Source organism: Acidimicrobiales bacterium, from assembly GCA_036378675.1.
Lineage (GTDB): Bacteria > Actinomycetota > Acidimicrobiia > Acidimicrobiales > Palsa-688 > DASUWA01.
This window is the reverse complement of the sequence record DASUWA010000013.1, coordinates 57,268-171,227: the sequence shown is the minus strand read 5'-3', so window position 1 is coordinate 171,227 and position 113,960 is coordinate 57,268. Positions and strand designations below refer to the sequence as shown.

120 protein-coding genes are annotated in these 113,960 nt (G+C 64.7%); 57 read left to right on the top strand and 63 right to left on the bottom strand.

The features are described 5' to 3' along the window. Positions 1-47: 47 nt before the first annotated feature. Positions 48-626 (top strand): hypothetical protein, encoded by a 579-nt coding sequence (locus VFZ97_05440; GenBank protein HEX6392863.1) that lies wholly within the window; start codon positions 48-50, stop codon positions 624-626. A 52-nt stretch (positions 627-678) separates the two neighbouring features. On the opposite strand, the gene VFZ97_05435 is transcribed toward VFZ97_05440, so the two are convergent. Further along, positions 679-1,110, bottom strand: a complete 432-nt coding sequence (locus VFZ97_05435) for a nuclear transport factor 2 family protein (protein ID HEX6392862.1) — start codon at positions 1,108-1,110, stop codon at positions 679-681. 97 nt (positions 1,111-1,207) lie between these two features. Between VFZ97_05435 and VFZ97_05430 the strand changes: the two genes are divergently transcribed. Beyond that, positions 1,208-1,768, top strand: a complete 561-nt coding sequence (locus VFZ97_05430; protein HEX6392861.1) for a protein-tyrosine phosphatase family protein — start codon at positions 1,208-1,210, stop codon at positions 1,766-1,768. Here VFZ97_05430 and VFZ97_05425 read toward each other — a convergent pair. The 3 genes from VFZ97_05425 to VFZ97_05415 form a co-directional block, all read right to left on the bottom strand. Then, positions 1,712-2,275 carry a DinB family protein gene (locus tag VFZ97_05425; GenBank protein ID HEX6392860.1) on the bottom strand — a complete coding sequence of 188 codons (564 nt, stop codon included), beginning with the start codon at positions 2,273-2,275 and terminating at the stop codon, positions 1,712-1,714. The genes VFZ97_05430 and VFZ97_05425 overlap by 57 nt on opposite strands. 12 nt (positions 2,276-2,287) lie before the next feature. Further along, positions 2,288-2,638: an STAS domain-containing protein gene (locus VFZ97_05420; protein HEX6392859.1), complete on the bottom strand. Its 351-nt coding sequence runs from the start codon at positions 2,636-2,638 to the stop codon at positions 2,288-2,290. Positions 2,639-2,783: 145 nt separating this feature from the next. Next, positions 2,784-3,146 carry a hypothetical protein gene (locus VFZ97_05415; GenBank protein HEX6392858.1) on the bottom strand — a complete coding sequence of 121 codons (363 nt, stop codon included), beginning with the start codon at positions 3,144-3,146 and terminating at the stop codon, positions 2,784-2,786. A 235-nt stretch (positions 3,147-3,381) separates the two neighbouring features. Between VFZ97_05415 and mug the strand changes: the two genes are divergently transcribed. The 3 genes from mug to VFZ97_05400 all read left to right on the top strand — a co-directional run bounded on the left by mug (position 3,382) and on the right by VFZ97_05400 (position 5,445). After that, complete coding sequence (gene mug, locus VFZ97_05410; protein ID HEX6392857.1) at positions 3,382-3,969, top strand: G/U mismatch-specific DNA glycosylase; 588 nt, start codon at positions 3,382-3,384, stop codon at positions 3,967-3,969. Between the two features lie 136 nt (positions 3,970-4,105). Further along, a complete protein-coding gene (locus VFZ97_05405) occupies positions 4,106-4,972 on the top strand; it encodes a hypothetical protein (protein ID HEX6392856.1) in 867 nt (288 codons plus the stop codon). Then, on the top strand, positions 4,930-5,445 hold the full coding sequence (locus VFZ97_05400) for a hypothetical protein (GenBank protein HEX6392855.1): 516 nt from the start codon (positions 4,930-4,932) through the stop codon (positions 5,443-5,445). The genes VFZ97_05405 and VFZ97_05400 overlap by 43 nt, the downstream gene beginning before the upstream one ends. Before the next feature lie 33 nt (positions 5,446-5,478). Here VFZ97_05400 and VFZ97_05395 read toward each other — a convergent pair whose 3' ends face one another. Beyond that, positions 5,479-5,751, bottom strand: a complete 273-nt coding sequence (locus VFZ97_05395; protein ID HEX6392854.1) for a hypothetical protein — start codon at positions 5,749-5,751, stop codon at positions 5,479-5,481. A gap of 349 nt (positions 5,752-6,100) precedes the next feature. On the opposite strand from VFZ97_05395, the gene VFZ97_05390 reads away from it, so the two are divergent. Together VFZ97_05390 and VFZ97_05385 are read left to right on the top strand one after the other, a co-directional pair. Further along, entirely contained in the window at positions 6,101-8,449 is a 2,349-nt protein-coding gene (locus tag VFZ97_05390; protein HEX6392853.1) for a CocE/NonD family hydrolase, read from the top strand. A gap of 13 nt (positions 8,450-8,462) precedes the next feature. Then, positions 8,463-10,049, top strand: a complete 1,587-nt coding sequence (locus tag VFZ97_05385; GenBank protein ID HEX6392852.1) for a hypothetical protein — start codon at positions 8,463-8,465, stop codon at positions 10,047-10,049. Positions 10,050-10,056: 7 nt separating this feature from the next. Here the strand turns inward: VFZ97_05385 and VFZ97_05380 are convergent, their stop codons facing one another. Then, entirely contained in the window at positions 10,057-10,845 is a 789-nt protein-coding gene (locus tag VFZ97_05380; GenBank protein ID HEX6392851.1) for a siderophore-interacting protein, read from the bottom strand. Then, positions 10,842-11,636, bottom strand: coding sequence for an SDR family oxidoreductase (locus VFZ97_05375; GenBank protein ID HEX6392850.1), 795 nt, complete (start codon positions 11,634-11,636; stop codon positions 10,842-10,844). Before VFZ97_05375 ends, VFZ97_05380 begins: the two co-directional genes overlap by 4 nt. A 158-nt stretch (positions 11,637-11,794) precedes the next feature. Between VFZ97_05375 and VFZ97_05370 the strand changes: the two genes are divergently transcribed. Beyond that, the gene (locus VFZ97_05370; protein HEX6392849.1) at positions 11,795-12,244 is read left to right on the top strand and encodes an MgtC/SapB family protein; all 450 of its coding nucleotides are present in this window, start codon (positions 11,795-11,797) and stop codon (positions 12,242-12,244) included. An 84-nt stretch (positions 12,245-12,328) separates the two neighbouring features. Next, the gene (locus VFZ97_05365; GenBank protein HEX6392848.1) at positions 12,329-13,297 is read left to right on the top strand and encodes an SDR family oxidoreductase; all 969 of its coding nucleotides are present in this window, start codon (positions 12,329-12,331) and stop codon (positions 13,295-13,297) included. 23 nt (positions 13,298-13,320) lie between these two features. Here VFZ97_05365 and VFZ97_05360 read toward each other — a convergent pair whose 3' ends face one another. Together VFZ97_05360 and dinB are read right to left on the bottom strand one after the other, a co-directional pair. Then, positions 13,321-13,707: a nitroreductase family deazaflavin-dependent oxidoreductase gene (locus tag VFZ97_05360; GenBank protein ID HEX6392847.1), complete on the bottom strand. Its 387-nt coding sequence runs from the start codon at positions 13,705-13,707 to the stop codon at positions 13,321-13,323. Positions 13,708-13,761: 54 nt separating this feature from the next. Further along, positions 13,762-15,024 carry a DNA polymerase IV gene (gene dinB / locus VFZ97_05355; GenBank protein ID HEX6392846.1) on the bottom strand — a complete coding sequence of 421 codons (1,263 nt, stop codon included), beginning with the start codon at positions 15,022-15,024 and terminating at the stop codon, positions 13,762-13,764. Between the two features lie 90 nt (positions 15,025-15,114). Here dinB and VFZ97_05350 point away from each other — a divergent pair, with 90 nt between their 5' ends. Both VFZ97_05350 and VFZ97_05345 read left to right on the top strand, forming a co-directional pair. Continuing rightward, positions 15,115-17,274, top strand: a complete 2,160-nt coding sequence (locus VFZ97_05350; protein HEX6392845.1) for an FUSC family protein — start codon at positions 15,115-15,117, stop codon at positions 17,272-17,274. Beyond that, positions 17,271-17,789 carry a histidine phosphatase family protein gene (locus VFZ97_05345; GenBank protein ID HEX6392844.1) on the top strand — a complete coding sequence of 173 codons (519 nt, stop codon included), beginning with the start codon at positions 17,271-17,273 and terminating at the stop codon, positions 17,787-17,789. Before VFZ97_05350 ends, VFZ97_05345 begins: the two co-directional genes overlap by 4 nt. A gap of 5 nt (positions 17,790-17,794) precedes the next feature. Here the strand turns inward: VFZ97_05345 and VFZ97_05340 are convergent, their stop codons facing one another. The 10 genes from VFZ97_05340 to VFZ97_05295 form a co-directional block, all read right to left on the bottom strand. Then, entirely contained in the window at positions 17,795-18,172 is a 378-nt protein-coding gene (locus VFZ97_05340) for a hypothetical protein (protein HEX6392843.1), read from the bottom strand. Positions 18,173-18,191: 19 nt separating this feature from the next. Then, the gene (locus VFZ97_05335) at positions 18,192-18,689 is read right to left on the bottom strand and encodes a hypothetical protein (GenBank protein ID HEX6392842.1); all 498 of its coding nucleotides are present in this window, start codon (positions 18,687-18,689) and stop codon (positions 18,192-18,194) included. A 165-nt stretch (positions 18,690-18,854) separates the two neighbouring features. Beyond that, on the bottom strand, positions 18,855-20,054 hold the full coding sequence (locus VFZ97_05330) for an FAD-dependent oxidoreductase (GenBank protein HEX6392841.1): 1,200 nt from the start codon (positions 20,052-20,054) through the stop codon (positions 18,855-18,857). A gap of 173 nt (positions 20,055-20,227) precedes the next feature. Continuing rightward, the gene (locus tag VFZ97_05325; GenBank protein ID HEX6392840.1) at positions 20,228-21,001 is read right to left on the bottom strand and encodes a hypothetical protein; all 774 of its coding nucleotides are present in this window, start codon (positions 20,999-21,001) and stop codon (positions 20,228-20,230) included. Between the two features lie 193 nt (positions 21,002-21,194). Beyond that, entirely contained in the window at positions 21,195-21,518 is a 324-nt protein-coding gene (locus VFZ97_05320) for a hypothetical protein (protein HEX6392839.1), read from the bottom strand. A gap of 7 nt (positions 21,519-21,525) precedes the next feature. Beyond that, on the bottom strand, positions 21,526-22,965 hold the full coding sequence (locus tag VFZ97_05315; GenBank protein HEX6392838.1) for a DUF4331 domain-containing protein: 1,440 nt from the start codon (positions 22,963-22,965) through the stop codon (positions 21,526-21,528). A gap of 85 nt (positions 22,966-23,050) precedes the next feature. Next, complete coding sequence (locus VFZ97_05310) at positions 23,051-23,347, bottom strand: twin-arginine translocation signal domain-containing protein (protein ID HEX6392837.1); 297 nt, start codon at positions 23,345-23,347, stop codon at positions 23,051-23,053. A 64-nt stretch (positions 23,348-23,411) separates the two neighbouring features. Continuing rightward, positions 23,412-24,167, bottom strand: a complete 756-nt coding sequence (locus VFZ97_05305) for an anti-sigma factor (GenBank protein HEX6392836.1) — start codon at positions 24,165-24,167, stop codon at positions 23,412-23,414. Next, positions 24,167-24,748: a sigma-70 family RNA polymerase sigma factor gene (locus tag VFZ97_05300; GenBank protein HEX6392835.1), complete on the bottom strand. Its 582-nt coding sequence runs from the start codon at positions 24,746-24,748 to the stop codon at positions 24,167-24,169. Before VFZ97_05300 ends, VFZ97_05305 begins: the two co-directional genes overlap by 1 nt. 115 nt (positions 24,749-24,863) lie before the next feature. Beyond that, positions 24,864-25,271, bottom strand: coding sequence for a hypothetical protein (locus VFZ97_05295; protein ID HEX6392834.1), 408 nt, complete (start codon positions 25,269-25,271; stop codon positions 24,864-24,866). A gap of 120 nt (positions 25,272-25,391) precedes the next feature. Here VFZ97_05295 and VFZ97_05290 point away from each other — a divergent pair, with 120 nt between their 5' ends. From VFZ97_05290 to VFZ97_05270, 5 genes are all read left to right on the top strand, one after another. Continuing rightward, positions 25,392-26,969 carry an AMP-binding protein gene (locus VFZ97_05290; protein ID HEX6392833.1) on the top strand — a complete coding sequence of 526 codons (1,578 nt, stop codon included), beginning with the start codon at positions 25,392-25,394 and terminating at the stop codon, positions 26,967-26,969. 33 nt (positions 26,970-27,002) lie between these two features. Further along, on the top strand, positions 27,003-27,890 hold the full coding sequence (locus VFZ97_05285) for a fructose bisphosphate aldolase (protein ID HEX6392832.1): 888 nt from the start codon (positions 27,003-27,005) through the stop codon (positions 27,888-27,890). Between the two features lie 27 nt (positions 27,891-27,917). Further along, on the top strand, positions 27,918-28,094 hold the full coding sequence (locus VFZ97_05280; protein HEX6392831.1) for a hypothetical protein: 177 nt from the start codon (positions 27,918-27,920) through the stop codon (positions 28,092-28,094). 120 nt (positions 28,095-28,214) lie between these two features. Continuing rightward, a complete protein-coding gene (locus VFZ97_05275) occupies positions 28,215-28,964 on the top strand; it encodes a sulfite exporter TauE/SafE family protein (GenBank protein ID HEX6392830.1) in 750 nt (249 codons plus the stop codon). 137 nt (positions 28,965-29,101) lie between these two features. Continuing rightward, positions 29,102-29,608: a DUF2505 domain-containing protein gene (locus VFZ97_05270; protein ID HEX6392829.1), complete on the top strand. Its 507-nt coding sequence runs from the start codon at positions 29,102-29,104 to the stop codon at positions 29,606-29,608. 5 nt (positions 29,609-29,613) lie between these two features. Here the strand turns inward: VFZ97_05270 and VFZ97_05265 are convergent, their stop codons facing one another. Then, positions 29,614-30,237 (bottom strand): TetR/AcrR family transcriptional regulator, encoded by a 624-nt coding sequence (locus tag VFZ97_05265; GenBank protein HEX6392828.1) that lies wholly within the window; start codon positions 30,235-30,237, stop codon positions 29,614-29,616. 92 nt (positions 30,238-30,329) lie between these two features. On the opposite strand from VFZ97_05265, the gene VFZ97_05260 reads away from it, so the two are divergent. From VFZ97_05260 to VFZ97_05245, 4 genes are all read left to right on the top strand, one after another. Then, positions 30,330-31,433 (top strand): ferritin-like domain-containing protein, encoded by a 1,104-nt coding sequence (locus VFZ97_05260; protein ID HEX6392827.1) that lies wholly within the window; start codon positions 30,330-30,332, stop codon positions 31,431-31,433. A gap of 69 nt (positions 31,434-31,502) precedes the next feature. Then, positions 31,503-32,444, top strand: a complete 942-nt coding sequence (locus VFZ97_05255; GenBank protein ID HEX6392826.1) for a hypothetical protein — start codon at positions 31,503-31,505, stop codon at positions 32,442-32,444. A 9-nt stretch (positions 32,445-32,453) separates the two neighbouring features. Beyond that, positions 32,454-33,368 (top strand): TIGR03560 family F420-dependent LLM class oxidoreductase, encoded by a 915-nt coding sequence (locus VFZ97_05250; GenBank protein ID HEX6392825.1) that lies wholly within the window; start codon positions 32,454-32,456, stop codon positions 33,366-33,368. 103 nt (positions 33,369-33,471) lie between these two features. Further along, entirely contained in the window at positions 33,472-36,156 is a 2,685-nt protein-coding gene (locus VFZ97_05245) for a hypothetical protein (protein HEX6392824.1), read from the top strand. A gap of 13 nt (positions 36,157-36,169) precedes the next feature. Here the strand turns inward: VFZ97_05245 and VFZ97_05240 are convergent, their stop codons facing one another. Continuing rightward, positions 36,170-36,688, bottom strand: coding sequence for a gluconokinase (locus tag VFZ97_05240; protein ID HEX6392823.1), 519 nt, complete (start codon positions 36,686-36,688; stop codon positions 36,170-36,172). Between the two features lie 38 nt (positions 36,689-36,726). Next, the gene (locus VFZ97_05235; protein ID HEX6392822.1) at positions 36,727-37,110 is read right to left on the bottom strand and encodes a transcriptional repressor; all 384 of its coding nucleotides are present in this window, start codon (positions 37,108-37,110) and stop codon (positions 36,727-36,729) included. Between the two features lie 272 nt (positions 37,111-37,382). On the opposite strand from VFZ97_05235, the gene katG reads away from it, so the two are divergent. Next, on the top strand, positions 37,383-39,578 hold the full coding sequence (gene katG / locus VFZ97_05230) for a catalase/peroxidase HPI (protein ID HEX6392821.1): 2,196 nt from the start codon (positions 37,383-37,385) through the stop codon (positions 39,576-39,578). Positions 39,579-39,590: 12 nt separating this feature from the next. On the opposite strand, the gene VFZ97_05225 is transcribed toward katG, so the two are convergent. From VFZ97_05225 to VFZ97_05215, 3 genes are all read right to left on the bottom strand, one after another. Next, positions 39,591-39,824 (bottom strand): hypothetical protein, encoded by a 234-nt coding sequence (locus VFZ97_05225; protein ID HEX6392820.1) that lies wholly within the window; start codon positions 39,822-39,824, stop codon positions 39,591-39,593. 66 nt (positions 39,825-39,890) lie between these two features. After that, positions 39,891-40,769, bottom strand: a complete 879-nt coding sequence (locus VFZ97_05220) for an amidohydrolase family protein (protein ID HEX6392819.1) — start codon at positions 40,767-40,769, stop codon at positions 39,891-39,893. A 17-nt stretch (positions 40,770-40,786) separates the two neighbouring features. Next, positions 40,787-41,980, bottom strand: coding sequence for an amidohydrolase family protein (locus VFZ97_05215; protein ID HEX6392818.1), 1,194 nt, complete (start codon positions 41,978-41,980; stop codon positions 40,787-40,789). 304 nt (positions 41,981-42,284) lie between these two features. On the opposite strand from VFZ97_05215, the gene VFZ97_05210 reads away from it, so the two are divergent. Together VFZ97_05210 and VFZ97_05205 are read left to right on the top strand one after the other, a co-directional pair. After that, positions 42,285-43,667, top strand: coding sequence for a wax ester/triacylglycerol synthase family O-acyltransferase (locus VFZ97_05210; protein ID HEX6392817.1), 1,383 nt, complete (start codon positions 42,285-42,287; stop codon positions 43,665-43,667). A 17-nt stretch (positions 43,668-43,684) separates the two neighbouring features. Next, complete coding sequence (locus tag VFZ97_05205; protein HEX6392816.1) at positions 43,685-44,911, top strand: FAD-dependent oxidoreductase; 1,227 nt, start codon at positions 43,685-43,687, stop codon at positions 44,909-44,911. A gap of 6 nt (positions 44,912-44,917) precedes the next feature. Here the strand turns inward: VFZ97_05205 and VFZ97_05200 are convergent, their stop codons facing one another. Continuing rightward, entirely contained in the window at positions 44,918-46,165 is a 1,248-nt protein-coding gene (locus VFZ97_05200; GenBank protein ID HEX6392815.1) for a lipase family protein, read from the bottom strand. A gap of 151 nt (positions 46,166-46,316) precedes the next feature. Between VFZ97_05200 and VFZ97_05195 the strand changes: the two genes are divergently transcribed. Genes VFZ97_05195 through VFZ97_05185 form a run of 3 tightly spaced genes read left to right on the top strand, consistent with a single transcriptional unit; the run spans position 46,317 to position 49,272 of the window. Then, complete coding sequence (locus VFZ97_05195) at positions 46,317-46,979, top strand: lysophospholipid acyltransferase family protein (protein HEX6392814.1); 663 nt, start codon at positions 46,317-46,319, stop codon at positions 46,977-46,979. Beyond that, on the top strand, positions 46,979-48,475 hold the full coding sequence (locus VFZ97_05190) for a wax ester/triacylglycerol synthase domain-containing protein (GenBank protein ID HEX6392813.1): 1,497 nt from the start codon (positions 46,979-46,981) through the stop codon (positions 48,473-48,475). Before VFZ97_05195 ends, VFZ97_05190 begins: the two co-directional genes overlap by 1 nt. Beyond that, positions 48,472-49,272, top strand: a complete 801-nt coding sequence (locus VFZ97_05185) for an SDR family NAD(P)-dependent oxidoreductase (protein ID HEX6392812.1) — start codon at positions 48,472-48,474, stop codon at positions 49,270-49,272. The genes VFZ97_05190 and VFZ97_05185 overlap by 4 nt, the downstream gene beginning before the upstream one ends. Positions 49,273-49,301: 29 nt before the next feature. Here the strand turns inward: VFZ97_05185 and VFZ97_05180 are convergent, their stop codons facing one another. The 3 genes from VFZ97_05180 to VFZ97_05170 all read right to left on the bottom strand — a co-directional run bounded on the left by VFZ97_05180 (position 49,302) and on the right by VFZ97_05170 (position 51,135). Beyond that, the gene (locus tag VFZ97_05180; GenBank protein HEX6392811.1) at positions 49,302-50,306 is read right to left on the bottom strand and encodes a hypothetical protein; all 1,005 of its coding nucleotides are present in this window, start codon (positions 50,304-50,306) and stop codon (positions 49,302-49,304) included. Further along, positions 50,288-50,605, bottom strand: coding sequence for a hypothetical protein (locus VFZ97_05175; protein ID HEX6392810.1), 318 nt, complete (start codon positions 50,603-50,605; stop codon positions 50,288-50,290). The genes VFZ97_05180 and VFZ97_05175 overlap by 19 nt, the downstream gene beginning before the upstream one ends. Before the next feature lie 71 nt (positions 50,606-50,676). Next, positions 50,677-51,135, bottom strand: coding sequence for an SRPBCC family protein (locus VFZ97_05170; protein ID HEX6392809.1), 459 nt, complete (start codon positions 51,133-51,135; stop codon positions 50,677-50,679). An 86-nt stretch (positions 51,136-51,221) separates the two neighbouring features. Here VFZ97_05170 and VFZ97_05165 point away from each other — a divergent pair, with 86 nt between their 5' ends. Continuing rightward, entirely contained in the window at positions 51,222-51,404 is a 183-nt protein-coding gene (locus VFZ97_05165) for a hypothetical protein (GenBank protein HEX6392808.1), read from the top strand. Continuing rightward, positions 51,397-52,026 carry a hypothetical protein gene (locus VFZ97_05160; protein HEX6392807.1) on the top strand — a complete coding sequence of 210 codons (630 nt, stop codon included), beginning with the start codon at positions 51,397-51,399 and terminating at the stop codon, positions 52,024-52,026. Before VFZ97_05165 ends, VFZ97_05160 begins: the two co-directional genes overlap by 8 nt. An 8-nt stretch (positions 52,027-52,034) precedes the next feature. On the opposite strand, the gene VFZ97_05155 is transcribed toward VFZ97_05160, so the two are convergent. Then, positions 52,035-53,054 (bottom strand): alpha/beta hydrolase, encoded by a 1,020-nt coding sequence (locus VFZ97_05155; protein ID HEX6392806.1) that lies wholly within the window; start codon positions 53,052-53,054, stop codon positions 52,035-52,037. A 69-nt stretch (positions 53,055-53,123) separates the two neighbouring features. Beyond that, complete coding sequence (locus VFZ97_05150) at positions 53,124-54,473, bottom strand: hypothetical protein (protein HEX6392805.1); 1,350 nt, start codon at positions 54,471-54,473, stop codon at positions 53,124-53,126. Between the two features lie 309 nt (positions 54,474-54,782). On the opposite strand from VFZ97_05150, the gene VFZ97_05145 reads away from it, so the two are divergent. The 5 genes from VFZ97_05145 (at position 54,783) to VFZ97_05125 (ending at position 59,732) form a co-directional block, all read left to right on the top strand. Beyond that, complete coding sequence (locus tag VFZ97_05145) at positions 54,783-55,274, top strand: hypothetical protein (protein ID HEX6392804.1); 492 nt, start codon at positions 54,783-54,785, stop codon at positions 55,272-55,274. Positions 55,275-55,326: 52 nt separating this feature from the next. Next, a complete protein-coding gene (locus tag VFZ97_05140) occupies positions 55,327-57,843 on the top strand; it encodes an FtsX-like permease family protein (protein HEX6392803.1) in 2,517 nt (838 codons plus the stop codon). A gap of 129 nt (positions 57,844-57,972) precedes the next feature. Beyond that, positions 57,973-58,626, top strand: a complete 654-nt coding sequence (locus VFZ97_05135) for a hypothetical protein (GenBank protein HEX6392802.1) — start codon at positions 57,973-57,975, stop codon at positions 58,624-58,626. 10 nt (positions 58,627-58,636) lie between these two features. Next, positions 58,637-59,314: a response regulator transcription factor gene (locus VFZ97_05130; GenBank protein HEX6392801.1), complete on the top strand. Its 678-nt coding sequence runs from the start codon at positions 58,637-58,639 to the stop codon at positions 59,312-59,314. A gap of 7 nt (positions 59,315-59,321) precedes the next feature. Further along, entirely contained in the window at positions 59,322-59,732 is a 411-nt protein-coding gene (locus VFZ97_05125) for a response regulator transcription factor (GenBank protein ID HEX6392800.1), read from the top strand. Here VFZ97_05125 and VFZ97_05120 read toward each other — a convergent pair. After that, positions 59,710-61,599, bottom strand: coding sequence for a histidine kinase (locus tag VFZ97_05120; protein HEX6392799.1), 1,890 nt, complete (start codon positions 61,597-61,599; stop codon positions 59,710-59,712). The genes VFZ97_05125 and VFZ97_05120 overlap by 23 nt on opposite strands. After that, the gene (locus VFZ97_05115) at positions 61,596-62,312 is read right to left on the bottom strand and encodes an ABC transporter ATP-binding protein (GenBank protein ID HEX6392798.1); all 717 of its coding nucleotides are present in this window, start codon (positions 62,310-62,312) and stop codon (positions 61,596-61,598) included. The genes VFZ97_05120 and VFZ97_05115 overlap by 4 nt, the downstream gene beginning before the upstream one ends. A 140-nt stretch (positions 62,313-62,452) precedes the next feature. Between VFZ97_05115 and VFZ97_05110 the strand changes: the two genes are divergently transcribed. Further along, positions 62,453-64,693, top strand: coding sequence for an EAL domain-containing protein (locus VFZ97_05110; protein ID HEX6392797.1), 2,241 nt, complete (start codon positions 62,453-62,455; stop codon positions 64,691-64,693). Between the two features lie 3 nt (positions 64,694-64,696). On the opposite strand, the gene VFZ97_05105 is transcribed toward VFZ97_05110, so the two are convergent. After that, the gene (locus VFZ97_05105) at positions 64,697-65,203 is read right to left on the bottom strand and encodes a hypothetical protein (GenBank protein ID HEX6392796.1); all 507 of its coding nucleotides are present in this window, start codon (positions 65,201-65,203) and stop codon (positions 64,697-64,699) included. A gap of 110 nt (positions 65,204-65,313) precedes the next feature. On the opposite strand from VFZ97_05105, the gene VFZ97_05100 reads away from it, so the two are divergent. Together VFZ97_05100 and VFZ97_05095 are read left to right on the top strand one after the other, a co-directional pair. Then, a complete protein-coding gene (locus VFZ97_05100; GenBank protein ID HEX6392795.1) occupies positions 65,314-65,835 on the top strand; it encodes a hypothetical protein in 522 nt (173 codons plus the stop codon). After that, positions 65,825-66,199, top strand: a complete 375-nt coding sequence (locus VFZ97_05095) for a hypothetical protein (GenBank protein ID HEX6392794.1) — start codon at positions 65,825-65,827, stop codon at positions 66,197-66,199. Before VFZ97_05100 ends, VFZ97_05095 begins: the two co-directional genes overlap by 11 nt. A 17-nt stretch (positions 66,200-66,216) precedes the next feature. Here the strand turns inward: VFZ97_05095 and VFZ97_05090 are convergent, their stop codons facing one another. From VFZ97_05090 to VFZ97_05080, 3 genes are all read right to left on the bottom strand, one after another. Further along, on the bottom strand, positions 66,217-66,846 hold the full coding sequence (locus tag VFZ97_05090) for a class I SAM-dependent methyltransferase (protein ID HEX6392793.1): 630 nt from the start codon (positions 66,844-66,846) through the stop codon (positions 66,217-66,219). Positions 66,847-66,882: 36 nt separating this feature from the next. Next, positions 66,883-67,992 (bottom strand): putative Ig domain-containing protein, encoded by a 1,110-nt coding sequence (locus VFZ97_05085; GenBank protein ID HEX6392792.1) that lies wholly within the window; start codon positions 67,990-67,992, stop codon positions 66,883-66,885. A 147-nt stretch (positions 67,993-68,139) separates the two neighbouring features. Continuing rightward, positions 68,140-69,336: a DUF222 domain-containing protein gene (locus VFZ97_05080; protein HEX6392791.1), complete on the bottom strand. Its 1,197-nt coding sequence runs from the start codon at positions 69,334-69,336 to the stop codon at positions 68,140-68,142. Positions 69,337-69,502: 166 nt separating this feature from the next. Here VFZ97_05080 and VFZ97_05075 point away from each other — a divergent pair, with 166 nt between their 5' ends. Both VFZ97_05075 and VFZ97_05070 read left to right on the top strand, forming a co-directional pair. Then, entirely contained in the window at positions 69,503-71,023 is a 1,521-nt protein-coding gene (locus tag VFZ97_05075) for an alpha/beta hydrolase-fold protein (GenBank protein ID HEX6392790.1), read from the top strand. Positions 71,024-71,215: 192 nt separating this feature from the next. Further along, complete coding sequence (locus VFZ97_05070) at positions 71,216-71,653, top strand: hypothetical protein (GenBank protein ID HEX6392789.1); 438 nt, start codon at positions 71,216-71,218, stop codon at positions 71,651-71,653. A 117-nt stretch (positions 71,654-71,770) separates the two neighbouring features. Here the strand turns inward: VFZ97_05070 and VFZ97_05065 are convergent, their stop codons facing one another. Further along, positions 71,771-72,487 (bottom strand): SDR family oxidoreductase, encoded by a 717-nt coding sequence (locus VFZ97_05065; protein HEX6392788.1) that lies wholly within the window; start codon positions 72,485-72,487, stop codon positions 71,771-71,773. Between the two features lie 83 nt (positions 72,488-72,570). Then, entirely contained in the window at positions 72,571-72,693 is a 123-nt protein-coding gene (locus tag VFZ97_05060; GenBank protein ID HEX6392787.1) for a hypothetical protein, read from the bottom strand. Positions 72,694-72,728: 35 nt separating this feature from the next. On the opposite strand from VFZ97_05060, the gene VFZ97_05055 reads away from it, so the two are divergent. Further along, the gene (locus tag VFZ97_05055) at positions 72,729-73,163 is read left to right on the top strand and encodes a DUF393 domain-containing protein (GenBank protein ID HEX6392786.1); all 435 of its coding nucleotides are present in this window, start codon (positions 72,729-72,731) and stop codon (positions 73,161-73,163) included. A 40-nt stretch (positions 73,164-73,203) separates the two neighbouring features. Continuing rightward, positions 73,204-73,470 (top strand): YdeI/OmpD-associated family protein, encoded by a 267-nt coding sequence (locus VFZ97_05050; protein HEX6392785.1) that lies wholly within the window; start codon positions 73,204-73,206, stop codon positions 73,468-73,470. A 200-nt stretch (positions 73,471-73,670) separates the two neighbouring features. On the opposite strand, the gene VFZ97_05045 is transcribed toward VFZ97_05050, so the two are convergent. Next, entirely contained in the window at positions 73,671-76,616 is a 2,946-nt protein-coding gene (locus tag VFZ97_05045; protein ID HEX6392784.1) for an EAL domain-containing protein, read from the bottom strand. A gap of 161 nt (positions 76,617-76,777) precedes the next feature. Between VFZ97_05045 and VFZ97_05040 the strand changes: the two genes are divergently transcribed. After that, entirely contained in the window at positions 76,778-77,620 is an 843-nt protein-coding gene (locus VFZ97_05040) for a maleylpyruvate isomerase family mycothiol-dependent enzyme (GenBank protein ID HEX6392783.1), read from the top strand. Here VFZ97_05040 and VFZ97_05035 read toward each other — a convergent pair. Next, positions 77,617-78,438 carry a DUF1684 domain-containing protein gene (locus tag VFZ97_05035; protein ID HEX6392782.1) on the bottom strand — a complete coding sequence of 274 codons (822 nt, stop codon included), beginning with the start codon at positions 78,436-78,438 and terminating at the stop codon, positions 77,617-77,619. The genes VFZ97_05040 and VFZ97_05035 overlap by 4 nt on opposite strands. Before the next feature lie 81 nt (positions 78,439-78,519). Between VFZ97_05035 and VFZ97_05030 the strand changes: the two genes are divergently transcribed. Together VFZ97_05030 and VFZ97_05025 are read left to right on the top strand one after the other, a co-directional pair. Then, a complete protein-coding gene (locus VFZ97_05030) occupies positions 78,520-79,293 on the top strand; it encodes a GNAT family N-acetyltransferase (GenBank protein HEX6392781.1) in 774 nt (257 codons plus the stop codon). Positions 79,294-79,303: 10 nt separating this feature from the next. Beyond that, positions 79,304-79,558, top strand: coding sequence for a Smr/MutS family protein (locus tag VFZ97_05025; protein HEX6392780.1), 255 nt, complete (start codon positions 79,304-79,306; stop codon positions 79,556-79,558). A 25-nt stretch (positions 79,559-79,583) separates the two neighbouring features. Here VFZ97_05025 and VFZ97_05020 read toward each other — a convergent pair whose 3' ends face one another. Then, on the bottom strand, positions 79,584-79,967 hold the full coding sequence (locus tag VFZ97_05020; GenBank protein HEX6392779.1) for a DUF427 domain-containing protein: 384 nt from the start codon (positions 79,965-79,967) through the stop codon (positions 79,584-79,586). Between the two features lie 101 nt (positions 79,968-80,068). Continuing rightward, a complete protein-coding gene (locus tag VFZ97_05015; protein ID HEX6392778.1) occupies positions 80,069-80,938 on the bottom strand; it encodes a mechanosensitive ion channel family protein in 870 nt (289 codons plus the stop codon). 204 nt (positions 80,939-81,142) lie between these two features. On the opposite strand from VFZ97_05015, the gene VFZ97_05010 reads away from it, so the two are divergent. Then, entirely contained in the window at positions 81,143-81,574 is a 432-nt protein-coding gene (locus VFZ97_05010) for a VOC family protein (GenBank protein ID HEX6392777.1), read from the top strand. Between the two features lie 23 nt (positions 81,575-81,597). Here the strand turns inward: VFZ97_05010 and VFZ97_05005 are convergent, their stop codons facing one another. Further along, a complete protein-coding gene (locus tag VFZ97_05005) occupies positions 81,598-82,671 on the bottom strand; it encodes a Rieske 2Fe-2S domain-containing protein (GenBank protein ID HEX6392776.1) in 1,074 nt (357 codons plus the stop codon). A 111-nt stretch (positions 82,672-82,782) separates the two neighbouring features. On the opposite strand from VFZ97_05005, the gene VFZ97_05000 reads away from it, so the two are divergent. Continuing rightward, positions 82,783-84,309 carry an AMP-binding protein gene (locus VFZ97_05000; GenBank protein ID HEX6392775.1) on the top strand — a complete coding sequence of 509 codons (1,527 nt, stop codon included), beginning with the start codon at positions 82,783-82,785 and terminating at the stop codon, positions 84,307-84,309. Here the strand turns inward: VFZ97_05000 and VFZ97_04995 are convergent. The 5 genes from VFZ97_04995 to VFZ97_04975 form a co-directional block, all read right to left on the bottom strand. Next, positions 84,306-85,154, bottom strand: coding sequence for an adenylate/guanylate cyclase domain-containing protein (locus tag VFZ97_04995; GenBank protein ID HEX6392774.1), 849 nt, complete (start codon positions 85,152-85,154; stop codon positions 84,306-84,308). The genes VFZ97_05000 and VFZ97_04995 overlap by 4 nt on opposite strands. 59 nt (positions 85,155-85,213) lie before the next feature. Beyond that, a complete protein-coding gene (locus VFZ97_04990) occupies positions 85,214-85,714 on the bottom strand; it encodes a cupin domain-containing protein (GenBank protein ID HEX6392773.1) in 501 nt (166 codons plus the stop codon). After that, the gene (locus tag VFZ97_04985) at positions 85,711-86,232 is read right to left on the bottom strand and encodes a cupin domain-containing protein (GenBank protein ID HEX6392772.1); all 522 of its coding nucleotides are present in this window, start codon (positions 86,230-86,232) and stop codon (positions 85,711-85,713) included. The genes VFZ97_04990 and VFZ97_04985 overlap by 4 nt, the downstream gene beginning before the upstream one ends. A 109-nt stretch (positions 86,233-86,341) precedes the next feature. Beyond that, positions 86,342-89,125, bottom strand: coding sequence for an AAA family ATPase (locus tag VFZ97_04980; GenBank protein ID HEX6392771.1), 2,784 nt, complete (start codon positions 89,123-89,125; stop codon positions 86,342-86,344). Positions 89,126-89,181: 56 nt separating this feature from the next. Further along, entirely contained in the window at positions 89,182-90,216 is a 1,035-nt protein-coding gene (locus tag VFZ97_04975; protein ID HEX6392770.1) for a LuxR C-terminal-related transcriptional regulator, read from the bottom strand. A gap of 168 nt (positions 90,217-90,384) precedes the next feature. On the opposite strand from VFZ97_04975, the gene VFZ97_04970 reads away from it, so the two are divergent. Beyond that, entirely contained in the window at positions 90,385-91,185 is an 801-nt protein-coding gene (locus VFZ97_04970) for an alpha/beta fold hydrolase (protein HEX6392769.1), read from the top strand. Between the two features lie 43 nt (positions 91,186-91,228). Here the strand turns inward: VFZ97_04970 and VFZ97_04965 are convergent, their stop codons facing one another. Beyond that, positions 91,229-92,164: a TauD/TfdA family dioxygenase gene (locus VFZ97_04965; protein ID HEX6392768.1), complete on the bottom strand. Its 936-nt coding sequence runs from the start codon at positions 92,162-92,164 to the stop codon at positions 91,229-91,231. 19 nt (positions 92,165-92,183) lie between these two features. On the opposite strand from VFZ97_04965, the gene VFZ97_04960 reads away from it, so the two are divergent. After that, positions 92,184-92,735 (top strand): helix-turn-helix domain-containing protein, encoded by a 552-nt coding sequence (locus VFZ97_04960; protein ID HEX6392767.1) that lies wholly within the window; start codon positions 92,184-92,186, stop codon positions 92,733-92,735. 14 nt (positions 92,736-92,749) lie between these two features. On the opposite strand, the gene VFZ97_04955 is transcribed toward VFZ97_04960, so the two are convergent. The 5 genes from VFZ97_04955 to VFZ97_04935 all read right to left on the bottom strand — a co-directional run bounded on the left by VFZ97_04955 (position 92,750) and on the right by VFZ97_04935 (position 96,384). Next, on the bottom strand, positions 92,750-92,989 hold the full coding sequence (locus VFZ97_04955; GenBank protein ID HEX6392766.1) for a hypothetical protein: 240 nt from the start codon (positions 92,987-92,989) through the stop codon (positions 92,750-92,752). A gap of 41 nt (positions 92,990-93,030) precedes the next feature. After that, positions 93,031-94,092, bottom strand: coding sequence for a methyltransferase (locus VFZ97_04950; protein ID HEX6392765.1), 1,062 nt, complete (start codon positions 94,090-94,092; stop codon positions 93,031-93,033). A gap of 114 nt (positions 94,093-94,206) precedes the next feature. Next, complete coding sequence (locus tag VFZ97_04945; protein ID HEX6392764.1) at positions 94,207-94,683, bottom strand: hypothetical protein; 477 nt, start codon at positions 94,681-94,683, stop codon at positions 94,207-94,209. A 112-nt stretch (positions 94,684-94,795) separates the two neighbouring features. Continuing rightward, on the bottom strand, positions 94,796-96,040 hold the full coding sequence (locus tag VFZ97_04940; GenBank protein HEX6392763.1) for an RNA polymerase sigma factor: 1,245 nt from the start codon (positions 96,038-96,040) through the stop codon (positions 94,796-94,798). Then, the gene (locus VFZ97_04935) at positions 96,037-96,384 is read right to left on the bottom strand and encodes a YciI family protein (GenBank protein HEX6392762.1); all 348 of its coding nucleotides are present in this window, start codon (positions 96,382-96,384) and stop codon (positions 96,037-96,039) included. The genes VFZ97_04940 and VFZ97_04935 overlap by 4 nt, the downstream gene beginning before the upstream one ends. 164 nt (positions 96,385-96,548) lie before the next feature. Between VFZ97_04935 and VFZ97_04930 the strand changes: the two genes are divergently transcribed. Together VFZ97_04930 and VFZ97_04925 are read left to right on the top strand one after the other, a co-directional pair. Next, positions 96,549-97,223 (top strand): hypothetical protein, encoded by a 675-nt coding sequence (locus VFZ97_04930; GenBank protein HEX6392761.1) that lies wholly within the window; start codon positions 96,549-96,551, stop codon positions 97,221-97,223. 41 nt (positions 97,224-97,264) lie between these two features. Next, positions 97,265-98,038, top strand: coding sequence for an SDR family oxidoreductase (locus VFZ97_04925; protein HEX6392760.1), 774 nt, complete (start codon positions 97,265-97,267; stop codon positions 98,036-98,038). 22 nt (positions 98,039-98,060) lie between these two features. Here the strand turns inward: VFZ97_04925 and VFZ97_04920 are convergent, their stop codons facing one another. Beyond that, complete coding sequence (locus VFZ97_04920; protein HEX6392759.1) at positions 98,061-98,687, bottom strand: hypothetical protein; 627 nt, start codon at positions 98,685-98,687, stop codon at positions 98,061-98,063. Between VFZ97_04920 and VFZ97_04915 the strand changes: the two genes are divergently transcribed. Then, positions 98,656-98,940, top strand: coding sequence for a hypothetical protein (locus VFZ97_04915; protein ID HEX6392758.1), 285 nt, complete (start codon positions 98,656-98,658; stop codon positions 98,938-98,940). The genes VFZ97_04920 and VFZ97_04915 overlap by 32 nt on opposite strands. On the opposite strand, the gene VFZ97_04910 is transcribed toward VFZ97_04915, so the two are convergent. From VFZ97_04910 to VFZ97_04895, 4 genes are all read right to left on the bottom strand, one after another. Then, positions 98,937-101,090, bottom strand: a complete 2,154-nt coding sequence (locus VFZ97_04910; protein ID HEX6392757.1) for an MMPL family transporter — start codon at positions 101,088-101,090, stop codon at positions 98,937-98,939. The genes VFZ97_04915 and VFZ97_04910 overlap by 4 nt on opposite strands. Before the next feature lie 112 nt (positions 101,091-101,202). Continuing rightward, the gene (locus VFZ97_04905) at positions 101,203-101,721 is read right to left on the bottom strand and encodes an SRPBCC family protein (GenBank protein ID HEX6392756.1); all 519 of its coding nucleotides are present in this window, start codon (positions 101,719-101,721) and stop codon (positions 101,203-101,205) included. Continuing rightward, complete coding sequence (locus VFZ97_04900) at positions 101,718-102,038, bottom strand: metalloregulator ArsR/SmtB family transcription factor (GenBank protein ID HEX6392755.1); 321 nt, start codon at positions 102,036-102,038, stop codon at positions 101,718-101,720. Before VFZ97_04900 ends, VFZ97_04905 begins: the two co-directional genes overlap by 4 nt. Before the next feature lie 158 nt (positions 102,039-102,196). Beyond that, positions 102,197-102,928, bottom strand: coding sequence for a hypothetical protein (locus VFZ97_04895; protein ID HEX6392754.1), 732 nt, complete (start codon positions 102,926-102,928; stop codon positions 102,197-102,199). A gap of 268 nt (positions 102,929-103,196) precedes the next feature. Here VFZ97_04895 and VFZ97_04890 point away from each other — a divergent pair, with 268 nt between their 5' ends. Continuing rightward, on the top strand, positions 103,197-103,817 hold the full coding sequence (locus VFZ97_04890; GenBank protein ID HEX6392753.1) for a hypothetical protein: 621 nt from the start codon (positions 103,197-103,199) through the stop codon (positions 103,815-103,817). Positions 103,818-103,842: 25 nt separating this feature from the next. On the opposite strand, the gene VFZ97_04885 is transcribed toward VFZ97_04890, so the two are convergent. Then, entirely contained in the window at positions 103,843-104,742 is a 900-nt protein-coding gene (locus VFZ97_04885; protein HEX6392752.1) for a patatin-like phospholipase family protein, read from the bottom strand. Positions 104,743-105,090: 348 nt separating this feature from the next. Between VFZ97_04885 and VFZ97_04880 the strand changes: the two genes are divergently transcribed. Genes VFZ97_04880 through VFZ97_04865 form a run of 4 tightly spaced genes read left to right on the top strand, consistent with a single transcriptional unit; the run spans position 105,091 to position 111,060 of the window. Next, the gene (locus VFZ97_04880; GenBank protein ID HEX6392751.1) at positions 105,091-106,686 is read left to right on the top strand and encodes an ABC-F family ATP-binding cassette domain-containing protein; all 1,596 of its coding nucleotides are present in this window, start codon (positions 105,091-105,093) and stop codon (positions 106,684-106,686) included. Positions 106,687-106,716: 30 nt separating this feature from the next. Then, positions 106,717-108,519: an NAD(P)/FAD-dependent oxidoreductase gene (locus tag VFZ97_04875; protein ID HEX6392750.1), complete on the top strand. Its 1,803-nt coding sequence runs from the start codon at positions 106,717-106,719 to the stop codon at positions 108,517-108,519. Positions 108,520-108,529: 10 nt separating this feature from the next. Further along, complete coding sequence (locus VFZ97_04870) at positions 108,530-110,185, top strand: SDR family NAD(P)-dependent oxidoreductase (GenBank protein HEX6392749.1); 1,656 nt, start codon at positions 108,530-108,532, stop codon at positions 110,183-110,185. Further along, on the top strand, positions 110,182-111,060 hold the full coding sequence (locus VFZ97_04865) for an amidohydrolase family protein (protein ID HEX6392748.1): 879 nt from the start codon (positions 110,182-110,184) through the stop codon (positions 111,058-111,060). The genes VFZ97_04870 and VFZ97_04865 overlap by 4 nt, the downstream gene beginning before the upstream one ends. A gap of 389 nt (positions 111,061-111,449) precedes the next feature. Here VFZ97_04865 and VFZ97_04860 read toward each other — a convergent pair whose 3' ends face one another. Further along, positions 111,450-112,274 carry a ferritin-like domain-containing protein gene (locus VFZ97_04860; protein HEX6392747.1) on the bottom strand — a complete coding sequence of 275 codons (825 nt, stop codon included), beginning with the start codon at positions 112,272-112,274 and terminating at the stop codon, positions 111,450-111,452. 169 nt (positions 112,275-112,443) lie between these two features. Next, positions 112,444-112,908: a MarR family transcriptional regulator gene (locus VFZ97_04855; protein HEX6392746.1), complete on the bottom strand. Its 465-nt coding sequence runs from the start codon at positions 112,906-112,908 to the stop codon at positions 112,444-112,446. A gap of 80 nt (positions 112,909-112,988) precedes the next feature. Here VFZ97_04855 and VFZ97_04850 point away from each other — a divergent pair, with 80 nt between their 5' ends. Further along, positions 112,989-113,324, top strand: a complete 336-nt coding sequence (locus tag VFZ97_04850; protein ID HEX6392745.1) for a rhodanese-like domain-containing protein — start codon at positions 112,989-112,991, stop codon at positions 113,322-113,324. 48 nt (positions 113,325-113,372) lie between these two features. Next, complete coding sequence (locus VFZ97_04845; GenBank protein ID HEX6392744.1) at positions 113,373-113,936, top strand: NADPH-dependent FMN reductase; 564 nt, start codon at positions 113,373-113,375, stop codon at positions 113,934-113,936. The last annotated feature ends 24 nt before the right edge of the window (positions 113,937-113,960 follow it).

The following is a 113,960-nucleotide window of genomic DNA, read 5'->3' as shown; positions in this document are numbered from 1 at the left end:
ACACCGTTGATCCGGCGCGCCCTCCAAAGCTGAGGCAGGATGGTCCGGTGAGCGAACGTACGATCTGCTGTGTCTATACGCAGCCCCGTCCGGGTCGGGCCGCCGAGTACCACGAGTGGTACGACCGCCAGCACCTCCGCGACGTGGTCCGGGTCCCGGGCGTGGTCTCCGCCCAGCGGTTCGAAGGGTTCGAGACCGATTCAGCCGGGGAGCCGGCGGCTCAGTGCCTCGCTATCTACGAGATCGAGGGGGATCCCCGAGAGTTCGTCCGCGAGCTGAGGTCCCGCTTCGGTACCGACGCAATGCCGCCGAGCGAGGCACTCGACCTGGAGAGCATTTCGATCGTTTTCTGGAAGCCCCGAGGAGCCCGGCTCGGCCGCGGCCAGCGACCCGGGCAGCATTCGGAGTTGACCGACCCCCAGCTCAGCCGCCTCCGCGACGCGCTAGCCCGGCTCGGCGACGGCCGGCCCTTCAGCGCAACCGAGGCCCTGAGCGCGGCATTGTCTGCCGGGATCGAGAATCACCTTGCTGACATCGATTCGGCTCTTTCCGATCTGGAGGACGCGGGCGTGATCCGCGAGGTTCAGAAGAACCCACCTCGTTGGCAGGTCGTCGAGCCGCAGTAGGTACCAGTGGTGACCAGTGGTGACCAGTAGTGACCAGTAGTTACTGGAACTCTCAGCCGGGCTGCAGCACGGACGCGTCGCCGAGGGCGATGGTCACCTCGAACCGGCGATGCGCGATCCTCCAGCCTGAGTCGGTTAGAACCAGCTCGTCCCAGTAGTTGCCGAAACACTCGTAGCTGAGGTGCGAATTGTCGCCCGCACCGATATGCATTACCCGCGCCTTGCACACCGACTTCGCCGACCGCCCGCCGTCGCCCTCCAAGATCACGTGGTGATTGCCCAGCAGGTGCTGAGAAGGGCCGCACCCGCCGAGGAAGCCGCGAACGAAACGCACTATTGCGTCGCGACCGTCGACCCCGTATGCGGATGCGTCGGCGGTGAAGACCTCCTCGAGCGCGTTCCAGTCCCTCAGGTCGAACGCGGCAGCACAACGTACGACTACATCGACGATGGCCTTTTGCTCCTCGGCCGTGGAAGCTGGCATCACGATGGAAGGTAGCCCAGCGGTGGTTCTTGCGTAGATGACCCCTCCGATCCAGCGGATTTCGACGAGGACGAGGGTGCATTCGTAGGATTGCCCGGTGCGCGATCGGACCGCCCATCCCGTAGCTCACTGGGCCGAACGGAGATCGCTGCACGGAGGCGTCGACGAGATTCCATTGCCTCGAGGGGTCGGCGGTCGGTTGTGGCTCTGCGGCAAGCGCTTCATCGCCCCTAATCCGGAAAGGGCGATGGCCTACGTTGACGCGGATGCGGCGGTCTGCCTGAACGAGCCACACGAGCTCGAGTGGTACCCAGAGTACGTCGAATGGCTGAAAGCCCAGCCCTCCGAGAGGGTCATTTGGCGGCCGATCCCGGACCTGCACGTGCCCTCGCGAGACGACGCGGTCGAGCTGCTCGCGGAAGTGCGTTCTCGACTGGACGGTGGGCAGTCCTTGCTGATGCACTGCGGCGCCGGAATCGGGCGGACCGGCACCATCGCTGCGGGGGTCCTCATAACGATGGGCGAGTCGCCGGCGCATGCCATCGCCCGTCTTCGCGCCCACCGTTCTCTGTGCGGGCCTGAGGCCGGTGCGCAGACCGAGCTACTCGACTGGCTGTTCGCCTGTCACCCTGGCGAGAACATCGTCGATGTCGAGTAGGTGGTGCTCAGCCTCGTGAACCACGTTTCTCGCCATCCAGGCAACCGATAAGTCCTCGCCGTCCCTGACCCCGACTCGGTCCCACTGTTCAGCGGTGATGCTTGCCAATAATGCGGACAGCTGGCCCGCGTTGGTTGTCACCTCCTCGGCTACAGCGATCGGCGGTTGATCGTTGTAGGCCCTTTCGGTCACGACGTCGTCCCTTCTCATCGCGTGAAGCTGAGGACGATCCTTGGCCACCACCCGGCGGATCCGCCAGTCATAAAGCGCGAAGCAGTCGCGCACGTGGCATGCGTATTCGAGCGCCGACCATGTTGCCGGATCGGGGCGTACCCGCCAGACGGCCACATCCTTGTGAGCTTCCTCGAGGAGCCTCGAGCGATACGCGGCGCCAAGTTCCTGGACAAGTGCCGGCGTAGTCACCACATCCTGGTCGTCGTAATCGAAACCGCACTTCGGGCACACCCAACCTGGCCTCGGGGCATCCCAACCGTCGTGCACGGACACATGACGAGTCTGCTACGCGACCGGTGCGAGGCGTGGGACCTCGGGTTGGCACGCCCGCGACGGGTGGGCGGCCTTCAGCAGGTCGGTGAGCCGGCGGACCGCTCGACTCGGGTTTACGACCCTCGCTTCCACGCCCGCGCGCCGGACAACATCGGCAGCCGCGCAGATCGCCGCCCACCCGGACTTGTCGACGAAGCGGACTGCGCCGAGATCGAAATCGATGGGATCGCCGTCCTCGCTCACCATCTCGGCGATTTGGCAGAGATCGCGTCTTGCCGCCGCGTCGACCTCGCCTCGAAGGGACAGCTTCCAGCGGCCGTCATAGGAGATGGTGGTGAGCAGGGTCGGTTCTCTGTGGCTCATCGGGGGGCTCCTTTCGCCACGCTCCTGTGCCTGGCGGCTTGTGCTCCCCGATCTTCCTCCGCCCACCTGAACCCCAGATGAGATTGGCGCAACAGGTCACTGAGACCTTCGCGGGGCGCCTACGCAGACCGCCTACGCAGACCGCCTATGTGGCGGCAGGCACGGCGACGTAATCCGGGATGGCGCTCAGAAGCTCCGGTGGCAGATCCCCGCAGAGGAGGCACCGGTCCTGGATCGCGCGACCCTCCCCGACCGTTACCAGCTCCACCGTTCCGGTGAGGCTGTGGCGCACCGCATCGCGCGGATCTGCTCGTCCGTCCACGACGGCCTGCGACGCTCGTTCGGACAAAGGCGCGCACACCCACGCCAGATTGGATCCCTCATAGCCGACCTGGGCGACTAGCCAGCTCGTGCCTTGCGAGTCCGAAGCTGTGAAGAGGCTCGGGCCGGCGCCGGCGGCGAGGATCGTCTCCACGGTCAGTTCGAGGTCATAGCCGAAAAACCTCACTGCTGTTCTCCCAAGTAGTTCTGTGACTCAGTGAGGAGTGAGTGACTCCAAGCGCCGTATTTCGTTACGGCCAACGAGAGGAATTTCGCTGTGTCGCCAGCCATGACCTTCTGTACCGAAATTTGGTGCGAAAGGATTGGCCGCTGAACAACTGCCCAGACGAGACGGATCCCCGACGGCTCAGTGGCGACCCGGCCAAACTTTTGTTGCAAAAATGCACCTATTAGGTGCGAAGTTGCAAAGAAAAGCGTCGACTCGTAGACGAGGCGGCACCCTTGTCCGCCGCCCGACCCCGGACGAGCTCCAGGCCGCCGAGGGCAAAACGGTGCCGGACGTGATCGCCCGGGATCTGAGAGTCCTGTTCTGCGGGGTCAACCCGGGCTTGTGGTCGGCGGCCGTGCAGCACCATTTCGCCCGCCCCGGCAATCGGTTCTGGAAGGCGCTGCACCTGGCCGGGTTCACCGCTGAACTGATCGACCCGGCGAGCGAGCGCGACCTGCTCGGATACGGGCTCGGGGTGACCAACCTGGTCGACCGGGCGACCAGATCGGCGATCGAACTTCCCAAATCGGACCTTCGGGACGGGGCAAAGCGGCTGGCGACCAAAGTGAAGAAGTGGCGACCTCAAATCGTGGCGGTGCTCGGCATCGGCGCCTACCGCTCGGCGTTCGAGCGACCGAAGGCTCGACCGGGTCTCCAACCCGAGGCGGTCGGCACCGCGAAGGTGTGGCTACTGGCCAATCCCAGCGGAGCCCAGGCGCACTACCAGATCGCAGACCTGGTCGATCAGCTGAGAGAACTACGCTCCTTCATCGGAGGGTAAGACGGCGTCCCACCCGCGCCGGCGATCGGGGACCCTCCTTGTAACGCCCCCGATCGACACGTATCATTTCGTTCGACATTTTCGGATCGGTCCACCGCCACAGGCTGTCCGGCCGGTAGGGGGTTTAGGAGGGGCAATGAAAATCTTGAAGCTTGGGCCGGCCGCCTGGGCGGCCTCGGGCAGCGTGGCTCTCCTCGCCGCCCTGACTGTCGCACCCGCGGCCTCTTCGGCGTCGAACGGAGCGGGTCCTCATCCACTCCGCCAGCACGACACCCACAGCGCTCGATTCAGGGGCGGCAGCTCGAACCTGATCGACCATGGGGGCCCGGTCCTGCCGACCTCGAACGTCTACACGATCTGGTGGGGCAGCTCGAGTAGCTGGAACTCCAACACGAAGCCCGGGATCGCCCAGCTCTTCGGCGGCCTGAACGGTTCGGGATACGCAGCTACCGGCACGCAGTACATGCGCGGCAGCCCGACCGTCGTGAACTACATACGATCCGTGAACGACATTTCGACACCTCCATCACAGCCCTCGACCAGCAACATCGGCGCCGAGGTCCAGAAGGAAGTCAACAACGGGAGCTTGCCGGCGGACCCGAGCGGCGTTTACTTCGTCTTCACCAGCAACTTCCCCAGCCGCGCGAACTACTGCGCCTGGCACAGCTACACGTCCATCAGCGCGGGGCAGGTCGCGATCGCCTACATGCCCAACGTCGCGGGGATCTCCGGTTGCGATGCGGTCCAGGCCAGCGGGATCAGCGGCGGTACTTCCTACAGCGACGAGGGGACTCTTTCGCTCGCCAACGTCACCGCTCACGAGTTCATGGAATCGATCACCGACCAGGTGCTCAATGCCTGGTACGACTCGTCGGGTTCGGAGATCGGCGACAAGTGTGCCTGGCAATTCAACGGCCCCGTCCAGTTAGCCAACGGCAGCAGCTGGATACTCCAGAAGGAATGGAGCAACGCGATAAGCGGCTGCACGGAGACAACCCCCTAGCCAGGAAGGCTCTGGCAGCAGCAGCAGCCCTATTCGGCCTCGTTGCGGCGGCTGCGCCGGCGTGCTCGAGCGGTCAGGCCGGCCGGTCGACGGCGTCGCCCGGTTCCACGATCCGGGTCTTTGCCGAGGACCCCCGGGGGCGTGAGGTGTCGCCGCAAAACGTGTCGGTACGCGTAGGGAGCCGCGTCGAGGTAAACCTCGAGTCCTTGTACTGGCAGCTGGACACCATCCCCGATCCTCGGACTCTGGCTCTGCAAAAGCAGGTCGCCAACGACGCGACAGTGCTGGCCTCCGGGCAGCAGGCGTGCACTGCATCGGTACCTGGCAGCGGCTGTGGCACGAGGACGCTCACCTTCGAGGCCGTCGCGGCTGGCACTGTGCTCGTACACGCGACGCGCACTAGCTGCGGTGAAGCCCTCCGTTGCGCCCCAGGACAGGGAAGCTTCGCTCTCACTGTGAACGTGCGACGCTGAGCTTCGAGCTACTTCAAATGATGCTCCACCCGGCTAGCCGAGTCCCGACTCGCACTGGGCCGCCGAAACGGAAGTCCGATTCGCAATCGCACGACCGGTCGGCAGATCGGGTTGTCGACAGAGGTCGAGCAGCATGAACGATCTGCCATCGGTCAGCTTTGCTTTCGAGCTGCACTTCGCGGAGATGAGGCGCAGCTCGATTTCGGCGGTCATCGTGGCCCATTTTTCAAGTTGTGCTGCGGCAGCCAGAGCCCACAGCGTGTCCGGTACGAGTGCGCCCAAGGCAATCGTTCCGGACTCGCTCATTAGATCGATGCTGACGCTGCCGGGACGGAACGTCGCGAAGATGACTCGAGCCTTGACGGCGCGCGGTTTAGCGGAGCGTGTCTCCTCGGCAGTATCTGTTCGTGGGGGGTGGAATAAGTTGAACATCTCACCAAGGCCGGCATCGGGATCGATGACCGGACCACCCCAATTGTCCCTCTTCCCATGACTAACTGTCGAAGGATTTTCGCGGCGGAGGATGGGATCCGACCATCGCCTCTCGCAGTAGAGCCCGAAGTCGCCCGGCCCCGCGAGTAGGCACAAAAACCGCACATCTGGTATAAACAGCCCCATAGGCAGCTGGGGAAAGCTACCTCGTCGCAAGTTCGTCGTGATCGCCGCGGTCTGCGCGCTCGTGGGAGCGGTCGCAGTCCCGTCGATGACGTTTCCGGTTCGCGCGTCCTCACCCTCGTTCAGCGCGCACGGTAGCGCCGAACAGGTGTACGTCACCGGCGCCGACCCGAACGCCCGGATGTCGCTCGTCAATTCAAGCGGGACCACGGTGCCCAACGTGCCTGCCCAGACGGCCGATTCCCTGGGCGGGGTTCTCTTCCGCAACGTGCCGCCGGGCAGTGGGTACCGGGTCCGTCTCGAACCCAACGGGCCGGAGTCCGGACCGCTGACCGTCTACACAGATGCGCCGGCACCCTGGGACCCGAGCATCTACAACCAGTCGATCCCCGACAACGGGTACACGTACCTAACCACCCGCGACGGCACCCAGTTGGCCATCGACGTGCACCCGCCGACCAGCCCTGCCGGCCAACCCGGGTTGCCGTCGGGCCTGCGGATGCCAAGTCTGCCGAGCGGTTCGTCCAGCCTTGGTTACGTACCCCCCTACCCCACCCTGATCGAGTACTCCGGTTACGGGTACGCGAACCCTGCCGGACCGGTCAACGGCATCGCTGTCCTCGCCAACCTGATGGGTTTCGCGGTCGTCGATGTCAGCATGCGCGGCACCGGGTGCTCGGGCGGCGCGTACGACTTCTTCGAACCCCTGCAGAACCTGGACGGCTACGACGTCATCGAGACGATCGCCCACCAGCCATGGGTTCTCGGGCACAAGGTCGGGATGTTCGGCATCTCCTACGGCGCGATCAGCCAGCTGTTCACCGCTCAGCTCGACCCACCGGACCTGGAGGCGATCGCGCCGATGTCGACCATCGACGCCACCGGGACGACCCTCTACCCAGGCGGCATCCTGAACACCGGCTTCGCCGTCGCCTGGGCGCAGGAGCGCCAGCAGGAGGCGTTGCCGGCCGGACCGAAGACGGGCCAACCATGGGCCTACCAGCAGATCCGTAACGGTGACGCGACGTGCAAGGCCAACCAGGTCCTTCACGGCGAGGCCGCCGATCTGATGAGCAAGATCCGCGCCAACGACCACTACGTCCGGCAAGTCGCCGACCCGCTCGACCCGGTCACCTTCGTCGACAAGATCAAGGCCCCCACGTTCATGGCCTGTCAGTGGGAGGACGAACAGACCGGCGGGCACTGCGCGGACCTCGCCGAACATTTCAATCCGACGACACCGAAGTGGTTCACCTTCACCAACGGCGCGCACATTGACTCTCTCGATCCCACCACGTTCAACCGCGTGTACGACTTCCTCGAGCTGTTCGTCGCCCATCAGGCTCCGTTGGTCAACCAGGCGCTGATCCGTGCCGCGGCACCGGTCATCTACCAGGCGGCGCTCGGCACCAAGGACAACGACCTGTTGCCGCTCGATCCGATCCAGCTCCTGCCGACCTACGACCTGGCGTTGGCCGCCTTCGAGAAATTGCCGTCGGTCCGGGTTCTCTTCGACAACGGCGCCGGCCAATCGCCGACAGGTACGGCATCCCCGGGCGATCCCTATCCGGGGTTCGAGCGGTCCTTCCCCTCTTTCCCGATTCCCGGAACGATGCCGAGCTTCTGGTACCTGACTCCGAGCGGAACGCTTGGCAGGAATCCTCCTGCCGAGGGTGGCATCAACTGGTACACCTCGAACGCCTCCGCCACCGCGCTCAACGACTATCAGGGCAACACCGGCGGAGGAGGTTTGTGGTCCAACGCCTCGGACTGGACATGGGCCTGGCAGCAGAACCCGCCCGGCACGGCGCTCTCGTACGTGACTTTCCCGTTGCCCACCAACACGACCGTGATCGGCTCGGGCGCGCTGCACGTCTGGGTGCGCTCGTCGACACCTGACGTGGATCTCCAGGCAACCATCAGCGAGGTGCGGCCCGACGGAAACGAGACCTTCGTCCAGCAGGGCTGGATGCGGGCAAGCGAACGGCGACTGGCGACCGGGGCCAATGATCCGATCGCCCAGCCGAGCAGCCTTCTCGAACCGGAGCCGAGCATGCTTGCCAGCGACGTGCAGCCCATGCCGGCGGGCCAGTTCGTCGAGGTGGTGATCCCGCTCTACTACGAGGGCCACGTCTACCGGGCCGGGTCGCGGATACGGGTAACCATCGACGCGCCGAACGGCGCGCAGCCGATCTGGTCATTCGGCGAGACGCAGCCCAGCGGCACCGCGACCGTTTCGATCGCCGAGTCCGCGACGATGCCATCGAGCCTCGTGCTTCCGGTGGTGCCAGGTGTGGAACCGCCCACCGCACTGCCTCCGTGCCCGAGCCTGCGCAACGAGCCGTGCCGCTCTTACCACGCGATCAACGACCAGCTGGCTTCTTCATGAGAAGGGACAAAACTTGACCAGGTTCCGCCGCACCCTCGCCCTTGCTGCTTCGGTCGGTCTCGGCACTGCAGGCGCGGCGTACGCGGCGGTCGCTCCAACGACACCGACGGGAAGGGTGCTGCTCGTCGGCAACTACAACGGAAACCACGGCACTTACAGCTCGCTGCAGGATGCGGTTGACGCCGCCCTGCCCGGGGACTGGATCCTGGTCGGTCCGGGCGACTACCACACGTCTTCGAGCCGGACCCCCGCAGATGCAACCGGCACCCCGGCGGGGGTTCTGGTGCAGACGGCTGGATTGCACATCCGGGGGATGGACCGCAACGGCGTGGTCGTTGACGGCACCAAGCCGGGCTCATCGCAATGCAGCAACAAGACGGCCGACCAGAATCTGGGGCCGGCCGGACCACACGGTCCGCTCGGCTTGAACGGGATCTTGGTCTGGAAGGCCGACAACGTGTCCGTCGAGAACCTCACCGTCTGCAACTTCCTCGGCGGTGCTGGGGAGGCCGGTAACGAGATCTGGTGGAACGGCGGAGACAACAGCGGCAAGATCGGGGGCTGGGGATTCACTGGCAACTACCTGACCGCGACCAGCACGTACTTCGACAGCGAGGCAACCGCCGCGCAGTACGGGATCTTTTCCTCCAACTGGAGTGGCGGCACTTGGAACCACACGTACGCGAGCAACTTCAACGACTCGGGCTACTACATCGGGGCGTGCCAGGACCAATGCGACCAGACCGTCAACGACGCGTGGGCCGAATACAACGCCCTGGGTTACTCTGGGTCCAACTCGGGCGGCCAGCTGGTCATCCAGAACTCACAGTTCGACAACAACCAGGATGGCTTCGACACAAACAGCCAGAACGGTGACAACCCCCCGCCCCAGGACGGGACCTGCCCCAACGGCGCAACGAGCCCGATAACCCACACCCATTCGTGCTGGGTTTTCAGGAACAACTACGTGCACGACAACAACAACCCCAACGTCCCCGGCGCCGGCAGTGCCGCGGCTGGGCCGGTTGGCACTGGCATGTCGCTATCAGGTGGGCGCAACGACACGATCCTGAACAACGTGTTCACGAACAACGGAGCGTGGGGCATCATCCTGGTCCCGTATCCCGATAGCGGGCCGCCCTGTACCGGGGGACTCAACACGCCGGCCGCATGTCTCTACGACGAGTACGGCGACGCGGTCATGGGAAACGTCTTCGGGGACAACGGTTCTTTCAAAAACGTGACCAACGGCGATATCGCCGCGGTCAACCTCCTGCCCGACGCGACCGACTGCTTCAGCGGGAACGTCGAGTACGAGGGCGGCCAGATGACGACGAGCCCGCCAATGCTGCAGCAGCTGTACCCACGCTGCACCGGGCAGACGGTGCCGCCGGACCTCAATCCTCTGTTCCTCGATCAGGTCGCCTGCGATTCCCAATCGGTGTCGATCGGCCCAATCGCGGGCGGCACTTTCTGCCTTCCCGGGTCGAACTATCCGAGGCGTACCCAGGTGATGATGCACCAGCTCCCATCCGGGCTCCAGACGATGACTGACCCCTGTGCGGGAGTCCCCTCGAACCCGTGGTGCCCGGCCCGCTGACCCTGGCTTAACCGCCGCCCTCATCCTCGCCGCTGCGGCCGTGCTTCCAGTAACCCCGGATGGTGGCGTGGGCGCGCGGAACTCCCCGGTCGTTGAACAGCCGCTGGCGAAGCCGTTGCATCGACGCCGCTTCGCCGGCGGCCCAGAGACGCGCGCCGCCAGGAAGGTCCACGTCTGCGAGCCGGTCAGCGAGTGCAGCGCCCGGGACTTTTCCTTCCTGGTCGACCCAGTGGATCGCGCATCGGGGATGGTCCGGCAAGCGAGGACGGGAGCCCGCGTCGGCGATCTCGAGGTAGACCGCGACATCGACGTCCGTTGCCGCTTCGAGGATCTGGCTGATCGCAGCGGTAGCGGTCTCGTCGCCGCCGAGAACAAGGGTCTCGGCCTCGGCGTCGATCGAATAACCGCGAGCAGGCCCCGAAACTGCAGCCGGTGAACCGTCGGCCGCGTCGGATGCCCACCGTGCCGCGGCTCCGTCGCCGTGGACAACGACATCGAGCTTCAGGAGCCGGCCACCTGATTCGTGATGGCGCGGTGTGAGCGTGCGAAGTACGGGGCGGCTACCGCCGGACAACTCGAAGCGGTTGCCGTCCCAGCTCGGTAATTCCAGATCGTGGGGGCGCTCCGGATCCGGCAGCAGCACCCTTACGCTCGAGGCCGGTTGGGTCACTTCCAGGCTCGTCAACGGCTCTCCCTCGAGGGTCACCCTGACAAGCCGGGGAGTCAGCCAATCGCGGCCCACGACTTCCGCGACCAAGAAAGGAGGAGGGGGGCGGCGCGCTGAGCCGGCGGTCACCCAGTCTCCTTCGCCTGGCGGACGTACTCGGCGGCACCGGCCATGAATCCGGCGAGGTCCGAAGACTTCACCGACACGAAGTCGGCGAAGTAGGAGGGGACGTACACCTGATGGAGGTCGTTGTCGAGACCATCGATCACTGCGCCGGCCACCTCCGACGCGGGGATCGCGTCCACACCCGCGACGAGAGGGTCGTTGTCGGGCAAAGTGAACAGTTCGGTGTCGATGACTCCCGGATAGACGACCAGGACCTTGACACCGGATTCCCAGAGATCGATGGCCATCGCTTCCGAGAAAGCAGAGAGTGCAGCCTTTGAACCGTCGTACGCGGCTTCACCCGGCGAGCTGAGCACGGCGGCCACCGACGAGATGTTCACGATCCTTCCGAAGCCGCGCTCCACCATCGACGGCAGCAGAGCAAGCGTCAGTCGGACCGGCGACAGGTAGTTGATCGCCATCACCCGGGTGACCGTGTCAGCGTCGAGCTTGGTCACGTGTCGACGCTTGGGAATCCCGGCGTTGTTCACCAGGACGTCGATACCCCCGAATTCCTCGGTCACCTCGCCGGCGAGGCGATCCACTTCTGGAGGGTCTGCCAGGTCGCACACCCACATGCGCGAGTCCGGCGAGTAACGCCGGCAACGATCAAGTGTCTCGGCCAACCGGTCCTCGCGGCGCGCGCACACCCCAACCACCGCACCGCGCTGGGCAAGAGCTTCTGCCAACGCCGCGCCGATACCCGATGAGGCCCCGGTAACCAGAATCCGCTGGCCGTTGAAATCGAAACCCACTGGTCACCCTCCACAAGGATCCCCGAGACCGGTGCCCGGCCCGGACTACACCGGCGCATCATAAGTTGACCTGGCAGGAGGCAGGTGGGACAGCGACAAGGAGGCAACCACCCGCTGCATCCGTCCGCCGCCAGCAACCCTGTGCTATCTCTAGAAGGGTGCCGTCCGAGGCAACGGTCATTATCCGGGTGCTGATCGGCACAGCTTTGGGATTCGTGCTCGGCTTCGAGCGGGGAGTGCGCGGGTCGGCCGCCGGCGATCGGACTTTCTCACTGGTCGGTGCGTCGGCGGCGGCGGTCACCGCGCTCTTCTACAGAAGTTCGCCGCAAGCGGTGGCAGGCGTGGTCACCGGAATCGGCTTCATCGGTGGCGGTGTGGTTCTGCACGGCCAGGGCACCCTGATCAGGGGGGTGACCACGGCGGCGACGGTTTTCGCCACCGCTGCCGCCGGTATTCTCGTTGGAGCGGGAAGACCGCTTGCCGCGGTGGTGCTGGTGCTGTTGTTGCTGATGATCCTGGAGATTCGCTTCATGCCGGGTCTGCGAATCTTGGATTCCCAGCACTATCGGGGACGCTTCCAGCAGGACGACCAGCCGCCACCGACGTAAGGCTCAGCGTTCTCGCGCGGCTGCAAACAGGACGCCGGGTCATCCGGTGGGGAACTATGTTCTGTTCGGGAGGGAGGACTTGGCATGGAGTCTTTTGCGGGAATGAGGGCTGTCGTCACCGGCGGCGGGTCGGGAATGGGACGCGAGCTAGTGATACAGCTCGCCACCGCGGGATGCTCGGTCGCGACGTGCGACGTCAACGGTGCGGCGGTAGCCGAGACGGCCGCGAGGGCAGAAGCAGCAGCGCCCGCCGGGACGAAGGTAACGACGCACACCTGCGACGTTTCCGACGAATCGCAAGTCCTCGCCTTCCGCGACCAAGTGGTATCCGCTCATGGCGACGTCCTCGAGCTGCTGTTCAACAATGCGGGCATCGGAGGTGGCGGGAGCCTCATCACCGACAGCAGAGAGGACTGGGAGCGGACGTTCGGTGTCGACTTCTGGGGCGTGTACTACTGCACCCGCGCGTTTCTCCAGCACCTGATCGCCGCAGAAGAAGCAGTCCTGGTCAACACGAGCAGTGTCAACGGGTTCTGGGCATCTCTCGGTCCCGGTATGCCTCACACCGCCTACAGCACTGGGAAGTTCGCGGTGAAGGGGCTGTCCGAGGCGCTCATAGAGGACTTCCGGGTCAACGCACCTCACGTCCGGGTGGCCGTCGTGATGCCGGGGCACATCGGAACCGACATCGTCGCGAACTCCCGCCGTTACCTGGGGAGGCCCGAACCTGACGCGCTCACCGAGACCGACCTCGACGAGGTCCGGAGCCAGATCGCCCGCAGGGGCCTACCAGCGGACCAGTTCACGAGCGACCAACTGCGCGAGGCGATGAAGATGCTGGAGGAGGGGTTCCGCGACAACGCGCCACTCGACGCGGCCGGCGCGGCACGCATCATCCTGGACGGCGTACGAGAAGGAAAGTGGCGGATCCTCGTCGGGGAGGACGCCCACCGCCTCGACGAGTCGGTACGAGCCGATCCCGAGGGAGCGTATGACCACAAGGGCGTCGGGATAAGCCCGCTTGCGATGGGATCGAACCTGGCCGCCGATTAGGAGCCGAGTAGAACCGGTCGGATCTAATCGGTTCTGGCGTCTGCTAGTAGCACCCCTTCGACACCCACCACCCGTGCGAGCTTGCCGACTATGCGAGGAAGCGCGTTGTAAGCCTCCTCTTCGTGCAGAAGGCGGGGACCGGACAGCTGGTAGTGCCGCCGCCGGTGCTCCAGGCCGCCACCATCCCCGGCCAGAAGGTTCTGAACCCAGTCGCTGTTCAACCCGTAGCCGACGATCATCGCGAACCCCCCGGGAGCTCCGAACACGAGCACGGGCGTCCGGTACCGCGTCCCGGTTCGCCTTCCGGAGTGCTCGACGATCCCGTGGCCCGGGATTATGCCGGCGTAGCGCCTCTGGATCGGGTTGACAATCCGCCGATTTATGCGGGCCAGCCGCCTGGGCAAGTGCATGACGGGCCTTCCGAGTTGGAAATCAACCGCCCCAACGGAATCTGAGAGTCCAAGCTAGCCCGCTCCTTCCTGGCCCCGCTCCGCGAGCTCCCGGAACTGATCCGGAACCCGGGCGACTTCTGAGAACACGACAGTCGCGTAACCGACCGCCTCACGTCCGAACTTGTCGCGGACCGCATCGACCGACCGGTCGAGCGCCCATCGCGCCGCTCCGGCCGGCGTCCCCGGCCGGAACCTGTCGCTCCCAACCCGAATCGGAATCTCGAGCTGAAGCGACTCTTCACCGACCAGGTTCGAGACAGATACTGCGAGCAGGGTTATCTCCCGCTCGTCGGGATGATCGGCGAGTGCGGCGGCGACCAAGTGGACGCCCACCTCGGTGAGCGTCAGGGTCGACGAGATCGGCCTTGCGAGCGTGATCGAACGGGTCACCGATCGGAGCCGCACGAAACGCACCCGGGCCGTCACCGTTCTACCGGCGCGGCGCGCCGCTCGGAGCCTGCCGGCGACCCGGTCCGCCAGGTAGCCGAGTATCTCTCTCAGCAGCGGGTCCGTGATCCGGCGCCGGCCAACCGCGGCTTGGGCGCCGACCGACTTCGCCGGCCTCGGCCGCTCGACCTGCCGGGGGTCGATGTTGGCGGAGAGTGCAGCAATCTTGGAGCCCGTCGCTCTTCCGAGGACATGCTCGAGGATCGGGCTGTCGGTCGCCGCGAGCTCGCCGATCGTCCGGATCCCGAGCGATGCCAGCCGCTCCCGGGTCACCGCGCCGACTCCCCAGATGAGATCGACCGGTAGCGGATCGAGGAACGCCCGCTCCGCCTCCGGCTCGACCACAACCAATCCGTCGGGTTTGGCGACCTGCGATGCGATTTTGGCCAGATGTTTGGTCCGGGCCACTCCGACCGACAGCGGAAGGCCGAACTCAGCTCTGACTTTCTTTCGGATCGCAGCGGCGATGTCCCCTGGGGACCCGAACAGGTGGACGGCGCCGGCAACGTCGAGGAACGCTTCGTCGATCGAGATCCGTTCGACCAAGGGCGTGAAGTCGTGGAACACGTCGACGACCAGATCCCCCAAGCGCCGGTACTCGGCGAAGTGGCTGCCGACGAACTCCAACCGGGGGCACAGCTGCTTCGCCATCCAGCCGGCCATGCCGGCCCGAACCCCGTCGACCCTGGCTTCGTACGACGCCGCCAGGACCACCCCGCCGCCAACCGCGATCGGCCGCCCGCGAAGCGCCGGATCAAGCAGCTGCTCGACCGACGCGTAGAAGGCATCGAGGTCGGCGTGGAGGATGGTCGCCGTGCCTGCTGGCACACCCCCACGTTACCCGAACATTTGTTCGGTCACCCCAAGGTAGTGATCTCGTTCGGCTAACTGTTTCGGGCGTAGCAGACTGAACCAAGCATGGTCGCCCCTGCCACCGCGCCGCAGGTCGCCGTTCGGCACCGCCTGCCGACTCTCCCTCCGATGCTGTCGTCCTTGCGACCGTCGTGGTCGAAGCCGGCGGCCTTCCGAGCGGTTCGGGCAACGCTCGTCATCCCCAGCATCTTCGCCTTGACCTACGTCGTCATCGACGACATCCAGATGGCCACCTTTGCTGCCTTCGGCGGCTTCGCAACTCTGGTTTTGGCCTCGTTCAACGGGACACGGAGGACCAAGCTCATCGACCATCTGATTCTCGGTGTGGTGGGCTCTGCTCTCTTGGTTATCGGGACCGCGGTCACGTCGAACACCGCGCTGGCGGTCGTCGTCACCATCCCGGTCACATTCGTTGTGCTCTTCGGCGGCATCGCCGGCCCCAACGCCGCCTCAGGGGCGACCGGAGCCCTCCTCGCCTACGTACTGCCCGCGGCTTCTCCAGGAACAGTGAGCATGATCCCCTCCCGCCTGGAGGGTTGGTGGCTGGCCACCGGGGCGGGCACGTTGGCGGTGCTCCTCCTTTCTCCAAGGCCGGCGTCCGACGCGGTAAGGGTCGCGGCCGCGGATTGCTCGGAGGTTCTCGCCAAGTCACTCGATGCCGTCCGGGAGGGCGGGGACACCCGGGGAACGGCCGACCATGCGCTCGCGTCGAAGCACAGACTGATCGGGGTATTCGCCTCGACTCCATTCCGTCCGACGGGTCTGGCGCAGGCGGACCAGGCGCTCGACCATCTCGTCGAGACGCTGGAGTGGGCCACCACCCTGGTCGTCGACCTAATTCGCGAAGGCACCGACCTGACCCCCGCGACCGCGGTCAACCAGGATCTGATCCGTCTTTCGTCGGAGGGCCTCCACCACATAACGGCCCTGCTTCGAGGCGGGACATCCGAATTCGACGTGACCAGATTCGACCGGCCTCTGGACTCGAGCGCGGCGGAGGTCGCCGCGATGGATCGAGACCAACAGTGCGTCGAGCGAGACGTCCACCTGTCGTTTCACGCCCGGATGATCGCGAGTGCAGTTCGCAACGCTGTGGATCAGGCGCAAGGCGCCAGCCGGCTCGTCCGCCGATCAGAGACGCGGATAGCCGACGTCGTCATGTCCGCGGGGGACCGGGCCGCCGGGCAGGCATCTTTACGCTCCGTCTGGTTCTTGAACAGCATCCGGGGTGCCGTCGCGCTGGCCGCGGCAGTAGCGATCGCGGATCTTGTGCACCTCCAGCACGGATTCTGGGTCGTGCTCGGAACCCTCTCGGTTCTTCGCACCAATGCTGCCGCTACCGGGTCCACCGCGCTGCGAGCGATATTGGGAACCGCCATAGGTTTCTTTATCGGGGGAGGACTGATAATCGGCATCGGTACCCACACCGCTGCGCTTTGGGCCGCGCTTCCCATTGCGATTCTGATCGCGGCCTACACACCGGGAACCGCGCCGTTCGCAGTCGGTCAGGCTGCGTTCACGGTAACGATCAGCGTCCTCTACAACATTCTCGTTCCGGTGGGGTGGAAGGTCGGAGTCCTCAGAATCGAGGACGTCGCGATCGGCGCGGGGGTGAGCGCTGCCATTGGCCTTCTGTTCTGGCCGAGGGGCGCCACTGCGACGCTTGCGAACGACCTTGCCGAATCGTTCCATCTCGGAGGGCTCTATCTGGTCCAATCGACCGCATGGGCGGTCGGATCCCGAACCACTCACCCCGACGCTCGGTCGCGAAGCGCGACCGCCGCTGTCAGACTGGATGACGCACTGCGGGGCTTTCTGGCCGAGCAGGGCACCAAGAGGGTCCGGAAAGAGCACGTGTGGCGCATGATCGGATCGACACTGTGCCTGCGCCTGACCTCCCAGTCATTGGCCGACCTTCCACCACCGCCCGATTCCATCGACGAGACCCGCCACGCTCTTGTCGGAGAGGCCACCTGGCTGGCCGAGCGTTGCGACTACATAGCCGACCGGTTAAGGACGCCGTCGCACGCCGGCGCCGAGGATTCGTCAAGCGCTCTTGGAATTGAGATGGCCCCACTGCACCCCGACTCCGGCTACCTGCTATGGGTGCACGAGCACATCGAGCACATGCGGCGCCGGCTGGTCGACCTCGTGGAGCCGGTCGAAGCCGTGGTCGCTGCGAGAGCCCTCCCGTGGTGGCGGTGACCAAGACCCTGTACATGCTGCGTCATGCCAAGTCGGACTGGTCCGATGGCCGGCTGGCCGATCACGACCGTCCCTTGGCCCCTCGCGGCGAAAGGGACACCAGGCGGATGGGATCGTTCATCGCGCAAATTCGCCCGCGGCCCTCGTTGGTCCTGTGCTCTTCAGCCAAGCGGGCCCGCCAGACTTGGACCGAGATCGCCGCGGCGCTCGATGAGCCGATCGAGCTGCACGTGGAGGAGGACCTCTACGGAGCGAGCGACGTCGACCTTCTGGCCCGGGTCGGCCGCCTTCCCGAGAGCGTTGACTCCGCAGTCCTTGTCGGACATAACCCGGGGATGCAAGACCTGGCGATCGAGCTGGCCGGCGGCGGGGATGAGGACGCCATGCGGCGGTTGGCCGAGAAGTTTCCCACCTGCGCACTCGCCAGCCTGACCGTGGAAGGCGCGTGGAAGGATGTCGTACCTGGTTCCTGTCGCTTGAAGTTGCTCGTGACTTCGAAGCAGCTGCCCGACTGATCCGCTCAGGCGGGGTCGACGATGCGGCAGGGTATGTCGGCGTCCTCGTCGAGGTGCCAGCTGGCACAGATGCGGTGATAGCCGTCCGCCACGATCAGGGCCACGTCCTTCTCACCGTTGCCGCGCACCAAGAGGATAGGAGAGAGGGCAATCCCGGACTTGACCTTGGCGAGATCCTTGGCGACGTGGACGTTGTCAGGGGGGAGCATCTCGAGGCGACTGGCCCTGAGAAGATCCTTTGCCTTGCGGTGCATGGTCGGTGCCGACTTCAACGCCGCCACCATTTCGTCGACCGCTGAGTCGGCGAACAGCAGGCTCAGGTAGTCGGAGGCGGCGGGGAAGTCGTGCTCGTCCGGCTCCGATTTCCAGTGCTCTTTGCTCATCGCCTCCAGCCTGCCCGGTTCAGGCAGTGGCCGGCGACTGTCCCAGGTTCTTGAAGCTTGGCAGGCCCAGCGGGAAGCGCTTGTTGCCGGCCGGGTCCTCCGGCTTGCAGGCCGCCACCGGGTAGCCGGGTTCGTATCCCTCCGGCTGTGCACACGGCGCGTTATCGGCAGCAGGTGGGGCCCATTCGGCTGGCGGAGCCCACTCGGCCTGCTGCCATTCCCCTTCGGGTGCGACATCCTCGGCATCATCCTCGGGGCGTGGGACAGGCCGGTGCGCCCGGCCCTTCCTGGTCTTCTCCAACTCCTCCATCCGCTGCCGGCGCTCCTCCTCGTACTGGGCGGTGCGGAAGTCGGTGAGGAACGACATCAGAAGCCCGGAGTTGACGTTCTCCCCCGCCGGATCCAGCTGTGACTCATCTTGCGGTTCGACTTCGGGCACGCCCGGCTGCGCAGCCACCGCCCAATCTCCAGCGCCGGTGAAGCCGAAATCGCCGGATGGTTCGTCGTTCAGATACACGCGTTCAGCACCCCGGTAGAGTCAACCTCGCCACTGAATCGACGAGGGGTGGTTGGATCACCTTAGATAGATCGCATTCGGGATCACCAGCGTTAACGCGGCTCTTCGTAAATTTCGTGTAGGCGGCCATCAATCGGCAAATTCGGTCATTAACGGCCGAAGCTCTCAGGCGTCGACCAGCGACCTGGCCTTGTGATGGTGGGCCTCGAGATAGCGGCGGGTCATGAGCAGTGCGGCAATTCCGTCCCCGACTGCCGAGCCGAGTTGCTTGGTCGAACCAGCACGCACGTCGCCAGCCGCGAACACACCAGGCATCGACGTCTCCATCGTGGGACTCGTCACGAGAAAGCCGCCCGAATCGCGTTCGATCTCGTTGCCCAGGAATTCTGAGTTCGGCTTGAGGCCAATGAAAACGAACGCGGCCGCCGCCGGAAATCGACGCGTGTCGCCGGACGCACGATCGCGCGCCACCACGGCTGCGAACCGTCCTCGCTCCCCCTCGAGCTCCACGATGTCCATCCCGGTGTGAACCGTGAATTGCGGATCGGACTTCACCCGTTCCTGCAGGATCGGCGTCGCCGAGATGTTCGACCTGGTAAGTACCCGCACCCGCTTGGCGAACTCGGAAAGGTGGAGTCCCTCCTCGAGCGCCGAGTTGCCGCCTCCGATGACCACGACTTCGTCGGCACCCTTGTAGAACGGCCCGTCGCAAGTCGCGCAGAAGTGCACGCCTGCACCAAGCAACTCGTCCTCTCCGGGGACGTCCAGCCGGCGGTACGCGGAACCGGTTGCGATGATCACCGCGTGCGAGGTCAACTCCTGTCCTGAGCTCAGCGACGTCACCAGATCATCCGCGTCGTGACGGACTCCTATGACCGATACCGCGGATAGCAGCTCGACCCCGTATCTCCGCGCCTGCGCCACGAAACGATCCGCCAGCTCGCCGCCGGATATTCCGTCCGGAAAGCCCGGATAGTTGTCGATCCGGTCGCTTATCCCGGCCTGGCCTCCGAGTGCGCTCCCGTCGACCACGATCGCGTCGATGCCCTCGCGCGCGGCGTAGATCGCCGCGGCCAAACCCGCGGGACCTCCGCCGACGATGACCAGGTCGTAGGCGGCGCGCTCAGCTTGAAGTGGCAGCCCGATTCGCCTTGCAAGAGCCTCGTCGCTCGGGTTCACGTCGTGGGTTCCGTCGGGGTAGACCACGGTCGGGATGATCTGCCCGCCGTCCTGAAGTTCCTTGAGCCGCTCGACCGCCTCGGGGTGCTCATCGACGTCGACGTTCTCGTATTTGATCCGGTGCCCCGCGAGGAACTTCTTCACCCTCTTGCAGTGCGGGCACCATGCCGCGCCGTAGACGCTCATCATTGGGCCAGTTTCTTCAGGGCCAGCATCTGGTGGGCCAGAATCAGCGGAAGCCATCCCCGCCGAGCCTATTCCAGTGCGTTATGCGACCCCGTAGCGCTCGGCGTACTCGGAGAACCTTTCAGCTATCTCCTCCCGCGCACTCTTTATACCATCACGGTCTGGTCAACAGGCTAGGTACCGGGGTTGCGGCGGCTCCTTCCGTTCAAAGGGGGTACCCGGCTCGCGAAGTAAAGCAGCAGCCCTGCCGCCACCAAGGCGAGCGAACCGAGGGCCAACCAACGTGAGTCGAAGCCGGTGAAGGCCAGCGATCCGTTGTGACCCGTAGCAGCGGTCGGGCGGCCATGTGACGGTTCGCTTGAACCGGTGAGACCGGCACCCCCCGTCGTCGTGCCGGGAGGGTTGGTGGTTGCGACCGTGGTGGGTGGCTCGGTCGTGGTCGTCTGAACAGTGGTGGTCGTTTGAACGGACGTCGTGGTCGTGCAGCCGGTGTGTGCCGGGTTGCTCTGGCCGATGCCGTGATTTCGGTCGCATTCATAGCCGGCATTGTGGTCGCTGCCTCCGGGCTGCTGCCCAGGGGGAGTCTTGTTGTCGGCTTTGCCCACGCAGCCGGCGCAAGGTTTGCCAACTGACCTGCCGTTGCCATTGCCGTTCAGCGACGGGCTTCCGTCACGAGTGGATATGTAGACCTTTGGATTCCCGGGCGAACCGGGGTTGGCTCCGTTACCAGTCAGGTCTGCGTTCGAATACGGCTGAGGCTGGTTATTGCTCGCTTGGGTCGTACCTGCTTGTGGAGCGGTCGTGGTGCTGTCACGCCCATGCCCATTCGATTGGCCGTTCGCCGTGGCGGTGTGATGCCCTTCCGCGGAAGCGATCGAGGCACCAGTGAACGAAAACGCGGCGAATACGACAAAGATAAGGGCCAAAGCCCTCAAGTTCCTTTTCATTCGAAATCGCCCTTCTGGCACGCCCGGGAAGCGCGCCAATATCTACGGTCGCGCGCCAGCTGCAATAGGACCAGTGACTGTGTCCATTAGTCGAAATGACTTTGTCACTAGGCCTCATTACGAACGAATGAGTTCGCTCACATGTCCGCGATTTGCGCGGAACCGGCGTTAGTCTCTGACGCGCAATACCGCCCTAAGCGGTCAGGTGCTCCTCCGTAACCTCGCCCCCGACGACATCGATGGCCAGTGCCGGCATGGAGGTATTTCCCCGCAGGCGGACGTCGTAACTCCCTGCTTGAAGGCCGAAAAACAGGGCTGCGTATACTTCGCGACCGTCCCTATTGCCGCGACGTCGCCGGATCGCGGTGTGCTGACCGTTCCATTCCGACGCGTGCGGTTTGATCTCCAACTCAGCGCCGTCGTGCACCCCTTTTGTATAAATCACGGCGGCACCGATTTGCTCGCCTAGCTCGAGAACCGCAGGACCGCTACCTCGCGCCGGTTCAGGGTCCGACATCTTCGATCTATCCGGTCAGAGCGTCGGCAGTGTGCGCGTTGTAACCGCTGTGCGGCGTTCCGAGATAGGGGAACGCCGGTAGGTAGTTCTCGGTGTTGTTGGCGCGGACGTCGTTGGGCCCGGTTATCAACCCGAACTGCAGGCCACCGGCGCCGGGCACCAGCTTGATCACGCCGTCCGGGACGAAGCTGCCATCGACAAGAGGGATGCTCGCCCCGGCAACTGCTCGCAGCTCGATGGTCGCAACATCGTCGAAGACCCGCCGGCCGTTGGGGAACCCAGCCAGGTCGCCCCCGAGCACCCCGAGGCAACTCGGATTGTGGATCGTCGGTGGGATCGCCATGTTCAGCCGCAACAGGTCCGCCTGGGTCGCACCGGTGAAAGTCTGAAAGTTGGGCACGATCCCGCCTGGGATGCCGGTCATCAGGATCGCGGCGAGGTCGAGGCGAGGCTTTTTGTAGGCACCCAGGTTCGGAAACACCCCGGGGTACAGGGAGGGCAGCAGGGCAGCGAGGCCCGGGCTGGTCACGAACTCGGCAAACTGAGCGTCGTTGCTCGGCGGTTGCGTGTTCCAGTAGTCCTTCTTCGCCAAGGGAATCAGCAACTCGTTCACCAGCGGATTCCCCAGTCTGGACACCTGCCGGAACGGACCCGCATTGAAGAAGGTGCCGCTGTCCTCGTCTATCCCGCGGATCTTCTGCCGGCTCGCGGTCGTCCAAACGCCGATGGCCGCTCTGGGATCAGCCGGCCCGGAAGGCTTCGCGCCGTCGTGTGTGAGCCGACGGATAGGAACCTGGATCGCGAGCGAGTGGACGTTAACCATGTCGGTTGAGTTCACGCCGGGCATCGCGGCGAGGGAGCTAAGGGCGTGGGCCGCTTCGAAAGGCCGGATGTCCCCAAGATCGAAGACGGCCCCCAGATCTACGTAGAAGCCTTCTGCGCGTTGGCCGGCGAACACGTTGAGGCCGGTGACCGACTTGTTGTGCGCGAGCGCGGCCGTCACCAGCGCCGGATAATCGGGTGTTGAAAGAGGCCCGATGTTGCACGGAGGTACGAGAAGGTGACTGCCGAGCACCCTGGCTTCACCGTGCCGTACCTCGGTGAGGGTGAACGTCTGCGGACGACTCCAAGCCGCGCTCGGCAGGGAAGTGATCGGACCTGTGTTGTAAAGAAAGAAGCTCGACGCGGCGGGAGTGAGGTCAGTGTCGAAACGGAACTCGTAGGTGATGTCCGCGTCACCGTCGCCGTCGTTGTCGACGTGGATCGCATACAGCACGTCGTCCCCGAACTCGAAGAAGTTCGGCCCACCATCGGGTCCCTCGAGGGGAATGTAGTTCGCGATGAGTGTCACTGTGTCGGGAACGTCTGGGCTGACGAACGCGTACAGGTCGGTGCTGTCCGCAACAGGATCCTTCGAGATCTCAGGTGCTTCACGATGCGATGACATCGGTGTGTTCTCCTTACTTGAGCGGTTCGTTGCTCGAGCGCTTGGTTGCACTCATGAGCGCCAATGAGCCAGTGCTAGTGAGCTCTCAACGAGAGGCTCGGTACAGGCGGGCTGCCAGCCCCGGGTCCTTGAGGATCACCTGGCGCTCGCCTTCGTAGAAGCTGATCTCACCCGATCGGAGATCGGTGATGTGGGCCACAAATGGCCCGGTGAGCTCGCCTGCGGCCGCCTCACCCTCGCTTGCCGCCCCCTCGATCTCGGGGGCCTCGGCGGGTGCCGCCTCGAGTATCGAGCCGAGACCGGGTACCGCGGTAGCCACGCTGCCCGCAGCTAGTACAAGTGAGCTCTTGGTCAAGAACGATCGTCTGCTTAGACCTGGCATGCTCCCCTTCTCCCACGTTCGCTGCTCGTCACTTGTTCGGTGCCACCTCAGTTCTGGATGAAGATCAGGTCGGGCGTTCCCCCTGGATCAGTGCCGCCGTGCTCGGAGCGGTTCGACCGCCTTGCTGTTCGGCCGTCACCATGAGCCGGGACACTCCCGGCTCAACACGAAACGCGACGAGGCGAGGGGCGGAGCCGAGCAAACCGAGCGAAACGATCTGCCCGTTCGAAAGTCCCCACATCTGGTAGGTGTGCCGCGCGTCGATCCGGGGAAGGTCGCTCCTGACCCAGTACGCGTTGCCGTCGGGCTGGATGACGACCTGCGCGTTGAGTCGCCCGTCCGCCGACGCGAGCAGGACAGTCGTGTGGTTCGGATCGAGCGCCGCGGCCGCGGCGGCCTGCTGGAGCCCGCCGGCGCTCACTGCGTTGCGAAGGTTGTCGACGCGGTGTTGCAACCGGATGGTCGACACGCCGAGCAGCCCGATGATGACAGCGGCCGCTGCGACCATCGCGGCGATCACCGGCAGGGACGTCTGGCTTCTCTGCCTGAACTGGAGCACCTTCGGCGCCTTCATCGGCGACGGCGCTCTTTCCACTTGACTTCGTTCGAATGCGAGCTCCGAAGCCAGGCGATCCCATACGTCCGGTGGAGCATCACCGCCCAGGTTCCCGAGCAGAGCCGCGGTCTCCCGGTACCCGGAGATCTCTGCTCGGCATCGCGGGCATTCCGAGAGGTGCTCTTCGATGACCGCGGCTTCGCCGGGATCAACTGCGTCCAGGGCGTAGGCCCCGAGCAGCGACTGGACCTCGCCATGGGTCATCACGGTTCTGCTCCGGTCGGGTTGACGCCAGACAGGCTGACCTGGAGTCGGCGGAGGCCTGCACGTATGCGGCTCTTCACGGTTCCCTCGGGCTCGCCCAGCAATGTCGCTACTTCTCGGTAAGTGTGCCCGCCGAAGTAGGCGAGCTCGATAGGACGGCGCTCGTCGACGGGGAGCTCACCGAGCGCGGTCTTGACGTGCTCGGCGAGGGTGAGGTCCCACACCTCCAGCTCTAGGTCGTAGCCCGACGTTGCGGTCCGGCGGGCGTCTTGCTCCTCCCTCCTGCGGCGCGAGGTTTCGGATCGGACCTGGTCGACGGCCCGCCCGTGCGCGTCTGCGAGAAGGAATGACCGCAGGGATCCCTTCTCGGGATCGAAGCGCTCCGGTTCGTGCCAGATCCGCACGAACACTTCTTGGACGACTTCTTCTGCCCGGGCGTCGTCGTTCAGCACTCTTCGCGCCAGCCCGTATACCGCCCCCCCGTGGCGGCGGTAGACCTCGGCGAGGGCGTCTTCCCTCCAGCGTGCAATAGCGACGATGAGTGCGGCATCCCCAGCATCGTGCACCTCCGATCTGGCCACTGAATTCAAACGTTACGAGTGGAAAAGGGGTTGCGAGTGAAGTTCGGGCCGAAAGTGCAGCGCGCCGGTGCCCGCCCCCCGTGGGGCGGGCACGACGTCGTTTTGAGACTCTCGGTCACGCTGCCTGTGGCTCGGCCATCCCGGCACTAGTCCACGACCGCTTCGGGCTGTACTGATAGTTGGTGATCAGGCTGACCGCGAGGACAGCCGCTCCGGCGACGATGTAGAACACGGTCAGTCCGGTGTCGGAGTTGTTGAAGTTCAGCGCGAACGGGGAAACGACCAGAAGCGTCGCCGCGAGGTAGTCGCCAGCCGAGTGCACGGTAAACGGGAGCACCTTGAACACTCCCAGCGGGTAGCGGGTCAGCATGCTCACCACGAGCACGACCGCTCCGATGACGACGCCGGCTCCGACGGCCTTCCCCGAACCGCCGGCGACGGCGGCGACGATGATCAACGCGGCGGCGACTGCGTAGTCGGCGATGGCATGGAACCAGGCTGGGAGTAGGCGGAAAATCGACATCGTGGACCTCTCTGATCGGGGTGCGTTAGCTGCCTGTATTCGGAGACCGCCAAGGATCTGGATGACTCGTGGGTTGGTACAGTCCGTTAGCCCAGCTAACCCCAGGGGGAACAGATAGGAATGCCCACGCGACTCCAGCAGGCCGCAGTGCTCGACCTCCAGACCCACGGCCAGGATCTGCCGTGGCTGCTCTCCTACTGGGCGGATCGTCGCCCTGACCATCCGGCGTTGATCTGGGACCCCCCAGGAGGCCCGGTACGGCAGTGGACCTACCGGGAGATGCACGACCAGGTGTGGCGCTTCGCGGCCGGCCTCGAACGCCGGGGCATCACCAAAGGCGACCGGGTCCTGATCCACGCCGACAACAGTCCGGAGTTCGTGATCTCCTGGCTCGCCTGCACAGTCGCGGGCGCGGTGGCCGTCACAACCAACACCAAGTCGGTCGCCGCGGAGATCCGCTTCTTCATCGAGAAGGCCGATTGCGTGGCGGCCGTCACCGAACCCGCTTACGCATCATTGGTTGCCGAGGCTGGTCCCGGCCTGAAGTGGATGGTCGTTACCGGCGACCCAGTAACTGATGACCGGGCCGACGACCGGTTCGACTCGATCTTCGCCGAGGAGCCGTTTACCGGTCGGGCACCGGAGCCGATGCTTCCGTTCGGGATCATGTTCACGTCCGGTACTACGAATCGCCCGAAGGCCGTGGTGCACACGCATGCCAACGCGATCTGGGCGAGCAGGCTGGGGTCGCGCAACATCGACATCGGCCCGGACGACCGGTACCTCATCTACCTCCCCTTTTTCCATGTGAATGCCCAGAGTTGGTCGTTCTTCTCGGTGCTCGGCGTCGGTGCCACCGCGGTCCTGATGCCGAAGTGGTCCACGAGTCGCTTCTGGGAAGTGGTCGCCCGGCAGCGGATCACCCACATATCGCTTATGCCGTTCTGCATACCTGCACTCGCATCGCCCGACCGGCCCGCCGAGACCGACCTGCGCGTTGGAGTGTTCGGCGCGATCGTCCCGGACTGGGACCGCCAGTTCGGCCTGTCGGTCTACGCCGCCTACGGCATGACGGAGACGGTTACCCACGCAATAAACGGCAAGCCGTCCGAGCCGAACCTGCCGGGCACGATGGGCCGGGTCGCCCACGGTTACGAGATCGCAGTAGTGGACAAAGACACCGGCAGGCTGTGCTCCGAGGGCGAGCCCGGTGAGCTCTGGCTCCGCGGTACGAGAGGCATTCAGCTCTTCCTGGAGTACTTCGACAACCAGGAGGCCAACGACGCCGCCTTCGAGGACGGGTGGTTCAAGACAGGGGACATCGTTGTCCAGGGCCCCGGCGGGAACGTCTTCTATCGCGAGCGGGACAAGGACCTGTTGAAGGTCGGCGGCGAAAACGTCTCCGCCCGCCAGGTGGAAGAAACCGTCGGCCGGGTTCCCGGTGTCGGCCAGGTGGCAGTCGTCGGCAAGCAGCACGACTTTCTCAGCCAGGTAGTGGTCGCGTTCGTGATCAAGGCTCCAGGGGCACCCGACGATGCGGTTCTGGAGCAGCAAGTAATCGCCGCCTGCGAGGAGAGCCTTGCGGACTTCAAGGTTCCCCGGGCGGTCTACTTCGTGAACGAGTTCCCTACCGGGACGCTGGACAAGCTCCTCAAGAACAAGCTGCGGGAGATCGCCGACGAGCAGCCGGCCGTGTAGCCCGGCGGTCCCAGTGGGAATAGCCTGGGGAGCATGAACGCGGAACAGTTCGACAAGGTCAAGAGCGCCGACGGGTTCATCGCGGCGCTCGATCAGAGCGGCGGGAGCACGCCGAAGGCGCTCGATCTGTACGGAATCCCCGAGGACTCCTACTCGGGCGACGCGGAGATGTTCGAGCTGATGCACGAGATGCGGACGCGGATCATCACCAGCCCGGCATTCAACGGCGACCGGATCCTTGGGGCGATCCTCTTCGAGAGGACAATGGACTCCGACATCGAGGGGCGAGGGTCGGCCGACTACCTGTGGTCGGTGAAGCGGGTGGTCCCGTTCGTCAAAGTCGACAAGGGGCTGGCGGACGAAGTGGACGGCGTGCAGGTGATGAAGCCGATTCCCGACCTCGAGCCGCTGCTAGCTCGCGCGGTTCAGAAGGGCGTGTTCGGGACAAAGATGCGGTCGTTTATCAAGCTCGCCGACGACGCGGGCATCAAGTCCATCGTCGACCAGCAATTCGAGCTCGCCCGGGTGATACTGAACGCGGGTCTGGTCCCGATCATCGAACCGGAGGTCGACATCCGCAGCCCCCAGAAGGCGGAAGCGGAGCAGCTGCTGAAGGCTCGAATCCTCGAGCAGCTCGAAGGATTGGTTCCGGACCAGCAGGTGATGCTGAAACTTTCGATACCGGACGTTGACGACTTCTACTCCGACTTCGTCGCCCACCCCAAGGTCCTGCGCGTCGTCGCTCTCTCCGGTGGTTACACGCGGGAGGAGGCCGACGCCAGGCTGACTCGCAACCACGGTGTGATCGCCAGCTTCTCTCGCGCCCTCACCGAAGGCCTCACGGCGCAGCAATCGGACGCCGAGTTCAACGCGACCCTCGACACCTCGATTCAGAGCATCTTCGAGGCCTCGAGAACCTAGCCCTCGAGCGCTCGTAGACTTCGAGACGTGTCAGAACCAGATCCTCATCCAAGGCCAAAGCCGAGTCTCGGAGCGGCCAGGTCGAACTGGAGCACCTACGAAGCACCCTTCGCCACGAAGCTGCGCATGGCCATCCAGAACAACCTGACCAAGATCCGAAATCGCCAGGACTGCTGCGGGAATTACGGCCAGCCAGGCTGTTGAGTGCAGGCACCTTCGCCCGGTCCGGGCGAATCCGACAGCCACGACCACGACCATAACCATCACGATGACAACCACAGGCACAACCACGGGACTGGCGATCCTGGATGAGAATGTCCGGCCGTGCACGGCTGGGACTACTTCTGGCTCGTCCTCGCCGGCATAGGCGGAGGCCTCACCGGTAGCGTCGCGGGACTGGCCTCGGTGGTCAGTTACCCGGCCTTGCTCGCAGTCGGCCTGCCACCGGTGAGCGCGAACGTGTCCAACACGGTGGCGCTTGTCTTCAGCACTGTCGGATCGGTGGCAGGTTCCCGCCCCGAGTTGACCGGGCAGCGAGCCAGGGCCCGGCGTCTAGCGGTCAGCGCATTGCTCGGCGGCGCCGTCGGTGCGACACTCCTCCTTCTCACGCCGTCGGATCAGTTCGCCAAGGTCGTGCCGTGGCTGATCGGAGCAGCTTCGCTAGCCGTTCTTCTCCCTCGATCTAGACACGACCTCCCGACGGTTGCTGATACATCGGCATGGGAGCTCAGCCTGACGGTCTTCGTCATTGCCATCTACGGCGGGTACTTCGGCGCCGCGGCGGGAGTCCTCCTGCTGGCCGGCCTCATGATCATGACCGGCGAGAGCCTTCCGCGTAGCAATGCCATGAAGAACCTGCTCCTCGGTTTGGCCAACGCCATCGCAGCTGTGGCGTTCGCAGTGTTCGGACCCGTGCACTGGCTGGCCGTTCTGCCTCTGGCCGCCGGATTCCTGATAGGCGGCAGGACCGGCCCGGTTGTCGTCCGCCATGCCCCCACTGCGCTTCTCCGGATCCTCATCTCTCTTGCCGGTTTAGGGCTGGCCGTGCACCTCGGCCTCGATGCGTACAACTGATGCCGGTGGATCCGGACTGCAATAATCCGTGCAGGAAGGGAGGACGGGGGGATGACAGAACAAAGAGAAGCACTGATCAAAGCGTCAACCGGTATCGGATTCGTGGTGCTCACTGGGATACCGGAGTCGGCCCCGGCATGAAGACCATCCGCGAGGAGTCGCACTACGACCATTCTCCCCAAGACGTGTTCGCTCTGATTTCGACCGGTGCCTTCCAACTGGAGATCATCTCGCATATCGGCGGCAAGGATGGTGAGGTGGTCGAACAGACGGTGTCGCCCGACGGCGGAGTGAAAGTGGTTACGCGACAGCGCACCGGCATCGAGCTACCCGGGTTCGCCAAGCGCCTGATCCCGGCCAACACCACCGTCACGCAGACTTACGAATGGAGACCTCCCGCCGAAGACGGATCGCGTAAAGGAACATGGACCGCGGACATCAAGGGGGCTCCCATCTCGATGGGCGGGCCGACCGAGTTGCGGGCGGCAGAGTCGGGTGCTGTCCACGTGTTCGAAGGCGAAGTGAGGGCGTCCGTTCCTCTGGTGGGCGGGAAGCTGGAGTCGTTCGCCCTAGACAACTTTCACCGCGAGCTCGAACGCACCGCTCAGTTCACCGCCGACCGGCTGGCGGGAAGCCGGGGCTGAATCGATCAGCTTGGCTGGCTGAAAAGGACCCGGCGCCAGATATCGGTCAGCGTCGCTGCCGCCATCTCGACCGAGACGCCGAGACCACGTCCGATCGTTTCGAAGAAGTATCGCTCGGTCATCCACACCAAAGCGCGGGCCGTCTCTTCTCTGTTGGGCAGGGAGATCCGGCCGCGGCGAGCGAGATCGTTCAGTCGCTGCTCGACCGGCCCGAGGAAAGATTCCACCAACTGCCGCCAGGCGAACTGGACCCGGCTACCGGTCGTCGCTGCATCGAAGATCCCCCGGACCAAGCCGTTGTGCCGGGCCCACACCTCGGCCAGCGCGGTCATGGCGGTCAGGACCCCCTCGTCGGGATCGACGTCGAAGGACAGCCAGAGATCGGCGGCCTGGTTGAACTCGACGCCGATGATGTCGATCCAGGCGAGAAGCACGGACTCCAAATCGGGGAAGTAACGGTAGAAGGCGGTGCGAGTGAGGCCGGCCGTTTTCATGACGTCCTCGATGCGGACTTCCTCGTAGGAACCGGCCTGGAGAAGAGCCTCGAGCGCATCCATGATCGCCCGCCTGGTCGCCTCCCGCTTCACCCGGCGAGGCGTCCACGTCCCCTCGATATCGGCAATCGCCACTTGACGCACTCTACTGGCCATGGCAAACTGTGACACGGCGTCACTGTTTCAGGTTCGGGCGAAGCTGGGACGGCCGGAGGGAGGAAACTCAAATGTCAGACCGTTACGACGGGGCCGCGACCCATGGCGCTCCCGCGATCGAGACGACCGTTGCGGACGCAGCTCAGGCGTGGAGCGTCGAGTCTCCAAGCACGTCCGTGTTGGACTTCAACTACACCCATGGACGCGACCAGTTGTTGAGGCTTTACGACAAGGGCACCCGCCGGCAGTGGATCGGGTCCGACCGCCTCGACTGGGATCTGGATGTCGACCCGAGCCGCCCGATCGGGATGCCCGACGAGGCCCACCCCCTTTTCGGTTCGCCGTGGTGGGACAAATTCGACCGGAAGGAAAAAGACCTCGCTCATCGCGAGTTCGAGGCGTGGCGGCTGAGCCAGTTCATGCACGGAGAGCAGGGCGCACTGATCTCGGTCGCCAAAATCGTGCAGACCGTTCCGAATATCGATTCGAAGTTCTACGCGGCGACCCAGACGATCGACGAGGCCCGGCACGTCGAGGTCTATAGCAGGTACCTGCACGAGAAGATCGGGCTGGTCTATCCGATCAACGGCAACCTGGCGAGCCTTCTTCACGACACTGTCGGAGACCGCCGATGGGACATCACCTACCTGGGCATGCAGGTTCTGATCGAAGGCCTGGCGCTCGCGTCGTTCGGGCTGATCCGGAACATGGCCTCCGAACCTCTCGCGAAGGCGATCAACGCCTACGTGATGCAGGACGAGGCTCGCCACGTGATGTTCGGTCGCCTCGCGTTGCGCGACTACTACCCGCAGCTCACGGATGCGGAAAGGACCGAGCGAGAAGAGTTCTGCGTGGACGCCTGCTACCGCATGCGGGACCGGTTCATGGCCGAGGAGGTTTGGGAACGTCTCGACCTGCCACCCGATGCGACCAAGTGGGTGGACGAGAGCGAGCTGTTCCGTCAATTCCGGGTGTACCTGTTCACTCGGATCGTGCCTGTGATCAAGGACATCGGTCTGTGGGGACCCAAGATCCGCGAGGCGTTCGAGGATATGGGGGTCATCGGCTTCGCCGAGTCGGACATCGACGCCGAGATGGCAAGCGACGAAGCGGCGGCAGAAGAGTTCGACCGCCACCATTTGGAGCACGTCCAGGCCGTCGCGACCGGCTCATAATCTCCGGAGCCCGAGGCACGGTTCACCGGCGGTAGGGCACCGTCGCTCGAATAGTGCCATCATGGGCTGGTGAATGAGGCCGGGCCGTCGGCGGACGACACTTCCGGACAAGAGGAAGACGTAAGCGGCCGGGTCGAACAGCGGGTCCTTCGTTCGGATGCCGCCATGCGGCGTTCCGTGGAGGAATCGAAGCGCGCTGATGCTGCCCTTAGCCGTGCAGCTGCGGCGCGCGACAGGGCCGAGGCCGCCCGGGAACGCGTCGAAGCGGCACACGGGCAGGCGGACAGGGTGCTGGAGGGGATAGAGGCGCGTCGCTTGAGAGAAGCGGCTGAGCGCGACCGCTCAGCCGACCACCGAGAAGCGGAAGCCGACGAACGCGACCGCATTGCCGATCACCGAGAAGCCGCCGCCGACGAGCGAGAGCGCATCGCTGACCGCCGCGAAGCCGCCGCCGACGGGCGCGAGCGCGTCTCGGACGACCGGGAGTCCGAAGCCGATGAGCGCGAGGACCTGCTGCTCGAGCGCGAGTCCGCGGTCTCCAGTCAAGAACGATGTTTGAAGCGGGCAAGGCACGATTGGGAGGCGCGAACCGCCGAGCGTGAGACGATTTGGCAGCAACGGGAAGCCCAAGCCGACCAGCGTGAGCTGACCAACGAGATGAGGCGGTCGGAAGCAGACATGGGCGATGCAACCCGCCCGGAGACGTCCCTGACCGGGTTCCGGGCCAACGGCGCCGAACGTGCCGTCTACCTCCGCTTCTTGGCGTCCGAACTCGCCGAACAGGTCGCAGACGAGGCCGAACAGTACGCCAGCTACCTGGCAAAGGCCGCCGAACGAGGGGACCGTGAGCGCCGGCTGGCTATCGCAAGAGTCGAACGGGAGATAGCCCGCATCGAGCGCCAGAATGCCGTGAGGTTGCGGGACCTCAGCTCACCATTTGTTCTGGTGGAGCATCTCCCGAGGCTACCTCTCACCGACCCGGGCGCGAGGTCCTCACACTCGGCACAGTAGGTTGCGGGAATGCGATTCGGGATCTGGGCGTCGCCATTACAACCCTGGGAAGAGTCCCTCGATTTGGTACAGCATTGCGAGGCAACCGGATGGGACACGGTTTACTTCGCTGATCACTTCATGCCGAACGGTCCGGGACCGGAAGCGCTCGATGGTGACACTCTCGAGTGCTGGTCGATCATGGCGGCCCTGGCCGCGCAAGTGCCTCGCATGCGACTGGCGTCGCTCGTCACGAGCGTCACCTACCGCCACCCCGCCGTTCTGGCGAACATCGCCGCGGCGGTCGACCGGATCAGCCGTGGCCGGCTCACCCTCGGGATCGGAGCCGGGTGGCAGGAGAACGAGCACGCCGCGTACGGCATCGAGCTCGGGACGATTCCGGAACGCATGGACCGATTCGAGGAGGCCGTCGAGGTAATCATTTCTCTGCTCCGCGAACCCCGCACAACGTTCGCCGGCAAGTACTTCCAGCTGACCAGCGCAACCAACCAGCCCGCACCAACCCAGGAGCGCCTGCCCATCCTCATCGGAGGTGGCGGGGAGAAGCGCACCCTCCGCATAGCCGCCCGACGCGCTGACGAGTGGAACACATGGTCCACGCCTGACGTACTCGCTCACAAGGTTGGCGTCCTGCGAAGCTACTGCGACCAACTCGGCCGTGATCCGGCGGAGATCTCGGTTTCGACTCAGGCTCTTTTGTATCTGTCCCAGGACGACTCGTGGCTGGCAACCAAGAGGTCTCTCGACGGGGCCCAGCCAGTCATCGTCGGGACTCCACAGGAGGTCGTCGAGAGGGTGTCGCGTTACGCCGATGCGGGCGCGGAAGAACTCATCGTCCCCGCCTTCAACCTTGGGCGGACGAGCCGCGCCAAGGACACGTGCGACCTGTTCATCAACGAGGTCGCATCCCATTTCCGCTCCTGAGACCGGGGTGAGTTGAGCCCGAGCCGGGCACAGCTTCCGATCAGGCCCGCCGAGCTGCTCGCGCTATAACATGCATTGACTTCTCGCTGCGGGGAGGCTTGCAGTGCTGGGGAAATCAAGACGGACCCGGTTCCGTTGGGCCGGGGTCGCGCTCGCCATCGGTGGACTGACGCTGAGCACGCCCGCGCTCGCGACGGATTCCGGCCATGTGCAGCCCCGGTCGCATCCGTCGACTGCGGGTAACTGGGTCAACTTCGACAACGACAACTGGGGAGGATCATCGGATCCGGCGAACCCGGGAAGCACCGGGAACCCGGCCGGTTGCGATCCCATCGACCCGGCAGGGTGCATGCTCCCTTACCCGAACGACTGGTTCACCAAGTACGACCCATCGAGCGCGACGAGCCGGCGCCTGGACCTGAACCCGCTGGCCATGCCCCGCAACATCGCGGGCAGGTCGATCGACCCGACGGACTACAACCGCAGCGACGGGTTCAGCTCCGGAGCCACGATCCTCACGGTGGTCCCCGGCATGACCCGCAACCGCGATCTGGGCCTCTCGGCACTGCCGACCGACGTGAACATGGCTGTCAACAACATGGCGGTCAACCAGGCGCCGGGTCTCGGGGTGATGCTGCTCGATGCCACCACCGGAAAGACCTGGCCGGTCTGGGTGGAACTGGACCAGTACACCTCCGAGTCGAGCGGCATTCCCGCCGGCACCATCGGCTCCGTTCAGCAGGACCTCATGATCCATCCGGCCGCAAACCTGCTGGACGGCCACCGCTACATCATCGCTCTCCGACACCTCACGACAGACAACCTCTCGTTGGCACAGCCGAGCCCCACCTTCGAGTCGTTTGTGAAGGCGTTTTCCGGCAGTCGGGCACCCGATCCCAGAGCAGCTCACATGAATCGCGTATTCGAGGACCTCCAGGAAGCCGGATGGACGGTGTCCGGCGACCCGTCGGAGTTGTACCTCGCGTGGGACTTCACGACCGCGTCGACCCAGAACGTGACCGGTCGGATGCTGGCGATTCGCGACGACGCCTTCCGTCAGCTGGGCGAGTCCAAAGCCGCAGTCGATGCCGGACAGGATTCCGGCGCCGCTCCTTCCTTTGCAGTGAGCTCGGTATCGAACTTCAGCTTGTCTCAAAACCCGAACGTAGCCCGCGAGATCGTCGGGACTTTCGCGGTTCCTTGTTACATCGCTCCCACCTGCTCGCCCCCAGTGAAGTGCAAGGACCTTGTGAGCGCGAGCCCGTTCGACGACTGCCCTTCGCCCGGGTCGTTCTACTACGCGGACCCGACCGACCCGGACGGTGACCCGAGCCAGGTGCCGGGCCAGACATACCAGGCCGCATTCACGTGCATCGTGGGCCGCAACGCCTATCAGGCCCACCAGTTGCTGCGACCGGTCGACTACGGGCATGGACTGTTCGGAAGCCACTCCGAGGTCACCGCGTCGCCCCAGGAGGAGACGGCCAACCGCGAGGGGATGATGTACTGCGCGACCGACTGGTTCGGCTGGGCCAACACCGACATCCCCAATGCCATTCTCGCCATATCGGATCTATCCAACTTCAAGGTCCTCGCCGACCGAGGTCAGCAAGGTGAGCTCGACTTCCTCTACCTGCAGCGCTTGCTGATCAACCCGAAGGGGTTTGCGTCCAACTCCGCCTTCCAGTATTCGCCCGGCAAGTCGTTCATCAACTTGAACGACGGCGTGTACTACGACGGAAACAGCCAAGGGGGCATCTTCGGCGGAACCGTCTGTGCCGTTTCGATCGATGTTCAGCGCTGCGCACTAGGCGTGAACGGGATCGACTATTCGACCCTGCTGCCGAGGTCCGTTGACTACGTCGCCAGCCGGACCCTCCCGCAGTTCGTCCTCCAAAATCTGCAGCGATTCCTCTCCGATCCTTCCGGTTACGACCCGACCAGTCTCACCGGGGTGGGCTATTCCAACGCCTTCGACCTCGCCTACCCCGACCAGTCCCAACGGCTGCTCATTTTGGACCTCATCCAGACTCTGTGGGACAGAGCCGATCCGAACGGTTACGCCAGCCATATGACCGGTTCCGCCGAGGGAGGTCTTCTCCCCGACTGCACCGGGATCGGCGTCGTCAAGGTGGCCAATGAGTCGGCTTCGCGCTGCGATATTGGAACCGCCAATCCGGGACCCGACCACCACGTGTTGATGCAACTGGCTTGGGGCGACCATCAGGTCGCCAACTTCACTGCGTTCGACGAGGCCCGAACCATCGGAGCCGAAGCTGTGGGTGGTGCGGGTGGCCCGGTGGGCTCGAACGTTCTCGGCGGTGGAGAAGCGCTTCTGAACACCCGGCTGTGCAATAGGGACGCGAACGGGAAGTACACGGCGAACGATCCGGTCGACGGCGATTATTGCTACTCACCCGACTCGCCGCTTTGGAACATCACCCCTATCGCGGTGTACCCATTCGACGGATCGGCGATCACCATTTACGACTCCGGCCCGGATGGCGCCGCTGACCGTCTGGGTGGAAGCTCGGTCACCGGGACGGATCCGCCTCCGCCGAGCGACGTGCCCCCGCCCGACACGACTGCGAACAACGACCCCCACGAGTACCCACGGCGCGCCTGCGCGGCTCAGGACCAGAAAGGCGCGTTCTTCGACATCGACGGCGCCATCACCGGGAACGCGGGGTTCGTGACCGCGCCGGCGCAGCCCCTCAGCTCCGGGGGATCCCTGGCCGGACCCCCCTACTTTGCCGGTGGCTGGCAGGGAACCTGCTCCCAAGCTTGACCTGCGGGTTCGGTCACGGCCTTAGCGCCTGACCGGACAGACCCAAACGGGCGATTATTTCGTCCGCCTGCTGCTGCACAGTGGCGGTGATGTCCACGGTTATTGCGTTCTCGTCAGGGCCAGGCGGTTCGAGCTCGACGAACTGCGAATCCAACAGTGCGGCCGGCATGAAGTGTCCATGCCGCGCAACCAGCCGATGGGCTATCTGATCATTCGTCCCTTTCAGATAGACGAACACGACACCCGGCCCGCGCAGCACGTCCCTGTATTTCCTCTTGAGCGCGGAACAGGTGACGATCCCAGGTTCGCCAGCAGCGCTTCGGTCCTGGATCCAAGTCGCGATCCTCTCCAGCCACGGCCAGCGGTCATCGTCGGTTAGAGGATGCCCGGAAGCCATCTTGCCAACGTTTGCTGCGGGATGCATGCTGTCGCCTTCGGCGAATTCCCAACCCAATCGCCCCGCCAGTAGCGCACCCACCGTGGACTTCCCCGACCCCGAGACTCCCATCAACACCAGTTCCGGCGCGGCCAACTAAACCCTCAAGCTCCTGCAGGAATGCGTCCTTCGGCTCAGGATCGTGTGCCGGCGCGGCAGTCTGGGCAGCGACCTCGGAACACGATGTCCATGTCGAACAGATCGAAGCCGTGTCGCTGGCTAACCGGTAGGGCGAGCCTCTCGGTGCCTTCCGGGTTGACATCCCGCAACATGCCGCATTCGACGCAATACAGATGATGATGCGCGAGCGTCGTGTTGGGGTCGTAGCGCTTCGCACCGTCGCCCGTCGATATCTCGATCACCTCGCCCATGTCGACCAGCTCGTTCAACGTGTTGTACACGGTCGCGAGGCTGATCTCCGGGAGCACTCTCTGAGCGCGGGTGTAGACCGCATCGGCGGTCAAGTGGACGTGCTCCCCCGCGAGCACCTCGGCGACCACTCGACGCTGGGCAGTCATCCGCCATCCCCGATCCCTCAACCGCTGGAGCAACTCGCTGATGGTTTGCCTCCTTCCTCCTCTTTTGCGGGCCCGTTCTAGATGAGTTCCGGCTCTTGACTCATTCTAACCTGGTGGGTAGCTTGAAAAGCGCCAGCGAGTTCGTCCGGGCAGATGCCCGCAAATGGGCTCACTGGTGATGACCACCTCGAGACGGGGGTAGTACGGACGGCGACCGCGGCCTAACGCGGGCGCTTTGAAGGCGACAACGATTAGAGAGGAGAAGCACCGACGTGTCTGAGCGCGGCAGCGAAAGTGAGAACCCTGTAATCCACGCCCCGACTCCTACGGCTCACCGTCCGATGTCGAACCAGGACTGGTGGCCGAATCAGCTGAACGTGCAAGTGCTGCACCAGCACTCGCCAGAGTCGAATCCGATGGACCCCGGTTTCAACTACCGGGAGGAGTTCAAGAAGCTCGACGTCGAAGCGCTCAAGCGGGACCTCATCGAGGTGATGACGACTTCGCAGGAGTGGTGGCCGGCTGACTACGGCCACTACGGGCCGCTGCTGATCCGGATGACGTGGCACGCCGCGGGCACCTACCGGATCCACGACGGTCGAGGCGGCGGCGGCGAAGGGGCCCAACGCTTTGCCCCTCTGAACAGCTGGCCGGACAACGCGAACCTCGACAAGGCGCGCCGGTTGCTGTGGCCGATCAAGCAGAAGTACGGCCGGAAGATCTCGTGGGCCGACCTGATCATCTTGGCCGGCAACGTCGCCTATGAGTCGATGGGTTTCAAGACCTTCGGATTCGGCTTCGGGCGTGAGGACATCTGGGAGCCCGACGAGATCTTCTGGGGTCCAGAGGACGAATGGCTGGGAGACGAGCGTTACAGCGGCGACAGGGAACTCGCCAAGCCTTTCGGAGCCGTGCAGATGGGCTTGATCTATGTGAACCCCGAGGGCCCCAACGGCAACCCTGATCCCCTCGCCGCCGCCAGGGATATTCGAGAGACCTTCCGGCGAATGGCCATGAACGACGAAGAGACGCTCGCGCTGATCATCGGGGGCCACACGGTCGGCAAAACCCACGGAGCTGCCAGCGGCGACTACGTCGGCCCCGAGCCCGAGGGCGCGCCCATCGAGCAGCAGGGCATCGGCTGGAGGAACACCTTCGGCACCGGCAAAGGCGATGATTCGATCACCAGTGGGATCGAAGGCGCCTGGACCAACGAACCCACCAAGTGGGACAACGGATACCTGGAGAACCTGTTCAATTACGACTGGGAGCTAACGACCAGCCCGGCGGGTGCGCACCAGTGGACTCCGAAGAATTCCGAAGCCCAGGGCACCGTTCCAGACGCGCACGATCCGTCGAAGAGGCACGCCCCGATGATGCTGACGACGGACCTGGCGCTAAAGATGGATCCGATCTACGCGCCGATCGCGAAGCGGTTCTACGAGAACCCGGATCAGCTCGAGGAAGCGTTCGGGAAGGCGTGGTACAAGCTGCTCCACCGCGACATGGGCCCCGTGTCCCGCTACCTCGGCCCTTGGGTACCGGAGCCCCAGCTGTGGCAAGACCCGGTGCCGGCAGTCGACCATCCGCTGATCGGCGAAGACGACATCGCCGCCCTCAAGCGCAAGATCCTCGCCGCGGGACTCTCGGTCTCGCAGTTGGTATCCACCGCCTGGGCGGCTGCGGCGAGCTTCCGTGGCACCGACAAGCGCGGCGGCGCAAACGGGGGGCGCATCCGTCTGGCTCCGCAGAAGGACTGGCAGGTCAACGACCCCACCGAGCTGGCCAAGGTGATACAGACCTTCGAGCAGATCCAGAGCGACTTCAACAGCTCGCAGTCCGGTGGGAAGAAGGTGTCCTTCGCCGACGTGGTCGTACTCGGTGGCTGCGCGGCCGTGGAGCAAGCTGCGAAGAACGCCGGGGTCGACGTCAAGGTCCCGTTCACTCCCGGACGCACGGACGCATCCCAGGAGCAAACTGACGTCGAGTCGTTCGCTGTGCTCGAGCCGATGGCCGACGGATTCCGCAACTACGTGCGATCCGGCGAGAAGCTCCCCCCGGAGACCCTTCTCGTGGACCGGGCCAACCTGTTGAAGCTCACGGCTCCCGAAATGACGGTACTGGTAGGCGGCATGCGAGTCCTGAACGCCAACTACAGGCAATCCAAGCACGGGGCGCTCACCGGCCGGCCCGAATCACTGACGAATGATTTCTTCGTGAACCTGCTCGACATGGGCACCGAGTGGAAGACATCCGCCTCGACGGAGAACGCGTACGAGGGCACCGATCGCGCTTCCGGGAAGGTCAAATGGACCGCCACTGCAGTCGATCTCGTTTTCGGTTCGAACTCCCAGCTCCGGGCGATATCAGAGGTCTACGGATCTGACGACGCGAAGGAGAAGTTCGTGCAGGACTTCGTGGCGGCGTGGGGCAAGGTCATGAACCTTGACCGGTTCGACCTGGCCTGACTACTGGCCTGATTAAAGGGTGAGCCGGCCCTCTCCGGCCTGATGGCTCCCTCTCTCCATCATCTCGCGGTAGCTGTCAACGGTTCGCTCGCTCGCCGGCCCATACCTTTCGGCTGCTGCCGCCTCGTCAGGCGTTGGTCCGCGCCCAGCGCCTGAAAACACCTGCTCGTCCTCCAGCTCGAAGGCACGGGTCGCGGCGGACACCAAACCGTCACCCGGATCGCTCTGCCGCCCTATGTCGCTCATCGCTCCCCCCTGACTCATCCGACGCCAGTTGTTCGTCAGTATGGCACCGAACAAGCCCGGAAGGCGCTACTCCCCCAAACCGAGCACGCGCATCGCGTTACCCCGCAGGAACTTCGGCCACACCTCGTCCTTGAACGGCACGTTCGGAAGCTCGGTCATGATCCGTTCGAGCGAGAGCCCCATCGGGAAGTAGCCGGCATAGATGACTTTGTCGGCTCCGCGGGTGTTCGCGTAGTCGATCACCGCCTTGGGGTAATAGCGCGGGGCGAAGGCGCTGGTGGAGAAGTGCAGCCCGGGCCATTTCAACATGAGCTTCACCGCGAGGTCGGCCCAGGGCTCGCAACCGTGGCGGGTGACGAACACGAGTTCCGGAAAGTCGTACATCACCTCGTCGATCAACTCGACATGCTGTGGAGCGAAACGAATCCGCGGGCCCGGCACGCCGGCTGTGCAGAACATCGGGATCCCAAGCTCCACGCACTTGGCGTAGATCGGATACATCTTCTTATCGTTGATCGCCACCTGGGGATACGTTCCCGCCGGGAACGCGGTCACCGCTCTCACTCCGTAAGTCTCGTGTAGGTGGACCAACTTGCGGATGCCCTCCATCCCCTCGTTCGGGTCGCATCCGGCGGACGCGATGAAACGGTCGGGGTACCGCTTTACGGCTTCCTCTCCGAGGCCCTGGTCGCCACCAAGTCCTATCAGGCCCTTCTCAACGCCCCACCGGTCCATCTCGGAGAGAGTCACCGCGATCGGATCGTCCGCCTTGACCAATTCCTTCTCGGGGACGTCCTTGAACATGTACTCGACGGGGAAGTGGTACTCCTCGCTCGATTGGCGATCCTTGGTCTGGCGGGTGATGAAGGCGTAGGTCTTCTTCATGTCCCCGTGAGGGAAGCCGATCATGGTGTCGACGATGGCGACACCTTGTGGGAACGTCACTTGGTCAACCTTTCTATTCAGACAGGACGCCGGGTCGATAGCGCGATGCCGTTCTCGCGCATGACCAGCCGGCTGTCCGGTTCCGGGTAGCCAAAGTTGCGCAGGTCCTTTATGTAGCTCGCCGGATCGGTGAGCCCCTCCGCGTGGGGGTAGTCGGATCCCATCAAGATGTGGTCCGACCCCAGCAGCTCGCGCAGCTCGCCCAACTCGTCCTCGTAGAAGGGAGACACCCACACGTGGCGCTTGAACGTCTCACGGGGGTCCTCCGGATAGAGGTGGGGGGTCTGCCCGAACGACTTCTTCAGCTTCTCGAACAGGTGGAAGACCCAATCCGAACCGGTCTCGATCGACGCGATCCGCAGGTTCGGATGCTTCTCGAAGAGCCGGTGCGCAAGGAGGTTGGCGATGGTGTCCTGGATCGGGTTGTAAGAAGCGAGGGATCGGAACGGGTTCTGGCGGAACGCTTCGGTCTCGGGCTTCTCGCCCCAGTCGGCGGCGTACTTGGCGTACCGGCTGTCACCGCCGTGATAGCAAACCGTGATTCCCGCCTCGTTGGCGAGCGTCCAGAACGGCTCGTAGACGGGATCCGCCGGTGAACGGCCGATTCCGTTCACGACGATCGGACCGCCGACCATGACGACGAACCGGGCATCGCGCTCGAGCGCCCAGGTCAGCTCGCGCACCGCGTGGTCTGCGTCGGCGAGGGTGATGTATGGAGCGGCGAAGATGCGCTCCTCGTAGGCGAAGCCCCAGTCCTCCTCCATCCAGCGGTTGAAAGCCGAGATGGCCGCCAGGAGCGCCGGAACGTCCCCGATGAGGGCCTGCTCCATCCCCACGCCCAGCGTGGGGAGGAAGATCGCTCCCTCCATGCCCTGCCTGTCCATGAGGGCCAGCCGCGCGTCACGGTTCTGGTACTCGGGATGGTCGGCCAGGCTGTCGAGGTCGCCGAACAGGACACTGGTGTCCTCTCCTCGCGGGTTCCTGCCACGGAAGTACTCGTCAAGCGAGCCCGGTTTGGCGATCGGGTCCCATGTCGGGTTTGGGATGAAGCGGTTTATCCGTCCTCCGACCAGCAGACGCTCCCGGCCGTCGACGATCGCCCACTGCATCGCCCTCTTGCCGTACTCAGGATCGATGTACCGGGTGAACGCGTCCTTCGCCTCGTAGTAGTGGTTGTCGCAGTCGAAGAAGCGAAAATCGATGTCGGCCACGTCTGGTTCCCTCCCCAACGCATATGTGCGGCTCCAAATATAGATTCAGATTCTAGAAGTGCACCAAGCCTGGGCCCAGCGACGAGAAATTACGAAGCGGCCGGAACGGCGATTGACCTGCTGATACGCCCGAAGACCCTGGTCAGGCGCTATTGACCGGTCTGGGCACTTTCGTCTATTGGTGGTTGGCCCGGCGGCGTTGTGGATACGCGCGCTCGGGTGCCGGCGACCTGAGGGTCAGCGATCAGTACGAGGGAAGGGCCGCCGCCGATGACAACGGAGACTCTACGGAAAGGGCACCTCCATGACATTCGACCGCTTGGGGCCGATCGACACCGGGTTCTTGGACGCTGAGTGCGACAAGAACCAGTTGAACATTGGCGCACTATTGATCCTCGAAGGCCCGCCACCGCCTTTTTCCCGATTGAGAGAGATGGTGATCGGGAAGCTCGGTCTGATTCCGAGGTACAGGCAGGTAGTCAGGCGGGTGCCGTTCGACCTTGCCAGGCCGGTGTGGGTGGACGATCCTCGGTTCGACATCGACTACCACATGCGGGTTGCGGCCGTTCCCAAGCCGGGCGACATGACCGAGCTGCGCCGGGTGGTTGCGGACGTTATGAGCCGCCGGCTGGATCAAGGCCGCCCGCTTTGGGAGCTGTGGATGGTCGAAGGGCTTGAAGACGATCAGTGGGCATTGGTTGTGAAGGTTCACCACTGCATGGCCGACGGGGTCGGCGGCGTGGAGCTGCTCAACCTCATTCTCGACCCGAGCCCAGACCACGTGGCGGTCCCTTCCCTCCCTTGGCGGTCCCGACCATTGCCAACCCCGTTCGAACTGCTGACCTCGTCGCTAAAGCAGGCGGTACCCAGCCCATCCAGGGTGATTCGGTCCGCCAAGGAAGCGCTGGCGGACGTCGACGAGTTGGCCCGCAGCCTGCCGTCGTTGCTCCGCGTGGTCATCCCCGCCGCGCCCGGCAGCCTCAATGGCCCGATCGGCCCGCGCCGGCGCTGGACGACGACGGTCGTTCCGATTTCCGAGATCAAGAAGGTGCGGTCCTCGCTCGGCGGGACATTCAACGACGTCACGCTCGCCGCGATCACCCGCGGGTTCCGAGGGCTTCTCGAAAAGCGCGGCGAACCGATCCACCGGCCGCTGCGAACAGTGGTTCCGGTTTCGGTCAGGGCCCGCGACGCAAGCGGCCGAGCCGTGACAGACGGGACGCTCGAGAACAAGACCGCCGCGGTGTTCGCCGACCTGCCCACCGGTGTGGATGATCCAGTCGAGCGACTCGAACTCATCTCCAAGCAGATGAGCGCCATCAAGGAGAGCAACGATGCTCAGGGCGCCCAGAGCGCGGTCAGCCTGGCGAAGTACGTTCCGCCGAGCATGGCGGCAGCAGTTACCTCTGTCGTACGAAACATTCCGCACCACAACGTCAACACGCTGACCACCAACATCCCGGGACCCCAGATTCCGCTATACGCAGTCGGCCACCCGGTGGTGTCGGCGTATCCCTACGTGCCCATCGCGATGGGGGTCCGCACCGGGGTGGCAATGCTCTCCTACAACGGTGAAGTCCACTTCGGGATAACCGGGGACTACGACAACACCCCCGATATCGAGATCGTCGCCGAGGGGATCCACCTGGGCATGGACGAGATGCTCGTGGCAGCCAGCCAGGCATAGCAGCCAGCCCAGGCAATATGTCACCGCGTGAGCCAGCTGTCATAGCCGGCGGAAGCCTCGCAGGAGCCAAGGCGGCCGAGACTCTGCGCACCGAAGGCTTCGACGGCGAAATCATTCTGATCAGCGAGGAGATTGCCCGCCCATACGAACGACCCCCCCTGTCCAAGGGCTATCTCCGAGGCGAGCAGAACTTCGACGAGGCGGCCGTACACCCTGAGGGCTTCTATGAAGAACAGGGCATCGATCTTCGCTCGTCTACTCGTGTCGCGTCCGTCCACCCGCACAACAACGAGGTCGAACTAGAAGACGGCAATCGGATTCGATATTCCCACTTGTTGCTCGCCACCGGTGCAGCGCCGCGGCGGCTGTCGGTGCCGGGCGCCGATCTCGACGGTGTCAGGTATCTGCGTACGGTCTCCGATTCGGATGCTCTTCGGGATGCCGGAAGGTCGGGTGCGCCGATCGTGATAATCGGTGCGGGCTGGATCGGATCAGAATCGGCGGCGTCGCTTCGCCAACTGGGAGCCGATGTGACCGTCGTGGACGTCGCGAACCTTCCTCTGGAACGGGTGCTCGGCACCGAGTTGGGAACCATCTACCGCGATCTACACCTGTCTCACGGAGTCAAATTCCATCTGGGCGTCGGGATCGACTCGATCAAGGGGTCGACCCACGTGGAAGAAGTAAGACTCACCGAGGGGACGATCATCCCCGCCGGGACGGTAGTCGTCGGGGTTGGCGTGCTCCCGCGTACAGAGCTCGCCGAAGCCGCAGGTCTCGAAGTCGACAATGGGGTCCTGACCGACGAGTACCTGGAAACGACCGTCCCGGGCATCTACGCAGCCGGTGACGCAGCCAGCGCCTACCACCCGCTCTACCGGGAACGCATCCGTCTGGAGCACTGGTCGTCTGCCTTGAACCAGGGCCCGGCAGCCGCGAGGAACATGCTTGGGCAACGACGACCCTACGAGAAGATCCCCTACTTCTTCTCCGATCAGTACGACTTCGGCATGGAATACCGGGGACGTTCGACCGCGAGCGACGAGGTCGTCTTCCGCCGGGGCGAGAAGGAACACGAGTTCATCGCATTCTGGCTTCGTGACGATCGCGTGGTCGCGGCACTGAACGCCAACATCTGGGACCAGGGGGATGCGATCGGCGACCTCCTGGCCCGGTCGGATCCCGTCGATCGGAAGGATCTTGCGGATCCGGGCGCCGATCTGGTGTCGATAGCCAAGAGTTGAAAGGCCCTACTTGATCGAACCGCAGTTGCCCACGAAAGGGGCGCCGGCGATGCGTGCCTGGAGGAATGGGCCGGTCTGTGGCTCGAAGAACGCGCCGGCATCTTCGTGTGACGCGCCGGTGTACTCCTGGAACTCGACCGGCACCCCTTCATTGCAGTATTGGCGGGCAAGCGATTTGACGTCGGCGGCGACCATCGCTCCGTCACCGGTTCCGTCGGAGTTGCCGACCGCCATGAGAAGGGGCTCCTGCGGGCGTGTGCTTGAGGTGCCCATCCGTTGGGCAGAGAGGATCTGGTGGAAGAACGGGACATCGAAAAAGCTGCGGTACTGCGGTTTCATAAGTGCCTGCACGGTCAGACCGGGGTAGCGACCGAAGTCCTCGTCGATGCACGTGTTGCTCTCGTCGTCAACGACCTTCTGCCCATATGCGGACAGGTACGGCGTGAGGTCCGCGTGGTACGCACGCGCGAGGCCGAGAAGCATTCCCGGAATGGCGGCGGAGTAGACAGAGCTGCCGTTCATGTAGGCGATCATGTGCGAGTAGTCGACCGGTATGCCGCCTTCGGCGACAGCGGCGATCCGCAGCTGCGGCGCGTATGCCGGCGCCAGCTCGCTCGCCCAGTCGGCCGCAACAGCACCGCCGGAGTAACCGGACAGTCCGAGCGGCGTGGAAGAAGGTGCGTGGAGGTAGGACTCGGTGGCCTTGAGCGCGTCGAGTGCGCCGTAACCGGACTCGCGGCCTGCCATCCAGTCGAGTGCAGTCCCTTCGAAGTCAGGAACCGTCACAGTGAATCCGTTGCTCAGGTACCAGCTGACCAGCAGCTCTTCCTCCTCCGCCTGCTGCTCGGTAACCGATCCGGGCTTCCCGCCGTCGAGTGTGTAGCTGGGGTCGCATTTCGACGCGAGCCCGTCGTAGAAGCTGAGGTACTCGACAATGCCGGTTGTGGGGGCGATCGTGGTGGGCCGAAGGATCGATGTGACCGTGACGGTCGGGTCGCCTAGCTGACCGGTCGTCCTGTAGAGCAGCTGCTCACCTCGGAGGGGTGTGGCGCTCGTCCCGAACGTCACTTGTATCGACCGCTCTTTCAGAACTGTCCCCGGCTCCACGTTGGCCAGGGGCGCCTTGCCTGAGTAGGTGTAGAAGGGATCACTGGATGGTGTCGGAGGGCCACTTACGGCGCGAGCGGGAACAATGCCGAGAAGGCAAGCAAGTCCGGCCACCACCAAGAGGCGGGTCCCCAGGCACCGTCCCACGAACGCAGCCTAGGACCCGGAGCGCCAGGTCAGCCAAGTGGAGTGGCGACCGCGCAGGTTCTTCAAATCGTCACTTGGTGTTCGCGCCTACTTCGCAGTTAAATGGGATGATTCCCCCCGGGCAGGGTAGCTAAGCGCGGAGGTGGGCCGAATGGGTGAAGCTGCGGGTCCGACGGGCTATAAGGTCGCCAAGGCCGTGTTGAGTCGTCCCTTGTTGGCCGCGTATCAGATCAGCGTCGACGGCCCGCGCGATCTCCCGGCCGGCCCGGTGATCGTGGCCGCCAATCATCGGTCCTTCATGGATTCGCTGTTCGTCGCGTTGGTGGTGGACCGGCCGGTCTCCTTCCTTGCCAAGGCGGAGTACTTCGATCGGCGGCGCACCGCGTGGATGTTCCGAGCAACCGGTCAGATCCCGATCCGGCGGGGAAGCCCGGCCGGTGCCCGGGAGGCGCTCGAAGCTGCAGAGGATGTGCTCTCAGCGGGCGGCGTCGTCGGCGTCTACCCCGAGGGCACCCGTTCGCGCGACGGGAAACTCCACCGCGGCCATCTAGGACCGGCCCGCTTGGCACGGTCGTCGGGCGCGCCGATCGTTCCCCTCGGGCTCGTCGGCACCGAGGAAGTGCAATCGCCGGGCCAGCGACTGCCGAGGCCACGCAAGAAGGTGTCGGTGCGTTTTGGTGTGCCCCGGTGGATCAACTCCGGCGAAGCCAACAACTCGCAACGGCTGCGAGAATTCACCGATCTGGTGATGGACGACATCGCTCGGTTGTGTGGACAGCCCTCCTCCGATCGCTTCGCACTGGTGAACGCGTAGTGGTCGACGGCCCCGCCGCGCCGAGCATGGAGCGCTCGCGTGAGCTGGCCTTCGCGCGCCGCATGTCCGACCAAGAAGCGCTGATGTGGAACGTCGAGAAGGACCCCTGGTTGAACCCGAGCGGGGCTTTGCTGACGCTGCTCGACCAGCCGGCGGACTTCGAGCTGCTCATAGCCCGGCTCCGCTACGGCCTGGCCCGTTTGTCACGACTGCGGGAGCGGGTCGTGCCCGGGTTGGGCCGTCTCTCACCGCCGGTGTGGGCGACCGACCGCGACTTCGAGCTGGATTATCACATCCGGCGCCTCAGCCTGCCGGCCCCGGGATCCAAACGCCAGCTGCTCGATCTGGTCACCCACCTCTACGAGGAACCCTACGACCGCACGCGTCCTCTCTGGATGTTCTACGCGATCGAGGGCATGGAGGATGGCAGCGGTGCCTTGTTCATCAAGCAGCACCATTCGGTGGCCGACGGCATCGGCGCTCTTCGGATGGCGGAGATCTACACCGACCTGGAGCGAACCCCTCCCCGTCCGCCAGAAGTCGACCTCGACAAGGTTTTTGCAGACGCGATCGCCGCCGAGCGGGGCGAGCTGCTCGAAGCCGGCGCCGACGTGAGTGACTCGATCATCGACACGGCCGTGCGCACCGTCGCTCACAACCTGCGCCGACAGCAGGGCATAGCGCTCCGGGCGGCGGGGGACGTCTTCAATCTGGTGACCAACCCCACCCGCGTCCCGCGGGCCTTCATCGGCCTGGTCGAACAGATCCGGAGCACGCTCAGCACGGCAGGCACCGCTCGCGCGATGAATGCGAGCGCTCCGCTTTGGACCAACCGCTCGCGCAAGCGGCACCTGGAAACGCTGCGCCTCTCGCTCGACGACGCAAAAGCCGCGGCCAAGGCTCTCGGCGGGTCGGTCAACGACCTGTTCGTAACCGGCGCCGCTATGGGCGCGCTCGCCTACCACTCCGAGCGGGGAACCCCCGTCGAGGGCCTAAACATGACCTTCGTGGTCAGCACCCGTTCGGATCGCGCGATGGGAGGCAACGCTTTCACACCCGTTCCGTTCCAAGTGCCCGGCCGCGGCACGCTCGGCCCGGAGGAACGCTTCACCCAAATCCGTGACCTCATGGCCGAACGCCGGCGCGGCGTGAGCGGCGGCGGAACCATGAGCGCCATCGCGGGCATCGCCAACCTGCTCCCCACGTCTGTCAGCACACGTTTCGCGCGGCAACAGGCCTCCAAGCTCGACCTCGCCACCTCCAACCTGCGGGGCGCCGGCTTCCCCACATACATTGGCGGCGCGGCCGTGGTCGCTGGAATACCACTCGGGCCGGTCGCGGGCACCGCCGCCAACCTCACGACCCTCAGCCAGAACGGCTCGCTCGACATGGGCCTGCTCGCCGACCCGGCCGCAGTCACCGACCCGGCCGGTCTGGCGCGCAACATCGACGACGCCTACCGCGAGCTGTTGGCCGCCGGAGGCATCGTCACCTGACCACGCGGCTGGCGGGCAAGGCCGGGATAGTTGTCGGGGCCGGCCAAACACCTGGCGAGACGATCGGCAACGGGCGGGCCGCCGCCATCCTGTTCGCACGAGAAGGTGCCCGGGTTCTGCTCGTGGATCGCCGACTCGATTCGGCAGAAGAAACCGCAGCCATGATCCGGGCAGAGGGCGGCACAGCTGAATGCATCCAGGGTGACTGGACCAGCCGGGCCGACTGTGCCGCGTACTCCGGCGCGTGTGTTGAATCGTTCGGCAGAATTGACTTCCTCCACAACAATGTCGGCATCGGTACCGGCGACGCCGACCCGCTGCGCGTCGATCCGGATGCCTTCGACCACATACTCAACGTCAACCTGAAGGGATGCCTCCTGTCCTGCCAGGCCGTCCTGCCGGTAATGAGGCAGCAAGGGAGCGGAACCATCGTCAACGTGTCGTCGTTGGCCGCGGTGGCTTCGACCCCGCTAACCGCGTACAAGGTCTCCAAGGCCGGGATGAACGCCTTGGGCCAGTCGCTGGCGATGGCGAACGCTGCTCACGGGATCCGGGTGAACACGATCGCGCCCGGACTGATGGACACTCCCATGGCGATCGAGGGCACCTCGGAATCCTTTGGCATGACCCGCGACGAGGTGCGCGACATGCGCGACCGGATGGTGCCGCTCCGAAAGAAGATGGGCACCGCGTGGGATGTCGCCCACGCCAGCCTCTTCCTACACTCCGACGAAGCGGGATTCATCACCGGCGTGGTTCTGCCTGTCGACGGTGGGCAGGCGGCTCGGCTCGGCTGAGCCGCTCATGGCTTTGGCCGCCTCTGCACTCACTGCTGGGTGACTCTCGCCCGGCCGCCGCCCGTCCGGACCCTCAAATGACCGCCGTCACCGCCGGCCACGGACCCGCAAACGCGGTGGCCCTGTACATGGAGCCCCGGGACGTCGATGCTGGCACTCGTCCCGACCGCATCGATGTCGATCTGTGTACCCGGATGCAGCACCACATCTATCGAGCCCCCGCCGGTGTTGATGTTCGACTGGCCGCTGAGGCGCCCATCGACGTGGACGCTCCCACCGCCGGTAGTCACGTCGACCTCGCCGTTGACGCCTGCGACCGTGATCGAGCCTCCCCCTGTCCTCGCCCGGACTGCCGAGTTGGTACCTTCGATCCGGATCGATCCGCCGCCCGTGACCACCTCGATGGGTGAGCCGGAAGGAACCGAGACATCCATGTGCACCACCTTGTGCCGCCACCCGCTCGTTCCGACGGACTCGATCATCACGTAGCTTCCGTGCTGCTGGACCGTCACCAAGGGGGGTAGATCCCCTAGAGTGCTGCCCCGTCCACGCCACGCCACGTGGACTCGATCGGATAGCCCCGGACGCACGTCGACGTTGCCACCCGGACTGCGGACCCTGACAGGGAGCGGTCCCGAGACCGGCAACATCGCTTCGCTCTCGGTGATCTGCGCTCCGGTGGCAAATACAGAACCTTCACCAAGGGACGAGTGCAGCGCTGAATCGACGGACCCGGAAATGAAGTCTCCGAGCCGGTCGCCAAGTGCCTCCATCCTCTCAGCGAGGGACTCGGCGAGGTTCACCCACCGATCATCCGCCTGCTCCTCGGCCTGCTCCTCTCCTTCGCCGGCAAGGCCGGCGTCTAGGGCTTCTTCCTCGGCCACGAGAGCGTCCAGCTCCGACTCGAGCTTGGCCAGCTCCTCGTCGACGCCGGCTACCTCATGGGCGTGGCGCGCAAGCTCCTCCGCGCGTGCCGCAAGCTCCGACGCGCGCTTCGCGATCCCCTCCGCTCGCGTCATCTCTTCGTCGGCCATCGTTTCACTCTCTCCTCTCTCAACCTTGCCTGCTCTGACCTGATCCGAGACTTGTCGGCGCGGATCTCTTCGGCTACCCCTGGGCGAAGCCGCTCCCAAGCGGCTTGGCGGCTGATGCCCAGCGCGGTTCCGATCGATTCCCAGGTCTCACCGGCTGCCAGGGCTTGACGGGCGAGATGGCTCTCCCACCCGGCCATCAACTCGCGGGTCTCCTGCGCAGCACGAAGGGCGTCAATCGGCGAACCCGCGTCGAGGAGGACATCTACCGCTCTACGCAGGTGTTCCGGGTCAACGGCCACTCGTCAAGTAAACCTTGACAAACCCGGTTCTGTCAACCCAGCCCTGACAGAAGCGGGCGTCGGGCGTGCGGTCAGTCGGTCTCCGAGAGGGCTGCCAGCCGGTCAAGAGAGGCTTGAAGTCGCGCGGCCGTCATCGACCGAGCAGTATCGAAACGTTTCTGATCGGTCAAGTGGGTCCAGTCGTAGGTGTGGGTAACCCGGGTGTGCGAGGAGTCGATCGGCTCCAGGGCCCACGCCCAAAGGTGCCCGGGCGGTTGGCGACCAGGCTCGGAAGGTTTCCACGCGATCCGCCGTCCCTCCTCGAACTCGACTACATGATTCTCGCGAACGGTGCCCATGGTGAGCGTCATCACGAACACATCACCGACGGAGCGAACCCTCTGCCCGCTCTCTGCCGAGGCAAGGTTGTCGTTGCCATCCCAGAGTGGTTGTTGAGCCGGGTCAGCTATGAACTCGAAGATGCGGTCTGCGCCGGCCGCGATATCGCGCGTCGCGCTAACGACGCGCCCGCCGTCTGCCTCGGTGGTCATTCGAACATCCAAGCACCGGAGGCCATATGCGTGCGAGACGTTTTCACGTGCCAATAACCAGTCGCCTGCGCGCCTAGCTTGTGGCGGTGGCACCGAGACGACGTTCGATCTGGAAGTTTGTCGGCCTTGCCGGCCTCGCCGGAGTGGCGGCGACCGGTGTGGTGGTGGCTCGCTCGGAGAGGCAGCGCCGCTCCTACACACCCGAAGAGGTTCGTGCCCGCCTCCACCACCGCCTCGAAAGCGTGGAGGACCGGGGGAAGCATGGCTGAAACGCTGTCCCTAGACGAAGCGGTCGACCTGACGAGGACTGGGGATCTCTGGCTGTTTCGGGGTCCGACGGCCGGTGATCAAGCGATACGCACCTTCACCAACAGCCCAGTGAACCACGTTGGTATGGCTGTCGTGCTCGAAGACCTGCCTCCGCTGATGTGGCACGCCGAGCTCGGCCAGTCTGTCGAGGACGTCTGGACCGGTACTCATCATCGAGGCGTGCAGCTGCACGATCTTCGTTCCGCGGTGATCACCTGGACGGTTCGTTATCACCAGGAATGCTGGCTGCGTCAACTCGAGGGTGATATCACTCAGGAGACGGAGGACGCCTTGCTGAGGGAGATCGCACGCAAGGACGGCATGCCCTTTCCGACAACACTCGCCCTCGCCGGCCGCTGGGCTCGAGGCCGCCTTCGCCGACAGGCCCCGGCCGAAGCCGCGTACTGCGCCGAAGTGGTTGCGAGCAGTTACCAAGCGATGGGCTTGCTAACCACCAAGCGGCCAGCCAATTGGTATGACCCTGGCCGGTTCTGGAGCGGAGACCGGCTCGAGTTGCTCGGAGGAGCGACCCTTGGTGACGAGATCCGGGTGCTGGTACCGAACGACGCCTCGATCGCTTAACCGGGCGCCTAACCGGGATCTTTCCGAGCCAGCACCTCTACCGCCTGCGGCAAGCGCCCCCGTGACTCGTCGATCAGAACCGGCGAACCGGGATCCGGACCGACGGGACCGGGGGACCGATCCGAGTCGAGATCGAGGGCGTGCAGGAAGGCCGCAGCCACGGCATCCGGCCTGTCTACCTGAAGGTAATGGTTGGCTCCGGGAACGAAATACAGGCGGTTCCGTCCGGGCTTGAGCATCAGGAACTCGTTCCAGACATACGAAGCAACACGTGGTGGCGAGACGGTGTCACTCAGACCCCAGATGACGGTCGTGGGAACATCTCTGGCTGCGAGCAGCTCGAGCCACTCGCGCTCATGATCAGCGCGCTCAAGCAGGTACTGGATCGTCTCGTGCAGAACCTTCACACCATCGGCATGAGCGAACGTGGCCGACATTGCCTCGACGTCTGAGTGGTCGGGAGGCCTCGGTGGCGAGAAAGTCGTGGATCCCATGCCTGCCGCCAGCCGGTCCGGGGTGAGGAAATCCAACACCGCCGGAGCGGTCGACGCGTCAAGCACCAATCTTTGGAACTCGGTGAGGTTCGAAAGCGGGAGAAAGACGTTCCCGTTGGTCAGAACCAGGTGGTCGACCCCTGGTTCGGCGAGGGCGTAGTTGATCGCCACACTCGACCCACGATCGTGGCCCATGACGACGACGGACTCGGCGCCGAGGACCTCACGAACGTAGAAACCGAGAAGCTCCGAGTCGCGGGCAAGGCTGTATCCCCAACCTTGCGGCTTGTCGGAGAACCCATAGCCGGGGAAGTCCATCGCGCAGACCCGATACCGGTCCTGCAGAAGGTCCACGATCCCGAACCAGTCGATGCTGCAGGTTGGAAAGCCGTGCACGAGGAGCAGCACCGGACTCTCTGGCTGCCCCGACTCGACGTGAAAGATCTGGACCCGGTCCGTGCTCCGGTCGCGGGGCGCCCATTCGAAGTATCCACCTCGCGCTCGCCAGGCCTCGGCACGCCTGTCACCGTTCATTCCTCGCTCCCCGTACGTCGCTGTCGGGGGACAATCTTTACTTAGGGAAGCGCGCAGCGCCGAGCCGTACTAAACAGGCGCGGCGACCGCGCTTGCAGGCAGTCCACGCGGGCCTTTGCGCGCCGCCCGGAGCACCCTGACCATCATCTGCGGCTTCATCAGCGACGGAGGCGGAGCCAAAAGACCCTGAACCTCCCACATTGCTCTGGCCACGACCGGGTCGTACTGCGCGGCGATGATGACTCGCTTCACGTAGCCGTTGATGCGATCGACCATCGGCGGCTTCGAGCCAGTCGTCTGAGGGAACACGAAGTCGGCGCCTGCTGCGATCGCCCAAGGGTTGGCGATGACCTTGGCGGCCGCCTTGTAGAAGCGATCGGCGAGGGAGGGCGAGTCGATGCCGACGGCTTCGATCGACGAGCGGAGCGCGATGGATTGAAGCGCTGCCGAACTCATTCCTTGGCCATATATCGGGTTGAAGCTGCAGATGGCGTCTCCGATCGCAAGGAACCCTGGGAGGTGGCGGTTCAGCTTCTCGAAATGTCTCCACTGGTTCGACGGGAGCCGATGGGTCACGATGGGTGAAAGCGTTTCTTCGTTCCGTATCACGTCGGCGACGTCACCGGTCGGAAGCGTCTCGGCGTATTGGAGGTAGCCGTCGTCGTCGGTCGGCGCACGGTCGCCATGCACGCCGGCGAGCGTGACGATCCATCGCCGTCCTTCGATCGGGAAGGCGACGCCGAAGCGCGGGCAGCGGTCAGGGTCGCCGATTGTGATCATCCAGGTGTCGTCGGGCAGCCGGCCGGGGGTGCGCCGGTACAAGCGCGTGGCGTAGGCCATGTCTACGGTGACTTGCGCCACTTCGGGGATGGGATACCCGGCTGCCTCCAACCAGCGCGCAGCTTGGCAGCCCCGCCCGGACGCGTCCACGACCACGTCCGCAGGAATCTGCCGGGACTGGCCGTCCTCTTCGATTACCACTCCTCTGGCGCGCCCGCCTTCGACCACGAGTCCCTGAGCTCCTGCCGAGACGAGAGACACGCCGGGCACGCCGAGCACGCGCTTGCGGACCGTGTTCTCGAGGAAACAGCGGGAGAAGAACATTCCGGTGAACTCGGGGACATCTACGCGGTAGCCACCGAACTGCCACCACTTCGCGCTGCTGGTCGAGGTCCGCTGGGCCCCACCAGCCTCGAGGTCCTCCATGATCCCAGGGAAGAGATCGCGAAGAACCTGCTCCCCCGACGGAAGAAGGCCGTGGGCGTGCCGGCCTTGGGGTACTCCCTTGCGGTCTGCGGGCTCGGCGGGAAGGACGTCGCGCTCGACGATCGTCACCTCGTCCACCCTGTCCGCCAGAACCTTCGCAGCTGTGAGCCCAGCCATGCTGGCGCCGACAACGACTGCACGACGACTAGCCATCGAGTGCCCCTCCTTTTCGATCTTGAAACGTGCGAAAGGTACCAATGCAAGACCGCCGCTGCGGGGATCACTGTCTGTTAGGCCATCCGCCGATCTAGTGACCTGAATCTCGATTCGGGTGCAGTTACGCCGTGGTGCGTTGGTAGCCGACGTTCCCTAGGGACCGGAGGCGCGTGGAGGTAGCACCACCTACAACCGGAGTGCTTCCACCCTTCCGGGATTTCGACGCGCACCCGACAATCCATCCGACTACCGATGGCGACGACACCGTGTTGCGCCATGACCTGCTCGGAGGGGCACATGAAAACAATGTCCGTAGTTCGTTCCGCCGGAGCCGCCGCGCTGACCGCGGCCGCCGCCATCGGCCTTTACGCTTCCCCTGCCTTCGCTTCGGCACAAACCGGAAGCGTCCCCGCCGGCACACCCTTCGACATCGGGCCGTCGCCGGTAGCGCTCCCCTCGTCGTGCCCGTTCCCAAACGAGGACGCCAACTTCGTGTTCCTGTCCGGGAATGAGGTTCAGCACGGCACGATGAACGCCAACGGCGATTGGGGTGGCATGACCATGGAGGGCACCGCCGTCTTCTACGAGAACAGCACGCCTTGGTACCAAGGGCACCTCACCATCTGGCAGGGCGGCGGCAACAACGCCAAAGCTCAGAGCGAGGGCGGGTTGACCCTTAACTTCTCGGGGACGGGGCCCGCAGGGACTCTGCAGCTTCACGTCAACTTCCACGGCACGACCAACGCCACTGGACAGCCAACGGCCAGCGTCCAGAACGTCAGCGCCTCGTGCGGATAGCCGGCCGACAAGAATCGACCCGACGAGAATCCCGCCGGTAAGAATCAACGCGGTGGACCGGGGGCGCAGGCCGACAGACGTTCACCCGACCCGGGTGTACCTGTACCGCCTCCGGTCCATCCTCCGTCACCGATGGTCCGACTACCTGCTGCTGACGCTCATCGTGGCCGCGGTCGGCGGCCTGGCCATGGGATCGGTCGTAGCCGGCCGGCGGACTCAGTCGGCCTACGCATCGTTCCTTCGTCATGACGACGCGTCGACGCTCATCATGTCTACGTACGGCATCGGCTCCAATTCCCCGGCCAACTTCTACTCGACGGCGCTCGAGCAGCGGCTACGCCACCTCCCTGAAATCGCCGAGGTCGGGACTTGGGTCGGGACAAACAACGCCCCGCTCGAACCTGATGGATCGCTGAACTTCGCCGTCCTCAACTCGGTGAACATCGCGGCTTCCCTCGGTGGGGTCTTCTTCCACGAGGACAGGGTGACGGTGATCAAGGGGCGAATGGCGAATCCGGCCGACCCGTACCAGTTCATGACGTCCGAATTGGGCGCCCGGCTACTCGGGGTTCATCTGGGCCAGACCTTGGTGTTCGGCACGACCGGTGAGACGATTCGGCTCCCGATGCGCCTGGTCGCAATCGTGGCATTCAACGACGCGGTGATCCAGGACGACACCGACCGCACGCCGGTCAACCTGGTTTTCACCCCCGCGCTGGCCCGAACCGAGGAGAACCAGGGCAACGGAACCTGGTACGCCATCCGTTTGAAGCCAGGCGTCAAAGACATCGGCCAAGTGGAACAGCAGCTGACCCGGCTACTCCCAGCCGGCGGAATCGACAACTTCAAACTCACGGCGGCCACCGAAGCGAAGGTCGAAAGCGCCATGAGGCCGGAATCGATCGCGATAGGCGTGTTTGGACTGATCGCCGGGCTGTCCACCGTTGGAATCTGCCTTCCGATCATGGCCCGCTTGCTGGTCAACAGCCAGGACGAACGCGAGGTCCTGCGCGCCCTCGGAGCGAGCAAATCAGCGATCGCGGCCGACTTCTACATCGGCATCGGTGCCAGTGTGTTTCTCGGGACGGTCCTAGCCAGCGTCGTGTCAGTGGCCGTTGGTTCGTTCGCCCCCCTCGGCCCGGTGCGCACCGTGTACCACCCACGGGACTGGAGTCCGGACTGGGCCGTGACCACAGGGGGGGTGGCGGTGCTCGTGGGGACTCTTTTCGGCGCTGCGGTGATCATGGGCATTCGACGCGCAGGACGCAAACTCACTCCCTACCAACCAGGCCCACCGGCTCGGGTGTCGCGCGCCGTCGATGCCGCAGCGTCGGCGGGCCTGCCGGCCACCGCTGTGGTAGGGGCGCGCTTCGCCGTGGAGCCGGGACAGGGTCGCTCTTCGGTACCGGCTCGCTCCGTGCTCTTCGGCGCGATCCTGTCTGTCGCGTTGGTCGTAACGACAGTGACCTTCGCCAGCGGGTTGAGAACCCTCGTCAGCCGACCGGCCCTCTACGGGTGGGACTGGGGTTACGCGCTGACGGGCTACTACGGTCTCCCGCCCGACGCTCAAGCAGCGCTACGAAATGACCCCTCTGTGCAGGCGTGGGCCGGGTACACCTCGGTTAACGCCCCCATCGACGGGCACAGCGTCCCGGTCCTGATCTCGGTTACCACACCGAGCGTCAGGCCACCCCTCGTGTCCGGTCACGAACCTGGGGTGGGCCAGATCGTCCTCGGTCAAGCGACCCTTACCGCGTTGCACAAGCGGGTCGGGGAAACGGTGGGCGTCGGATACGGCAGCCCAAACACGGCTCCGCTTTACCTGCCGCCGCAGCCGTTGAAGATCGTCGGCACAGCGACGTTCCCGACGATAGCGGGCGCGACCACGTTCGCTGATCACACTTCGATGGGTGTAGGAGGTCTCTTCTCGTTCGACTCGCTGCCGAGGTCGTTCGTGCTGCAGACCCAATCCCCCGATCCTGTTCAAAGTGGCCCTGCCTTGGTGTTCGTCCGATTCCGCCCATCGGTGAGCAAGTCGACCGCGGCCGCCCACCTGCGCCGGATTGTCGCCATCGCCAACCAGGAGTTCGCTAGCGATCCTCAAGCCGTCGGGGATGTCGTCTCGTACCTTCCCGTGCAACGACCTGCCTCCATCGTGAACTACCAATCTACCGGCGACACCCCGCTGGTGCTGGCCTCGGGATTAGCCGTCGCCGCGATCGTCGCGCTGGCTCTCAGCATGGTCGCGTCCGTGAGGCGTCGCCGGCGTGACCTCGCCGTGCTGAAGACATTGGGATTCGTCCGTCGGCAGATGATCGGAGCGGTTGCAGCGCAGGCCTTGGTGACGGCACTGCTCGCAGACGCGTTCGGCATCCCGCTTGGGATCGCAGCCGGCCGGCAGCTGTGGATCGCGTTCGCGCGCAGCATCGATGCGGTGCCCGCGCCAACGGTCCCAGCCTCAGTGGCTCTGGTGGCGGTTGGCGCAGTCCTGATTTCCTTACTCGTGGCGGTGCTGCCGGGCCGGCTGGCCGCTCGTACCCCGGCCGCACGAGTGTTGAGGGCGGACTGAATCCTGCGGAATGGGGTGCTAGCACCCCTGGTTCCGGTGCGCGGGCACCCTTGGCCGCCAATGCAACTGCTTTTACCGTCACTTCAGGAGCCGCATTCAGCTGCTCCAGATCTAAGGAGGGGTCGGCATATGACCGCAGTCGATGTTTCTGCCCGAGTTTCCGCCTCGGACACCCAGGCAAATTGGGCCCGCTGGGGTGGGATCAGCGGAATCGTGTTCGCACCGCTGCTCGCAGCCGCGGTCCTGATGACCGCAGGCATGCCCGCGGCGAAGCACGCCGCGAAGGTGCAGGCGTGGGACGTCAAGCACACAGGTTTGCTGGGTGCGTCGTTGGTGTTGACCGCGTTGGCCGTCGTCGTCGGGTTGTACTTCTTCACCTGGCTCCATTTTCAGTTCACCCGGTCGGAGCGGAGCTGGATGGGAACCATGTTCGTGACCGGCGCGATCCTGTTCGGTGCGTCCGGGACCATCGCAGCAGGGCTCCAGGCGACTCTTAGTCAGGACGCAAAGCACTTGAGCACGGGCTCTCTCCAGCTGATGGCCAGCCTGTCGCAGAACTTCAACTACCCGATGACCACCGTGGGCCTGGCGCTCATGTTCCTGGCCGCTGGTTTCCTGATCCGACGGACGAGGCTGCTCCCCGGCTGGCTGGCGTGGGTGTCGTGGGTACTCGCTTTTGCTGCCGCCACAGTGATCCTCGGTTTCATTGCTCTTCTCGGCACCGCGCTGTGGGTGATCGTGGTCGGCGCGATTTTCACTGTCCGCCGCTCGGCCAAGAGTTAGAGTCCGCGGCATGGCGCCAGGTATACGCGTCGCGCTCGCCGAGGACCATGCGCTGGTCCGCGACGGGCTGACCCGGCTGGTGCAGTCCGAGGACGACTTCGAAGTGGTCGGGGTGGCGTCGGACCTCCCCGACCTCCTGGCGTTGGTCGTAGCACAGGACCCGGACGTGGTGGTGACCGACATCCGCATGCCGCCGACGAGGGTTGACGAAGGGATCCAGGCCGCTGCCTGGTTGCGGGCCAACCGGCCGAAGACGGGGGTGGTGGTGCTGAGCCAGTACGCCACCCCGGCCTTGGCGCTGGCCCTCCTCGGCGACGGCTCGGCCGGCCGTGCCTACCTGTTGAAGGAGCGCGTCGCGGGTGCGACCGAACTGGCCGGCGCCATCCGAACCGTGGCCGAAGGAGGGTCGGTGATCGACCCCACCGTGGTCGACGACCTGGTCCGAAGCCGCGCAGGCAAGCGAAATTCCGACCTGTCCTGGCTGACCCCGAGGGAGTCCGAGATCCTGGCGGGCATGGCCCGGGGACACAGCAATGCCGGCATCGCGGCGAGCCTTGGCCTTTCCGAACGGGCCGTCGAAAAGCACATCAACTCACTCTTCTCCAAGCTCGGCCTGCGAGAAGAACGCGACGTCAACCGGCGAGTCAAGGCCGTTCTCATGTACCTGAGCGACCAGGACGGTTCATGATGGGTGCATGGCAGTGACCGCGACCGCCGTGGGCGTTCTCGTCGTGGACGACCAGGCGCCGTTCCGGCGGGCAGCACGAACCGTCATCGAGAGCTTGGATGATTTCCAGCTGATCGGCGAGGCCGAAACGGGAGAGGAAGCGCTCGCCATGGTCGACGACCTCCACCCCTCCGTGGTCCTTATGGACATCAATATGCCGGGCATCGACGGGATCGAAGCGACAAGGCGGATGGTCGCGGCCGACCCGAACGTTTTCGTGATCCTCTGCTCGACGCTGGCTTTCTCCGATCTTCCCGGCGAACTCGAATCCAGCGGAGCCCGGGCCTACCTGAGCAAGGAGCTCTTCGGGGCTGACGAGCTCCGCCGGATATGGGGCGGCGGACGACGGGGATCATTCATCGCTGCTGGGCACCCGTAACTGGCACCGAACCCGACACCTCGACACCTTCGCCAAGCCGAGATGTCCATCGGACCGTGCCGCCGATCGCGCCGAGACGGTCGGTCATGTTGGTAAGCCCGTGCCCACGAGGCGTGACGGTTGGATCGAATCCCGGTCCGTCGTCGATCACTCGGAAAAAGAGAGTGGCGTCGTCACTCCACACGCGCACTTTCGCGGTTGCGCCGGGTGCGTGCTTGGCCGAGTTCTGTAGCGCCTCGAGACAGCAGAAATAGACAGCAGCCTCTGTGTCCTGATCGAAGCGGCTGTTCGTGCTCACGTCGACCGAGACTGAGAGCGGGCTGCGGGCCGCGGCCGCGCCGAGCGCCGGTGCCAGGCCTCCGTCGGCGAGCAGCGGAGGGTAGATGCCGTGAGCAAGATCTCTCAGCTCGCGAATCGTCTCTTGGACCTCTAAGGTCAGATCGTCGAGCATGCGAGCCGCCGAGTCGGGGTCGTCGGCCATAAGGTCGCGCGCCAACCGCAACTCGATCGCGAGAGCCACCAGGTTCTGCTGCGCGCCATCGTGGAGGTCGCGTTCTACCCGCCGCCGTTCCGCGTCTCCACTGGCAATGATGCGCGCACGCGACTCCCTCAACTCCTCCGCCTGGACCCGAAGCTCGGCCAGAGTGTCCTGCAGCGCGCTGTCCAGCTGCATGTTGTGCAACGCAAGTCCAACCTCGCGGGCCAGATCGGACAGCACTCTGTCGTCGTCCTCCGCGAACGGTTCGGCAGAAGCCGCGCGCTCGACCACAAGAAGACCGAGCAGCTCACCCGCGTTGCGGATGGGAGCAACCCGTAGCTGGTGATCGCCATTTGGATGGACCAACTGCGGCAGCCAAACCTCGACCCACGCGTTTCCCGAGACCATCGCACGCGCCACCGCCGGCCGCTCCCGGTCGCTGACGAGTATCGAGCGGGGGCCTCCGTCGGCAGGTGCCCCCGCGACCCGCTCGAGCACGCCTCCCGATCCGGTGTAGACCTCGGCGCTCGACAAATTCATCGAGCGAACCAACGACTCCGACAACTGAAGCAGCAGCTCCTCCATCGGTGTGTTCCGTGTCAGCCGGCTCGCGAACGCCCGGATGAGTTCGTCGGGTGCCTGCTTGGCGCCATACACAAGCCGGTTGGCTGTGCTCAGAAAACTCCGGCGCGCCGGTCCGAACGACACCGCCGCCAGCGCTGCGGCCACCATCGAAAGTCCCAGCGTCTCGCGATCTGACTTCTGCTTCGGAGGATTACCGAGGCCGCGCACCACGATCAGGTACACCACCGAGATCATCGCCGCGAACGTTCCGAGCGCCAGCGTGTCGACAAGCACGCGTCCGCCACGACCACTGCCCCGGCGCGACTCCGAGGCCGCTCTCGCGACGGCGGGAGCTGCTGAAGCGCCCACGGCGACGGGCCCCAGGTCATCCGGCCAGCCGACCAAGGTCCGCAATGCCGCGCTCACGACGATCACCGAGGTGCCCGCCACTATCCCGGCGGCGAGCCAGCGCAGCCGGTCCCGGTCTGCAGCCGGACCGCGTCGATAACCTCGGCGAACGGCATCCACCAACCACCAGAACGTCACCACCCCAGCCAGTGCTGCGGCGGTGACTTCGACCGCCCGACCGTCCGGCGGGAAACGCGACGCGGCCAATGCCGTTGCGGCAAGGAAGCTTGCGAAGGCGACGAGGGGGATCCCGTTGCGCCTCCACACGAGCCAACCCGCTGCCGCCCACAGCGCTGCGACGCCGAGACCGCATCCGACCACGTTCGACACTGGTACTTCGGAGAACCCGACAGCGACGGCCACCCACGAGAGAAGCAGCGCGGCCGCAGCAGCGATTCGCGACGAGGTGGCGCTCACTCTTCGATCCGGCCGTCCCGCATCGCCACCAAGCGGGACGCGGAGGTGGCCACCTCGGGGTTGTGCGTCACCATGACAATCGTCTGGCCTGCGGCGTGCAGGCGGCGGAGCAGCTCCATGATCTCCCGGCCGCCCTCGGTGTCGAGCGAACCGGTCGGTTCGTCCGCCAACAGCACCGTCGGGTCGTTGGCGAGGGCGCGCGCGATGGCGAGCCTCTGTCGCTGACCACCCGAGAGCGACGTGGGCATGGTCATCGCCTTGTCGGCCACCCCCAAGAGGTCGAGGAGATCCCGGCCGCGGGATTCGGCGGCACGCCGGCTTCTGCCGGCGATGACCGCCGGAAGGGTCACGTTTTCCAGAACCGTCATCCCTTCGAGAAGGTTGAAGAACTGGAACACGATCCCTATGTGCCGCCGTCGCATCCGGGCGAGGCCGTCTTCGTCCAGACCGGCCAGCGGCTGTCCCGCCACGCGGATCTGACCTCCGTCTGGCACGTCGAGCCCGGCGATCAGGTTGAGAAGTGTGCTCTTCCCGCATCCCGACGGACCCATGATGCCCACGAACTCACCAGCCTGCACCACGAGGTCGGCGCCCCGGAGGGCCCGGATGGGCGCGTTGTCCGCCTCGAACATCTTGCGGACACCGTGCGCGACCACCGCGCCCGATAACGCGGTGCGCTCAACCTGTACCCCGCGGGCATCCGTGCCCTCCACATCTTCAACGGTAGGGGTTCCAGCCGTCTCTCGTGAGGGTGCTGTCCCTCTCGCCTGGTGTGGATAACACCCGGCGAGGGACAGGTCATTCAAGCTTGCCGGACCAACTTCCGATGAGTTTCTAGGAGGCTCATCCAAAAGTGATCGTGGCCGAACAGCGAATATCCCTGCCTGGGCGAGCACAGCTGCTGAGCGTGGCGCGTCAGCCGCTCTTCCTCGCCTATGCCATCGGTCCCGTGACGCTGGTGCTGTTCTGGCTTTTCCGGGACATGCACGACATAGCCGACCACCCGATGTGGGTTTACGGGCTGCTCTGGCTCATTCCCGCGGTCCTGTCGACAGCGGCGACCGTTCGTGACGCGAAGCACCCGACGGCGTGGACGCTTCAGGGTCGGGCCGCTACAGGCGCCCTGGCCACCACGCTGATCATCTATGCCACTGGGTGGGGACCGGCCGTGGACGTCGTATACCTCGTCGCGGCTCAACAATTGGTTGCAGAGAAGGGCGCCGCCGCCTGGCGGGTTTGCAGGCTGTGGGCCTTCGCGGGAATCGCGGGCGGTCAGATCGCGGTCGCCGTCGGGATCGCCCCCTCGTACATCCGTACGCCGCTCGACAACGGAATTGCGGCCCTCGGCGCCGTCGCCTTCCTCTACGTCTCCCGAATGGCGGAGACGATCTCGGCCGACAGAGAACGGGCCTGGGAGGCAGCGCGCGTGACCGGTGAGAGGTTCGCGTCGCTCGTCCAGAACTCCTCCGACATGATCCTCGTTTTGGACGAAGTAGGAACGGCGATTTACGCCGGCGGCGCGTGCGAACTGATAACCGGGATGACCGCGCAAGAGCTCCACAAGGCGGACCTTCGCTCACTCGTTCATCCCGACGACATCGAGCCGGTCAGAAATTATCTTGCGGAAGCGCTTCTCCTTCCTGGGCCGAGCCAGCCGGTGGAGATGCGCGTACGACGGCCCGACGGGATATGGCGACACGTCGAGGCGGTGGGAACGAACCAGAGGGCCAACCCGTCGATCGGAGGGGTCGTTCTGAACGTCCGGGATGTCACGGACCGCAAACGGGCGGAAGCTGAGCTCGCGCACAACGCCATGCACGACGGGCTGACCGGGCTTCCGAACCGAGCCTTGTTGCTCAAGAGATTGTCCGACAGCCTGGCCCGGTTGCAGCCAGGGGCTGAGCAGCCGGCGCTGCTGTTCCTCGACGTCGACCGGTTCAAGCTGATCAACGACAGCCTCGGCCACGACACCGGCGACCAGTTGCTTGTCGAGGCGGCTGGGCGGCTGCGCTCTGCGTTGCGAACTGGAGACACGGTCGCTCGTTTCGGCGGCGATGAGTTCGTGATCCTTTGCGAGCCGCCGGGAGACCCGGTGGTGGTCGCGCGCCGCCTGTTGGAAACATTCGATCAGCCCTTCCGTCTCGCCGGCGAGGACTTCTATTTGACGGCCAGCATCGGAGTCGCCTCCGCCGAGGATCTGGCTTCCAACCCGGCGGAGCTGATCCGCGATGCCGACACTGCGATGTACCGGGCCAAGGAGCTCGGACGCGGCCGGGTCCAGGTATTCGACGAGGAGGCTCGGGCCAGCGCCTTGGCCAGGGTCCACACCGAGCACCTTCTCCGCGGCGCCGTCGATCGCGGCGAGCTGAGGCTCTTCTACCAGCCGATCCTCGACCTCCGAACCGGAGAACTCGTTGCGGCCGAAGCCCTTCTCCGCTGGCAGCACCCCCACGAAGGGCTGATCGGTCCGCAGCAGTTCATCGAAGTCGCCGAGGACAGCGGGCTGATCATGATGCTCGGTGATTGGGTGCTCCGGCAGGCCTGCGACCAAGCGACGATGTGGGCCGCAAACGGGTCACCAGTGCACATGGCGGTCAACATCTCGGCCGGCCAACTCGCACACGAGGATTTCGCGAAAACTGTGGAGGAGATGCTCCGCCGGCCGTTGCACCTGACGCTGGAGCTGACCGAGAGCGCGCTGATACGCGACCCTCACGCGGCGGCCGAACGGATCGGCAAGCTCAAGGCGCTCGGCGTGTTTCTCGCGATGGACGACTTCGGTACCGGCTACTCCTCGCTCGCCAATCTCCGCACATACCCGTTCGACAAAGTGAAGATCGACCAGCGTTTCGTTGCCGGCCTGACCGTGAGCTCCGAGGACGAAGCGATCGTGAAGGCGATCATCGGACTGGCCCACGACCTTGGGCGGATCGTTATCGCAGAAGGCGTCGAAACCTGCGAGCAGCTCGCAGTTCTTCGAGCCCTCGGCTGCGACAGGGCGCAGGGTTTTCATCTTGGCAAGCCGCAGCCGGCCCCCGAGGATCCCTCAAAGCTCCTCAACGGGACGGTCATCCACCAGCCGGCTGTCATCTAACGGCTAGCCGTCAGGATCGTCGGCTAGGTCAGCGGTGGTGTAGTCGTATATCTCCTGCAGCGCGTCGCTGAGACCGCGGCTGGCCATGCCGTCCTCTTTCAGACGGTTGACCCATTCGGGCCCCCACGGCGTGCCGAGCACTGCTTGGTAGGCGTCCCAGCCCGTGTCGCCGTCCTTTCGGGGATGACGCCAGTTGGTGCGTGCAAGGGCTCCCAGTTCCGCCCAGTTGAGCCTTCCTGCGATCTCGCTGCCGTAGTCGTGGCCTTCGTCGTAGGCGGCCTGAGCCTGCTTTTGGAACCTGTCTTTCAGCCGGTCCAGGGTGTCGGCGTCTACGCGCCGGTGCCGAGGTTTGAAGGCCTCGTCGGGCGTCGGGGCGTGGGTTCTGGTCGCGCCGAACGCTTGGCGCAGGGCTGTCTGAACGATCTCGGAGACGCTCAGGTTGAGCCCGTGTACCTGATCCTGGATCTCGGTCCAGAGTCCATCCGGTATGTAGACGCTGCGTTTAGCCATCTGCCCTTCTCACCAAGCCTGTTTGCAACTGTAGTACATCCTACCCTTGACGCTTTGTCGTACCCATTCTATCCTACCTATATATCCTACAGCGCCGGAGGTGAGGTCGGGTGGGAGCACCTGTCGAGGAAGCGGTGCAGGAGCTGCTGGGGAGCGTCTCGTCCGTGGTGGAGTCTGCGCTCCGCTCGGCGATGTCCGCTGCCGACGCGGCGTGCACGTATTGGGGCCAGCCCCGTTCCGGTCCGCTGTGGACCTCGGAACGGATCGCTCATGTCGCCGAGCGGTTCGTTGCCGAGATCAGGCCCCGCTACGACGACGGCTACCACGCCGGCATAGCGGTCGCTGAAACGATCACCTGGTCGCAACTATCTGAACTGGTGAGATCGCCTTGGCGAATTCGCCGCGCACGATTCGGCGACGACGGCGAGCGCGTCCTCGAGGACCGGTGGGGTACAGAGTGGCGAACCCGCCTCGACGACCCGGTCACCGTGCGGGGAATGCAGGAGGCGCTGAGCGAAGTGCGGGCCGCAGTGATGGAAACCGAGCATCTCCATACCGATCGCGGCACTGGCGAGAGCGAGCGCAGCACCGCTGGGGAAGACGTGCCGGAAGGAGATCCGGGTGAAACATAGGCACCCGACGTCGCATCTACTACCCGAACTGCGCGCGCAGATCATCTTCGCCGAACCGCGTCCGGAAGAGCTGGTGATCGACGTGCTTTGCGCGCCCGACGAACACCGCCTTAGCGGGACCGCGTTTTCGCTGGACGCGGCGATTCCACTTCAGGCCTGGGCGCTCCTGGCCGTCCTTGCGGTGGACCGCTGGGCCACTCTCTGCTCTGAGGTAAAGCTCAAGTTCCGGTACAACCAGTCGGTAGCTCAGGTCTCGATCGCCGACGAGCACCACACTGTGTTACTCGATCTTCGCAGCCGGCCCATCGGCCTCTCGGGCGACGAGAAGACCGACCCCATCAGCAGCCGCCACAGCACCGTGTGATCCAGGTGTTCGTGCGGTCAGACCCGGGTCATCTTTGTGAGCCACGCGAGAGCGGTCGGAGGGTCCAAGTTGATGTCGAACGTCTCGGCCGTGATGGATGAGATGCTCCAACCTTGGGCGAACGAGTTGCGAATCTCCGCTTGGGTCACTCGCCTCGGGCCCCAATCGCCGGGCTGGCGGTCACTGAAGCAACACATGAGATAACGACCTCCCGGGTAGACCACGGCGCGCAGCTGATCCACGTACTGAGCGCGTCGCTCGTCATCGAAAACATGGAACAGCCCGCTGTCGATGACGGTGTCGAACTGCTCGCCCAGATCGCTGAGCTTGAGGGCGTCCCACAGCAGGAACCTCGGCGACAGGCCGCGTTCGGTCGCCTTCGCGGTTGCCGCATCGATCGCCCGGGGAGCAGCGTCGACACCGGTGACTTCCAGTCCGCGGGCCGCGAGCATCAGCGCGTGTTCGCCGGTGCCACACCCCGCGTCGAGGACGCTACCCGAGATGTCACCCTCGTCCGCCAAACGAACGAACACCGGTTGCGGGCGTCCGATATCCCAGGGCGGGGTGGACAGGTACATCTCGTCGAACTCGTGAGGCGCCCTTGCCTGCGCCGGCCCGGGCCTCGCTACATCGGGAATGTCGCTCACGTCTTAAGCAGACCGCTCTTCGTACTCTTCAGCCGCTCAGCACGGGATGTCGGCGTCAAAACCGCCGGAAGGGTATTGCGTGTAGGTCACCCGGCCGCCCGTGAAGCTCGCGGATCCGCATCCCGTCATGGCTTGGGCTTGGGAGGAGTAACCCGCCAACCAAGCCGGGTTGTTGCCGAAGGTCGATCCGGTTCCGCCTGTGATCTGGGTCCACTGGTATCCGGTGGAGTAGAAGCCCACCGTGGTGACACCCTCACTTTGTAGCCCGGCCACCTCGCCCTGCAGGGCGGCCGCGTCGTTGGCTTGGTACTGGGGGCTCTGCCCGTAAGCCCCTTCCAGGGTCTGCCAGCTGTTGCCCGTCTCGACATCGAACCACCAGACGACCGAGGCCGGATTGATGCTCGTGCCGGCGACTGCGTTCACCGCGTCCTGGAACGAGTCGCGGGCGGCGTTGTAGCCGTAGTCGAACGAGCACGCCGTCGAGTTCTGGTCGGAGGTCGTGCAGTTCTGGGGCGAAGCCTGCCCGCTCGTGGGCCAATGCGAGGAATAGGCCGGTCCGGGGTCGGCAGTGTTCGCGTAGAACTGCAGCCCATGCCCGTCGCCCCAGTTTGCCTGGCTGGCGAGGCACGGGTTGGCGGACAGCACTATGCCGTCATTGACCCCGACTATTGAAAAGCTCGCCGCCGGCGGAAGCGTCGTGTTGCACTGCGGGTAGGAGATGTCGTAAGCCGCGTTTACCGTCCAACTGAACGTGGTGCTGCCCGACGCGCCGCCGTTGGTGTCCAGCGCAGTCACCAGGACAGATGATTGCGTCGCGCTCGTTGGAGTTCCGCTGATCAGCCCGGTTGCGGTGTTGATGTTCAACCCACCGGGAAGGCCAGTTGCGCTGTAGTTCAGCACGCCACCGTTCGAGTCGCTGGCGCGTATTTGCAGTCCTACAGCTCGACCGGTGCTGGAGATCTGGTTGCCTGGGTTACTCACGCTGACGCTGGCCGAGCCGCCGCCACCGCCCCCACCGCCACCGTGGTGGCTTCCCGACGTAGTCACGTGCCCAGCGGCGAACGCTTCACCACCACCGAACCAGAACAGCGCAACAGCAACGCACGAACACACCGCGATACGACTACGAGACCGCGTTTCCGCCATATCCGCCCCTCCTAGGAACTCGACTGCGCCGCAAATATACTGCGCCCTCGCGGGCCTGATCGACCAACGATGGCCTTATTGCTCGATTGTGGTCATTGCTCAATGGTGGTCGTTCCCAGCCGTCTTCCTGCGTATTAGCTCCCGGTCCTATGGAGGCGCCGGAGGATCTGGACCCGGCTCGCGTACCTCGCCGGCGTCGCCTGACTCGCGCCGGGGTTTGAGTAGTCCTGCTTTGCGGTCTTGTTCGGTTTTGGCTTGGTGGTCGGTCCAGCAGCGGGGCTGAAGGTTGTTGTAGCTGGTGGGCCCGTTGTTGGCGACTGGGTCGACGTGATCGAGTTGGAGCCGGTGCCGTTTGCCGCAGTCGGCGCATCGCTTACCTGTGAAGTCGGGCGGATCACCGATATCGAGCGCGGCGCGCAAATGTGCGGGGATGTGCCGGCCGAGCCGGGTGAGGGTGAGGATGTTCACCGCGTCGTGTAGCACCACGTTGAAGAAGGCGTCCTTGGCGAGCTGTTTGGCCACGTCTACAGGGATGGGGCCACCGTCGACGATGTGGCAGGGTTCGCCCTCGTGGACATGACCGCGCCGCCAGGCCCGGATGTCACAGACCAAAGACAGCTCGACGTTGGTTGCCCGCTTGGAGTCACCGGACTGGTTGAGCATGTCGACCAACGCGTCGGCGCCGTACTGCTCCAACGAGTCGACCTGGGCGTCGGGGTCTTTCTTGGCGGCGGTGCGCAGCTTGTGTGCGTGTAGCTCAAGCCGGCGGGCCAGCACCACACCGGTTTCGGGTGGAAGGGCGCCGCTGAAGCGGACCATGCCCAACGCATCCCGCCAGGACCGGAAGCTGCGCGCCTTGCGCTGGCGCTCGTGTAGCTCTTCGCGCTTCATCGCTCCCAGGCGGACGTCCCGGGCCTCCTCCCGCAGGCGGCCGAGATCAGACTTACGCGCAAGGTCGACCAGTTCGCCTTCGGAGCCGGGAACCTCGGAGTTGGTGTTGGTGATCTCCTCCGCCTGGTCCAAGGACAGCTCGCCGGCGAGAAGCGCCTCCTTGGTCTTGTCGCCGAGCTTGCCCGCGGTGTTCAGGTTCCGCTTGGCCTCACCGGGCGTTGTGCCGGATTGGCGCGCCAGCCAGTCGGCGCCATCATTGAAACCTTTCTGCTCGTGCGCCTTGCATTCGACCGCGCGGGCGGCGGCCAACAGCCGCACACCGGCACACGCCTTCTCAGTGTTGGAGAGCTCCTCCACCAGCTCAGCGCAGTCCGCCCCGCTGTACGCGCCCACTTCGAAGTCGGCCAGCAACGACCGCAACTGACGAGCAGCAAACACAAGCGATGCCGGCACAACACCTCCTCCAAGGCGCACAAAACAAACCTGTATTTGGAGGAGGCCGCTTCAAAGCATCGGCACGCCCGGCCTCGAGGCGTCACCCAACACTATACCCAAACATATGTTCGTAGGGTCACGACTTTGGGAATTTTTTTCTGCGACGGCTACCGTACCGAGCGCCATGGGGATCGGATCCCGCTGGGGGATTCTGGCAGCCGCTGCGGTCGCGCTGGCATTGCCGAGCGCGCTGGACAGTGCGCGCGCGGCGGTAGGACCGACTGGGACAGGGGCGGCCGCGACCCCCTTTCCCGGATGCGCAGCCCCTCCCGCGCCGGCCCAACCTGCCGCTCCAGTGGTGGGAACGGTCGCGTGTCAGGAGCTCACCACCCACGACCTCGGTAACGGGATCCCCGCCCCGTTCGAGTACTACGTGCCCGCGGCGTGCACGCCGATCAACCGGGTCGAATGCCCGGTGCTCTACCTGCTGCACGGCTTCGGAGGGAGCTACACCGAGATGCTCGGGACGCCTGGCACGACCTCGTCCGCGTGGATTCAAACTCTCGACCATTCACCCCCAGCCGGTTTCGAATCGGCGCCGTGGCAGTACTACGACCCTCGGACGTGGAAGCAAGCACCGGCGATCAACTTCATCCTGGTTGCGCCGTTGGGTCAGACACTCCCTGGGGGTTACGGCCCCGCGGCCGGCTTGGACAGCTACTGGACCGACTGGAATCCCCGGTATGCGCTTGGAGGCGACGAGCAGAGGTATGCGACGCCGCCACCGGAATTCGAGCACTACCTGACCTACGAGCTTCCCGCGTTCGTCGAATCTTTTCTGCCGGCCGAGACGGGGCGGGCCGGTCGTGCGATTGCCGGCGTGTCGCTCGGAGGTTACGGAGCGTTCAAGGAAGGCTTGCTGCATCCGGACCTCTGGTCATCGACGATCTCGGTTTCGGGCGCGCATAACTTTCTGTTCGCCCCGGCACCTCCCCCGCTACCTCCAGGGGTGAGCCCGCCCATCCCGATCACATACACTCGCCTGCCCGCGCCGACCGGTCCAGTCACCGGGTTGCCGGCGCCACAACAGTTGGGCACCTTCTTGACCGCGCTCGACGCACTAGGCGATCCCGTCGCCGACCAGGCCTACTTCCGGGGCAACATGCCGACCGACCTCGCAGGGAACGGCCGCGCCGGGATCGGCATCGACAGCTTCGTTAACGACATGGTCGCACGTCGATCACAGGACGCGGGCGACACCCCCTTCGAGGTGATCGTGTTCCCGATGAACATGGACATGCAGCTCGCTTTCGATACTTCCGGCGTGGCGAACACATTTGCGATCCACCAGGGCGTCCACTCCGACATTTATCGCAACGCGTGGTTCAGAGGACTCATCCAATTCGCGCTGGCTCACATCCAGCGTCCCGATCCGACGCCGGTCAGCTTCGACTACCGGACCATTCGGACTCAGTTTTCTATCTGGGGGTGGAGTTTCTCCGGACAGCGCGCCGCAGTGGAATTTCTCGACCTCAGCAACGTCAACTGCGACCAAGTGACGATGCAAGGGAGCGGAACCTGGACCGTTACCCCTCCTGCGAGCTGCCACGTTCACCACACTTTGTCCGTCGACCTCGGGCCTTCGAGTCCCGTCGATCAGCCGGTGCCCGTGTTTGGCCGCACGGTTACGGTCCACATTCGATAGTCAAGGGTCACCTTCCAGTCATTGAACCCAGCTGGGGGATCACGGACCGTTCGACAGCCCGACTCGGCGCAGTTCGATCAGCTCTAGCCCGAACGCCTCGATCTGCGCCCGGACCCCGTAGAGCGCCGGTCTCCCATCGCGACCCTACGAAGCGAGTTTGCGGCTTCTTGAAAGTGGGGTCATCATCTCGCGATGGGGATAGTTGATGACCTGATTGCTCACCCCGGGATGTACGTCGGCGTCGACAAAGTGCTGAACACAGATCGGGTGGGAGCGGCGCGTATCGTCATTTCGCCGCTCCCGGGCGGAGCCGGGGTGACGTTGGATTACGAGATCTTCAATCCGTCCACTCCTGATCGGCCCCTCGGGCACGTGGAGCGGAGCCTCATCGGCCGGACTCACCGCGGTTCTGCCGTGATGGTGATAAGTGATATCCACGCGGCTTCGGTCGCGATCCTCCGGGAGTCCAAGCCGGGGGTGTTCGAGCTGGGGAGCGAGGTCGCGGCGTACCCAATGAAGGTGATGATCTCGATGCCGGAGCCAGAGCGCCTCCATCACTCGTGGTGGTACGGCGCGCCCGGAGAGGAACCTGTGGAGCGAGTAGTCGCCGATCTGTACCGTCTGCGCTGATTGCCTCATCTGGAACCAATCGCTGCGAGCCACAAGACGAAGACGCGCACAGCCCGGCCGGCTGAATCCCGAAGAACGGGATTCGACAGAATCCACTCCCATCTCGACGCGAACTAATCAACCAGAAGTGCGCCCTCCATCGACGGTGAATACTGCACCGGTAATGTGCCGTGACTGATCGGACAGTAGATGAACAGCCAAGGCGGCGACTTCCTCGGGAGGCACGAGTTCTCCAAGGGGAACGCTCGCGAGGCCACTTTCGATATGGCCCGAGATTCGACGGACCATCGGAGTGTCGCTGAGACCGGGTGCCAGCACGTTCACTCTGATCCGCCGCTCCGCAAGCTCGAGCGCGAGACCTCGGGCAGCGGCGTGGAGCCCCGCCTTCGCTGCGACATAGGAGAGTCTGCGCTCCCGAGGACGGATTGCCATCGATGATCCATTAGCGAGCAGGGACCCACCGTCTGCGACGTGACCCAACGCTGAAATCAGGGTGAACATCGCGCCTGTGAGGTTGACGTTCAGGACTCGATCCCACTCCTGCCAGTCGAGCGAATCCACCGGGACCGGCGGGGGGAGTACTCCCGCATTCGCGAACACCCCGTGAAGCGGTCCCACTTCAGCGACCAGCGAGTCGATCGACGCAACCAGTTCGCTTCGGTCCGTGACGTCGGAGACCCGCATGGCGATGCGGCCCCCGCCTAACCGGACCGACTCTGCTGTCGAGCGGAGGCCTTCTTCGTCACAATCGATGGCCGCGATGATCGCTCCCTCCCTTGCTGCGAGCAGCGCGGTCGCGCGCCCTATGCCGCTGCCGGCCCCGGTGATGAGCACCACCCGCGAATCAAGAGAACGATCGACGCAGTCAGACTAGTGATCGTGCTGCCCCTCGAGCTGCCGAGTTATACGCTACTCAGTTAGTCGTCGAACATCGCAAAGATGGTGTAGAGCCCTTCCGCCAAGAGCGAGTGGGTGAAGATCGCCTCCGCCATCTCGCGGTAGGTGAGCTTGCCCAGCATGGCCAACTGGATGATCGTCATGATCTCGCCGCGCTGCTGGCAATACCCTGGACTTCGTGGTCACCCCTGGTCATGGCCTGCTGATATTCGACGGCGATTGCGGTTTCTGCACCTCGTCGGCCGGGTGGGTCGCCAAAAGTTGGCGTCCTGGCCCGCGGGCGATCCCCTGGCAACATTTGGGGTCGGACGGCCTCGAGGCCTTGGGGCTCAGCGCGGAGGATGCCAAGGAAGCAGCGTGGTGGGTCGACGAGTCTGGGCGAACGTTCAAGGGCCATCGAGCCATTGCCAAGAGCCTGCTCGCCTCGAGTGGTTGGAAGCGAGTGGCCGGAATTCTGCTGAGCTATCCACCCTTGTTGTGGTGCGCGGCCGCCGTCTACACGGTCGTCGTCCGATACCGCTACCGGCTGCCGCGAGGAACACCGGCTTGCCGAGTCACACCTCAGGGGCCGCACACCTCGACGGGCGCAAGCCAACCAGGAGAGGGGCGCTGAGAGGACGAACGGGCTCCCCCATCGTCGCTACTCTGTCCCGATGAGCAGCCAGCGAGTGCCCGGTGGGGTGGTGCACAGGCTTCCAGCAGACCTGCACGAGGCGCTGGCCTCCAACCCCACCGCACTCGATGCGTGGAACGACATCACGCCGCTTGCCCGCAACGAGTTCATCTGCTGGGTCGAGGACGCCAAGCAGGAGAAGACCAGAGAACGCCGTATACGCCGGACCCAGGAGGAGCTGGAGGAAGGCCAACGTCGGCCCTGCTGCTGGCCGGGGTGCAGCCACCGCGAGCGCAACGGAAAATAGCAGCGGCGCGCGCACTTCCGCCTGAAGGGTTCTAAACCGGAGTTACCGCTCCGAACAACGTCGCAAGCGCTCGAGGAAGTTTTGGGTCCTTGAGGACTCCCGCCCACGCCACATACATCAGCCCCGTCGGACCGCCTCCTCGCGCTATGTTCCTGGTGGCGGGATCGGGGCGGACTCAACGACTGAGGACAATCACGTCCTTAAGCGACGGAGGTCGCTATCCACGGTGTCCCGGTGGCAGCCGCCGTTTGCAGGAGCTCCGTGATCTCCTCGTTCGGCCTCGGCTCGCTGTAGAGGAATCCCTGCAACAAGTCGCAGCCCTGAACGGTCAGCAACTCGGCCTGCGCGCTGGTCTCGACTCCCTCGGCCGTCACGCCCATCCCCATCAGGTGCGCCATCTCGATCGTCGCGGTGACGATCGCCGCGTCGTAACGGTCTTTCGGTAACCCGGACACGAAGGACCGGTCGATCTTGATCCGGCCCACCGGGAAGTGCTTGATGTGCGTCCAGCTTGAATACCCGGTTCCGAAGTCGTCCAGGGCGAGTCCGACACCTAGATGCCGGAGCTGGGCGAGGGTCTCGGCGATGCGTTCCGGCTCCTGCATGGCTGCGGTTTCGGTGAGCTCCAACTCGAGCAGCTCGGGGCGCACCCCGGTGTCGTGCAGTACGCGGTCCACCAGGGTCACCAGATTGGCGCCTCGGAACTGGTGGGCCGACAGGTTGACCCCGACCCTAACGGGCGGGAGCCCGGCGTCCTCCCAACGCTTGCACTGCTTGGCCGCCTCGAAAAGCACACAAGCGTCGACCGCGCCGATGAGTCCGCGCTCCTCGGCCAACGCGATGAACTCTCCAGGCGGAAGCATCCCCCGGCGTGGATGGTTCCAGCGAACCAGTGCCTCGACCGCAACTACCTCGCCCGTGCCCGCCGCCACTTGAGGCTGGTAGTACACGACGAGCTCCCTCCTTCGCACCGCCTCGTGCAGGTCTGCCTCGAGCTCCAGGAGCTGCCGAGACCTGGCGTTCATCGCGGGGGCGTAACGCAGTTGGTTGTTGCGGCCTGCCAGCTTCGCCCCGTACATCGCTGTGTCGGCGTTCTTCAACAGCGTCTGAGCATCCTTCCCGTCCTCGGGATAGAGCGCCACGCCAACGCTCGCAGACAGGAACAATTCCTGCCCATCGAGGTTGAACGGATCTCGGAACGCGGTAAGAACGCGGTCTGCGATGGTCGCGGCATCCTCCGGGCCGGTAACACCGTTGAGGAGCAAGGTGAACTCGTCGCCTCCGAGCCGGGCAAGGGTGTCGGTGTCCCGGACGCACGCTTGCAGGCGAGCCGCCGCCACCTTGAGGAGCCGGTCGCCCATCGCGTGGCCCATGCTGTCGTTGACGTTCTTGAAGCGATCGAGGTCACAGAAGAGCAGGGCCACCTGGCGACCCTCGGTCCTGGCCCGCGCGAGACAGCTGTCGAGCGCCTCCGAGAAGTGCCGGCCATTGGGGAGCTCGGTCAGAGCGTCTTGATAGGCGAGTTCCTTGATGCGCCGCTCGTCACGCTGTAAGCGTCGCACGGCTTCGCGCTCCTGCTCCAGCAGGCGTACCTTCTCGAACGCCAGTGCCGCTTGGTCGGCCATACCGGTCAGGCGGTCGGCAAGGGCCTGCTGGTCGACCAACGGAGGCGCGGTGGCCGTTCGCAGTGCGGCGATGGCCCCCAGCATCTCGCCCCTGCTCTGGATCGGAACGGCGAGTATCTCCTCGATGTCGGTTGCCATCAGCCGGTTCCGCAGGTAGGGGTCGGCAGTGTCCCGGCGGATGTGCTGCGGCATCCGGGTGCGGAGCATCTCGGCGAGCACGGGCGTGTCGGTAAGCGATATCGCTCTCCTCGGCATTTCCTGCAGATCGAGGTTGCCAAACCAGGAGCGGGCCCGGACGCGAAGCTCCTCATGCTTCGGATCCCACAAGAGAACGCTCGCGCGATTCGCTCCAATGACCGTAGGCACCGCGTCGGCGAGCTTTTGGGCCACCTCGTCGGTCGAGGTCGCCAGAGCCAGCCGCCGGGCCAGCTCGAGCAACGCGCTCGCCGTCTCACCCCGACGGCGGGCTTCCTCGAGGGCAGTGGCCGCGTCAAGCGCGACAGCGGCTTGCCGGGCGTATGCGGCCAAGAGCCTGCGCTCCTCTGGAAAGAAGATGTGCTCGAACTCGTAGACCGCAACGAGCCGTCCGTAGAACCGCCGGGACGACGCCACGTCGACGATCAGCCGAGAGCCGCCGCCGTCGTCGGGCTCGGCCGCCAGCACCTCCGAGGCCAGCCGAAGAGCCTCATCGCTCGACATTCCGTCGTGGTGAACCGATACGCCCTCGGCGTCGCCACCGAGAGCCAGCAGGAAGCGTTGAGCCCTGACCGCGTCGGCGGCGCGGCGGGTGATGCGGCGTAGGACAGTGTCGACGTCCGCAGGCGACACCAGGTCGACGATCGTCGACTGCAGCTCCTCGTAGCGTTCGGTCAGGAGCCGCAACTCCTCCTCGAGATAGGCGACCTTGTCACGCCGCCGACTCCACAGCAGGCGGTGACGCGCCCGCCACTTGAGTGTGTAGATGCAGGCCGGAGCCCCGCGCACCTGGCATTCATCGTGCATGACAACGGCGGGCTCCAGGCCGAAGAGTGCCGGGATTTGAGAAAGGAGGCCGGTTGTGTACTCGCAGTCGATGATGTTCGGCTCGTAGCCGTCGTGGAGGCGGTTCGAGATCACCGCACCCTCGCGACCGACCGATAAGGCTTCGCACGTGTAGTTGGTTGAGAACTTGGCGGAGGCCTTGGCCACGCTCCGGCACACCGAGGCCGGCGACCCGAGCGCACGGAGCATGAGGCGAATGGCTGTTCCGATCTGCTGATCAAGGACAGTCGCGCCGACCAGCCGGGGAGTGTCCGGGTCGGCGAGGACGGCGATGGCCGCCTCGAACAAGCGGAGCTTCTGGCCGTACGAGCTCCAGCGGCCCTCGTCGAGGAGCTCTTCGATCGGCCGTTCCTCGCCGGCGGCGGCCAGCATCTCGCCGACCGCAGCGTCACCCGCTCGGTTGCGCACATACCCGATGATCAGGGCGGTGGTCAGGTTGGAGGAGTCGCGCTCCTCCCCCGTCCCCCCAGATGCGTCCATACCCGAATTTCTCGACGCCCGAGGCTGGTGAGTTGAGGGGAGACGGTGGTCTACAGTCGCTCCCGATGCGGGCTGTCCCGAAGAAAAGACCAGGTCAGGGGTCGGATCTCCCGTTCACTTGGCGGGCCAGGTCGCCTACTAGCGAGAGGTAGCGTTCCGCAATGGCAGAGTTGGTCCCGGCAGGTCGCCTCGACTACCCGACAATCTTCGCCGAAGAGCGATCCGAGCTGCTGGACTTCCTGAGCGCCCTGCCGGCGGAAGACTGGGCTGCGCCCACCGAGTGCCCTGCCTGGTCGGTGAAGGGCATAGTGCTTCACCTACTCGGCGACGATCTGTCGATCCTCTCCCGCCAGCGCGACGGCGAACCTTCACTCGTCGCGATCGAAGCCGGGTCGAACTGGGACGAGTTCTTCGTCGCGCTGGACCGCCACAACGAAAGTTGGGTTTCCGCGGCGAGGTTCTTCAGCCTCCCGCTGATCATCAACCTATTGCGAGGTTCCGGCGAGGACACCTACGCCTTCTACAACGTTGTAGACCCCGATCTTCTGGGCGAGCCGATCCCATGGATCGGCCCCGAGCCGGCGCCCTATTCGCTCCTCTGCGCCAGGGAGTACCTCGAGCGGTGGATCCACCAGTGCCAGATCCGACGCGCGGTGGGGCGCGGGGAATGGTTCGACGAGCGATGGGTGCATCCCGCGGTCGCCGTCGCCGTGCGCGGCTTCCCGCTGGGCTTCGCGGCTCTATCGGCTGCCGAGGGCACGACGGTCGCCGTCGTTCTCAGCGGAGGCCCCGCCTGGACCGTCCGGAATGAAGCCGCCGGCTGGAGACTCTGCGACGGGCTTCCACCCGATCCGACCGTGGCGCTAACTATGGACACGGCAACTGCCGCTCGACTGTTCTCCCGTGCGTTGACCAGAGCGCAGATCGCCGATCTGAAGTTTGCCGGCGACGAATCGCTGTGCCAGTCGTTCGCTATCGGGCTGGCAGCCTTCTTCGGTCGCTAGGCAGACCGCTCGTGGGGGATCTTCTCCCCTGCTTCGATCGCAACCGGCAGGCGGTTCTCCACGGGTGGTAGCGGGCATGTTGCCAGATCGGTGTAAGCACAGGGAAGGTTCACGGCGCGGTTGAAGTCCAGGATCACAGAACCGTCGGGGCCTGGTTCTTCGATCGACAGGGTCCTCACCGGGCCATACGTCGTTTCCCCAGACGTGGCATCGGTGAATAGCACCGCCAGCTTTCCGGGGCTGTAACCCGGAAATGCGGTTAGCGACAGCGCTCGGCCATCGAGTTCGAACTCGACGCGACCTGGCGCGTCGTAGACATGCTCGAGCCCTTCGACGGCGGCACCCACGCTGGTGGGGCGAGGCTGCTCGAAGGGCACGTAGCGACCGGACACCCGCCATCCGGGGTCCGGGCGGTATGCCGGCGTGCCGCGGTAGGCGAGGCGCAGAGGATTGTTCGGGTGGCGCGGGCGGAGGATGTCATGTCCTCCCCTCTTCGCCACCTCTAGCACTGCATCGCCCCAGGTGGCGTTGACGCCACCGCGTTCCGGGATGGTCCCGAAGGGATGTCTGCCGCGCGCGGGCTCGCCATTGATGATCAGTTCCTCCCCCTCTTCGAGCAGAACGGTCACCCCATCCTCACCCGTCGACCACGATCCCGCCGCGTCGTCGAAGCGCTGCAGTTCGGGAGTCAACCAGTGCAGACTGGTGATGGCCAGGAACCCGTGCGGATCGGCGAGCCGGGACTCCACCTTGTGGTGCCACTCTTCCCACTCGGCGACGAAGGTGGAGACGTTGTTCGATCTGGCCTGAACGCTCAATGTGGTCCCTCCAGGATTTGCTTCATTCTGCCTCTCCTGGAGCCGAAGGGGCGGAAAAGCGTTTCCGAGCCGATAGAGGGGGTGGAAAGCTCTGCGGACGTGGCCGAAGACGTCAACACACTCGCCGAACGCGGCGAACCCAACGATGCCCGAGCCGGCGAGGCCGGACCGGCCGGCGAAGCGGTTCTCGATCATCCGGTCTGGGCATCCTTGACCGGTCATCACGCCCGCTTCGCCGAGACGTACGGCTGTGCCGCCCGGTATCCAGTGGACATGTCCCCATTTGCCGCCATCTCGCCTGAGGCCGACGACTCCGTCTGGCAAGACCTCGCCACGTTGGTCGGACCCGGCTCCATGGTTGCGATCGTCGGCGGAAGGCTCCCCCCTCCACCGGGTTGGCAGTTGGAGACCATCGACGGCGTTCAGATGATCGATGTCTCACTTCGATGCGAGGACCATCCCGACGTCGAGCGCCTTACACTCGATGACGTACCCGAGATGCTCGAACTGGTGAATCGCACCCAACCCGGGCCGTTCTTTCAGGGGACCGCAAAGCTCGGTACCTATCTCGGAATTCGGCGTGGGCGTGCCCTCGTTGCAATGGCCGGGCAACGGATGCGCCCGGGCGGCTGGGCCGAGATATCCGCTGTCTGCACCGACTCCGAATACCGCAACCAGGGGCTCGGCACCATCCTGGTCCGTGCAGTAGCGGCCGACATCCGCAGCCGCGGCGAGGTTCCCTTCCTGCACGCTGCGGCCGGCAACACCACGGCCATCCGTCTCTACGAGGAGCTGGGCTTCAAGGTCCGGCGCCCCGTCACTTTCGTCATAATGCAGATCCCAGGGAACGGCTAGGCCATCCGACTTGAAGCTAAAGCTCGACCTGCATGACATCTACAACCGGGGAGAGGATATCGACCGCGCTCTCCGAGCAATCATCGACGAGGCGGTCCAAAAGAAGGCTCCGCTCGTGGAGATCATCCCGGGCAAGGGGAGCGGCCAGCTCAAGAAGAGGGTTCTGCGATTCCTGGAGCAGAAGGAGATCAGGCAGCTGTACGACCGAATCGAGAAGGACTCGCGCAACTTCGGAAGGGTCTTCGTTCACTTCCGCTGGAAATGAGACGGGCGATGGAGCCTCTTAGCCCCTACTTCTCGATGCGCTCACCGTCCACGGTGACTTCGGTGCGGTCCGGGTAGAACGACATCATCTCCTTGATCTCGAGAGCTCCGTCAATGGGCGTCTCGTAACTCCAGACGATGCCGTCATGAGCCTGGCCGTCGATATCGATCGACCAGTAGGAGGCCTCACCCTTGAACGGGCAAGTCGTGTGGAACGAGGTAGCTCGGAGCAGGTCCATCCGTACATCCTCTCGGGGCAGGTAGTACCGCGCCGGAAGCCCAGTCTCTTCCAGAACGAGAGGGCGGTCGCTCGCTGCGACTAGTTCACCTCCTAGGCGCACTTCAATGTGCGCGTCAGCAGGTGCGATGGCGATCGTATGGCCTGGCTTCATGATCGGTTCAACGGCCATGGCTGCCGGAGCTATTCCCCGACCCTGAGCGCTCGGCGGCACGAGCCACCGTTCTCACAGAGAGCCGGGCTCGGTGTGCCCGCCCGCTCTTCAACCGTTCTCTATCGATCCGCGTGTTGTCGCAGATCGATCTCGTTGATGGTTGACTGGTCGACTTCAAGGGTCCGGATCGGGTACGGGATCTGGATCCCGGCGTCGCGCAGGGCTTGCTGTATCGATACGGCAACAGCGGAACGGACTTCCCAGAAGGTGTGGTCGGCGACCGCGTACCAGAACAGGACGCTGAACTTGATCGACGACTCCCCGAATTCGGTCACCCAGGCAGCAGGAGCCGGTTCGGCGAGGACCGCGTCGACGCTCGAAGCGGCCTGGAGGAGGCACCGCTGCGCGTCGGACAGATTGCTTCGGTACCCGATGCCGATTTCGAGCGCCAAGCGACGCAGGGGGCTCATCGTGTAGTTCACGATCGGCCCATCCAGCACAAGCCGGTTTGGGAGGTAGACGTCGAGTCCGTCGTAGGTTCGAATCTGCACGTTGCGCAGGTCGATATCGAGGACGGTGCCCTGATAGTGGCCGACCTCGATCTGGTCACCATGACGGATGGGTCTTCGAGCCTGAAGGATTACCCCTGCGACCAGATTCTGCAGGATGTCCTGCAGGGCGAAGGCGAGCGCGATGCCGCCTATGCCGAGCGCACCCACAAGCGGGCCTACCTGTACGTGCAGTGCGTTGAGCGAATACAGCAACCCGCCGGCAGCGATGAGGTAGGCGGCGAATCGAGCCGAGATGCGCGCAGCAGGTCGGTTCGAATGAGTCCCGAACGCTCTGAGAGTGACGCGTCGCACCATTTGAGACAACGCGATGGCGACCACGACGATCACGGCCGCGTGCACCCAGTCCCACAGCGTCAGGCCGTGTGTAGCCACAAGGTGGGGCTGGGTCGTGGACAGGATTGTCGCCGGCACAGTCACGAAATATCGAAACTAGCGAATACCGCCCACCCCGCTGAACGCGCCCATGGGTATGCCCCAAAGCGCAGGTCAGAGGGGACGCAGTCGATCGACGATCGTCTCCAACGCACGGCTTTTCCCCGGCAGTCTCGTGGCTTGGTGACATTCTGTCACCTAATCGCCGGCTCTTCGCAACCGGAGCGACGACCCGGTAGGTTCTCGGGCGTGAGCGAAACAGGACCTCTCGGAACCATCCAACTCGCCGCCACCTCGTTCTATGTGAAGGATCTCGATCGGGCCGTCGCCTGGTACCTGGACAAGCTCGGGCTGTCCCCTGTGGCACTTGGAACCGACGGGCATGGGTACGCCTCGTTCATGATGGGTTCAACCATCGTCGTGCTCGAACCTTTGGAAGCGGCGCTCGAGGCCGCGGAGCCTGGGCAGGAGAGTTCGACCATCAACGTGATCGTCAGTCGCGATCCGAGTGAGGTCCGAACCGATCTGATCGAGAGGGGTGTCTCCTGCGGGCCCCTGGTTCCTTCCCCGAACTTCGTTTCCTTCTTGATTCGTGATCTGGACGGCAACCGGTTCTACATCACCCGCCCAGTCACCCAGGATGCGCAGCAAGCTGTCTCCGACATGCAGACCAGCTGTTAGCGACGGGGCTCAGACCCGCCGGTCTAAGAGTCTGGAGTCTCGTCGGGCAGCGTGTCGGCGGGGTAGAAACGCCGGGCCCATCGGCGCAGGGCTGCGTAGTCCTTGGCCTCCTCGAGCGCGAAGTTGGGCTTAGCCAGGTACTTCATGTTCTCCCAGATGAAGTAGTCCTGCCTTACCGTCTGCTGCTGCAGCGCGATCCACTTCGCTGCGCGGTCGTTCGGGATATCGCCGGTGTCTCCGGGCTCGCGTACACACGCCATCGTGAAGTAATAGTCGGTGTACTCCTCGTCCACGGGAGTGTGGCCGGTGATCTGAACCGACGCCAGCACCTCCTCAGGGAAACGCACGAAGCCGATGCCCAGGCCGTAGGTGTCGTATACGACGGTCCCGTCGACAGGGCCGTTCGGGGTCAGCCACGTGGTCGGCCGGCCGCCGCCGTAATTCACCGACACCGTGGCGTGGAGGTAATAGTCGTGCAACTCGAAGGATGTGTTGAAGGCTGGGCGGTCGCCGTGGTGCACGTGCTCGATGTGATAGGGATCCGCAGCGTTCTCGACGATCATCTGAGGATGTACCTTGACCCGATCGCACATTCGGGAGTGAGGATGGGGTGGGTAATAATCGTTTCCCTCCAACTCGGGGACCACAGGAGGCCTCCAGTAAGGCGCGTTTCCATCGCGGTCGAACCACACCACGACGAACCCGTACCAATCGATGACCGGGTAGGAGCGAATCCTTACGTTCTTCTTGCACTGTTCCTTGCTGTATGGGATCAATGCGTTGGTCCCGTCGACGTTCCATTGCCAGCCATGCCAAGGGCACTTGATCTCATCCCCTACCACGGTTCCGCCTTCGCCAAGGTTCCCGCCGAGGTGCTGGCAGTAGGCGTCAAGCACGGAAAGCTTCCCTGACTCGCCCCGGAAGCAGACCAGGTCCTGGCCGAAGTAGTGAAGTTTCTTCACGGTGCCCTCGGGCACCTCGGTGGCCCACGCAACGACATACCACCCGGTCGGGTACCGGTAGGACGACACTGCGAGCGGTGAACTGGCGGCGGCGTCTCTCACTGATTGGTCCAGCTCCGCTTTCGCCACAGCCATCGGGCCCTCCCCTAAGCCTTATGTTCCGTATACGAACCCTAGCGGTCTCGGGGCGCCCTTGCCGATGTCGCGAAGGTAGGGTTTGGCACGAACCGCTCCGGGGAGGGACCGATGAAGGAGTTAGTGTTCAGCCGGCTGTTCCTGCCGGCAGTCGAACGCTACGGACAGCAAGAGTGCATCATCGACGATGCATACGCCGCGACGTTCGACCGGCATGCTGCCAGGGTCCTGAGACTGGCCAATTCCATGCGCAAAGACCTCGGCCTCGAACGCGGTGACCGTTTCGCCGTTCTCGGGCTGAACGGTCACCATTACATGGAGCTGCACAACGCCGGGTATCTGGGCGCAGGAGTCATCACCCCGGTGAACATCCGCCTGAGCCCCACGGAGATCCGGCGGATCGTCGACGACTCGGGGACGGCGGTGCTGTTTGCCGATCCACGCCTGGCCCAGCTGCTCGAAGACGTCCTGCGTGCGGAGAAGGGCCCCTTCCCTCGGGTGGTCATGATGGACGGCGACTACGAGGACCTCGTGTCTGCGGGCGCGGAGGTGGTTCCGCCCGAGCCGGACGAGGAAGATCTCGTTGCGCTCGTTTATACCGGAGGGACCACCGGCCTGCCTCGGGGAGTGATGCGCAGCCAGCGGGCCGAGATGCTCTACGTGTACCACACGGCAATGTCTGGCGGTGTCGCGTGCCAACGGGGCTGGACCTTCCTGCACCAGGCTCCGATGTTCCATGCGACGGCGCTGGTCTCAGTGGCAAGCGCTCCCGCTTTCGGAGTCCGCTCGGTCGTTGCCCCCCGCTTCGAGCCAGCGGCGTGCCTCGACGCAGTCGAGACATACAAGGTCGACGAGACGGTGTTGGTCCCGACAATGATGCAGATGCTGTTCGAGCATCCCGACTTCGCGGCCGAGCGCTTGGCGAGCCTCCGCCGCATCGGCTACGGCGCCATGCCGATGCCGCCTCCATTGCTGGGGCGTCTCCGCGAAGTGCTGCCGGGCGTGGAGTTGGCGCAAGGGTTCGGGATGACCGAGGCCGGCGCGCTCACGATGTTGCAGCCCGAGGATCATGAGAGATCGGAGCTTCTCGGGTCGGTGGGTCGTGCTGTCCCTGGGGTGGCGTTAAGCATCCAGGACGCCGACGGGGCGGTCCTCGGAGCGGGCGTCGTCGGCGAGGTTTGCGCGCAAGGCGGAAATCTGCTCGACGGGTACTGGCATGACGCGGCGGGCACGCGGGACGCTTTCCGCGACGGTTGGTATCGAACCGGGGATGTCGGATACCTCGATGACGAGGGCTACCTGTTCCTCGTTGACCGGCTCAAGGACATGATCGTGACCGGGGGTGAGAACGTCTACTCGGTCGAGGTTGAGTCGGTTATCGCACGTCACCCGTCGGTGGCTCAGGTTGCGGTCATCGGGGCTCCGCACGAGAAGTGGGGTGAGGTCGTGCACGCGGTCGTCGTACCTAAGCCGGGTGAGGATCTCTCGGCGGACGATGTGGTGGCGTACGCACGGCAGCACTTGGCTGCGTTCAAGGTTCCCAAGTCGGTCGAGATCAGGATCGACGCGTTACCCATGTCCGCTGCGATGAAGCCGCTCAAGCGAGAGCTGAGAGAGGAGCCCGTATCCCCGGCCTAGTTCAGGGAGGCTCCGGGTTCGACTGGGACGATCCGCGCGACGTGGATGTCTATGGGGAGCTGCCTGCCGCGAACGGTTACGGCCCGCGCTTCGGCGTCTGGGAGCAGATCCGCGACTTCCTCGTACAGATGGTCGGCCAGCACCAGCTCGCCCGCGAAGGCCTGTGCCTGAAGGCGGGCCGCGGTATTCACGGGGTCACCAAGCGCTGTGAAGTCGACCACTCCATCAGAACCCACGTTGCCGACGTAGGCCACGCCGGCATCGACCGCGACACCGACGTGTAGTGACGGTTCCGCGGCCAGAGCCGTGAGCAGCTCGATTGCCGCGGTTGCAGCCTCACGCCGGTAGGCGCTCCCGGTAATCCCGGGGATGAACAGCGCCATCACCTCGTCTCCTATGAGTTTGTCGATGATGGCGTCGTGTGCGATGAGGACACCGGTCGAGATTCGATAGAAACGGTTGAGCAGGCTCGCGAACGCTACCGGGCCGACCTGCTCCGCCAGCGCGGTCGACTCACGCAGATCGGCGAAGAGGACCGCGATATCAACCTCGAGCCCGCCCGCGGGAAGGTCGTCGCAGCAGCGACTGCAGAGATTGGGGTTCTTGCGGGACGGTTTGAACCCGGCGATCCCAACGATGCGTCCGCCGACCCCGCCGAAGGGGTTGTGGCACAGCTTGCACCTCGGCGGTCCAGGTAGATGTCGAAACACCTTGTGGGCGCGGCGCAACGATTCATGCCCCTCGACGAGGACCTTGTGCCATTTGTTCCGGGCTGTCTCGTCGATATTGAGATTGAGCCCAGGGTCACCCGGAACTTCGCTCCTCCCCGGCTCCTCCGCGCCCATCGGCGGTTCCCTTCGACTGGTCTGCGAACGACCTGCCCCTCAACCTGGCAACCGGGAGCCTACCCGAGCCATCGGACCCACTTCCTTCCTTCATCTTCTTCCATCGCAGCTCCGACGACGCATATCCCGTGTTCGGCCAGCATCTGAGCCAACCGGTCGGGAGCCGGCCCTGCGTGGGTGGCCAGCGGCTCACTGCCGCGTGCTTGGGTTCCTATAGCTCGGACGGCTCGCATGAAGCTGTCGTTGGTGTGCACCGTCAACACTCGGGCCGGCCGGTCGATAACCCGGAAGGTATGCGGCACTCCGGACGGGAACGGCACGAAGTCACCTGTGTTGGCGATGCTCACCTCCTCGCCGCAGCGCACGACCATGGTTCCTTCGATCACGTAGAAGCTGTCGTCGAGGTCGGCGTGTACGTGGAGCGGTGGGGATGCGCCGGCCGGCAGGTGCGCCTCGGCGACGACGATCGGTGCGCCGGGGGCGGTGAGCTGCCGAATACGGACCCCGAGGAACGTCCACTCGGCGTCGATGCTGGCCGAGGTGCCGACGTCGGCGCTCACGGTGCCGACACTTCGGCGAGGACCTGTTCGGTAGTCAGATCGTGGCTGTGGGAAGCGGAAGCATGCTGCTGGACGGCCCCGACCAGGTGGTCGAGCTGGTCCTCGCTGGCCACCCGGAACTCGACGCCGCAAGGGCAGCGGACGACGTGACCCGATAGCGCTTGGCCGGTCGCGGCAATATCGATGGCGACCACCGGCTCGTCGCCCACGACCCAAGCGTCGTGACCGGGCGCGACCACGTGCGCGTCGCCAGGCCGGAAGTCGTACTCGCGGCCGTCGTCCATACGAACGTGGAAGTGCCCGGACAGAACAACGCCGGTGTGGGCCACCTGGCACGAACTGGTGCCAACCAGGGGGGCTACGTCGGTGGACCACTTCCAGCCCGGGTGGAAGAGGGCCCGGGCGATCGTGGCCCCGGGAAGGTTGACAACCTCGAGGACGCCGTGGGGAAGCGTGCGCCGCTCGTCCGGGTCATCGAGATTCTTGACTGCGAGCGTTGCCTTGGTGGTGTCGAGCATTCTGTGTCCCTCCTTGTGCTGGCTTTGGCGCCTCCTACCCTGCGGGAAGAGACCGACCGACCGCATCGGGAAGAACACGTAACTTGCGTTTTTGGCTACGTAGCTCCGATTAACAAGAAGTCCCGGTGGCCGGCCGGATGAGGCGGGCCACCAGTTCGGTCCTGGAACGGGCGCTGGTCTTTCTCAGAAGAGACTCCAGGTGCTTCTCGACGGTTCGTGGGGAGAGATGCAGTCGAGACGCGATGTCCTTGTTGCTCAGGCCCTCGCCTACGAGCCGAAGGACGTCAGCTTCGCGGGCGCTGATGCCTGCGCCGGCCCACGGATTAGCCCGCGGCTTATCCCGCCTCTCCTTCGCGAGTGCACTGAGGGCGGTAAGCCCCCGCTGGTCGAAGCGATCGGCCACTTCGCTCAGCCATCTCTCGGAATCTCCCCAGCCTCCTTCGCTGGCTTCGGGCGCGGCGAGAAAACGAGCCAGGTCCAGCCACCCCGCACAGTTCGAGAACCCGCCCTCCGCGACCGAAACGAACTCCTTCGCGGCGGGTATGTCTCCTGCGCGCCCCGCGAGAATTGCTTCCGCGTAACCGAGGAGCCCGCGATTGAGATTGAGCGCGGCAACGCCGCGCCGCCGGGCTTCGTCAATCGCCGGCCTAGCGCGCCGATCACCGATCGAGGCCAGGACGACTGGCCATAGCGCTCGAAGCGTCGCCGGCTCGGCATGAGGAACATTCGACAATATGCCTATGCCCCTGCCGTACGGCTCGAGACAGCCGTCGGTGTCGCCGCTGAGAAGCAGAGCGACGGCACGCCCACCCAATCCGAGTGCCTTCAACATTTGATCCTCGGGAGCGGCCGACAGCGACAACTGCGCGTACCTCTCGGTTTCCGCTAAGTCCGCTCGCATGCTGGCACTTCCGACAAGAAACGCCAGCGCCTTGGCACGTACCTGATCCAGCCCGAGCCGCTCAGCCGCATCTGCAGCCGAACGGGCGTGGGCGTCGCAGGCGTCGAGATCCCAACGGCAGGTGAACGCCGCCGAGAGTTGCAGATCCAGGATTGCAACCGTTGTCACCGCCCCGCCCTGCTCCGCCGCTTTCCTGGCTTGAAGAAGCCGCTCCACTCCGGCGTGGTCGAAGAGGTCAATCGTGCCCAGCTCGTGCAGCGCGCGCATACGCCACAGCGGCAGGTCAGCCGTTTCGGCGACGATCAGCGCCTGCTCGAAGGCTCGACGACCTTCGGCCAAACTTGTGGAGCGACGGGTACGGCCGATGATCTCGTGGGCGTGGCAGAGCGAGTCGGGCCTGGCGCCGTCTGATCGGACGACCTGTTCGGCGAGTTGCTCGGCGGCTTCGTACTCGTCACCGCCGATGAGGACGTCGGCTTCAAAAACGGCGATTTGGTTTGCGACTTCGGCGGGCGGCTCCGCTCCGCCGAGTTGTCGGGCGGATCTCAGGTGGTGACGTGCCATCTGCCAGCGCGACGCTGCAATCCCTGCGCGGGCCAGTTGCAAATGAGCCAGAACTCGCTGCCCTGACGTGGCTTCGTCGTTAGCGAGTCGAGTAACGAGGCGACCACCGGTCGCTGCGGCCTCATCGACTCGCCCGGCGAGAGCAAGCGCCTCCAGCAAGCAAAGCTCGGCCTCGGACTGCTCCGGACACCCGGCGAGCAGCCCGGCCGAGCGGCGCATGGCTTCGGCTGCGCTCGCCAGCGCCCCCCACGCCAGGAATTGCCGGCCTGACTCGATCATCCAAATACCGGCCCTCCTTCGATCGCCCGCGCGAACCGCTAGATCGATGGCGGTCTCGCGCGAGCTTTCATCTAGGGGCGATTTTGAGGCCAGTAGTGCCTCGAGCGCTCCTGCGGCGAGTTCGCGCTGCTGCGGTGCGAGCACTGACTCCAGCACTGCATCGCGAGTCAGCGCATGCCTGAACTGGATCTCGGTCCCGTGGCTGCTCAGGAGCTGCGATGTCACGCCATTGCTGAGGGCACGGGCAACCGCTTCTTCGCTTTGGCCGGTCATGGCCGGGAGAAGCTGCCAGTCGAAGTGGCGCCCCAACATCGACGCGGCTTCGATAACTGAGCGTTCATCCGCACCCAGCCCTTCCAGCCTGGAAATCACGGTGGATGCGAAACTCCCTGGCAGTCGTGGGGACGCGAGCAGCTCTTCGACCAGTAGTGGGACGCCCTCAGCGGCCTCCCGAATCCGCTGCAACAAGTCGTCAGAAGCTTCGGGCGCGCAGGCTCGGATCATCGCGACCGACTCCTCGCTGCTTAGCCTCTCTAACCCAAGATGGACGGTCCGGCCCGTGCCTCCTTGTCGCCGAACCATCTCCACCGCAGCGGTCGGCGGGCTGTCCCGCAACGTCAGGACGAGCAGTACCCGCTCCCGACGCAGGTTGTCCGCCAGGTACTCGACAAGGAACACCGTGTCGGGGTCCGCCCAATGCAAGTCTTCGAGAACGATCATCGCCCCCGTGGGATGTGCTCGCCGCAGAACCTGCAGCACCGCCTCGCCCCGTACGGCCGGAGAGACGTCGGGGGCCGCGACCGGTTGAGACGCGAGGACGGGAAGGAGAGGTTGCAAGGCCCCTATCCATGGAGCGAGCGTCGGATCGTCCGGTAGCGTCCGGTCGCGGAGCAGTTGGAGGAGGGCCTCCGCGATCGGGCGGAAGGCCGCGGTGGCCGAGGCCGGTACGGCCCGGCCGGTAGCGATCGCCAGCCCCCTCTCGGTCGCCCAGTCGGCGACTTCCCGCGCCAGCCGGGACTTTCCAATCCCCGGCTCTCCCAGCAGAACCACGCACCGGCCATCGCCAGCTGCCGCCGCCAGTAGGGCGTTTCGAAGAACTTCGAGTTCACGGACCCGGCCGATGACCACCGGGCACAGCTGCTGAGGCACCGGCCACAGTCTGCCCGGGCCGACAGACCGCCGTCCGCTTATCCGACGATCGGGAGTCAGCTGCGAAGAGCCTCCATCAACTCGGCTTGAGAGTGGACCCCGAACTTTCGAAAAATGGACGTCAGGTGGTTGCGAACCGTGCTGGGGCTCACGTAAAGCTCCCTGGCTATCGTCTTCACCCTTCTTCCCTGCAGCAGGAGACTGAGAATCTCCCATTGGCGGGTGCTCAGCTCGGGTAGCTCGTCCAGGATCGCCGGCGACGGCACGTCGGTGATGTTGTCGAGCACCCCGGCCGCGCGGAGCTCGGCAGCAATCCGCCTCAGGAGCAGCTCCAACTCGGCGATTCGCCGGCCGTCGGTAGTGGTTCGCGGACGGCTGAGTATGGCGAAACCGAATCTGTCGACCTCGGCGGGGGCAAGCAGCCAGCAGCTGTCCACCCATCCGCCCGGTTGATGACGGAGGCGGATGGAGCACCGCGACACCGGGTCGGCGGGTGGGCTCCCGCCGGGAGCAGCCAGCTTGGCCCGATCGTCGGGGTGGACAAGTTCGAGGAGCATCCGGCCGATGACAACGGCCGGGTCGAGCCCGGTCAGATCACGGATTTCGGCACTGACCGCGGTGACGGTCCAGTCAGGCCGGATCATCCCCACCGCCACCGGATAGAGGTCTCGCAGGGGACGGGTCGGATCCCGGCCAAGACTGGCGATCTCCCCGGCCGGCACGAACACGGAAACCCCGCCTCGCTGATCGCCGAGCTGGATCGCGCGCGTCCAGGTGCGAACAGGGATATCCACCGTGCGCAATAGGCGCTCGCTCGAGACGGCGGATAGCTCGCCGGCGGCGAGCTGCGCTGCCACCTCGGTGACCGCCTGGCTCGGCTCGACGAGATCGTGAAGGCTTCTGCCAACCAGATCGTTCAGCGCCAACCCAAAGAGTTCGGCGGCGTGGATATTCGCCATGCGTATCACCGCGTCCGAAGTCGACCAGACGACGAGCGGAAAGTCACAAGCACCCAGCGCGGATGCGAGCTCGTCAGGTCGAGCTTGGAGCTCCGGCTTGGAAGGTTCCGTGAGACCGGCACGCGAGCTCAACTCACGCTCCCTCGCCCGCGGCCAGGCTTAGCGTGCATGGCTCCCTCCCTCTGGCTCAAGACAAGTCAACCACCGGCTGTTCCCCCATCCGATCCGTTTCAACCGAAGTACCTACGAGATTCGCTGGACACACCGGCGCGCGAGGGATTTCCTGGGTACGGTCGCGACGTGCGAACAGTGAGAGAGAACCTCATCGATCGAGGTGACATCCGGCTGTACTACTCGGTCGCAGGCGAGGCAGAGCGATCTGTGCCACTGCTGCTGAGCCACGGGTTCTCGGCGTCGAGCGCCATGTGGGAACCAAACCTGAGTGAGCTGGCGGCTTCGCGACAGGTAATCACCTGGGACATCAGAGGCCACGGTCAAACCGTGGTGCCTCCGCGACCGGAGATGTACTCCCATGACGCCTCGCTGGAGGACATGGCTGCAGTCCTTGATGCCTGCGGACTTCAAAGCGCCGCCGTTGGCGGGCTCTCGCTCGGCGGGTACCTTTCGCTCGCCTTCTACAACCGTTATCCGGAGCGGGTAAGGGCGCTGCTTCTCTTCGACACCGGACCCGGGTATCGCAACGATGAGGGCCGTCAGGGCTGGAACAACTACGCCGTTTCCCAGGCCGAACGGCTCGAGACCGCGGGTCTGGAGGCCTTGGGCAACTCACCCGAGGTAACCCGAGGTGTACACGATCCCCATGGCCTCGCCCTCGCCGCCCGCTACATCCTCACCCAGCAAGGATCGGAAGTGATTGAGTCGCTCGATTCCATCGACGTTCCGACCTTGGTGCTGGTCGGCGAGCTGGACCGTGCGTTCCTCAAAGCCGCCGACTACATGGCGAGCCACATTCCCCGCTCGAAGAAGGTGGTGCTCCCGGGCGCCGGCCACGCGGCCAACATCGACCAACCGGAAGCGTTCAACCGCGCAGTCGAAGATTTCCTCGCAACCCTTACCCCAGCCGGGAATGGCCAACCATGATCGACGTGAGCAGCGAAGTCGATAATCGAGGCCGGTTAGTTCGTCATCGTCGAGGGCGTTCGCCGACGATGGAAGCACGCTCCATCGTCCGCTTGTGCGGCCAGTAGTCGCTGGAGGCGTAGTGCTGGACGGCGCGGTTGTCCCAGAAGGCCACCGCGTCGATGGACCACGAGAACCGGCACTGATGCTCCGGCGAGTCGGCTTGGCGGCATAGCCGATCCAGCAGGGCGCGGCTGGCATCGGGGTCGAACCCAACAATGTGGCTCGTGAACGCCCGGTTCACGTAGAGGTGGCGCTTGCCGGTCGCGGGGTGGGTGCACACCACGGGGTGAGCGACGGGTGGATAAGCGGCCTGAGCCTGCTTGCGTTCTTTCGGGCTCATACCGTGGCCGAAGGTCTGCGTGAAATCGTGTACGGCGTCGAGCTCGTCGATCACTTTCTTCGTGTCCGTGTCCAGAGCGTCGTAGGCCGCGTACATGTCGGAGAACAGCGTGTCGCCGCCACGTCCGGGAACCTGGAGAGCGTGTAGTACGGCGCCCATCGATGGGATCTCGCGCCAGGTCACGTCGTGGTGCCAACCGTTCTCGTACCCGCTGACCTCGGCCGTCTTCTCGAAGCGAACCAGCTCGGGTTCTTCAGTGTTGGACGGGAGGAAGGGATGCACCTCGAGCGTCCCGAACCGCTTCGCGAACGCGATGTGTTGGCGCTGCGTGAGCGGCTGATCGCGGAAGAAGATCACTTTGTACTCGTGGAGCGCCCGGCGGATGTCAGCGACGACCTCGTCAGGCAGATCGTCCGTCAGGTCAATGCCCTCGAGCTCTGCGCCGATCGTCGCGCCGAGGAGCTTGGCGTCGAAGTGGTTCCAGGTGAGCCCGTCGAGCCGGTCGCGTTCGGGCGCGAGGTGGGTGAACGGACCGACCAGTACCTCGTATCCCGGGAGTGGGAACGGGCCTGGCCTCGCGGCTTCATCGGTCGGCATCGCTTGCTACTGTAGTCAAGTGACTACAGCACTTCCAGAGGCGCGTCCAGTCGGGCGTGAGGACGTCATGGCGGCGGTGATAGACGCGGCTGCCGACCTGTTCGCCTCGAAGGGTCCGGCCGCGACGTCGATACGAGAAGTGGCGGCTCGATCGGGTGTCAACCACGGTCTCGTGTACCGCCACTTTGGGACCAAGGAGTCGTTGGTGGCCGCGGTCCTGGATGCACTGAGCGAGGAGTACGCGGCCGAACTCAGCGACACTGCGGGCGCGACCGAGCGGCATTGGCGGGTCCTGGCCAGGGCGATCCTCGACGGCTACCCGGTCGGGCATTTGCAGCAGCGGTTCCCCGTTGTGACGGGCCTCGTCGAGAGTGCGCGGAGGTCCTACGACGACGAGGCGTCCGCCCGTCTCGCCGCGGGGCACGCAGTCGCGTTGGCATTGGGGTGGCAACTGTTCGAGCCGTTCATCCGTTCCGCCGCCGGGATGGAGGAGATCCCGACCGATACCCTTCAATCCGCTACGCGCCGCATCGCCGGATGGCTGCTGCAAGGAAAGGCTGTCGCCACGTAGGTACAGAGGATTCGTTACTCAGGCGGGTCGCGACCTTCCAAGACGGCTAAGGCTCGCACCTTGTCCCGCGCCGAAACGAAGACCGGCACACCGTCGGCGACCGTCAAAGAGGGATAAACAGATTCAGCGCCGAGCGTTGCTTCGATGCCCGAGGCGCGAAGCCGCGCAACGATTACCTCCGCCTCGATCGGCTGGACCCGGGTCAACTCCACGATGGCGTTCTTGGCCTTGGAATCTCCACCGTCGCTTTCCATTCGGAGGAATCCTCTCAGACGCTTTGGTAGTGGTGGGCTTTCTATTTGTAGGCGATCCCAGCGCTCGCCGGGCCTGCCAGCGGCAGCACCTCGACCGACTTGAAGCCGATGTCTTCGCACCAGCCTCGGAAGTCCGCGCCGGTGAAATCGAACGCGTCACCGAACTCGATGAGCATGTTGAGGCTCATCATCAGACCGAACACGTTCTCCCGCCGTTCGTCGTCGATCAGGTTCTCGACAACCACGAACGCTCCTCCGGATGGCAGCGCCTCGTACGCCGAGCGGATGAGCTGGAGCTTTCTGTCGAGATTCCAGTCGTGCAAGATCAGGCCCATCGTGACCACATCCGACTTCGGAAGCGGGTCGGCGAAGAAGTCTCCCGAAGCGGTGGTGACCCGGTCCTCGACTCCCGCCTCCTTGATGCATCTTTGGGCGATCGGCTCTACCACCGGCAGGTCAAAACTGGTGCAGCGGAGGTGCGGGTAAGACTGGGCGAGGATGCTCGACAGCTGCCCTGTGGCCCCGCCGACGTCGCAAACCGTCTCGTAACGTGAGAAGTCGAACTTGGCGGCTAGAGCATGAAAGTTCCCCGCCGAGATGCCCGCCATTGCCCGCATGAACTGCTCGAGTCGGTCGGGGTCCCGGTACAGCTCTTCGAACATCGACCGGCCGGTCGACTTGATCTCGTTTTGGGGACTACCGGTGCGCAAGCCGTCGGTGAGGCCACCCCAGAAGTCGTACAGACGGGCGTTGGCCATCTCGAGGATTCCGCCGATGTATGCAGGACTGCTTCGATCCAGGAACAGCGCTGTCTCTGGCGTGTTCGAATAGAGAGCCTGACTGCCATGACCGTCGCGTGCCAGCAGCCCGATTGCCACCAGCCCGTCAAGGAAGTCGTATGTAGCTCGCGAGCGCAGGTCGAGAAGGTCGGAGATCTCCTCCCCTGTCCGACTACTCGCGCCCAGAACAGTGAACAGCCCGAGCTCCACGGCCGATAGAAGTGTCTTGGACGGCCAGAAGCCCATCCCGACCTGCATGATCAGTGAGGGGTCGAGATCGACCGAGTGTCCCGTAAGGTTCGGAGCATTGTCCGGCTCGTCCATCAGTTCCTCCTGACCACGGCGCACGGTGCGCCGGCGACTCCCGGCGATGCTAAGCGGCGTCTCCTCACCCGAAGGGTCGTTTTTGACTTCCGTACAATACGGTGTGGACCAGGCTCACAGGCCCCGGCGGACCGTCCGTTCAAGGATGCCGAGAGTGGCTCGCAGAGCCGATGCCGGAACGATTGGGAATCGTTCCTTGATGTCGCCGGTCACCTTCGACCAATCGTAATAGGAGGTCACTTCGGTAACTCCGTCTGCGCCGGGCTGTAGTCGATAGCCGTAGAAATGCGGAAACGGGATATCGGGCCCCAGGTTCCAAGCGATCTCTTTGTCGCGCTCGAAGGTGATGATGTGCACCGTCACGTCGTACTTGCCGAGCGGGATGTCGTTCAGGGACTCACGGTCCATATGGATGACGAATGTGTCGCCCACCTTCTCCGCCGGCTCGCCGGTGAAGTCCTGCAACATTCCCGACGCGTCGATAGCCACGTGACCGGCCGGGCTGCGCAGGACGTCGAAGATGGTGGACGGCGGGGCAGGGATGGGCCTAGTGACCTCGATTCGGTCGGTCAGAATGACAGTGTCGGGCATCGGTGAGCTCCTCGTGGTTGCCAGTAAGAGAGAGCATCGCGCACGACCGCAGTGGAAGACATCCTCTATGGCTGGGACCGCACCGTGCCGAGACAGTCGCTGGTTCGCACCCTCAGAGGCTGGCCTGTTGACCACCGAGGAAGTTACGTTCAACCGGGTTGTTGGTGAGCTCGATGGCCCGGTCGTAGGCCGCGACGGCCTCGTCGCGGTGTCCGACGCGTGCGAGTAGGTCGGCGCGGGCTGCGTGGTAGGGCTGGTAGTCGTCGAGCGAACCCAAGTCGATCTGGGCGAGAGCTGCGAGCCCTTCGACGGGTCCGTAGAGTTCGGCGATCGCTACAGACCTGTTGAGCGCGACGACGGGGGTGGGTCGGAGGGAGTAGAGGTGGTCGTAAAGGGCGATGATTTGCGACCAGTCGGTGGACTCGGCGGTGGGTGCGTCGGAGTGGACAGCGGCTATCGCTGCCTGGATCTGGAACGGGCCGGGCTGGTTGCGGCGCAGGCATGCGCGTACCAACTGCTGGCCTTCGCTCAGGAAGGCGCTGTCCCATAGGGTGCGGTCCTGGTCGGCGAGACGGACCATGGTGCCGTCGGCCCGGATACGGGCAGATCGGCGCGCCTCGGTGAGCAACATAAGGGCGAGCAGGCCGACGGCTTCGGGTTCGTCGGGCATCAGCTCGGTTAGGACCCGCCCGAGCCGGATGGCCTCGGTCGACAGATCGTTTCTCGTGAGTGTCTGTCCCGAGGTGGCGGTGTGACCCTCGGTATAAACGAGGTAGATGGCGGCCAGCACCGCCTTTAGCCGGTCAGGGAGCTCGGCGGGTCTGGGTATGCGATAGGAAGCGTGGTTGTCGTGGAGTTTGCGTTTGGCGCGGACGATCCTCTGCGCCAGTGTCGCCTCGGGGACGACGAACGCCTCGGCTATCTCCTCGGTGGTCAGCCCGGCGAGTAGCCGCAAGATCAGCGCGACCTGGGCGTCGACAGCCAAGGCGGGGTGGGCGCAGAGGAACATGAGCCGAAGCTGGTCGTCGGCGACAACATCGACGAGGCTGTCAAGCCGGTCAAGTTCAGGGTCGTGGTCAGGTTCCATGCTGTCGATGTGGAGTCGGTGCGCAGCGAGATGTCTGTCGCTGCGGGACGACTCGCGTCGGAGGCGGTCAATGGCGCGGTTGCGGGCGGTGGTGGTAATCCAGCCGCCCGGATTGGGCGGCGTACCCGTCCGGGGCCACTGCGCTGCGGCAATGGCGAAGGCCTCCGCCACCGCGTCCTCGGCTAGGTCGATGTCGCCAAGGACACGGATCAACGAGGCGGTGCAGCGGCCGGTTTCGCGCCGAAAGACCTCTTCGAGCGAGTCGGTCACCCTTGGACGGGCCGGACCTCGACCGGTCGTTCGCAGGCGCCTGATGCTTTGCCAGCCCACTCGAGGGCAGCGTCGAGATCGGGCACATCGATGATCCAGAAGCCGCCCATCTGCTCTTTGGTCTCGGCGTAGGGGCCGTCGGTCATCGACGTCTCCCCTCCCGAGGAACGCACGACCGTGGCGGATGAGGCGGGGTGAAGGCCGGCGGCGAACACCCAGGCACCGGCCTTCTGCAGCTCCTCGTTGACGGCCTCCACCTGAGCTCCGATGCGTTGCGCATCGGGAGAGGAGAAATCCAGATCGTAATTGTCATCGTGCCAGACGGAGACAAGGTACTGCGGCATGTTGATCGTTCCCTTTCTTAGCGGATGGTCTTAGCGGGTCAGGCTCGGTGGGAGCCATCATCTCCACGAACGGCCAACATCAAATCGACACACCAATCCAAGAATGTTCATATCCGGTGCCATCATCGTGCACCTTCCAGGTCATACCGGACCAGGATGGTGGAGTGAAGATCGCTTCGGTGTTCCGGCGACGCCCGCCTCCGGTCCCAGTCGGTACATACACCGAGTGGTCATGGCCGCCGTCCGGGTCGGGCTACGAAGAAATGCGCTGGGAGCTCGAGCCCCGGTCCGACCCCTCGCCTGCCGGCTACTTTTGGAGCCACCAGTTGGCGTTGGCCGGCGGGGAGGCCGCCTACTTCGGTTTGCAAACCGCGGGATGGGAGCCGACCGGGAAGATAGCCATCTTCTCGATCTGGGGGGCGATCGACGCGGATGGCCCGGAATACGCCGCGCCGTTCAGCGGGGAGGGCACCGGTATGACTGTGCGGATTCGGTACCAGTGGACTCCCGGTCGACGCGAGCGCCTGGCCATCCTTGCCGAAGGCGACGGTTGGTGGCGCGCTGAAGTCGACGACCAGCAGGTCGGGCGAATTCGGGTCGACCCGAAGTGGGGCCGCCTGGCGGCGACCTCGATCATGTGGACCGAGCGTTACGCCCCACCCGTTCGCGTCTGCGCCGACCTCGGGCACTCCGTCGCCTGGTTCGGCACCCCAGTAGCCGATGGAGGCGCCACGCCTCGTCATCATCAAAACTTCCTCGCCGACGTCCGAGGCTGTCCCGGTTCTTCCGTCTACGACTCCGAGGGTGGCGTCGTTCACGTGATGGGGGCAATCGGGTGACCGCTAGGGCCACGGTCGTGGGTTATCTCTAGGCTCGAAAGATGGACCGCTTCTCGCTCGACGGTTTGACAGCTGTTGTCACTGGAGCATCCCGCGGGATCGGGGAAGCGTCCGCCCGGGCCCTCGATCGTGCTGGGGCGCGGGTGGCCCTCGTCGCGAGAGGAAACCAGGAACTCCAGCGTGTCGCCAAGGAGTTGACCAATGACCCTGTCGTGGTAGCAGCGGATCTCGGCCGCGTCGAAGTACCCGCCGCGGTTGTTAGGCGGGTGCTCGAAGCTCTCGGCCATGTCGACGTGTTGGTGAACAACGCCGCCACGGCAGCCCGGCTCCCGACCTCGGAAACTGACGCGCCGATCATCGACAATCTCTTGGCGGTGAATGTTCGGGCGCCACTGCTGCTCACCGCTGCCCTTATACCCTCGATGGTCGGACGTGGGACGGGATCGATCATCAATCTGTCATCGGTGTCGGCGTTGACCGGCACGCCCCGTCGCGCGGCATACGCCGCCTCCAAGGGCGCTCTGGACGCCGCGACCAGGTCGCTCGCTATCGAGCTCGGACCGTCGGGCATCCGCGTGAACTCGGTCGCGCCCGGGGTCGTGGACACCGCCATGTGGGCGAAGAACAAGACGGTTCCGGGTGTGGTCGACACCGTCGAGAGTCAGACACCACTGCGCAGATGGGCGACGCCCGAGGACATCGCCGACGTCATCGTGTTCCTGGCCTCTGACGCCGCGCGTTTCATCACGGGCGAGATCATCTCCGTCGACGGAGGGATGGCCCACACGCTCAATCTCTACGGCGGACCTGTGTGACCGAAGGCGGATTCTCAGCCGCTCACCCCGCGCATTGCGGAGCGCTGAAGGTCAACGACGCTACGAAATCCTCGAAGATCTGCAATGCAGGGCCAAGGTCTGGCATGTCCGCGTAGAGGCCGAGAGCGTGCTGAGTGTCGACGGCCAACCGGACCTCGGCCAGATAGGTCAACGACTCGGGAACCGATGTCGACGGCGACGCGGTCGTCGTGCCGCCGGCCTGCTGGAAAACGACCAGTCCAGCGGTGATACCGCACGCGACCACCTGAGAGACGCTGTTGCGGCTATAGCCTGAGCGCCCGTGCGGGAGCTGGGAAACACCCCCCGCCGCCGTGACCACGATGTCCCCGGCGCCAGAAGCCGGGCGGAACACCACGGTCGAGGGTGTTGCAGCGGCGCTCGTGGTCTCCGAGGAGGTCGACGTCGTCGGCACCGAGGTCGATCCCGGCACTGGGGACTCGCTCCACGCAGCTGGGTACAGGGCAGCGAACTGGGAGGAGCTGTAGGAGCGGAACTCCCCGGGTGCACTCAAAGTCGGCTTCGCGCTGATCCATCCGGTCACGGTCGCGCCCTTCACCTTGAACCATCCTCCCCCGGTGTCCATGTAGCCGAGCACGGTGAGCACGACCCCCTGGGCTGCCGACCCCACCACCGGAGCCGACGGGTCGGGTGCGCCCCGCACGTTCAGCCCATTCGGGCTGAGAACCGTTCTGGAGCCACTCGTCTGGGGTCCGGGTGCGCTGGTGGAGGTGCCCTGTGTAGTTGTGGAGGGGGTCAAGGTCGTCGGCGACGAACTGTGCGGGTTCGAACTGCAAGCTGGTGCGACACTAAGCATCAAGGCTGCCCCCGCCAGGAGGCTCCTGACAGGCGAAGCGACCCGACCCGGACTCTCTGCCATCTAGACGGCGGAGGGCTCCAGAGTGGCAGAGGGCGCTGGCAGCGCTTCGGGCGCCGTGTCGATGGTCAGCCTCGGAAGCGAACGATCGAGCCAGCCGGGCATCCACCAGTTGGCTTTCCCGAGCAGCTGCATGATGGCCGGGACGAGCACCATGCGGACAATAGTCGCATCGACGATCACGGCTGTCGCCAGGCCGAGGCCCATCAGCTTCAGTACCCGCTGATCGCCCAGGACGAACGACAAGAAGACGGCGGCCATGATGGCGGCCGCGGCGGTGATGACCCGTGCAGTCAAAGCCAAACCGTTCGACACGGCTGATCTCGTATCGCCGCTGAGCACATACTCCTCTCGGATTCTCGACAGCAGGAAGACCTCGTAGTCCATCGAGAGACCGAAGAGAATGGTGAACAGCATCATCGGCACCCAAAACTCGATCGGGCCCGGTCGTCCGATGCCGACGACGTCGCGGAGCCAGCCCCACTGGAATATCGCCACGATCACGCCATACGAGGCACCGATCGAAAGCAGGTTCATGAGACCGGCCTTGATCGCGATGACGACGGAGCGGAACGCGGTCATCAGCAACAGGAACGATAGGAGGATCACAGCGGTGACCATGAGTGGCAGCCGTGACCCGACATGATCGGCACCATCGATACCCACAGCGGTGTCTCCTCCGACATGGATATCAAGCGCCGCACCTTTGATCTCACCCCGCAGCCTGTGAACGAGCGACTCGGTCGAACGATCCTGGGGTGCGCCCTTAGGGACCACCATCAACACTGCCGCGTCGTTGGTGGGGCTGGGGCGGATGGGCATCACGTAGGCGACATCGGGATCTCTTGCGGCGATCTCGGCGAACTGCTGCACCGACGCGACCGTGGTATGGCCGTTGAGGTTCGCCGCGAGAAACAGAGGCCCGTTGAACCCGGGCCCAAACCCCTTGGCAAGTATGTCGTACGCCTGTCGTGTCGTCCACGATGCCGGGTCGTTGCCTTGGTCGGCCTGTCCGAGGCGGATCGAGAACAGGGGCAGGGCGAGAACCACCAGCACCGCCGCGGCGCCGCCGCCCATCAACCACGGGTGGTTCTGGACCATGTGACTCCACCGGTACGCCGCGCTCTCTCTGTGGTGTCGGCGCTTGTGCTCCTTCGCGACCAGCTTTTGGCCGGCAAAACCGATGATCGCGGGAACCAGGGTCACCGACGCCAACATCGTCATCAGTACCGCGAATATCGCGCCGAGCGACAGCCCGTAGATGAAGTTGATCCCCATGATGAACATGCCGAACAGCGACAGGATCACCGTTGACCCGGCGAAGAGGACGGCACGCCCCGCGGTCGCAAGCGCGGAGATGGTCGCCGTTTCTGGGTCCAGGCCTTCGTGCAGACCGCCGCGATAACGGACGACGATGAAGAGGGCGTAGTCGATCCCAACACCGAGGCCGATCATGATCGCCAGGTAAGGGGCGAATGACGGGACTGTCACGGCGTGGCTTAGAAGCGCGACAAAGACGGTACCGATCCCAACCCCCGCGATCGCCGCAAGTATCGGCAGCGACATAGCGATAAAGGACCCGAAGGCAACGAACAGGATGATCATCGCCGCCACGATCCCGATCCCCTCAGACCCACTGGGAGGTTGCTGGATGGCCTCCGCTACCACCGGGCCAGCGAGGGCGACCTTCAGCCCGGGCACCTTGACAGCCTTGGCGGCCTGGATGATCGGCTTGGCGGTCTTGGTCGGCATGTCGCCGGCTTGCTTGTCGAAGGTGATCGTCGCGAAGGCAACCGACCGGTCCGCGCTGACCCTACCCGGCGACGAATATGGCGAGTCGAGCGCCATCACGTGAGGGACGTGGCCAGGGCCCGCCTCGGCGAACAGGGCCTGCATCGCCGCTTCCACCTGCGGGTCGTTCACCCCTGCGCGCGAAGTGAAGACGATTTCCGCGGTGTCACCCGCCCGAGCGGGGAAATGGGTCTTCAGCAGGTTGTACGCGCTGACCGAGTCAGAGTGTCCGCCGCTGTAGTTGTTGCTGTACGCGTTGCCGATCGCCGCACCGATTCCGTTGATGACGATGAATCCGGCAACCCAGAGCAGGACCACGCGCCGGCGGTGGTCGTAGCACCAACGCGAAAGCCGTGACAGAAGCACTCAAATCTCCTTGCATCCGACGAAGCTCCGTCTATCCCGAAGTAAGTCCAATACCGATGACGACGGGCACTAACCGTTTGTGACGAGTCGGCCGGCGCAAAGTCATCGGTGCCTATGCCGGACCGCTCTGGAAGGGGAGCTGCTCGCCAGTCTCGAGGAGCGTCTTGAGGCCGCTGAGGATCTCGCTCCAGCCGCCGCCGGCGCCACTCGACTCACTCTCACCCCTGAGCACTGCGGCCCAGATCGGCGCCCCGGTCACGTCGTGGGTGACGGTGACCTTGGTAACCCCGCCCCGGGCCGGTTCCAGGTCCCAGGTTAGTCGGGTGAACGCCTCCGCGGCCAGCTCGGGGGTCATCGTCATGCGCCAGGTCTGCACCAGCTTCCGAGGCGGGTCGGCCTCTATCACCTCGCCGTCGCTGATGACGTCCGGGCATCCCACCGCCTTCATGCCTTCGTTGGCGTGAGCCCGAAAGGCACCCCCAGGCTGCAGGTCGTACTCCAGAAGTGGGGCATATCCGTACTTCACCGTCCACTCCGGCTTGGTGATCGCCTCCCAGATCGCCTCGGGCGTCGCCTTGATGTACACCCGGTACATCTGGACTGTCTCCGTCGTCTGACTCGCCGTGGTCATTTCCGTGCCTCCAACTCGGTCTTGAGATTGACGAGCGCCGAAGCTTGGCGCTCGGTGTACTTATCGATCCACCGGTCGTGGATCAGCCGTATCGGGACGGGATTGAGAAAATGCAACTTCTCCCGGCCAGACCGGCGGGTGACGACAAGCCCCGCCCCTTCCAGCAGGCGCAAATGCTTCATCACCCCGATGCGCGTCATGTCCACCTCCGCCTCGAGCTCGGTCAACGTGCGGCCTTCGCGCTCGAAGAGAAGGTCAAGTAGGAAACGACGCGTGGGGTCCGCCAACGCCTTGAACACACGATTGTCGTCCTCCACACCGCGAGAATATACGTAACCAAATGGTTACGTGTCAACACACCCCGATAACGCCCGCACGGAAATAGACAACCGCCCGGCCAGTCTCGCCAGACCGGCCGGGCGGTGTTAGATCCCTCGGAGTTGACCGATCAAGACTCGGTCACCGCGGAGCTTGGCTAGGAGGTGGCGGAACCGCTCGCGGGTGTCCCGGACGTTCCAGGGGCGGCGCCTGATCCACGAGGACGGGTGGTCCCGGCTCCCCCACGTGGGGTCTTGTTCGGCGACGACTTCTGCGGCACCGGCCTGGTGGCGGTGTCGTTTTCACGCCGGCGGATCCGGAACGGGTCTGATCCCGGAGACACCTTCTTGTCACCGAGGTGGACGAACTGGGGCTGGATCGTCGCCCGGTCGGCCTTGAGGCTCACCTGGAGTCCGGGAGTGCAGGTGGTGGTGAAGTCCACTCCATCGACTCCCCCGTAGTCAACGAAACGGAACCGCAACGAGTGTCCTTTGGGGCCTACCTTGACTACGTCATCCTTCTCGTCCTTCACCCGGGTGACGTTGCCGATCTGACCGCGCGAAGTGATGGTTCCGGTGAACACCACCCGGTTGGCCTGGCCAGGGAGCAGCGGGTGGCTGACCCGCAGGCCCCATCCCCCGCTCGGGTTGTGCCACAGGTAGACGCCATCATCGCGTGCGTCGAAAGCGTCGGGTCGGCCTTGCACGTAAGCGGGCCAGTGCGAGTTCGTGTCGCAGTTGGCCTTACCCGGAGCGGTCGACCCCGACCCTTGCCCGGATGTCGCCGAACTCGCAGCCGCTGAAGGGACCGCTGGCGCGTGGGTAGCCGCGCCGCCGGCCGCACCCACCGCTGTCACCCCGGCTGCGATACCGCTTAGAAGCTTGAACATGGTGTTGCTCCTTGCTCGTCAGTTTCACTGCGCCGGAACGCCCGACGTCGCGTGTCAGCATCGAGCAAGGTCGTTTTCAGCCTTGAAGGGAAGTATCAAGAAATTGTGAAGAGGCCGCGCTACCAAGTTGACCCCAAGTACACCAACGAATCGCAACGTGATGCTTGTGACCAAAAGTCCGGACAATGCATTCGTCCAACGCCACATAGTGCATACTCAGCGATGCCGTCGCCTCAGTAGGTATCGGACGTTCCACAGAGGGGTGAAAATGTCATCGACTTTCCGCTACACGCGGGTCGGACTCGTCCTGTTAGCTGCGTTCATTGCAGGCTGCGGAGGGAGCAGCCGAACTTCGACAGGAAACGGTGGCTCGAGCAACTCCACAAGACCATCGGTCACCACAGCCCCTGCCGCGACCGCCCAGCCGGAATCAAGCACCACAAACGGGTCGGCGGGGGGAGCCGGCTCGGCCGCAGGTGCTGCGATCACATCGGTCGTGTTCAGTGGGACGACCTTGAATCCGACGGTGACGGTATCCGGTTCCGGCCTGGGTCAGCTGCCGGCACCCAATCCCACCTACACGCCGGAGGGCACCAACCTCTGCCCGTTGCCACCATCGGCGAACCAGGGGTACGACTACGGCACCAGTTTCTACCTGTTCGACACCAGCCGGAACTGGGCCGGAGGACGGTACAGGCCCAACCTGAATGAACTTGACTGCATCGGCCTCATCGAATCCAAGTTCACACCGAGCCAGGTGGTGTTCACGTTCGGATCGGCCTACTCCCAGTATCAGCAGAAGGACAACTACCTCCTTGCCGAGGGAGACAGCTACGAACTAGCGGTGAACGGCGCCGTGTTCCGAGGGACCGTTCACTACACGACCTGATAGATCTGGGCGCGTCGCTCAGTCGTCAAGCAGCGACGCTCGACGCCAACGCCTCGGCCGCGAGTTCGTAGGACTCGTCAACCAGACGGCGGGTGTGCCGGAAATCCATCATCGACAAGCCCTCGAATTGAGGAGCTGGAAGCACGGTCACCCTCTGATGTTCGGCAGGAAGCGGGTCTGGGCCCAGCGCGAAACGGGCTACGTCGAAGGCCTCGAGCAACGTTGCCAACGCTCCTAACCGTCCAGGAACACGTGGCCGCGAACGCGCTGAAACATCGCACACGAATATTTGCTTCGCACCTGCCGCGATTGCTCGGGCCACCGGTACTGGCACCAGCACTCCGCCATCGACATGCCGGTGCCCTCCGAGAATGACCGGCGGGAACACCCCCGGAAGGGCGGCTGAAGCGAGCAGCAAGTCGACCGCGGGACCGGTGGACCACCACGCCGGTGTGCGCGAGTCCAGATCTGTGGTGACCACCTCGAACCGGCAAGGCAGATCCGCCAGATCGACGACCGGGCAGAAGCGTCCGATCAACTGCCGCAGAGCGTCTGGGCGGCACAGGTAGTCCTTGCCGGCGGCCATGTTCGCCAGGGTGCGCACGGAACGCATGCCGAACACGTCACTGCTGCGCAGGCTCGTCCATATCGCCTCCAGTTCCGCGACCCTCTCTAGATCGGGGCGTGACGCGAGAAACACTCCGTTCAACGAGCCCACCGAACAGCCGACGATCAACTCGGGGACGAAACCGGCCTCTAGCAGCGCGCGGGCCTGCCCGACCTGGATCGCCCCGAGCACCGAGCCACCGGATAGTACGAGTGCAACGGGGGGTCCAGGAGGAGGAGTCGGCGACGGGGTGGAGCGGCGGCCGACACGGTCGCGAACGGAAAACAGCCGTCCCGTAGTGCGCTCGAACCCCTTCATACTCTTCTCATCGGCAGAAGATCCTCGAGATTGATCCCTTGATACAAGAGTTGCCACGCCGTTTGTCCCAAATGAGCCCAACCGAACCTGGTGGTGTCGATGGAATTTGTGCCGCCGCAACGACGCTACGCTCGGGCGCATGAAGAAGCTCATCATTCTTGCTGTACTCGTCGGGCTGGGATTGGTCGCCGCCCAAAAGCTCCGCTCCAGCTAACAGATCCAATCGGAGCCCGCCGGCCAGGGCCAGCAGTTACTGCGCTTGCGTCTCCACGAGGACGAAAATTCCCGGGATGGCGCGCAACCAACCCCTAGCCTCAACAGGTTGTGCTGTCCGCCCAACGAGTGACCGTGACAAGAGGGAAGCGAACCGTCCTCGAGTCGGTGTCGTTGTCGGTCGACAAAGGGTCGCGCCTCGGGGTTGTCGGGCCGAACGGCATTGGGAAGAGCACGCTCCTGCGCGTCCTGGCCGGCACTCAGGTTCCGGACGAGGGCAGGGTGGAACGAGCGCCGGCGTCCTTAAGGATCGCGTTCCTGCCGCAAGAGACCGATGCACGAGCGGGCGAGAAGCTATTGGATTATCTGGCGCGCAGAACGGGAGTGGCGGATGCGGAGGCCGAGCTCGACAAGCTGACCGAGCTCCTCGCCGCGGACCCGGATGTGGTCGACGACTACACCGCGGCTCTCGAAGTCTTTTTATCGAATGGTGGAGATGACTTCGCGACGCGCGCTTCTGCTGTGGCCCGCGAGGTCGGCCTGCCGCCAGACAAGGTGGACGTGCCGGTCTCGGAGATGTCGGGTGGCCAGGCCGCCCGGGCTCGTCTGGCCGCGGTGCTGTTGACCAGAGCGGACGTGCTGTTGTTGGACGAGCCGACCAACGACTTGGACTTCTCCGGTCTCGATCTTCTCGAAGCTGCGGTCGATCGTTTCGACGGCGCGGTGGTCACGGTGTCGCACGACCGGGCGTTCCTGGATCGGGTCGCCACGCGCATACTGGAGCTGGAGGAGCACACCCACCGCGCCAGCGAATACGCCGGGGGGTGGAGCGAGTTCGTCGAACGACGGGCCCTCGCCCGCACCCAGGCGTCTACCGCCTACGAGGCATGGAAGACCGAACGGGATCGCCTCCGGGCGCGCATCAGAGCCCAGCGATCGTGGTCCGAGCAGGGCGTGCGGAAAGTCGTTAAGCGGCCGCGGGACCATGACAAGGCGCAGCGCGGGTTCTTCGTCAACCGCACAGAAAAGCAAGCTTCCAAGGTTCGCATCTCCGAACGGGCGCTCGAGCGGCTGGGCGCGGTGGACAAACCCTGGGAGGGCTGGCAGCTGCACCTCGACCTGTCCCATGCCGGGCGGTCCGGCGACCGGGTCGTCAAACTCACCGGAGCGGTCGCGCGGCGCGGGATCTGGCAGCTCGGTCCGGTCGATCTGGAGATCGGGTGGGCGGAGCGGTTGGTGATCACCGGGCCCAACGGCGGCGGGAAGTCGACTCTATTGCAGGCGATACTCGGGCACCTGCCTCTGGTTGAGGGTGACCGTTGGGTCGGGCCGTCGGTGCGCTTTGGCGAGCTGGACCAGCGCCGGCGGCGTGCGGATCCGTCGTTGAGCCTCGCGGATGCGTTCGTGGCGGCTACATCAGTGACTGCCGAGGAAGCGCGCTCTACGCTCGCCAAGTTCGGCCTCACCGCCGCGCATGCCGGCCGCCCGGTCGGCGGTCTCTCCCCCGGTGAGCGCACTCGGGCCAACCTCGCCGAGCTGATGGTGACCGGCACCAACTGCCTTGTGCTGGACGAGCCCACCAATCACCTCGACCTGCCCGCCATCGAGCAGATCGAAGAAGCCCTCGACAGCTACACCGGCACGCTCCTGCTAGTCACCCACGACCGCTGGCTACTCGAAACCGTCGACTACGACCGGATCGTCGAAGTACGAGACGGGCAAGTTCGCTGACACGCGCGTCATAGAACTAGCTTGTAGGCCGTGAGCTTCGACCCAGAAGCCGTTCGGACCAAGTATCTCGCTGAGCGCGACAAGCGGCTGGTTCCCGGCCGCTCCGACATCCGCGACCTGCGAGCGGACGAGCACTTCTCTCGGTACCGGGACGACCCGTTCACGCCCTTCATCGAGCGCGGACCGGTCTCGGATGAGGTCGATGTTGTCATCGTGGGCGGCGGCATTGCCGGGGTCCTCGCCGGCGCCAGCCTCCGCAAGGCCGGCGTGCAGCGGATCCGCATCGTGGACCTCGCCGGCGGTATCGGAGGAACCTGGTACTGGAACCGCTACCCGGGGGTCATGTGCGACGTCGAGTCGTACATGTACATCCCGATGCTCGAGGAGTTCGACTACGTACCGACACAGCGCTACGCGTTCGGCGAGGAGATACGGCAACACCTGGAGAAGATCGCCGACCGGTACGACCTGGTGAGCGACTCGTTGTTCCATACCGGGGTCACCCGTGCCGAATGGGACGACGACTCAGCTAGGTGGCGCATATCCACCGACCGCGGCGACGAGATCGGTTGCCGGTGGTACGTGCTCGCGGTCGGGATCCTCAACCTGCTAAAGCTGCCCACCATCGCAGGGATGGAGGACTTTGCCGGGCGCTCGTTCCACTCTTCCCGATGGGACTACGAGTACACGGGGGGAGGCCCGCACGAGCCGCTGGCGCGTCTCGCTGACAAAGACGTCGCCTTCATCGGCACCGGCGCCTCAGGCATCCAGTGCGTACCGCCGCTAGCAGAATCGGCAAGGCACTTGTACGTTTTCCAGCGCACTCCGTCCGCAGTCGGTGTCCGCGGGAACCGGCCAACCGATCCCCGCTTCCGCGACGAGTGCAAGCCGGGCTGGCAGCGTGAACGGATGGACAACTTCCAGGCGATCATGCTGGGCCGCAAGGTCGATTTCGACAGCGTGGACGACGGATGGACCCACCACTACGCCGCGGTGCACCACCCTCCCCGAACTGACGGCATGACGATCGCGGACTACATGCGCGCGGGCGAGGAACTGGACTACGCGATCATGGAGGAGCACCGGCGCCGCGTAGAGGAACTCGTGTCCGATCCGGCGAAGGCGGCCATCCTAAAGCCGTACTACCGCTACCTCTGCAAGCGTCCCTGTTTCCACGACGAGTACCTGCAGGCGTTCAACAACCCCAACGTCTCGCTGATCGACTGCCCGGCGGGAATCGAGAAGATCACCGAGAAGGGTCCTGTCGTCAACGGCCGGCAATACGAGGTCGACTGCATCATCTACGGCACCGGGTTCGAGCCGGAGCTGACTCCGTTGTTCCGCCGCGCCGGTCACGAGATCGTCGGTCGCGGCGGCATCACCCTGGCGGAGAAGTGGGCTGACGGAGCAGCCACGATGTTCGGGATGATGACCCGTGGCTTCCCGAACATGTTGGTCATGCCCGCGCCTGGCCAGCAGGCCGTGGTGACTGTGAACTACACCCAGGTGGCGGTCCTCGGTGGCGAGTTCGTGGGCCGGATGGTCGAGCTTCTCGATAGGCAGGGCGTCGACGTGTTCGACGTGAGCGCCGAGGCCGAGGAAGCGTGGACGAAGCAGATCGTCGACTCCTACGTAGACAGCAGCGCCATCATGTCCGCGTGCACTCCGTCACGCATCAACAACGAAGGGCACCCGGAGCTGCTCAACCCGCGCAACGGCAACTACGGGCGCGGATTCGGCGACTGGTTCCGATACCGGGAACGGCTGGAGCAGTGGCTCGCTGAAGGCACCCTCGACGGGCTCGAGTTAGAGGCCCGGGCCAAAACATCGTGACTACGGCATCATGACCGCCGCGCGCCAGAAGGTAGCCGTCGTTACCGGTGGCGGCGGAGGGATCGGTGCCGCGGTGGCCGAGCAGCTTGGTCGCGACGGATGGTTCGTGGTGACGGTCGACCCGCTCGTCACTCTTGACGGGTCCGCCACGTTGCCCGAACCGAAGGAGACGACCGCAGCGCGCATCACCGCGGCCGGCGGCTCGGCTCGGGCGTCGTCAGCGTCGGTCACCGACGGCAACGCGCTGCGGACCTTGTTCAACGAACTCGCGGATGAGCACGGTGGGCTCGACGCAGTAGTGAACGTAGCGGGCATCACCCGCCCCACCAGCTTCGCGAGAGGAAGCGAGCAGGACTGGCTGGCAGTTCTGTCTGTGCACCTCGGGGGCTACCTGAACGTTCTCGAGGCTGCGTTGCCGATCATGGCGGCAGCCGGGCGGGGCCACATCGTCGGAGTGACTTCCGGCTCGGGGTGGCGGTCAGCTGACGCAGGGGCGTACAGCTGTGCCAAGCGCGCCGTCGCCGCGCTCACCTGGGAGCTCGGCCGCTGCGCACCCGCCGGCGTGACCGTCAACGCGATGTCGCCGATCGCGGAAACTCGAATGGTGACCGAAGCGTTGGAACGCGCCCGTCGCGCAGCTGCGGCCGCCGGCAACACCGTCGGCACAGGCGGGCTGTCCCTCGCCTCGTTGCCAGCCCCGGAAGATCTCGGGCCCATAGGTGCATATCTCGCCGGCGATGGATTCGGGTGGTGCAACGGGCGGATCTTGTTCACCGGCGGTTCCGAGGTTGCCTTCATCGACGAGCCGCGTCTGCTCGAAGTGGTGCGCACCGATGGCGCGGCATCAATTGCCCGAGTCCTCGACGCGATCGTGCCAGGCGCCCTGGCTTCTGCGGAGGCGGCACAGGGAACGACGGGCGGGGGAAACCCCCGGTTCGGTCCCATCTTCGAGGAACAGGCTTCGGGACCGCTTCCGGCTGCGACCGTGCGATCCTGCGCGGTCGTCTCCGACCGGCCCCGGTTGGCGTCCCGGCTGACAGCGGCGCTCGGAGCGCGATCAGTGGTGTGCCATGGTGTCGAAGCCAATGAAGGATTCGGCGACGCGGCCAAGCGAATCGAAGCGATCGCGGATGCGAACGGTCCGTTGGATGCCGTCGTCGTTGCGCCAACAGGCGACGCTCCTGCGGATGCCAGTGACGGACACGAGTGGGAGCGGGTGCTCGCTTCGCACCGTGGAATCGTTGATCGGATATACAGCGACGCCGGGTGGGCGCGCGCGACAGCCGACTACGCAGTTGAAAAAGAACGGCCGTTGCGGCTCGTGACTCTGACGGACGGGCGGACTTCGGGTGGCCGAAGCCGGGCCCAGGCCTCCGCGCAGCTCGCACGCGCAGCCGGCACGTCCACCAAGGGAAGGGTCAACGCCTTCGCCGTGAGCCTCGAAGCGTCCGAAGAAGACGCCGGTGCAGCGGCTGCCGAGCTGGTCGCCCATCTTCTCGCTGACCCCGACGCCGCGGCCTTGGCAGGAGCGGAGCTCGTAGTGGACTCGGACTGGTTGGGCCTGCGCAGCCATCCCCGGCCAATCGCCAGCGTCGTCTACGGTGGCCCGTCCGTGCCGGGCTGGCTCGACGCGACGCTGCGGGAAATCGCGGGAGTGGGTTCGTGACCGAAACCTTGGTCCGGGTGCCAGATCGTGTGGTGGACGCCCACGTGCACATCTGGGACCCCGCGCGCACCGACTGGTACCCGTACCTCTCGGCCACCGGGCCCGCGGTCCCGGGAGGCAGCTCCGCGATGAAGCGGCTCTTCGACGTGGCCACCTACAAGTCGGAAACGGCGCGCTGGAACGTCCAGAAGTTCGTCAACGTGGCCGCCGCGACCGGGCGTAACTCGGTCGACGAGACCATCGAGCTCGACCGCGAGGCCGCCGCCCATGGCGGACCGGACGCCATCGTCGGCGGCCTGCCACCGACTGACACGGTCGCACAAGCCATCGAGCTGATCGACCGGCAGATGGCTGCGTCCAGGTTCCGCGGGGTACGACCGATGGGGGGTTTCGATCTATCCGTCCCCGAACCCGAGGTGCTTCGCGCGCTCCAGGAGCGGGACCTCGTCTTCGAACTCATGACCCGCACGGACCAACTCGTCACAGCAGCGTCGAGACTCCAGGAAGTCGACGATCTGGTCGTCGTCGTCGAGCACACCGGGTGGCCTCGACTTGGCCCGGAAGACGAGCGAAAGATCTGGGAAACCGGCATCGACGCCCTCGCGGGAATTGGCGGGAATGTCTTCTGCAAATTGTCCGGTCTGGCCATGCCGTTTAAGTCGATGAAGGCTGACGTTTTCGCGCCTTGGATCGAGTACGCAATCGAAGCTTTCGGAGTAGACCGCTGCATGTTCGCGAGCAATTTCCCCGTCGACTCCGCGGTCGGCACCTTCGACGAGCTGTACGAGACGTACAGCAAGGTGACAGCCGGCCTCGACTCAGAGTCGCGCGACATGCTGTTCGCAGGAAACGCCGAGCGGGTCTTCCGCCTCTGACCGCGGCCGAGCAGCGGGCCTGATCCCCGGAAACCCTGTGGTTTCGGCGGTCTCACTAACAGTGGTTTCTCAACCACATGTATGTATCAAAATCGTGAGATAAGCCGACTCTCATTTGTCCGTTTAGAGAGGTATTTAACTCGGGTATAGACCGAATTGATACTTCTGCTTTCCGGGCCAGTGCGGGTGCTACCGGTGCAGAGATATCAAATAACAAGCTCACGGTTCCTACGGGGAGGACCAATGGGAACAGCGGTGCGCGGCCAGCACTTCTCAAGTCGCCCCAGAGCCTGACGTCAAAAGGTCGCCAACCACGACGTTCGGTTCCTGAAGGGCGTGGGCCGGGGAGCGCCGCCATGCGCTCCCCGGTCCGCCAAACCGCACCGGCGTTACACCGCGGCGGGGATCGCACCCTGTTCGTTGGGATCGGCTCCGAGGCTGGCGATGGAGCGTTGCAGGAGTGCGAGGCCGGCGAGTCCGGGAAGGCGGTCTACCCGCCTGTCGATTCGTTGGACTGCGGCGAGCCCGTCCGGACCGGACATCAGGTAGGTGGCCAGATGGGCGGTCTCTGCTTCCGGCATGACTCCTGAGCCGACTGGCGACCACAGACGATTGAGCGCGAAGCGGGTCAGGCGCTGGGCGCGGCGGCTGGCAGCCAGCCGCCGGTGCGCTTGGCTTGCGTAAAAGTCAATATGGCGGCCTTCCTGGCGCATTATTCGTCGGAGCAGTTCCGATAGGACAGGATGGCCTGCCCGCCGTGCGAGCTGGCTATAGCCGGCTTGGGTGGTCCACTCGTTGATCGCTCCCCATGTCATCTGTACGGTCACGAAATCTTCCCCGGCGAGAACGGAGCCGGCCATCATCATGAGCGGTCGGAGGCGTTCGGCCCATCCGAGCTGTCGGCGCATGTTGGTTACCCGGGTTTGGCCGGCCGGCTCTCCGTGCGCGGAAAGTACGGCGGCGAGGGCTTCGCCGTGCCAGAACTCCTCGAACACCCAGAACGACAGGAACGAGGTGATCTCCGCGTCGCCGTGTGCAGGGCTCACCAGAAGATCCCTCAGGTAACAGACCGTGTGGTACTCGACGTCGTGCATGTAGCGCAGACAACGAAGAGCATCGGGGCCGAGGGGTGATGTTGCGAAGCTGTCGAGCTCGAGATCGTCGAAGTGGAGGCGGTCGGTTCGGCGCTTGTAGTCCTCGATGTCGAACTCCACGCAAGGTATTCGGTGCTCTAGCCCGATTGGATGCACAAAAGTTGGTTCGCCGAGATGAACGGCGGAAGCGGTTGAGTATTGGCGCCTGTGGACGAGTCTTCACGGCGAGACTGACTCCACTCGTGGGTCAGTCGGCAGACCTCGGCTGGCCTCGAAGCGGGCACTCGAGTTATGTCGAGTCGTCGGCTGCGCCAGCCGCGAGCGCCTTGCTAAGCACCCGACGGAGGGTCTTCGCATCGCCAGCAGTGAAGTGGCCCCCGAAATGGTTCCGGATCAGCTCAAGATACGTAGGCGCGGCCCGGCGGAACGCGTTCGTGCCCGCAGGAGTCAACCTGGCAAAGGCTGATCGACCGTCGTCGGGGTTCGGCACCTTCTCTAGGTAGCCGGCTCGGACGAGCTCGTCTACCACCCTGCTGACGCGGGTCCTGCTGAGTACGACGACCTCCCCGAGGTCGAACATGCGCAGCTTCTTATCCGCCGCAGCGCTCAGCTCCAGCAGGACGTCGTACCAGGCGAGAGGCATCCCCGCATGCCGCTGCAGCTCCGCGTCGATCAGCGGCACGAGCCGGGCGTGCAGTCGGAGCATCGCCGCCCACGCGGACACGACGTCGTCGTCGCGCCAGGTTTCTTTCACAGTTCTGACATTACCACTTGATAGGTGTGTGCAGACGCACTTATACTCTGTGCGTACGCACATAACTAGGAGCGAACGACATGAAGACCATCACCCGTACAGAGCTTCAGAACCGGCTCGGCTCGATCGTTCTCCTCGAGGCGTTGCCCCGCAACTACTTCGAGGCAGAGCACCTGCCTGGCGCTCGAAACATGCCCCGCGACGAGATCGACGCTCTGGCGTCATTGCTCGTCCCGGACAAAGGGGCGGCTGTGGTCACCTACTGCGCCGGCCCCTCCTGCCCGAACTCGAAGATAGCTGCCGAGCGGCTGGAGACCCTCGGTTACACCGAGGTCTACGCCTACGAAGGCGGCAAAGAGGAATGGCTTGCTGCCGGCCTTCCCTTCGAACAAGGACTGTCGGATACCGCGGCGTGAAGCTCCAACGTCTGGAATAGAGCGCTTGCTGAGGACGCTTATGGGAACGTGAGGCGAACGGTCCTCCTCGTTTCAGGAAGCCTCCGCACGACGTCCACCAACACCGCGCTACTGCGAACGACCGCCGAGGTGGCACCCGAAGGAGTCGATTGCCGGATCTATGACCGCATCGCGCGCTTGCCTGCGTTCAACCCCGATGACGATCGCCACCCCCTGCATCCAGAGGTGCAGCGGCTCCGTGACGCCATACATCAAGCAGACGCAATCCTGTTCTCTACTCCCGAATACGCGGGAGCCCTACCGGGGTCTCTGAAGAACTTGCTCGACTGGACCATCGGCGACGAACAGGCTGGTTCTATCTACGGCAAGCCTGTCGGATGGGTTAACGCGTCGCCACGAGGCGCCGAAGGTGCACATGGCGAACTTCGGACTGTGCTGGGCTACGCCCACGCCCGTCTGATCGACTCTGCGTGCGTTCAGATGCCGGTCACCTCTCAAATGATCGGTCTCAATGGACTTATCGCCGACGCCACATCACGGGCGGCCCTCACCGACGTCCTTACAGCGCTCACAGCAGCCACGACCTCCGCGTCCGCCCCGTCTGGCTGCTAGGAGCTGCATGGTGCTGCCGGCCCG

Bases quoted from the DNA above. Each gene is read 5' to 3' on its own strand.
- VFZ97_05435 (HEX6392862.1), bottom strand. From the start codon at position 1,110: ATGCCAGCTTCCACGGCCGAGGAGCAAAAGGCCATCGTCGATGTAGTC.
- VFZ97_05420 (HEX6392859.1), bottom strand. From the start codon at position 2,638: ATGAGCCACAGAGAACCGACCCTGCTCACCACCATCTCCTATGACGGC.
- VFZ97_05405 (HEX6392856.1), top strand. From the start codon at position 4,106: ATGAAAATCTTGAAGCTTGGGCCGGCCGCCTGGGCGGCCTCGGGCAGC.
- VFZ97_05400 (HEX6392855.1), top strand. From the start codon at position 4,930: ATGGAGCAACGCGATAAGCGGCTGCACGGAGACAACCCCCTAGCCAGG.
- VFZ97_05395 (HEX6392854.1), bottom strand. From the start codon at position 5,751: ATGAGCGAGTCCGGAACGATTGCCTTGGGCGCACTCGTACCGGACACG.
- VFZ97_05365 (HEX6392848.1), top strand. From the start codon at position 12,329: ATGGAGTCTTTTGCGGGAATGAGGGCTGTCGTCACCGGCGGCGGGTCG.
- VFZ97_05360 (HEX6392847.1), bottom strand. From the start codon at position 13,707: ATGCACTTGCCCAGGCGGCTGGCCCGCATAAATCGGCGGATTGTCAAC.
- VFZ97_05350 (HEX6392845.1), top strand. From the start codon at position 15,115: ATGGTCGCCCCTGCCACCGCGCCGCAGGTCGCCGTTCGGCACCGCCTG.
- VFZ97_05340 (HEX6392843.1), bottom strand. From the start codon at position 18,172: ATGAGCAAAGAGCACTGGAAATCGGAGCCGGACGAGCACGACTTCCCC.
- VFZ97_05330 (HEX6392841.1), bottom strand. From the start codon at position 20,054: ATGAGCGTCTACGGCGCGGCATGGTGCCCGCACTGCAAGAGGGTGAAG.
- VFZ97_05325 (HEX6392840.1), bottom strand. From the start codon at position 21,001: ATGAAAAGGAACTTGAGGGCTTTGGCCCTTATCTTTGTCGTATTCGCC.
- VFZ97_05320 (HEX6392839.1), bottom strand. From the start codon at position 21,518: ATGTCGGACCCTGAACCGGCGCGAGGTAGCGGTCCTGCGGTTCTCGAG.
- VFZ97_05315 (HEX6392838.1), bottom strand. From the start codon at position 22,965: ATGTCATCGCATCGTGAAGCACCTGAGATCTCGAAGGATCCTGTTGCG.
- VFZ97_05310 (HEX6392837.1), bottom strand. From the start codon at position 23,347: ATGCCAGGTCTAAGCAGACGATCGTTCTTGACCAAGAGCTCACTTGTA.
- VFZ97_05305 (HEX6392836.1), bottom strand. From the start codon at position 24,167: ATGACCCATGGCGAGGTCCAGTCGCTGCTCGGGGCCTACGCCCTGGAC.
- VFZ97_05295 (HEX6392834.1), bottom strand. From the start codon at position 25,271: ATGTCGATTTTCCGCCTACTCCCAGCCTGGTTCCATGCCATCGCCGAC.
- VFZ97_05290 (HEX6392833.1), top strand. From the start codon at position 25,392: ATGCCCACGCGACTCCAGCAGGCCGCAGTGCTCGACCTCCAGACCCAC.
- VFZ97_05285 (HEX6392832.1), top strand. From the start codon at position 27,003: ATGAACGCGGAACAGTTCGACAAGGTCAAGAGCGCCGACGGGTTCATC.
- VFZ97_05270 (HEX6392829.1), top strand. From the start codon at position 29,102: ATGAAGACCATCCGCGAGGAGTCGCACTACGACCATTCTCCCCAAGAC.
- VFZ97_05260 (HEX6392827.1), top strand. From the start codon at position 30,330: ATGTCAGACCGTTACGACGGGGCCGCGACCCATGGCGCTCCCGCGATC.
- VFZ97_05250 (HEX6392825.1), top strand. From the start codon at position 32,454: ATGCGATTCGGGATCTGGGCGTCGCCATTACAACCCTGGGAAGAGTCC.
- VFZ97_05235 (HEX6392822.1), bottom strand. From the start codon at position 37,110: ATGACTGCCCAGCGTCGAGTGGTCGCCGAGGTGCTCGCGGGGGAGCAC.
- VFZ97_05225 (HEX6392820.1), bottom strand. From the start codon at position 39,824: ATGAGCGACATAGGGCGGCAGAGCGATCCGGGTGACGGTTTGGTGTCC.
- VFZ97_05210 (HEX6392817.1), top strand. From the start codon at position 42,285: ATGACATTCGACCGCTTGGGGCCGATCGACACCGGGTTCTTGGACGCT.
- VFZ97_05205 (HEX6392816.1), top strand. From the start codon at position 43,685: ATGTCACCGCGTGAGCCAGCTGTCATAGCCGGCGGAAGCCTCGCAGGA.
- VFZ97_05195 (HEX6392814.1), top strand. From the start codon at position 46,317: ATGGGTGAAGCTGCGGGTCCGACGGGCTATAAGGTCGCCAAGGCCGTG.
- VFZ97_05180 (HEX6392811.1), bottom strand. From the start codon at position 50,306: ATGGCCGACGAAGAGATGACGCGAGCGGAGGGGATCGCGAAGCGCGCG.
- VFZ97_05170 (HEX6392809.1), bottom strand. From the start codon at position 51,135: ATGACCACCGAGGCAGACGGCGGGCGCGTCGTTAGCGCGACGCGCGAT.
- VFZ97_05160 (HEX6392807.1), top strand. From the start codon at position 51,397: ATGGCTGAAACGCTGTCCCTAGACGAAGCGGTCGACCTGACGAGGACT.
- VFZ97_05155 (HEX6392806.1), bottom strand. From the start codon at position 53,054: ATGAACGGTGACAGGCGTGCCGAGGCCTGGCGAGCGCGAGGTGGATAC.
- VFZ97_05150 (HEX6392805.1), bottom strand. From the start codon at position 54,473: ATGGCTAGTCGTCGTGCAGTCGTTGTCGGCGCCAGCATGGCTGGGCTC.
- VFZ97_05145 (HEX6392804.1), top strand. From the start codon at position 54,783: ATGTCCGTAGTTCGTTCCGCCGGAGCCGCCGCGCTGACCGCGGCCGCC.
- VFZ97_05135 (HEX6392802.1), top strand. From the start codon at position 57,973: ATGACCGCAGTCGATGTTTCTGCCCGAGTTTCCGCCTCGGACACCCAG.
- VFZ97_05130 (HEX6392801.1), top strand. From the start codon at position 58,637: ATGGCGCCAGGTATACGCGTCGCGCTCGCCGAGGACCATGCGCTGGTC.
- VFZ97_05125 (HEX6392800.1), top strand. From the start codon at position 59,322: ATGGCAGTGACCGCGACCGCCGTGGGCGTTCTCGTCGTGGACGACCAG.
- VFZ97_05105 (HEX6392796.1), bottom strand. From the start codon at position 65,203: ATGGCTAAACGCAGCGTCTACATACCGGATGGACTCTGGACCGAGATC.
- VFZ97_05085 (HEX6392792.1), bottom strand. From the start codon at position 67,992: ATGGCGGAAACGCGGTCTCGTAGTCGTATCGCGGTGTGTTCGTGCGTT.
- VFZ97_05075 (HEX6392790.1), top strand. From the start codon at position 69,503: ATGGGGATCGGATCCCGCTGGGGGATTCTGGCAGCCGCTGCGGTCGCG.
- VFZ97_05070 (HEX6392789.1), top strand. From the start codon at position 71,216: ATGGGGATAGTTGATGACCTGATTGCTCACCCCGGGATGTACGTCGGC.
- VFZ97_05060 (HEX6392787.1), bottom strand. From the start codon at position 72,693: ATGACGATCATCCAGTTGGCCATGCTGGGCAAGCTCACCTACCGCGAG.
- VFZ97_05050 (HEX6392785.1), top strand. From the start codon at position 73,204: ATGAGCAGCCAGCGAGTGCCCGGTGGGGTGGTGCACAGGCTTCCAGCA.
- VFZ97_05045 (HEX6392784.1), bottom strand. From the start codon at position 76,616: ATGGACGCATCTGGGGGGACGGGGGAGGAGCGCGACTCCTCCAACCTG.
- VFZ97_05040 (HEX6392783.1), top strand. From the start codon at position 76,778: ATGGCAGAGTTGGTCCCGGCAGGTCGCCTCGACTACCCGACAATCTTC.
- VFZ97_05020 (HEX6392779.1), bottom strand. From the start codon at position 79,967: ATGGCCGTTGAACCGATCATGAAGCCAGGCCATACGATCGCCATCGCA.
- VFZ97_05005 (HEX6392776.1), bottom strand. From the start codon at position 82,671: ATGGCTGTGGCGAAAGCGGAGCTGGACCAATCAGTGAGAGACGCCGCC.
- VFZ97_05000 (HEX6392775.1), top strand. From the start codon at position 82,783: ATGAAGGAGTTAGTGTTCAGCCGGCTGTTCCTGCCGGCAGTCGAACGC.
- VFZ97_04995 (HEX6392774.1), bottom strand. From the start codon at position 85,154: ATGGGCGCGGAGGAGCCGGGGAGGAGCGAAGTTCCGGGTGACCCTGGG.
- VFZ97_04985 (HEX6392772.1), bottom strand. From the start codon at position 86,232: ATGCTCGACACCACCAAGGCAACGCTCGCAGTCAAGAATCTCGATGAC.
- VFZ97_04965 (HEX6392768.1), bottom strand. From the start codon at position 92,164: ATGCCGACCGATGAAGCCGCGAGGCCAGGCCCGTTCCCACTCCCGGGA.
- VFZ97_04955 (HEX6392766.1), bottom strand. From the start codon at position 92,989: ATGGAAAGCGACGGTGGAGATTCCAAGGCCAAGAACGCCATCGTGGAG.
- VFZ97_04950 (HEX6392765.1), bottom strand. From the start codon at position 94,092: ATGGACGAGCCGGACAATGCTCCGAACCTTACGGGACACTCGGTCGAT.
- VFZ97_04945 (HEX6392764.1), bottom strand. From the start codon at position 94,683: ATGCCCGACACTGTCATTCTGACCGACCGAATCGAGGTCACTAGGCCC.
- VFZ97_04935 (HEX6392762.1), bottom strand. From the start codon at position 96,384: ATGCCGCAGTACCTTGTCTCCGTCTGGCACGATGACAATTACGATCTG.
- VFZ97_04925 (HEX6392760.1), top strand. From the start codon at position 97,265: ATGGACCGCTTCTCGCTCGACGGTTTGACAGCTGTTGTCACTGGAGCA.
- VFZ97_04905 (HEX6392756.1), bottom strand. From the start codon at position 101,721: ATGACCACGGCGAGTCAGACGACGGAGACAGTCCAGATGTACCGGGTG.
- VFZ97_04895 (HEX6392754.1), bottom strand. From the start codon at position 102,928: ATGTTCAAGCTTCTAAGCGGTATCGCAGCCGGGGTGACAGCGGTGGGT.
- VFZ97_04890 (HEX6392753.1), top strand. From the start codon at position 103,197: ATGTCATCGACTTTCCGCTACACGCGGGTCGGACTCGTCCTGTTAGCT.
- VFZ97_04885 (HEX6392752.1), bottom strand. From the start codon at position 104,742: ATGAAGGGGTTCGAGCGCACTACGGGACGGCTGTTTTCCGTTCGCGAC.
- VFZ97_04870 (HEX6392749.1), top strand. From the start codon at position 108,530: ATGACCGCCGCGCGCCAGAAGGTAGCCGTCGTTACCGGTGGCGGCGGA.
- VFZ97_04850 (HEX6392745.1), top strand. From the start codon at position 112,989: ATGAAGACCATCACCCGTACAGAGCTTCAGAACCGGCTCGGCTCGATC.